Raw genomic sequence first — 113,383 nt, 5'->3', positions numbered from 1 at the left:
CCACCGGCCAGGCTCACCGCGGCAGTCCACAGCGGGTAATCCGGGGCTGGGATAAGCACCTCATCGCCGTTGTTGAGTAGTGCCTGCATCGACATCACGATCAACTCGGAAACGCCATTGCCGAGGTAGATATCTTCGATCGTCACGCCGTCCACCTGCTTCTGCTGGTAGTACTGCATGATGGCCTTGCGCGCGCTGAACAGGCCCTTCGAGTCGCTGTAACCCTGCGCGGTCGGCAGGTTGCGAATCACGTCCTGAAGGATTTCCTCAGGGGCTTCGAAACCGAACGGCGCCGGGTTGCCAATATTCAGCTTGAGGATGCGATGGCCTTCCTCTTCCAGGCGTTTGGCGTGCTTGAGCACGGGCCCGCGGATGTCGTAGCAGACATTGGCGAGCTTGTTCGATTTGCTGACCTGCATGATCCTGTGTGTCCCGAAGTGATGACGCGCCTGCATGGCTGGACGGCAGGCGGCGTGCGGCGTGAACCCGGGCGCCTTGGCAGCTTGCAATCCCACTGCCAGACTAGGCGTCTTGAGAGCCCCGCATCATACGTGCGGCCCGATCACCGGAAAAGGTACAGCGTTGCCTTTTTACGAGCCCGAGGTGTACCGATGGAAAAGCTTGAGAAACCGCTGGAAACCTGGCGTGAGGAGCTGTCCGACGAGCAGTTTCAGGTCTGTCGTCTGGGCGCGACAGAGCGCCCTTACACCGGCAAGTACAACGATACCAAGACACCCGGCATCTACCATTGCGTCTGCTGTGACGCACCGCTGTTCGACTCAGGCGCAAAGTTCGATTCCGGTTGCGGCTGGCCCAGCTATTTCCAGCCCGTCAGCGATACCGCCATTGCCAGCCTCGATGATTTCAGCCATGGCATGCATCGAATAGAGGTTCGCTGCGCCCGTTGCGAGGCGCACCTTGGGCATGTCTTTCCGGACGGTCCAGCGCCCACCGGACTTCGTTACTGCATCAACTCCGCCTCGCTCGACCTCAAACCGCGCGATGCCTGAATGTTCCCGCCAGGCAGGATTCGTCCATGCATGACCCATTGCTCGATATTCTCTGCACCACTATCGAAGGGCGAACGACGTCCCTCGGTGAGTTCGCAGGCACGCTTTACCTTGTGGTGAACACTGCCAGCGAGTGCGGATTCACGCCTCAATACAAGGGGCTCGAGGCACTGTGGACACAATACCGCGAGCATGGTCTGGTCGTGCTTGGCTTCCCCTGCGACCAGTTTGGCGGTCAGGAGCCTGGCGGCGAAGCCGAAATTGCGGCCTTCTGTGAGCGGAACTACGGCGTCAGCTTTCCACTGTTCGCCAAGGTGAAGGTCAACGGCGGCGACGCGCATCCTTTGTTCGTCGAGCTGAAGAAGCGTGCCCCGGGTGTGCTCGGCAGCAAGGCGATCAAGTGGAATTTCACTAAGTTTCTCGTTTCGGCGGACGGGCGCTCGGTCGAGCGTTTCGCCACGCGCACCAAGCCTGAAGCGCTGCGCGCGCGAATCGAGGCCCATCTTTAGACCCGGCCGTTCGGTCATTCTCAGTACCAGGTCCAACCTTCCATGGATAACGATTTGAAAGCCTTTCTGCAGCGCGCCGAGATGCTGATGACGCGCCTCGAACCGCTGCTGCCGGCGCCACGTACGGCCATCGATTGGTCTCGCAGCCTGGCTGCGCGTTGGCACCGCGATGGTCAGGGCGGCTATCTACAGCCGCTGACGGTGTCGCTGGATATTCGCTTGGACGACCTCATCGGCATCGACCGCCAGCGTGAGCTGCTGGCGAGTAATACCCGGCAGTTCGTCTCCGATCTGCCGGCCAACCATGTGCTGTTGTGGGGTTCGCGCGGCACAGGAAAATCCTCGCTGATCCGAGCGCTACTTGCCGAACATGCGCCGGCCGGCCTGCGCCTGATCGAAATCGAACGTGACCATTTGGCCGACCTGCCTCGGGTAGTCGAGCAACTGATCGGCTTGTCGCAGCATTTCGTAGTGTTTTGCGACGACCTGTCTTTTGAGGCGGGGGAGGGCGATTACCGGGTTCTGAAAAGCGTACTCGACGGTTCGCTCGAACGCGCGCCGGAAAACGTGCTGCTTTACGCGACATCCAATCGTCGTCATCTGGTTCCGGAGCGGCAGAGTGACAACGAGAACTGGCAAATGGTGGATGGCGAGCTGCATCCGAACGAGGCGGTCGAAGACAAAATCGCATTATCGGACCGCTTTGGTCTATGGCTGTCGTTCTATCCCTTCAGTCAGGAGCATTACCTGGACGTAGTGCGGCATTGGGTGGCCGCGCTGGGTGACCAGTCCGGCCTGAGCTGGAGTTGGGATGAGGAAGTTGAAAAAGAGGCGATTCGCTGGGCGACCGCCCGAGGCAATCGCAACGGCCGTTGCGCCTATCAATTCGCGCGCCAGTGGGTTGGCAAGCGGCTGTTATGAGTCCAGGGGCACGGCTGTCGCTTCAGTTACCGGCTGGCTGAGCCTTCCCCATGTCCACGAGCTTGGCGGTCATACGCTGTTCCGAGGCCCAGAAACTCTGGGTGGATGCCAGGCTTCTGATTCGGTCATAGTGGGCAGCGAGCGATGGCCAGCGTGCTGCATCGAGCGACTCGCCTCCATGCTCCATGTTCAAGAGTTGCGACGCCACCGCCAGGTCGGCAATCGATAGCTGATCGCCGAGGAAATAGGCGCGCTCACCCAGCTGTTTCTCCAGATAGTCGAAGTGGGGTGGCAACTTTTCTGTCAGTGCGGCCTGAACGCTGTCTTCGTTGCAGGGATGACCGTTGCTGGGCTTGAGGATGCGGTTTCGAAACACCGTGAAGGTGGTAAGCGGTGCCAGTTCATAGTCCGCATACTTCTCGAGCCACCGGACCTGGGCGCGCTGGGCTGCATCGTTGCCATATAGCCGGGCGGTGTCCGGGTAGGCATCTTCCAGGTACTGGCAGATCACGCTGGAGTCGGCAATGGTCAGGTCGCCATCCTTGAACGCGGGGATGCGGCCTAGCGGGTTGAGCTGCAGATACCACTCGGGTGGCGAAAAGGGCATGACCATCTCGAGCTGGTAGTCGAGCCCTTTTTCCTGCAAACACAGACGTACCTTGCGAACGAATGGAGATAGCGGGGCGCCATAAAGTGTCATGGACATGAGGTTTCTCCCAGTACCGGGTCGCGGGCTGGCCGGTATCAATAGATGTTGTTCTTTTTCCAGTCGTCGTCCGTTTCGAATGCCTTGAGCCCTTCGCTCAGCTCGCTGGGCGCTTCGAGGTCGGGTTTATGTTGCGTCTGTTCGAGTTGGTTGGCATAGGCATAGTTCGCTTCAAGCTGCTTGCGCTGCACCTGGTAATCGGCCTGGTTCGCCTGCTTGCGAACGTATTGCAGGCCGCGTTCGAACGCCAGACGAGCCTTGTGCGGATTACCCTGTTGCAACGCCAGCTTGCCGGCATTTGTGAAGTATTCAACATGAAGGGAGACCAGCATTCGCTGAATCTCCGCCAGCCAGTGCTTGGCTTGTGCGGCTGCGAGCAGTTGTTGCTTGGCTGCCCATATCACCAGGGCCTGCAGGTCGTCGAGCAGCAGGCGGACCTCTTTCGCCTGGGCTTCGGTAATGATCTTCGTGGGCGCGTTGGTGACCGGGATGCCGTCGCCCATGGCCGACTCGTTACGCAAGGTCTCGATGCGCGCAGCCAGCGAGGCGTTCTTCTTGTCCAGAGATTGCAGCTGTTGCGCAAGATTCAGCTCGAGGCGGCTGAGCATGAGTTTGAGCGCGGGCGTCATCATTTGCCCAGGGAAGCCATCCGAAAGGGCAGCGCAGCGACGAATCCGATCCGCCAATTCCGCTCGCCTGCGCGCTTTTTCAAGGTTGCCCTTCTCTACGAGCTGGTTGATGTACCCAATTGCAATCAGAACGAACAGGCCGGCGATGACCAATCCAGCTATCAGGGCAGAGGACACTGCGTACACCTCTCTACAGTGGGGGCGATTTTTCGTACCGAGTGTAGAGGGTTGGATGGCAAGCTGATAGCTCGTTAGCGCGAGGAGGTCGATCGCTAATTTTTTTCGACACGATGCTTGACGACCCTTGGATCGCTCCATAGAATGCGCGCCACTTGCAGCGTAAGCCCAACAGCAGACACTGCAAGCCGGAATGAAGCTGGAGTTTCCGGGCAGCGTCCCCTTCGTCTAGTGGCCTAGGACACCGCCCTTTCACGGCGGTAACAGGGGTTCGAGTCCCCTAGGGGACGCCATATTTGCGGGAATAGCTCAGTTGGTAGAGCACGACCTTGCCAAGGTCGGGGTCGCGAGTTCGAGTCTCGTTTCCCGCTCCAAATTCGCTTCTTAGGTTCATCTGTAGAAGCCACGAAAAAGCGACCTTAGGGTCGCTTTTTTTGTGCCCGTAGGTTTCGGTCTCGGTCGCCGCGCTGGCTGGCGCGCGGCGTAGGCGTGCTTGCCCTTGACCTAGGCTTTGGGCGTCCGCCCTCTCTTGCCGTGAAAACTCGTCACGCTACGCACGGTCCAACCCATTGGCGACGCGTTGAACCCGTTCAGGGTGCCAAGCAATAGCATGTTGCGTGTCAGCCGATTTCGATTGGTCGGGGGTGTCAATGGCAGTTGGTCAAAGCGCCGCAGCGACGCTGCGTTCCGCATGGTTCGCTCATGCCCGGGCGAAACCCTTCATTACCATGGGGCTGGGGGCGACCATGCTGGTGGTCCTCGCGCTGCTCCTGGCGAGTGCCTATAGCGCCATTCATAACGGCGATCAGAGCCATCTGCGCTATGCGCTCCTGGGCGGCACGGCAGGGTTTGCCGCCACTGCTCTCGGTGCGCTGCTGGCCATGGCTTTGCGCAATATCTCTACCAAGACGCAGGACAGCATGCTGGGCTTTGCCGCCGGCATGATGCTCGCCGCCAGTTCCTTTTCCTTGATTCTCCCCGGCTTGGCCGCAGCGCGCGATCAGCTTGGAAGCGGCCCGGCGGCCGCCGCTACGGTTGTCGTCGGGCTTGGGCTGGGTGTGCTGCTCATGCTCGGATTGGATTACTTCACCCCCCATGAACACGAAAGCGCCGGGGCGTTCGGCCCCGAGCACGAGCGCATGAGCCGGGTGTGGCTGTTCGTCTTTGCGATCATCCTTCATAACATCCCTGAGGGTATGGCGATCGGCGTGAGCTTCGCCGATGGCGACATGCATGTTGGGTTGCCGCTAACGACAGCCATTGCCATTCAGGACATTCCAGAAGGCCTGGCGGTAGCGTTGGCATTGCGTACGACCGGTTTATCTGCCGGCAGGGCTGTATTGGTCGCGGCGGCATCTGGGTTGATGGAGCCGCTCGGTGCGGTGGTCGGGCTGGGGATGTCGAGCGGGCTGGCGATTGCCTATCCGGTTAGCCTTGGGCTCGCCGCTGGCGCAATGATTTTCGTGGTCTCCCACGAAGTGATCCCGGAAACGCACCGCAACGGCCATCAGACCGCTGCAACGGTGGGTTTGATGGGTGGCTTCGCTGTGATGATGTTTCTCGACACGGCCTTGGGCTGAAAGGCCCCTCCGCTGAAGCGTGGCGGGCAAAAGTGTTCTGCAGCCATTTGCCCGCGGCTTTTAAAGTTCCTGCTGGCCGAGCAGGCGTCTCGCGGCCTCCTGCCCGCTAAGCCAGGCACCTTCGACGCGCCCCGACAGGCACCAGTCTCCACAGGCATATAGCCCCAGACCTGCGTCGGCCAATGCGCCCCACTCATGGCTCTGCGCTGGGCGCGCATATAGCCAGCGATGGGCAAGGGTAAAGGCCGTTTCCGGCACAACACAATCGATGAGCTCGGCGAACGCGCCGAGTAGCTGTTCGATGATCGCCTCCTTGGGCTGATCTAAATGTTGACGGCTCCAGGCGCTGGTGCCGTGCAGGATCCAGGTGTCCAGCGTGTCGTCGCGCCCTGGCTTGCTGCGATGGCGGGCCAGCCAATCGAGCGCGTCGTCCTGTACGAAGCAGGCTTCGACTCGTGTGTCGAGAGGAGAATTAAAAGCCACGGCGACAGACCAGGTAGGCTCCATCGAAACGCTTGCAGCAACCGCGGCCAGCTTGGGTGCCGAAGCTAACAGGGCGCTGGCTTGCGGGGCGGGCAGCGCAATGACCACCTGGCTGAACGGGCCATGGTTGCCGCCGTCCGCATCGATTAGCGTCCAAAACGCCTCGCCCCGAAACACTTCTGTAATGCGGCACCCATAGACTGCGGGTATTTCGCCGATCAGCCCGCGGGCGATGGCACTCATACGGGATGTGCCTACCCAGCGAACCTGTTCATCGGTTGAGGGGGAAAGCTGCCCGTTGCGGGCCTGGTAGAGGTTGGGCGACCAGGCGTCGACCCACCCCTGCACCTGCCAGTGCTGGACGGCTTCGCTGAAGCGACGGTCCCGCGCGGTGAAATATTGCGCACCCATATCGAGGCTTCCAACCTCGCTGCGCTTGCTGGACATGCGCCCGCCCGGTCCTCGGCTCTTGTCGAACAGTTGCACGCGCTGGCCGGCAGCCTGCAGCGCCTGCGCCGCCGATAGCCCGGCGATACCGGCGCCAATAATGGCGATGGGAGCTTCGTTCATGCTTACCTCTTCGATAGCGCCGTGCGCCTCCGCGCACTACCACCGCGCCGTTTCGTTCGATAGGGCAACCGTCGATCCGGCGACGGTGTTTGCTGATTCGCTCCTTATCCTTAAACAGACCTGGGCGTTTGCCTAGGGGTTCGTTGTGCCAATTCATGAACGGCTGCGCCTTTGCGGGTTTGGCTGACGGGCGGCACAGCGTCGTCCGCGGGTCCGCTCTACAGCGCATACATCAAGGGTGGCGGCGGCGCGCGTGAAATCGAGGCGTTGCGCGCAGCACGCTATATAAGGGCGGGTTGTAACTTGGGAATAAGCGGGTACAATGGCGCCGCTCGCCGCCAGGCGGGTGTCGTCATGGTGGTCCTATCGGTCCCCTCGCAACGATCAGCCGTGAACCCGGTCAGGTCCGGAAGGAAGCAGCCGCAGCGGTGACATTGTGTGCCGGGGTGTGGCTGGTAGGGCTGCCTCCATGACGAAATGCGTTATCCTGCTTTTATATAGTCCCTCCTAATTTCTTGTTCCGCATGCCGAGCCTTCCGCTAGGGCAGCTGATGCCGTTTGCATGCGCGATGGTGTGGAGACGGTGCCCGTCGTTTCTATGCTACGCCGGTGTGCCCACCGTCCATCTCCAATAGCCGGGAGAACCCCTTTGTCGAGCAGCACCCGTTGGGACATTTTCTGTGTCGTGGTGGATAACTACGGCGACATTGGCGTGACGTGGCGCCTGGCTCGCCAGTTGGTCGCCGAGTACGGCCAGCAGGTTCGCCTGTGGGTGGATGACCTGCATACCTTTGCCCAATTGTGCCCGGGCACGAGCGCATCGGCCGAGCAACAGTGGCATGAGGGTGTCGACGTCCGCCATTGGCCCAGCACCTGGCCGGGTGCCGAGCCGGCAGAGATCGTCATCGAAGCGTTCGCCTGCCAGTTACCTGAGCCGTACATCCATGCAATGAGCCAGAGCGGCCACCGGATTCTCTGGCTCAACCTGGAATACCTCAGTGCCGAAGATTGGGTCGTCGGCTGCCATGCGTTGCCGTCGATGCAGGCCGATGCCCTGCAGAAGTACTTCTTCTTTCCAGGGTTCGAGCAGGGAACCGGCGGGCTGATTCGCGAGGGCGACCTAATGGCGCGGCGCGAGGCCTTTCAGCACGATCGGTTCCTGCGAGACGCCTTCCTGCAGAGTGTGGATGTAGACCCGGTGCCAGGGGCGCGGCTGGTGTCGCTGTTTGCGTATGAGAACGAGGCGGTCGCTGGATGGCTTGACGCACTAGCAGCCGACTCGCGGTCGACCCTGTTGCTGGTGCCGGAGGGGCGGGTGCTGGGCGAGATCGCGGGTTGGCTGCGTCTCGAACGAATTCAGGCAGGCGATCGGTTTGAGCGGGGCGCCCTGCAGCTTGCTGTGCTGCCATTCCTGACGCAAAACCAGTACGACTTGCTGCTTTGGAGTTGCGACTTCAATGCGGTACGTGGCGAGGAATCCTTCATTCGCGCGCAATGGGCTGGCCGCCCGCTGGTCTGGCATATCTATCCGCAGGAAGAAGACGCACATTGGGACAAGCTCAACGCGTTTCTCGACCTCTATCTGCGGGACCTCGCGTCGGAGCCCGCCACAGCGTTGCGCGCGTTCTGGCAGGCATGGAACGACGGAGCGGGCAGCGGCGACGCCTGGCGGGCGTTGCTCGAGCACGAGGCAGCGCTGCGCGTACATGCCGAGCGCTGGACGCATCAGCAAGTCGCCAATGGTGATCTGGCTGGGAAATTAATGTTGTTTCATGCCAACTGGTTGTCCGCGGCTCCGGTCTAGCGAGCTTGGCGGGATTCGTTTCGCCGGCAACCGAGGCTGCTCACCACTGGCGACGGCATGCGGCCATCGCGGCTTGCGACGATACGCGATCAGCCCCTATGATACGCGCCTGTTTTTTGTCCCCAATTCCATTCGGATATTCGTATGAAAACCGCACAAGAGTTCCGTGCCGGCCAGGTGGCCATCATCAACGGCGCACCCTGGGTCATCCAGAAAGCCGAGTTCAACAAGTCCGGTCGTAACAGTGCCGTGGTCAAGATGAAGTTGAAGAACCTGCTCAACGGTTCGGCGACCGAGACCGTGTACAAGGCCGATGACAAACTCGAGCCGGTCATTCTTGAGCGCAAGGAAGTGACCTATTCCTACTTTGCCGATCCGCTGTATGTTTTCATGGACAGCGAGTTCAACCAGTACGAAATTGAAAAGGACGATCTCGAAGGCGTGATGACCTTCATCGAAGACGGCATGACCGACGTCTGCGAAGCCGTCTTTTACAACGACAAGGTGATCTCCGTCGAGCTGCCGACCACCATCGTCCGTGAAATCGTCTACACCGAACCGTCCGTCCGTGGCGACACGTCCGGCAAGGTGATGAAGACTGCCCGCCTGAAGAACGGTGCCGAACTGCAGGTTTCCGCCTTCTGCGAAATCGGGGACTCGATCGAAATCGATACCCGCACCGGCGAATACAAGTCCCGCGTCAAGGCTTGATCTCTCAGCCTTAGTAGGACAGAAAAGCCCAGCTCAATGCTGGGCTTTTTCGTTTCGGTAGGCTTCAACCTGCCCAAATCCAGCCAACCAGCAGATAGCAGACCAGCGTCACCAGCAAGACGCCGAACAGGTTGAGGACGAAACCGGCCTTGATCATCGCCTGTATTGGCAGCTGGCCGGTGCCGAAGACGATGGCATTCGGCGGCGTTGCGACCGGCATCATGAAGGCGCAGCTAGCCGCGACAGCAGCCGGTATCGCCAGCATTTCCGGCTCGAGCCCTTGGGCGACGGCCAGAGCGCCGAGTAGCGGCAGGAAGGCGGCTGCGGTGGCGGTGTTGGAGGTAATCTCGGTCAAGAAGATGATCACTGCCACGACCAGCCCGATCATCAGCACCAGCGGCAGCGCGCCGAAGCCGCCAAGGCTTTCGGCGATCCACTCGGCCAGACCCGAGGCGCCTATTACCCCCGCGAGCGAAAGGCCGCCACCAAAGAGCAGCAATACACCCCATGGGGCCTTGTTCGCCTGCGCCCAGTCCAGCAGGAAAATGCGCTCACGCAGGTTAACCGGAATCAGGAAAAGCGTGATCGCCGCTGCCATGGCAATGCTGGTGTCGTTCAGCCCTTCCACGTACTCGGCAAGAAATGGCTGGAATATCCACGCGAGCGCCGCCAGCACGAAGACCACGCCAACGAGCTTTTCTGCGCGGGCCATCGGCCCCAGTTCTGACAGTTCCCGCTCCAGCAACGCTTGCGTATCGCCACCAGCCAGCTTGAAGCCGCGACGGGTCAGCGACCACCAGATAAACACCAGCATGCCGATGCTCAAGGGCAGGCCTAGCAGCATCCACTGACCGAACCCGATCTCGACGTCGTAGTTCTCCCTCATGAAAGCTGCGAGCAACGCGTTGGGCGGCGTGCCGATCAGCGTGGCGATACCGCCGACGCTTGCGGCGTAGGCGATGCCCAGAAGTAGCGCAATGGCGAAGCGGCCACCCTCGCGCTCGTCGCTGCCCGCCACGAGCAAGCCAATTACCGACAGGCCGATTGGCAACATCATGATGCTGGTGGCGGTGTTGCTCACCCACATGCTGATGAATGCGGTCGCGATCATGAACCCGGCGATTTGGCGGCTGGGCTGATTACCCACCGCAAGCAATGTCGCCAACGCGATGCGTCGGTGGAGATTCCAGCGTTGCATGGCCAGGCCAAGCAGGAAGCCACCCAGGAACAGGAATATCGTTGGATTGGCATAGGGGGCGGTGGCTTTGGCCAGGGTGTCGATCCCCAGCAGCGGGATGAGCAAGATTGGCAGCAGCGAGGTCGCTGGAATGGGTATGGCTTCAGTCGACCACCAGACTGCCATCAGCGCCGCAAGCCCAACCGTCAGCCAGGCCTTTTGCGACAGGCCCGCCGGCGGGTCGGTTAGCAGGCATATGAGCAGCAGAAGCGGGCCCAGGGCCAGCCCGATCCAGGCAGCGAGCGTAGCGCCTTTGCTTTGCGAAGATGAATCGGTCATGCGGGCCTCCTCGAGCGGCGCGAAACGACGCTGTTCCTATCAGGGGGACAGGAGCGGCGCGGTTTCGTTTCGTTCAGAAGGCCGGCTACGAATCAGTCCGGGCGAACCTGCTTGAGCGTCTCGGCAATCATGAAGGCCAGTTCCAGCGACTGGTCGGCGTTCAGGCGCGGATCGCAGTGGGTGTGGTATCGATCAGAAAGGCCATCCTCGGTAATCGGGCGGGCGCCGCCAATGCATTCGGTGACATTCTGCCCGGTCATCTCGATGTGGATGCCGCCCGGATAGCTCCCTTCTGCACGATGTACCTCGAAGAATTGACGGACCTCGGCGAGCACCTTTGCGAAGTCGCGCGTCTTGTAGCCGCTGGACGCCTTCATGGTGTTGCCATGCATCGGATCCGAGCTCCACAGCACCTCGCGGCCTTCGGCCTGTACGGTGCGGATGAGGCGCGGCAGACCCGCTTCGACCTTGTCCGCTCCCATGCGCACGATGAGGTTCAGGCGGCCCGGGTCATTGTCGGGGTTAAGGATGTCGATCAGTCGGATCAGCTCCTCGTCTTGCATGCTCGGGCCGACCTTGACGCCAATCGGGTTGCCGACGCCGCGCAGAAATTCCACATGCGCGCCGTCGAGCTGACGGGTCCGGTCGCCGATCCAGAGCATATGCGCCGAGCAGTCGTACCAGCCACCGCTGAGGCTGTCTTGGCGAACGAACGCCTGTTCATAGTTGAGCAACAGCGCTTCGTGCGCCGTGAAGAAGCTGGTCTCGCGCACTTGTGCCGCATTGTCCATTCCGCAGGCACGCATGAAGCGCAGCGCCTGGTCGATGCGCTCGCCAAGCTGGTGATACTTTTCAGCCATTTGCGAGTTGGCGATGAAATCCAGGTTCCACTGATGGACTTGGTGCAAATCGGCGAAACCGCCTTGGGCGAACGCGCGTAACAGGTTCAGGCTTGCAGTCGACTGGTGGTACGCCTGCAGCAAGCGTTCCGGGTCAGGGACACGGCTTTTCTCGTCAAAACCGATGCCGTTGACGATATCGCCGCGGTATGCGGGCAGGGTGACACCATCAATGGTCTCGTTGCCGGACGAGCGTGGCTTGGCGAACTGTCCGGCCATTCGACCGACCTTGACCACTGGGCAGCCGGCGGCAAACGTCATCACCACGGCCATCTGGAGCAGCACCTTGAACGTATCGCGGATCTTTGGTGCAGAGAATTCAGCAAAGCTTTCCGCGCAGTCACCGCCTTGCAGCAAGAAGGCTCGACGCTGGGTCACCTCGGCGAACTGGCGGCGCAGCTCACGTGCTTCCCCAGCAAACACCAGTGGTGGGAGGCCCGCCAAGGTCGTTTCGATTCGCCCAAGGTGGTCCGCGTCCGGGTAGACCGGTTGCTGCTCGATGGGCTTGCTTCTCCAGCTCGAAGGGCTCCAGGCCTGGCTCATTCGTTCGTTTCCGTGCGCATTGAAGTGGCGCGAATTTTACCTGATGCGCTGGGGTGCCGCTGATAGTCCTTGCCAATCGGCTGTTAAGATGCCGCCAAGCCCTGAGAGAGTGTGTATGGAAAAGCAGGAAGTAGTGCTAGCCGAGGTGAGCGATGCGTTCGGCCTGATCCGGGTGTTGGAAGTCGGTGACTACCGCTTTCTGGAATTCGGTGCGGCGGTAGAGCAGAGCTGCGTCTTTACCCGCGATCCCAGCTGGCTGGAATATGACTATACCCGCGCCATGCTGATGGGCGGCTTGTTGCACGAGGCGCCCGAAACGGCGCTGTTCCTCGGGCTTGGTGCCGGTACCCTGACCCAAGCCTGCCTCGAATTCCTGCCCCTCGAAGACGTTGAAGCCATCGAGCTGCGGCCCGACGTGCCTGAGCTCGCCATGCGCTATTTGGGCCTGCAGGACGATCCGCGGCTGTTCATCCGCATAGGGGACGCGGTTGATCTGCTCGGATCGGCCGAGCCCGCGGACCTTATTTTCGTTGACCTCTACACCGATACCGGGCCAGCACCGGCCCATCTTGCCTGGCAGTTTCTCGAGTGCTGCCAGCAGAAACTCAATCCTGGCGGCTGGCTGGTGATCAACCAATGGGGGACCGATCAGGACAAACCGCTGGGAGCCGCGCTACTGCGTGGGCTGTTCCATCGGCACTACTGGGAATGCCCGGTGAAGGAGGGCAATGTCGTACTGTTCGTGCCTGCCGACCTGGATCAGGGGTTAGACCTCGTTGCCCTGCGCCAGCGCGCCGCCAACCTTGCCCCGCGCCTGGGCTATACATTGGACTCGCTCATCGAGGCGATTCGCCCAGCGAGCTGATTAGCGAGCGGCGCCAAAGCGAGCGGCTTCTACCGACAAGGGCTTGCGGCAAAGCGGCGATATGAGGCGAATCGGCTTTGTTTCCTCCACGCCTTGTGCCAGAGCGGCTGCAAACCTAACCCTCAAGACAAAATGCGCGCACAGCTTCACAGTTTCCGGTATAGTACGCGCCGGCTGAAACCCAGCCTGCGTTCAGGTACTGCAACACACGAAGCGCTGCTTCGGCTGCTGTCCGCTTCTCGCGGCTGTCCTAGACGATTCATCATTCATTACGTTTTCGCAAACCCCGCCGACCAGGCTGCCAGGGTGACCTTCGGGTTTTGCATGGCATGCGCAGCTTCGGAACATGGGTCTTTGCGGAGCATCAGGAAAAGACCCATGTCCCAGGAAATCGGCGGCTTTGCCGCACTCGGTATTCATCCATCCGTTCTTGCTGCCGTAACGGCGGTGGGCTACGAAGAGCCTTCGGCGATCCAGAGCCAGGCTATCCCGGTCATCCTCGGCGGCCACGACATGATCGGCCAGGCCCAGACCGGCACCGGCAAGACCGCAGCCTTTGCGCTGCCCATCCTCTCGAAGATCGACCCGTCCAAGCGCGAGCCGCAGGCGCTGATCCTTGCACCGACCCGCGAACTCGCCCTGCAGGTCGCCACCGCGTTTGAAACCTATTCCAAGCAGATGCCTGGCGTGGGCGTGGTGGCCGTCTATGGTGGCGCGCCGATGGGCCCGCAGCTCAAGGCCATCCGCCAGGGCGCGCAGATCATCGTCGCCACCCCAGGCCGACTGGTCGACCACCTGAGCCGTAACAGCGCGCTGCTGTCGACCATCCAGTTCCTGGTACTCGACGAAGCCGACGAGATGCTCAAGCTGGGCTTCATGGATGATCTCGAAGTGATCTTCGAAGCCATGCCGGAGAGCCGTCAGAGCGTGCTGTTCTCTGCGACCCTGCCGCACTCCATTCGCGCCATTGCCGAAAAGCACCTGCGCGAGCCGCAGCACATCAAGATCGCCGCCAAGACCCAGACCGTTGCTCGCATCGAGCAGGCGCACCTGATGGTTCATGCCGACCAGAAGATCCCGGCCGTGCTGCGTCTGCTTGAAGTCGAAGACTTCGATGCACTGATCGCCTTCGTACGTACCAAGCAGGCCACTCTTGATCTGGCCGCTGCGTTGGAAGCCAAGGGCTACAAGGCCGCTGCGCTGAACGGCGACATCGCTCAGAACCAGCGTGAGCGCGTCATCGAATCGCTCAAGGACGGCCGTCTGGACATCGTCGTTGCTACTGACGTTGCCGCTCGCGGTCTCGACGTGGCGCGCATCACCCATGTATTCAACGTGGACATGCCCTACGATCCGGAGTCCTACGTTCACCGTATCGGCCGTACTGGTCGTGCAGGCCGGGAAGGGCGCGCGCTGCTGCTGGTCACCCCGCGTGAACGCCGCATGCTGCAAGTCATCGAGCGCGTCACCAACCAGAAGGTTGCCGAAGCCCGTCTGCCCAACGCCCAGCAGGTGTTGGATGCGCGCATCAAGAAGCTCACCAACAGCCTGTCGCCGCTGGTAGCCGATGCCGAAGCCAGCCATGGCGAACTGCTCGACAAGCTGGTTGCCGATATCGGTTGCAGCCCGCGTGCACTGGCCGCTGCGCTGCTGCGCAAGGCTACCAATGGTCAGGCGCTGAGCCTGGCTGAAGTGGAAAAAGAGCAGCCGCTGGTCCCGACCAGCGCTCCTCGCGAACGCTCCGATCGTCCAGAGCGTAGCGGTGATCGCGAACGCCGTGCCCCGATTCCGCTGGCCGAAGGCCGCGCCCGCTGCCGTACGCCGCTGGGCGCACGTGACGGCATCGCCGCCCGCAACCTGCTCGGCGCCATCCTCAACGAAGGCGGCCTGGCCCGCGAAGCCATCGGCCGTATCCAGGTGCGTGACAGCTTCAGCTTGGTCGAACTGCCGGAAGAGGGTCTCGAACGCCTACTCGGCAAACTCAAGGACACACGTGTCGGCGGCAAACAGCTCAAGCTGCGTCGCTATCGCGAGGATTGATCGTCCGGGCGTTTGATCTAAAAAGGTGGGCTCAGGCCCACCTTTTTTGTTTCCCAAAGCGCCATTCGCCCCGAGGCCGGGGCTCCCACAAAACCACTTCAGTCCGCTTTTGTCGCAGGCGTTGCGCCCTTGCGGCGAATGCAGGCAGTAATACCCCCCACCACTGCAAGCCCTCACCGCACCGCTTCTGTAGGAGCCGCGCCCCGCGGCGAATGCAGGCCAAAGGCCTGCCTCAGCATCCTCCCAACCATCGTAAGCCCTCACCGCACCGCTTCTGTGGGAGCCGCGCCCCCGCGGCGAATGGAGGCCGAAGGCCGCCGCAGCTTCAACCTACAACCAAGCCGCATCCCAGTGCGGATAGTCACCAATCTGTTCTACCAGCCCGGCCCTCAGTGGGTTAGCTACGATGTATCGCGCCACCGCCTTTAGGTCATCTTCACCCCGTAGCGCACGATCATGAAACCCGGCCTGCCAGATTGAACGCCCTATCTGCCTGGCTGAGATCGATTTAACTCGCCCAACGAGCTGCGGCAACGTGCCTTTGCTCAACTGGACCAGCCAGTGAAGATGGTCAGGCATTACGACAAAGGCTCATGTCCTGCTCATACCCCTTCCTTCATCGGATTGCAGGGTGCGAATCAGTACCCGTGCCGCGTCCATATCACGGAAAACAGGCTGTCGATTTTGAGCGACAGTTGTCACCAGATAGATCTGGTCATGAACGGAATAGCGGCCTTTGCGAAGCCGGCTGGATGCGAAATAAGCGTCCATGCTCTTCATCTCTTGCTCATTATTCGGGCAGCTTAACGTTGGTGCTTACACACATTGGCGATCCATTCCCCATGATTCGACACTGGCCAACGGAGAAGCGCTTCGCCCCGAGGTCGGGGCTCCTACGAAAGCCTATCCGCTCGCTTGTGGGAGCCGCGCCCCCGCGGCGAATGCAGGCCACAGGCCTGCCGCTTCAAAAAGCTTCGGCCCGAGGTCGGGCCTCCCACAAAACAGCCCTACTGCACGAAACCTGGCGACCTCACGCTTCGCCGCTTCGGAAAACCTGACCCAAACGTCCAGGCTGTTCAAACTCTGAACAACATGCTACAAACGAACGCAACCCAAATGATCTAGCCGCTTGAAAACGAAGGGAAAACCATGACCAAGTCGGAGTTGATCGAGCGTATCGTCACCCAACAAGGGCTGCTTTCGTCCAAGGATGTGGAACTGGCAATCAAGACCATGCTCGAGCAAATGGCTCAAGCATTGGCAACCGGAGACCGTATCGAAATCCGAGGCTTCGGCAGTTTCTCTCTCCATTACCGCGCCCCGCGCGTCGGTCGTAACCCCAAAACCGGCCAATCCGTCCCCCTCGATGGCAAGTTCGTCCCGCATTTCAAGCCGGGGAAAGAACTGCGCGATCGGGTGAACGAAGAAGAATAACGAGCGCAGTCGCACTCATAATCTCTCTCTTAGAAGCGCAAAGTTATCAGCGTGGGCGAACTTTCCCGCTTAACCGTGCACTAATCCCGGTTCGCCTGCTTTGCATTGAAGCGCATTTATAACAAGGAGTTGGGATGACCGTGCAGTACCAAACCTCCACATCCGAAGAAATAGACCTGGTCGAGTTGTTTCGGGCGCTTTGGCGTCAGAAGCTCCTGATTCTCGGGATAACGGCCGTCGTTACGCTTATCGCAGCCGCTTACGCTTTCCTCGCGACTCCTTATTACCAGACCAAAACATATCTACGCCCCGTCCCTCAGAGCAGTCTGGATCAGCTTAACGAGACCGGTATTTACAAGCTCACACCGGAAGAGGCTATTAATAGAGTGGCTGGTGCGCTGTCATCCTATGACAACCGGCTCGATTTCTTTCTGAACAACCAAGAGCTTTTGCAGCAAATCGAAAAGCGCGGCGACTCGCTTGAGCAGGCCTTTGCTAATTTCAACGAAGACGCCTTCGAAATGCTCTTTCCTGATCCCAAGCGCACGGATAACCGAAGCGCCTTCGTCGGGCTCAGGCTGACCTACCCTGAAGGAATGGACGGTGCTGCGGTGGTCAATGGCTTCGTTGCGCATGTGCTGGAGCTTGAGCGTCGCGAAATCACGGAGGATCTTGAAAGCCTGATCAATAACCGCTTGGCCAGCCTGGATATGAATATGGAGGCTCAGCGCGCGAATTACTCAGCGACCAAAGAGGCGAAGATTGCCGCGCTGCTGGAGGAGGATGCCTTGAAGCGCGCCGAGCTACAGGACGAACTCACTGCGTTGCGTGCAGAACTCAAGACTCGTAGAACAAACCGTATTCAGGAGCTTAACGAGGCAATCTCTATTGCTGATTCGCTGGGAATCCGGAACCCAACAAGCCCCTCAGCCATGACAGCGTCGCCCCCCAGCGGCACTCAGGTCATTCGCACCGAGGTCACCAATCAGAAAGCACCACTGTACTTCATGGGTACCGAGGCGCTAACCGCCGAACGCGATGCGCTTGTTGCGCGAACTTCAGACGACTTCATAGAGCCCCGCATCGCTGAAATCCAGTCGGAGCTGGCGATGCTTGAACACAATCGGGAGGTGGAGATATTGAAGGAGCGAGAGGGCGAAGATCTTTATTTGACCAACCTCGCCGAGCTACGTGAAGAAGCCGCTCGCCTGAAAGGCATCAAGCTAGACACGGAACGGTTGAGACTGGTGCGATTGGATCAGCTAGCTTTGCAATCCCTCAACCCCATCAAACCCAAAAAAGCCATGATTCTTGCCTTGGGTCTTGTGCTTGGTGGAATGCTGGGGGTGTTTGTCGCGTTGATACGCAGTCTGATGACACGTAGTAACGAACAGCATCCCGTCCTGAGCTGAGCGAGGCTGCGCGCTTCAACGTCTACTAGCTTGCCCATACCTTGCCCGAGCAGCACCGCCCGGTGCTGCTCCGTCTCTTGTTGATATCCTCTTCCGCTTCGCTCCCCCTTCGACAGAACCTCCCTGCCAGAAATTTGTAGGGCCGAACTCGTTCGGCCTTCACAAACTGGCAACCGAATAAATTTAGTCTGCACCCAGCGGCGCTTCCCTCCGAAAAATCACCTTTAGCGTTACCGCTCGTCTACCGCGGCGTTTTGCCTCCTTGTTTCATCCAGCGTCTCGCTTGTTTTTTGTGACCTGGATGGCAAAATGCCGACCCGCTAAAGATTGGATGGAACTTTTCAATCTTTTTCAGATCGTGCCGGCGCGGCCTTTCGCTGCGCTGCCTTACCGACGAGACGGAATTCGACGTGAACGCTGCAGTCCCCCCGCAACACCTTCGCTCTGCTACCCATGATGAAATTGATCTGGTCCAGCTCGTCAGCGCGCTATGGAAGCAAAAAACGCTGATCATCGCAGTGACCTTCCTGGCTGGCCTCATTGGGCTTGCCTACGCCATGTCCGCAACGCGCTATTACACGGTTCAAAGCGTACTGCGCCCAGCAGCGATCAAAGACCTGGACGAGCTCAATCACTTGGGCATCTACAAGCTGTCACCGAAGCAGGCATTGGCTCAAGTTGGCGCTGCGCTTGATTCCTATGAGAACCGCCTCGGTTTCTTCCGTGACAATCAGCAACTCTTCGCTGATCTGGCCCAGCCCGGCCGTAGCCTGGAGCAAACGTTCGAAGCCTTTAACGACGACGCGATCAAGTTGCTGCAGCCTGACGCGAAAAAGCCCGAAGGAACCACTCCCTTCGTTGGCATTCAACTGACCTACCCGCAAGACCTCAACGGCGTTCAGATCGTCAACGGCTTCGTGCAGTACTCGCTCAATAGTGTTCGTCAGGAAGTAGCAGCCGATCTCGATACCCTGATCGGTAACCGTCTCAGCCAGTTGGAAAAGAACATGGCTGCCGCTCGCGCCAACTACGAGGCGAGCAAAGAAGTCAAAATCGCCAAACTGAGCGAAGCGGACGCCCTCAAGCGTGCCGAACTGAACGACGAGCTTTCTGCGTTGCGTCAGCAGCTTAGAACCCGCCGTGACAACCGTATCAACCAGCTTAACGAGGCGATCCGCATCGCAACCTCGTTGGGTATCAGCAAACCCACAACGCCTTCATCCCTTGGCGCCGCCGAAATCACGGGGCAGGGCAGCGTGATCCGCACTGAAGTCAACAACCAGCAAATCCCGCTCTACTTCATGGGCAGCGATGCGCTGGAGGCCGAGCGTAAAGCACTGTTGGCACGTCGCTCGGATGACTTCACCGAGCCGCGCATCGCGCAGATTGCCCGTGAACTCAAGCTGCTCGAGCACAACCGCCAGATAGAAGTGCTCAACAGCCGCGAAAACGAAGACCTATTCCTTAAAGACCTTGCCGCCTGGCGCGAGGAGGCCGCACGCCTGCGTGCCCTGCAGTTCGATACCGAATCGCTCAAGCTGGTCTCTATCGACCAAGCTGCGGTAGAGCCGAGCCGGCCCATCAAACCCAAGAAAGCGCTGATCGTCGCGCTCGCGCTGGTGCTCGGCGGTATGCTCGGGTTATTCATCGCCCTGGTGAGAAACCTGCGCCGTCCCGTAGCCTCGATCTGACCATCCGTCCGTCGGAATACTGCTGGCAACTCAGCAGTTCTGAAACTCGGTAGAATCCCCGCTTATTTTTTCAGCGGGCCCGTGACTAGCTTGTCGCGGGCATCTTGGGTGACATCGTTAAAGGAATAACCATGAGCTATCCAAAAATAGAACATCACGGCGCCAAGGATGGCGTTACCGGCTCCTGTCACCAACTGCATATGAATGCCACCAGCAGCCTGTTGGTTGACTGCGGGCTGTTCCAGGGCAACGACGCATCGATCCCGAACGAGCCCGGCGCGGATCGTCTCGCCATCGAATTCCCACTGGACACCATAAAAGCGCTGGTCGCCACTCATGTGCACATCGACCATGTTGGGCGCATACCCTATCTTCTCGCGGCAGGCTTCGACGGCCCCATCCTATGCAGCGAGCCGTCCGCAAAGCTTCTGCCGATCGTCCTCGAAGATGCCTTCAAACTTGGCTTCAGCCGTGACCAGGCACAGATCGAAAAATACATCCGCCTCGTCGAGCAGCGGATCATTGCCTTGCCGTACCAGCAATGGTTCACCTTGGCCGATACCGATGAGTTGCAAGCCCGCATACGGCTGCAGCGTGCAGGGCACATCCTCGGATCGGCCTACGTTGAAATCGACCTGACCTACCCGCAAACCGGGCAGAGCAAACGCGTAGTCTTCTCTGGCGACCTCGGTGCGCCACACGCGCCCTTCCTGATGCCCCCGGAATCACCAGAGCGCGCCGACATCCTCGTGCTTGAAAGCACCTACGGCGACCGCCTCCATGAAGACCGCGCCAACCGCCGTAAACGGCTCGAAGCCGTTATCGAGCAAGCCCTCGAAGACCAAGGCACCGTCCTCATCCCCGCATTCAGCATCGGCCGCACGCAAGAGCTGCTCTACGAGCTCGAAGATATCATCAACAAGGCCCGTCCCAACACCGCACAACCCCCTCTCCCCCCTGGGGAGAGGACCGGGGTGAGGGGAGCGGCGAGCAACACCAACGCTAAGCCCAGCACCGAAACCAACTGGCCCGAGCTCCCAATCATCCTCGACTCACCGCTCGCGAGCCGCTTCACCGAAGCCTATCGAAACCTCAAGCCATATTGGAACCAAGAGGCCCGCGAACGCATCCAATCTGGGCGCCGCCCGTTGGCCTTTGAACAACTGGTCACCATCGACAGCCACAGCGACCACCAAAGCGTCGTCAACCACCTTGCTCAGACTGCACGCCCAGCCATCGTCATTGCCGGTGGGGGCATGTGCAGCGGCGGTCGCATCGTCAATTACCTCAAAGCCATGCTCGGGGATAGACGGCATAACGTTTTGTTTGTCGGCTACCAAGCCAAGGGCACGCCTGGCCATGAGATCCAAACCTACGGACCCAAGGGCGGCTATGTCTATCTGGACGGCGAGCGCATTGACGTGCGCGCAGGCATTGCGAGTATCGGTGGCTACTCAGCGCATGCGGATCAAAAGGGATTGGTGGCATTTGTGACCGGCATGCAGCAGGGGCCAACAGAGATTCGGGTGGTGCATGGGGAGGAGGGGGCGAAACGGGCACTGGCGGCCATGCTTGAGGTGCGTTACGCCGAAAGCGAAAACAAACTGAAGCTAACACGTTAAACGCTTCGGCGCCGGTGCTGCATTATTTAGCGGTAAGTATGTGATGGACTTAAACGTAAGTACTATGGCAAGTAATTTGAAGAAAAATATTATTGCGATTGCCGCATTATTTATTGGTGTAGGAGCCGGCGCTCTATCGGCGTTTTTGCTGCAAATTTTTTTTACACATTTCTTAAGTGTGACGGATTACGGTATTTTTTCCGCTGGCTACTCAATTGCCCTTCTTATATCACCAGTAGCGGGTATGGGCTTGGGGCAGTTCATTTTAAGGACCTTTGGAGAAGAGGGGCAGGCGGCATCAAGATGGCTAGGAATTGCTAAATCATACATTATTATATCGTCATCACTAACTTTTTTTCTTATCTTTTTAATTGTTTATGGCTGGACTGAAAATCTGCTTCAGAGCTTCGCAATGGCGTGTTTGACGTTCCCTGTTATAGCTTTAGAGCTGGTTTCAGTACAGCAGCAACTAGTGGGGAATTATAAAGGTTTGGCTTTGTGGCAAGCTTTTCCCCATGTAGCTAGGCTCGTCTTTATGATCGGGATATATGTTTTTTTTTCCTACCTATCGCTAAAACTTTCATTGCTCGGCGTGATTTTTTCTTCCATTCTCGTCTTTGGTGTGGCAGCTATTAAGCTGAAGTCGGTCTTTCAAGGTGAAATCAATCTGCGTGAGTTTGGCTTTGTGACACAGAAAGTTTCTGCGAGCCAACCTAATTTGTTTGGCTTAGCAAAGGTTGCATTTCCCTTTGGAATAACGTCCCTATTGTTCTTATCTTATTTTCAAGCGTCTGTGCCGTACGCTGCGCATTATTTGGGCGCCGAGTCTGCTGCGCTCACTTCGGTTTGCATAACTATACTTACGGCGGTATATCTGGTGCCGGCTGTCATTTTTCAAAAGTTTTTATCTCCTACCATCAGCTATCGGATTTATAACGACGTATTCAGCTTGTATAAGCTTTACTGTCGCAGTTTGGTAATAATGGGTTTAGTTGGTCTTATTGCGGCGTTAATGCTCTATACGGTTAGTGATTGGTTAGTCCCTAAGATGTTCGGTGAGCAATATACTGACGCAGTATCGTTACTGCAAGTTATGGTTTTTGCTATTCCTGCTCGCTTCGCCGGAGCAAGCTGCGGTGCGTTTATGGTCAGGCAAGATATGGTGCATAGAAAAGTTTTTTCGCTTTTAGTTGTCGTATTGTTTAATTTTCTATTTATAAAGTTAATGCATGAATGTATAGGGTTTCATACAGTTGCGTATTCACTTGTGGCATCCGAAGTGATCTTGGCTCTGTTGTTACTAATATTTTCTAGAAGGTTTTAGGTATAAATAATGAAAAAAATATCGTTTAGTGGATACTACGGGATGCAGAACTACGGGGACGACTTGTTCGCAGTAGCCTGCGCGTTGGGGGCTGAGAAGTTCTGGGGAAGCAAAGCGACTGTCGTTAGCCCAAAAATATTGGGTATTGAGAGCTACTGCGATGTGCCTGCTTGGTTAAGCACGCGCTATTCATCGCTAGGATATCAAGGTGCGCTTGTACGAGGAGTAATGAAAGCCAAGGCGTTACTGCATAGTGATATTGTGCTGCTAGGCGGCGGGTCTACGCTGTCGCCGAATCCCCCCAAACTATTCGACATGCACCTGAAAATGCCATATAAGCGAGCCAAACTGGCTGCTATAGGTGTCTCGGTCGAGCCGGTTGAATCTAACAACCTGAAAAGCCTGAAGGGCTTCCTTGATGGGTTAGATTTTTTAAGTCTGAGAGATAAAGCTTCGTACGATTATTTAAGTAGTTTAAATGTCACATCCCACACGGTATTAGCTGCTGATCTAGCAGGTACGCTATTAGGGCACTCTGAGTTTCAGTCATCAGAACAAGCTGATAACGTGATAGGGCTAGCTCCTTGTAATTACGAAAGCTACGTTAGAGGAAATATCGCAACAGAAAAAAAACGAAATGAATCAATGATAGCAGGAGTTGCTAGGTACGCTTTGGAGCACGGAAGTAAAGTAAAGCTATTTTCCTTAAACAATCATAAGTTTTTCGGTGACGACGAGCTGGTATTGAGCTTCCAAGAGCATTTAGAGAGTCTAGGAGTTGATAGCTTTATTTGCTCTAACGCACAGATAGGCGCTTTTGCTATCTGGCACGAAATAAGCACTTGCTCTGTATTTTTGAGTGTCCGGCTTCACGGCGCCATAACTGCTTATTTGACTGGTGTCCCCTTTGTTCTCGTTGAATATCATAAAAAGTGCACGGAATTTCTTAACGACATCGGTCAGCAAGATATTTTGAGGCTACATGAGCCATTATCGGATACAAGTATTTATGGCGCTTTGGCGGTAGCCGCCGAGGCGGGTGTGAAATGTGCAGTGACACCAGACTCTTATCGACTGCGAGCCGAAACTAATTTTACAGCGTTCAGGGATATAATTTAACCCAGCCAAAATGCGCTAAGTAGTAAAATCTGATGACGCGGTTGGAGTAGTCCTCGGTTTATGGATATATAATATGGTGTATATATTTGGATGGATTCTGCTATTATTTATTTTATCAATTAGGAATTTAAGCGGTTACCATGGAAAGTTTTTTTTAATATTTGTCGTCTTGTATTTTGGCGTTGTCTCGATTTTTAGAGGTGACGTAGGTGTTGACACGGCGGTTTATGACGAGATGTTCCGCAAAATAATGGTAGGCGAGCCAACTGCTGAGGTTGAGCCTGGTTTTTTTTTAATCTCAAAGGTGTTGTTGTATTTTATAGGCGATCCGAAGATTGCGGTTAGGTTCATAGCCTTTATCTTTGCTATGTTGTTAACGACGTTTTTTTTAAAATCAGATGATAACGAGACGTATCTTGGCGTTGCCTATTATGTGCCCGTTTTCTGTTATTCCTATAGTATGAATGGCCTAAGAATTGGTCTGGCTTCTGCTCTTTTTTTGTTGGCTATTCAAAGTTTCAGGCGAGGTGGCAAATACTATATTTTCTTGATTTTTGCGCTCCTTTTTCACTATTCAATAATGGTTTCAATCCTTTTATTTTTTGCGGTTGTTAAAAATTGGCGCCTTCGAGAGCTGGTTTATGTTGCTGCGGTAGGTTTTGTATTGGTGTCAGTATTTGTTATGTTTAACTATCAGTTTCTATTGCTTAAAGTTGACTCCTATGCTTCCTTGGCTGCTCCGGGAATGGTGTCCGGGCTTAGCACGTGCTTAGTAGTCATGTTTGTCTTCGCGGCGATTGCTGTCTCGCATATCCAAGCTGAAAAAAAGCTAAAGACGATAGCATTTGGTAGTTTTTTTCTTTTAGTTTTTTGGATAGTTGGTCGTTATAGCTATGCGGGCTTACGGTTATTAGAGTTGCTTGCTTTCACTATTCCGCTGGCATTGTTGTACTTTCATAGCGAGGATAAACTGAAGTTCAATTCTGGTTCGCGTGGCATGATATTCGTGGCTGGGTGTTTGGGTAGTGTGTTTCTATACCGAAATTTTTTGAGTGAAGAGGGGGTGGGTGCCTCTCCTTTTCTTCCTTATCAAAGTTTTTTTAGATACCTAGATATATTTTAGAGGTGGTTTTGAAGTTCTCTGTGGTTATTCCTTCTTACAATTCTTCTCGAACTTTAGGGGCGGCGCTAAAGTCCTGTCTCGAACAATCGGTTTTGCCCTACGAGGTAATCGTAGTGGATGATTGTGGTGAAGAAAATATGGAGGAAATATTTCAAGCCTACGTTGATATTTTTAAAGGCAAGGGTATATGCATAAAATTTATTCGACTGGAAGTTAACTCGGGTCCCGGTGTGGCCAGGAATACTGGGTGGGACATGGCCGAAGGTGATTTCATTGCATTCTTAGATTCGGATGACAAGTGGCATCCGAATAAACTTGAGATATGTAGGTCGGTTTTAATCCATAACGATTTCGCTTTGATCTATCACCGATTCTCTTATTTAGAAGATCGCTCAGTGAAAAGTCTCGATCAATATCGAGTCAGAGCCACCGATATGTTATCTATTTTATTTAGAAATCCGTCGGCTACGGCCTGTTTCATAGTAAAGCAAGATCTAAACATTCGATTCGATAGTTACATGAAGTACGCCGAGGATCACGACTTGTGGCTGCGTATTTCGTATTCTAATAAAATCGCTTTTATAGACGGGCCGCCGCTAACTATCGTGGGTAGGGAGATTATGTCCGCAGGTGGGCTTAGCTCCGACAAAACTGCGATGCGTCTTGGGGAGCTGCGGATGTATTACAAATTTTGCTCTGGAGTGCGGTTCGTCTTTTTGCCTTTGCTAGTTCTTTTTTCTATGTGCAAGCATATTTTGGCTGCTCTACGAAATGTTTTGTCGATGCGCTGAAGTTTTCCTGAAATCTTGACCAATTAATATCTTATAAGGAGTGAGGTGTGGTTTCAGTAGTCGCTTTTTACGCTGGTTGCTAACTGCGCCCGAGAGGTCTATGCCAAATTTCGTATGCACACCGCGCTTCGCCGTCCTTCTCGCTGCTTATAATGGGATGCAATGGATTGAAGAGCAAGTTGGTTCTATTCTTGCGCAGCGCGGAGTCGAGGTTGTTGTTTATATAAGTGTGGATGTGTCCTCTGATCAGACCTTGGCTTGGTGTGAAGCGTTGTCTCGCCGTGAGCGTCGCGTTGTACTATTGCCTTATACCGGTGAGCGGTTCGGAGGGGCAGCAAAAAACTTCTTTCGTCTCATAAGAGATGTCGATTTTTCTGAATTTAATTATATATCTTATGCGGATCAAGATGATATTTACCTTGGTGATAAGTATATCGCCGCGCATGCGCAGATAGTTGCCCGCGACTGTTCTGCATACTCGAGCAACGTTACCGCCTTTTGGCCCGATGGTCGTCGAATTTTGCTTGTTAAATCGCAGCCCCAGCGAAAGTTGGATTTTTTATTTGAGGCGGGAGGGCCTGGTTGTAGCTATGTGCTTCGAGTGGCAGACGCTTTAGAATTTAAACGATTCCTAATAGAAAATTGGCATGCGGCTAATAATGTTTCCCTTCATGACTGGTTGACTTACGCTTGGTTTCGGTCGACTGATAGGGCTTGGCATATAGATCCGAGCTCCTACATCTTGTACCGCCAGCATGGCGGAAATCAAATAGGCGCAAATAATGGTTTTTCAGGAATTAAGAGTCGATTTAAGCTTCTAGCCTCAGGATGGTATCGTGAGGAAGTCTCGAAAATATCCAGGCTCGTTGCCGGTAATCTGCCAGCTTTACCTTCGAGCTTAGTTGGCCATGGGGCTATACCCAAGGCTTATCTGATAAGGAACTTTACGGAATTTAGGCGGTCGAGGCGTGATCTATTGGCTTTTGGAGCGCTCGCATTTCTCGGGCTTATATGATGAGTAGAATATTGCTTACCGGTGCTACCGGTTTTGTAGGATCTGCAGTTGCGCGCAGACTCGCTGAAGTCAGATGCCACACGTTTATTGCCGCGGTACGCTATCAATGCAATATTGCCGGTAGTGAACGCGTTAACGTGATCGGCAATCTTGGTGAGCCAATTGACTGGACCTATGCAGTGGCCGATGTAGAAGCTGTTGTTCATGTTGCGGCTCGTGCTCACATTATGAGAAATGATTCGCTAGTCGACCCGCTGGCCGAATTTCGCCGCGTAAATGTCGCAGCTACCCTTGATCTTGCGAAGCAAGCGGCGGAAGCCGGGGTCAAGCGTTTCATCTTTATTAGCTCGATTAAAGTAAATGGTGAGAATACTGCTAGCGGGAGATTCTTTAGCGCCTCTGACGTCCCAGCACCAGAGGATGCTTATGGCGTTTCAAAGTACGAGGCTGAGCGGGGTTTGATTGAATTGTCGGTTTCCACGGGCATGGAGCTCGTGGTTATTCGCCCTCCGTTGGTTTACGGGCGAGGAGCAAAAGGCAACTTCGCCAGCATGATAAAGCTGGTTGAGAAAGGTATCCCACTCCCGCTCGGGGCAGTTCACAACAAACGCTCTCTAGTGGGGATAGACAACTTGGTTGATTTGGTCATTCGTTGCATTGATCATCCCGCCGCCGCCAATCAGGTATTTCTCGCTGGTGATGGTGGGGATCTTTCTACAACCGAGTTGCTGCGCAGTGTTGGCGAGGCGATGGGCAGGTCCGCTCGGCTGATTCCTGTACCGGCTGGCATGCTTCAGTTTGGCGCGACCTTGCTGGGCAAAAAAGCGATGGCCCAACGGCTGCTTGGCTCGTTGCAGGTCGATATCAGCAAGACCTGCGAGATGTTGGACTGGAAACCACCCTATACGGTGCAAGAAGGGCTTAGGCGCTGCTTCGAGCGCTCCAATTGATCTATTACCGGATGAACCCGTGATTCGAGTTTTTGATTTTTTATTTTCGCTGGTGGGCTTGGTGGTTGGCTTCCCTGTGTTGCTCGTGCTCACGCTTATCGGCCTGTTCGATACGGGCTCGCCGATTTTTCGGCAAGTGCGTGTCGGTCGCAATCAGCAACCGTTTACGCTGGTCAAGTTCCGCACCATGAGGGTTGATACGGCCTCGGTTGCCACACATCTGGCCAGCAGTGCGTCCATCACTCGCTTTGGTCATTTTCTTCGCAAGACCAAGTTGGACGAGCTGCCTCAATTATGGAACGTTCTTAAGGGCGATATGAGCCTGGTGGGTCCGCGGCCAGGGCTGTTCAATCAGGAAGAGCTGACGGCGGAGCGTGCCCAGCGTGGTGTGTTCGATGTGCGGCCAGGGATCACCGGACTGGCGCAGGTGAGCGAAATCGATATGTCCACGCCTGCTCTGTTGGCGGAGACGGATCAGAAGATGATACGCAGCCTGACGCTGGTTGATTACTTCAAGTACATCGTCATGACCGTAGCGGGCAAGGGCGCAGGGGACCGGGTCGTGAAGCGCTGATCTCAGCAAATTCTCTAACTGTGTTGTCTAGCGTTCGATCGATTGAATAAATGGACTGGGAACCGAAGCGGCCGGCACTCCGGCTCTGGGAAGGGTAGCTTTGTGTTGAGATTGGCTGAAAACCTACGTACGCGGCTGGTGCGATTACCCAGGCGCTACAAGCGCTTGATTCAAGTATCGACCGATGTGGTGCTGGTCTGGATCGCACTCTGGCTGGCGTTTGTTGTTCGATTGGGCGATACCCGTAACATTGAGCCTTTTGGTGGGCATGCCTGGCTGTTTGGTATCGCGCCGCTGATAGCTATTCCGTTCTTCGTTCGCTTCGGCATGTACCGGGCAGTAATGCGCTACTTCGGTAATGACGCGTTGATGGCAATCGCTAAGGCCGTGACGCTTTCGGCGTTGCTGCTTTCCCTTGCTGTTTATTGGCGCAGTGATGCGCCGAAGCTGATTCCGCGTTCGATGGTATTTAACTATTGGTGGCTGAGCCTGGTGCTGATCGGCGGGTTGCGCCTGATGATGCGCCAGTACTTCATGGGCGACTGGTTCTCCCCGGATTCGCTCACCAAGTTCAAAGGGCGTGACGCGGGGTTGCCTAAGGTCGCGGTCTATGGGGCTGGTGCGGCAGGTAACCAGCTGGTAGCCGCCTTGCGCCTGGGCAGGGGTATGCGCCCGGTCGCCTTTATTGATGACGATCCCAATCTCTATAACCGGAGCATTTCCGGGCTGCGGGTTTACTCGCCCAAACATATCCAGCAGATGATCGACGAGACGGGGTGTAACGAGATTCTGCTGGCTATTCCGTCGGCCTCGCGCGCGCGGCGACGTGAGGTGCTTGAAATGCTCGAGCATTTTCCGCTGCACGTACGTAGCGTTCCGGGTTTCATGGATCTGGCCAGTGGGCGGGTAAAGGTTGAGGACATCCAGGAAGTGGACATTGCCGACCTGCTCGGGCGCGACGCCGTGCCGCCGCAGCAGACGCTGTTCGAGCGGTGCATTCGCGGCAAGGTGGTGATGGTGACGGGAGCGGGCGGCTCGATTGGTTCTGAGCTGTGCCGGCAGATTCTGTCGAACAAGCCTCAAACGCTACTGCTGTTCGAGCACAGCGAGTTCAACCTCTACAGCATTCACATCGAGTTGGAGCGGGCGATCGAGCGGGCTTCGCTGGCGGCCCGCTTGGTGCCGATCATGGGTTCCATCCGTAATCCCGAGCGTTTACTGGATGTGATGCGCACCTGGCAGGTGGAGACGATCTACCACGCAGCGGCGTACAAGCATGTACCCATGGTGGAGCACAACGTCGCTGAAGGCGTGCTGAATAATGTGCTGGGCACCATGAACACGGCCCAGGCGGCGGTGCAGGCGGGTGTGGCCAACTTCGTGCTGATCTCCACAGACAAGGCGGTGCGCCCGACCAATGTGATGGGCAGCACCAAGCGTGTCGCTGAAATGATTCTGCAGGCGTTGAGCCGCGAAACAGCACCGGTGCTCTTTGGTGCTGGCGACTCGGTGCATCATGTCAACAAAACGCGCTTTACCATGGTTCGTTTCGGCAATGTGCTGGGGTCATCGGGCTCGGTCATTCCGCGCTTCTACCAGCAGATTCGTAGCGGCGGGCCGGTGACGGTGACGCACCCGAAGATCACCCGTTATTTCATGACCATTCCCGAGGCCGCTCAGTTGGTCATTCAGGCGGGGTCGATGGGGCAGGGCGGCGATGTGTTCGTGTTGGACATGGGCCAGCCCGTGCGGATTGCCGAACTGGCCGAGAAACTGATCCACCTGTCCGGCCTGAGTGTGCGTTCGGAGAAAAGCCCGCACGGGGATATCGCTATCGAATTCACCGGGTTGCGGCCGGGTGAGAAGCTTTATGAAGAGTTGCTGATCGGCGACAACGTGAGCCCCACCGAGCATCCGATGATCATGCGGGCAGACGAGGAATACTTCACTTGGGACGCCCTACGAGGCGTGCTGGCGAAGCTGCTGGAGGCAGTGGAGCGGGACGACTATCCACAGGTGCGCGTGTTGCTGCGCGAAGTGGTCAGTGGGTATGTGCCTGAGGGTGAGATCGTTGATCTGATATACCAGCAGCGTCGGGCGGGGCGAACGGACTAGGCGGTGGTCTCGCCGGGCGGGCTGGGTTTGCTTTGCTGACTTTGCCTTTCTGAAGGCCGCACCCTCGAGACGAAGCTTTTTCAGCTAGGAGACAGCTGCTATTCGACGCATGGACGTGCCTCCCACAAAGGGCGGCGCTTACAGTGCTAGGAAACCTTCGGTTGTTGCAGGCAATAGAAGACCTTTCCCACCCGAGCTATGTGCTCGATGAGTTCGGGATTGTCCAAATGGCTAAAGAGCGATACGTCGAATTTGTAAGGCAAAGGAAGTTCTTCCAATAGCCACTGGATATCGAGCAAAGTTTGGTGGCTGAGGCGGTCGCCTTTGAGTACTAGATCGATATCCGAGCCAGGCCGATAGCTACCTTTGGCGCGCGAGCCATAGAGTATTGCCTCTTTCAACGAGGGGAATCGGCTGAGTACTCGCCGTATTTGATAGACGTCTGCTTCGGACAAGCCTGACTCTAGCATCTTCATTGGCTGCGCTCAGCTCGTGCCGACAAGGTTCGCTCCAACGCGCGCAACAGCGGATGATGGCGCTTTTGAATATTGTCGAGAATGGCCTCAGCTGTTTCTTCGTTAGTAAGCGCTCCATAAACCCCACCTGTCCCTAGCCTGGTGATCATTGGATGCTGAGCCCCCGTTTTCACTGGAGTTCATCCCATGATGCGTCCCGACGCCAAGGTGCAGAAGGTCTATCTCTATCCCAAGCCCGTCGACTTCCGCAAATCCATCAACGGCCTGGCCGCCCTAGTCGAGCTGGACATCAAGGTGGAGGTATTCAACCCGGTGCTGTTCGTGTTCCTCAATCGCACCCGCAGTCAGGTCAAGATCCTCTACTGGGAGCGCAATGGCTTTTGCCTGTGGCTCAAGCGCCTGGAAGCCGAGCGGTTCAAGACCAAGCCCGATGCTGGGGACGAAGCCATTGAGCTGACGGTCAACGAACTGAACTGGCTGCTCGACGGCATCGACCTGTGGCGTAACCGCCCGCACCAGGTGCTGACACCGCGTTTCGTTGCCTGAGCCGGTATAATCCGGCGCCATGAAATCTGGCGCCGATAACCTTCCCGACGATCCCGTTCTGCTCAAGCAGCTGTTGCTGTTGGCGCATGGAAAGGTGGCCCGACTCCAAGAACAGGTCGCCCTGTTGCGGCACAAACTGTTCTCGCCCAAATCCGAGCGCAGCCCTGAAGATGCCGCTTCACCGCAGTTGGCCATGTTCAACGAAGCCGAAGAACTGAGCGAAGAGCCGGTTGCTGAGGCTGTCGACGTGCAAGGTGAAGCCGAAGAAGTCGTCGCACCGGTCAAGCGTCGCGGCAAGCGCAAGCCGCTGCCGGCCAACCTGCCGCGCGTGGAAGTCATCCATGAGCTGCCCGACCACGAACTGACCTGCGCCTGCGGCGCCTGCAAACAGGTCATCGGTGAAGAAACCAGCGAGCAGCTGGAGATCATCCCGATGCAGGTGCGGGTGATCCGCCACATCCGCAAGACCTACGCCTGCAAGGCCTGCGAAGCGGCCCCGGTCACTGCTGACAAACCGGCGCAACTGATCGAGAAGAGCCTGGCCAGCCCCAGCGTGCTGGCGATGCTGCTGACCACCAAGTACGCCGACGGCATCCCGCTGTACCGCTTCGAGAAGATGCTCAGTCGCCACGGCGTCGACATCCCTCGCCAGACCCTGGCGCGCTGGGTGATCCAGAGTGGCGAACAGCTACAACCGCTGCTGAACCTGATGCACGACACGCTGCTCGACTACCCCGTGCTGCACTGCGACGAAACGCGCCTGCAGGTGCTGCATAAACCGGGACGTGATCCCACCGCGCAGTCCTGGATGTGGGTGCAAAGCGGTGGGCCGCCAGACAAGCCGGTGATCCTTTTCGACTACACGGCCAGCCGCGCGCAGGAGGTGCCGTTGCGCCTGCTCGCAGGCTACCGCGGCTACCTGATGACCGACGACTACGCCGGCTACAACGCCGTGGCCGCGCAAGAGGGCATCGAACGCCTGGCCTGCTGGGCGCATGCGCGGCGCAAGTTCGTCGAAGCGCAGAAGGTGCAGCCCAAGGGCAAGACCGGCCGTGCCGACATGGCGCTGAACCTGATCAACAAGCTCTACGGCATCGAGCGTGACCTGAAAGAGGCCAACGACAGGGAACGCCTGACCGCCCGCCAGCAACGCAGCCGGCCACTGCTCGACCAGCTCAAGGCCTGGCTGAACAAGACCCAGCCGCAAGTCGCCGGGCAGACGGCGCTGGGCAAGGCGGTGAACTACCTGGCCAGCAACTGGAGCCGGCTGGTGCGCTACGTCGAAGGTGGACATCTGCCGATCGACAACAACCGCGCGGAGAACGCCATCCGCCCGTTTGTCATCGGCCGCAAGAACTGGCTGTTCAGCGACACGCCCAAGGGCGCCACGGCCAGCGCGCAGATCTACAGCCTGATCGAAACCGCCAAGGCCAACGGCCAGGAGCCTTATGCCTGGCTGCGTTACATCCTCGAACGTTTGCCAACGGCACAGAGCGTCGAAGACTACGAAGCGCTGCTGCCGTGGAACTGCTCGCCAGCTTCTGCCTCTGCTTCCTGAAAACAAACCTCGTCCTGATGGACGGGGTTTATGGAGCGCTTACGTTGCTCATTGGTTTGGCTCCGGTGCTTTGGTCGGCGCTATCGTAACTCCGCTGAGAAACTGGCGTATGCCTATGTTGTTCAATAGCCAGGACCCTTTGACCTAGCCTGGAGGAACGTTTGGCAACGGCTAGCCTGATTGCCTCATAGGTCGCAGAACCTGTTCGATCAGTGCCGCGCGCCATCCTCGGGCATCGTTAGCAGTTGCCGTTCAAGGTTCCAGTCGAACGGCTCGTCGTTCTGCTCGGCTTCGTAGCGGCGTTCTTCCAGGCGCTGGAAGAGTTCGATTTCTTCGTCTGGCATGAAGTGCAAACAATCGCCCCCAAAGAACCAGAGCAGGTCCCGCGGGACGAGGTGGGCAATTTGCGGGTAGCGGTGGAAGACCTGGCAGATGAGGTCCTGGCCGAGGTGACGTTCGGCCGGCACGTCCTTGAGGTTCATGATCAGTTCGTCGAAGCGCTCGAGGAAAAGGGCGTGGCTTTCCTCTGAGACCTGTTCGGATTCGCCCATGGCGAGGAGGATGCCGCGCAGATGGGCGAGCAGTGCCAGGTTGTGATCGTGGTATGCGTTGGCCATGGTTCACCTGTGTCGAGTTGGGCGCGCGATTATAGGGTGCGGCGCGGTTGTAGGGCGTGTCTAGTTGACTCGTTGGTATGGGTGGGGTTCGATTTTCGAGACCGAGGGTTAAGCCAGGCGCGGGTTGTGCGGGCTTGGTTTTCCACGGCTGGAGGCCGGGGCAGCGGGATGTCGCGATGTAGCTATCAATGTAGTGTGCAGGTGTACCGGTGTTGCGACGATTAGCCAGCGCGGACCCGGCCCCTCACCCCAGCCCTCTCCCCGGAGGGGAGAGGGGGGGTGGTGCGGTTCTGCCTGCAGTTGGTTCTGGGGGTCTGTTCCGGACGTTTTCACCTAAACAGCAGGGTTCTGCTTGGTGCGTGCGGATGGGGCACGAGTTACCTCACCCGATCCGGTTGGTAGCCGAGGTCTTCCTTGGCGAAGTCGTCGACGCTGATGACTTTGCGTCTGGCGGCTTCCGCTTCAGTCAGTTGCTGGGCTTCGGCACTGTCTAGCACGCCGGCGGCGACGGCGGCATCAATGGGGTTCTCTCCGGCGACGGGCTTCACGTCGCCGCTCTTGACTGCCTTGTGCAGCTTTTTCTGCAGCGGTTGCGCAGCGACCAGCGCATCATAGGCGTCACGCAGGGCCACCAGGGCTTGGTCGCCGCGTGCCGGCCGGTACACGCCTTCGAGGATCTGTTCGAGGGCAGGATCGCCTTCGGGACGACCCAGGATAGCTGCCACTTCAGCGTCCAGTTCGTCGGACGGCCCCTTGTGCCGCGCGCCGAATGGGAAGACCAATACCTGGAGCACAACGCCGAGCAGGCGGTTCGGGAAATTGGCGAGCGTGTCGGCGAGCGCCTGTTCGGCTTTGTTCAGGCAGTCTTCGAGTGCCCAGCGCAACAGCGGCGCCTGGTCCGCCGGGTGGCCGAGGTCGTGATAGCGCTTGAGGGCGGCCGACGCCAGGTACAGATGGCTCAACACGTCCCCGAGGCGGGCGGAAAGCCGCTCGCGTCGCTTCAGTTCGCCGCCGAGCAGCATCATGGAGAGGTCGGCGAGCATGGCGAACGCTGCGGCGATGCGATCCAGGGCGCGGAAGTAGGGGCGGGTCAGGTCGTTGCCGGGCGCTTTGCCGATCAAGCCGAAGGTCAGGCCCAGCAGCAGGGTGCTGGCAGTATTGCTGACAGCGAAACCGATATGTTGCATGAGCAGCTTGTCGAACTTCACGACGGCTGCGTCGCGATCGGGTTCATGCACCAGTTCCATTTCGCGCAGCACGAACGGATGGCAGCGAATGGCGCCCTGGCCGAAGATCATCAGGTTGCGCGAAAGAATGTTCGCGCCCTCGACCGTGATGGAAATCGGCGCGGACAGCCACAGCCGGCCCAGGTAGTTGTTCGGCCCCATGATGATGCCCTTGCCGGCATGGATATCCATCGCATCGGTGACGCACGCGCGGCCACGCTCGGTGAGGTGGTACTTGAGGATGGCCGAAAGGACCGACGGCTTTTCTCCAAGGTCGACGGCGTTGGCGGTGAGGATACGGGCGCTGTCCATCAACCAGGCGTTGCCGCCGATCCGCGCCAGAGGTTCCTGGATTCCCTCGAAGGCAGCGAGTGGCACATTGAATTGTTCGCGGATGCTGGCGTAGCGGCCGGTGACGTAGCTGCATGTCTTGGCGGCGCTGACGCCAGTGGCTGGGAGCGAGATGGAGCGCCCCACAGACAGGCAGTTCATCAACATCATCCAGCCTTTGCCGATCATGTCGCGACCGCCGATGATGGCCTCCAGCGGCACGAATACGTCTTTGCCCCAGTTCGGGCCGTTCATGAAGGCTGCGCCGAGGGGCAGGTGGCGGCGGCCGATCTCGACGCCGGAGGTGTCGGTGGGAATCAGGGCGAGGCTGATCCCCAGTTCCTCCTCGTCGCCGAGCAGGTGTTCCGGGTCGTATGTCTTGAACGCCACTCCGAGCAGCGTCGCGACTGGGCCAAGCGTGATGTAGCGCTTCTCCCAATTCAGGCGCAGGCCGATTACTTCTTCGCCTTGCCACTGGCCCTTGCAGATGACGCCCGTGTCGTTCATCGCGCCCGCGTCTGAGCCGGCATAGGGGCCGGTCAGGGCGAAGCAGGGTATGTCAGTGCCCTTGGCCAGGCGCGGCAGGTAATGGTTGCGCTGCTCGTCAGTGCCGTAGTGCATGAGCAATTCGGCCGGGCCGAGCGAGTTGGGCACCATGACGGTTGTCGCCAGGTCGCCGCTACGGGTCGCGAGCTTCATCACGATCTGCGAATGCGCATAGGCGGAAAAGCCCTTGCCGCCGTATTCCTTCGGGATGATCAGTGCGAAGAAGCCTTCGGCCTTGATGTAGTCCCAGGCCTCCTGCGGCAGATCCAGGCGCTGGCCGATCTCCCAGTCGCTGACCATGGCGCAGAGTGTTTCAGTCGGGCCGTCGAGAAAGGCTTGTTCTTCATCGGTGAGCCGGGCCTTTGGATAGTTGAGCAGGACGTCCCAGTCGGGCTTGCCGCTGAACAGTTGGCCATCCCACCAGACAGTGCCGGCGTCGATGGCATCGCGCTCGGTATCCGAAATGGGAGGTAAGACTTTCTTGAACCAATCGAACATGGGGCCGCTGAAGTGTTTGATACGCAGATCAGGTATTAGCAGCGGGACGGCGATCGCCGCGAACACCAACCAGAGAATAATCATCAGCCAGGCCGGCGTTTCATAGGCCGCTCCCATCAGCGACAGGTAGGCCGCGACCATGATCAACGCCGGGACGGGTGAGACGCGCAGGTGGGCGATGACGGCGATACCGACCAGGAGAACGAGCAGCCAGAGCAGGGTCATGAGCATTTCCTTGTTGAGCGGATGGCGTCCTGTTCGAGCATAGGCACTGTGCCCACGGCGGTGAAGGGACTGTTTGCCGCGATTGGTTTCAGATAATGACCGGAACGGTGGGGGCGAGTTCTGGTTTGGGGCTGATGTAGGTGCCTCGCCGCGGATCTAGGCTTTTGGGCTTGAGTGGTTGCAATTCACCGCGGGGTCGCGGTTCCCACGGAAGCGGCGTCTAGGATTGGACTTTTGTAGGAGCCCCGCCCTCGGGGCGAAGCCTTTTAGGCTTGAGTGGTTGGAGTTCGCCGCGGGGTCGCGGCTCCCACAGAAGCGGCGTGCGGGATTGGGCTTTGTAGGAGCCCCGCCCTCGGGGCGAAGCCTTTTAGGCTTGAGTGGTTGGAGTTCGCCGCGGGGTCGCGGCTCCCACGGAAGCGGCGTGTAGGATTGGACTTTTGTAGGAGCCCCGCCCTCGGGGCGAAGCCTTTTAGGCTTGAGTGGTTGGAGTTCGCCGCCGGGGCGCGGTGCCTACGGAAGCGGCGTGTGGGATTCTTTTGCAGGAGCCCTCCTCGGGGCGAGCTCGCGCTGATGTGGTTGTAATTGCCCTGTCCTGCCCTTATGTACTGCAGATCCCTCCAGCGTTGCGTGCATGTTCTATGACTACCGCTTTGTCCATCCGGCAGTTGACCAAGACTTACGGAAACGGCTTTCAGGCCCTCAAAGGTATCGACCTCGATGTGGCCGAAGGTGATTTCTTTGCGCTGCTCGGCCCCAACGGCGCGGGCAAGTCCACCACGATCGGTATCCTTTCCACGCTTGTGAACAAGTCCGGCGGCACGGTCAATGTATTCGGCCGTGACCTGGATCGCGACCCCGGCGGCCTCAAACGCTGCTTGGGGGTAGTGCCGCAGGAGTTCAACTTCAACCAGTTCGAGAAGGCATTCGACATTCTCATCACCCAGGCCGGCTACTACGGCATCCCGGCGAAAGTCGCCAAGGAGCGCGCCGAGCAATACCTCAATCAGTTGGGCCTGTGGGATAAGCGTGATGTCTCGTCCCGCATGCTGTCCGGCGGCATGAAGCGGCGCCTGATGATCGCGCGTGCGCTGATCCACCGGCCTCGCTTGCTGATTCTCGACGAGCCTACGGCGGGCGTGGACATTGAATTGCGCCGCTCGATGTGGTCGTTCCTCACCGAACTCAACCGCGAGGGCATCACCATCATCCTGACCACGCACTACCTGGAAGAAGCCGAACAGCTGTGCCGCAACATCGGCATCATCGACCACGGCCAGATCGTACGGAACACCAGCATGCGTGAGCTGCTCAAGCAGCTGCATGTCGAAACCTTTCTGCTCGATCTCAAGGAGTCGCAGCTGGTGCCGCCGGAGCTAGGGGCCTACCCGGCGCGCCTGGTCGACCACCATACGCTCGAGGTGCAGGTCGAGAAGAGCCAGGGCGTGACCGAGCTGTTTCGTATGCTTTCGGCGCAGGGCATCGAGGTGCTGAGTTTGCGTAACAAGACCAACCGGCTGGAGGAGCTGTTCGTGTCGATGGTGGAAAACAACCTGCCCAAGGTGGCCCAATGAACGCAGAATTCCGCCCGAACCTCGTTGCCCTGCAGACTATCGTCCACCGCGAAATTCGTCGTTACACCCGTATCTGGCCGCAAACGCTGTTGCCCCCGGCGATCACGATGGTGTTGTACTTCGTAATCTTCGGCAATCTCATCGGTGAGCGCATCGGCGAGATGGATGGCTTCACCTACATGCAATACATCGTGCCGGGCCTGATCATGATGTCTGTGATCACCAACTCGTACAGCAACGTGGTGTCGAGCTTCTTCAGCAGCAAATTCCAACGCTCGATCGAGGAGCTGCTGGTCTCTCCAGTTTCCCCGCACGTGATCCTTATCGGCTTCGCGCTCGGTGGTATCACTCGCGGTCTGGCTGTAGCGGTGATCGTCACCCTGCTGTCGATGTTCTTTACCGACCTGCAGGTGCATCACCTGGGCGTGACGCTTCTTGTGATTACGTTGACCTCGACGATCTTCGCGCTGGGCGGCTTCATTAACGCCGTGTTCGCGCGCAACTTCGACGACATTTCGATCATCCCGACTTTCGTCCTCACGCCGCTGACCTACCTGGGAGGGGTGTTCTACTCGATCCACCTGCTGTCGCCGTTCTGGCAGACCCTGTCGCTGGCCAACCCCATCCTGCACATGGTCAACGCCTTCCGCTACGGCATCCTTGGCGTATCGGACATCCGCATCGGCACCGCCATCAGCTTCATGCTGGTCGCGGCCATATTGATGTACCTCTTCTCGATCCGCCTGCTGACCAGTGGGCGCGGGATGCGCCAGTAACAGTACCGCCGGGTGCGGTGATAAACGCAGCGCAACCCGATACACTGTTGGCCGTTTTTCGTACAGGTTCCCACCATGCAGCATCCCGCCGAACATTCGCCGCTGGGCAAGACGAGCGCCTATGTCGCGACCTACAGCCCCGAACAACTCTTTCCCATCCCGCGCGCGCCCAAGTGGGCCGAGCTGGGGCTGACTGCCGAAACATTGCCCTATCGCGGCGTGGATATCTGGGACTGTTACGAGTTGTCCTGGCTGCTGCCGTCGGGCAAGCCGGTGGTCGCCATTGGTGAGTTCAGCATCCCGGCCGATTCGCCGAACATCATCGAATCGAAGTCGTTCAAGCTTTATTTGAACTCGCTCAACCAATCCTGCTTCGAGAATTCTGAAGTGCTGGTTGAGGTGATGACGCGCGACCTGTCAGCAGCAGCAGGCAAGACCGTTGGCGTCAGGCTGAGGACGCTGGCCGAGGTGGCGGCGGAGGGCATCGCACTGCCTGCCGGCATCTGTATCGACGCGTTGGACGTGGCGATCGACAACTACGACTCACCGCGCGCTGCCCTGCTGCGCTGCGAGCCGGGTCGACAGGTGGAGGAGTGCGTTTACAGCCATCTCCTCAAGTCCAACTGCCCGGTGACCGGCCAGCCTGACTGGGGCACGGTGGTTATCGATTACAAGGGGGCCGCGCTGGATCATGCGAGCCTGTTGGCCTACCTAGTGAGCTTCCGTCAGCATGCGGATTTCCACGAGCAGTGTGTCGAGCGCATCTTTCTCGATCTTCAGCGCTTGCTCGAACCGCAACGGCTCACTGTGCATGCCCGCTACGTGCGCCGGGGCGGGTTGGACATCAACCCCTACCGCAGCACCGAAGCGCTGACGCCCGACAACGGCCGCTTGGTCCGCCAGTAAGTGAACGCGCGGACGACGCTCGTCTTCCGCGCCGTCTCCTTTCCTTTAAATACCCATGTTCGCCAGCGTCTGCATGATGTTGCGCAGCGTCATGGCGGTATTCGGATGGCTGGCCTCGAAGCGCTCGACCGCCAGGTTAACGCCATCGACGAGCGAATCGTTCTGGTCGACCATCTCCTGATTGGAGAGGCGCAACTCGATGTCCCGCGCGATAAGTTGCAACTCCTCGCGCTCTTCTTCAGTCAGCGGCGTGTCCTGCGCCAGTTGACTGCGCAACTCGAGCAATTGCGACTGCAGGTCATGTTCCGACATCGTGCTTCCCTCTATTGTTGGTGCCATCTCGTAAGGCCGGTGGCCATGTTTCAAGCCTAAACCAGCAAGCCAGGCCTGTCTGTTTCGATAGGCTACGCCCGGGCGAGTTCGTTGCGCTGTTTGCCAACCGATTGTGGGCGTGACTGACGGCTGACGGCAGGCGTCGGAAAGGCCTTATACTGCTGCGCTTTCACGGCAGCCCGCACTCGGACAAGAGGATGCAGCGATGCGATCGATCGGCAAGGAATGGTTCGGTTATTTCAGGCTCACGCTGGTAGCGGCGTTGGCCATGCTAGGGGCGACCTCGTCGTTCGCCGCAGAAGAAGACCCTTGGGAGGGCGTTAATCGCGTGGTGTTGCGCTTCAACGACACCATCGACACCTACACCCTCAAGCCGTTGGCGAAGGGTTACCAGAAGGTAACGCCTGACATCCTCGAAACCGGCATCGGCAACGTGTTCAGCAATCTTGGTGACGTTGTGGTGCTGACCAACGACCTGCTGCAAGGCAAGGTCCGCGACGCGGGCATCGACACCAGCCGCATCCTGTTCAACACCACCTTCGGTGTGCTGGGTTTCTTCGATGTCGCAACGCCCATGGGGTTGCAGAAGAACGATGAGGATTTCGGCCAGACGCTCGGCGCCTGGGGATTGGGTAGCGGGCCCTATGTCGTGCTGCCGTTGCTCGGCCCGAGCACCGTGCGCGACGCCGCCGGCCGTGTGCCCGATTCGTTCCTGCAGCCCTATCCGCACATCGACCACATCCCGACCCGCAACGTGACACGCGCCGTGAACGTGGTCGACTTGCGCGCCGAGCTGCTGTCGGCCGAGCGGATGATCACCGGTGATCGCTACATCTTCATCCGCAACGCCTACCTGCAGAACCGTGAGTTCCGAGTGCAGGATGGCCAGGTCGAAGACGACTTCTGACGGGCACGGTAAACAGCTTGAAACAAAACGGGAGCGCCAAGCGCTCCCGTTTTTTTTTGCCATCCTCGAGCGAGGCTTACCTCAACTCATTGACAGGATGCTCAGCCCCAGGCTCTGGCGGCCGTCCTCGTGGGTGCCGACGCGCACCACCTCGGTTTCGGCGTCCAGCCCTTTCAACTCGGCATGCTCGGACGGGATCTGCACCCGCACCTTGTCACCCATGCTCAGCTGTGCAGCCGTGAGCACCTGCATCCCGGTACTCGACAGGTCCTGACACACGCCCTGAAACGTCTGGCCGGCGTGGATCAGCGTCACGGTCGTATCGACCTGCATGCGGATGAAGTCTCGTTTCTCGCTGTAGTCCCGATCGCGCTGGGTCATGGTTTCGTCCTTTAACTACTGTGGCCCCCGGGCCCTTATAACGCTCGCGAATCGAGGCTGTAAAGCAGCGCTTCGGGCGCCTGCGTCTGGCTTGAAACGCATGTCGTATGGGAGTACCGTCTGCGCCTTGAAAAGATCCCATGCCCAGCGCCCGCGCGGGGCTGATGCTCTCGCCAACATCCTGGCGATACCGCCTGGTAGGACCATGCAGAACCCAAGCGCGACGCTGCTGATCATTGATGACGACGACGTAGTGCGAGCCAGCCTGGCTGCCTATCTGGACGACAGCGGATTCAGGGTTCTGCAGGCGCCCAACGGGCCACGCGGCATGGAGCTGTTCGATACCGAGCACCCCGATCTGGTGATCTGCGACCTGCGCATGCCGCAAATGGACGGGCTGGAGCTGATCCGCCTGGTGACTGAACGCCAAGCCGATCTGCCGGTGATCGTCGTCTCCGGTGCCGGGGTGATGAGCGATGCCGTCGAGGCGCTGCGCCTCGGCGCGGCCGACTATCTGATCAAGCCCCTGGAAGATCTGGCCATGCTCGAGCACTCGGTACGGCGTGCGCTGGATCGTTCGCGGTTGCGGTTGGAGAACCGTCGCTATCGCGAGCAGCTTGAAACGGCAAATCGTGACCTGCAGGCCAGCCTGCATCTGCTACAGGAAGATCAGGACGCGGGCCGTCAGGTGCAGATGAATATGCTGCCTGACACTCCCTACGGCATCGACGACTTTCATTTCGCGCATCAGATCATTCCGTCGCTTTACCTGTCGGGAGACTTTGTCGACTACTTCCGCGTCGACGAGCACCGCATCGGCTTCTACCTGGCCGATGTCTCCGGCCACGGCGCTTCGTCCGCGTTCGTGACCGTGCTGTTGAAGTTCATGACGACACGGCTGCTCTACGAGTCGCGGCGCGGCGGCGCGCTGCGCGAGTTCAAGCCGTCCGAGGTACTCGACCACATCAATCGCGGCCTGATCAATTGCAAGCTCGGCAAGCACGTGACCATGCTCGGCGGCGTGATCGATCAGGAGCGCAACCTGCTGCACTACAGCATTGGTGGCCATCTGCCGATGCCGGTGCTCTTTACCGATGGCCAGGCGCGTTACCTCGAAGGCCGGGGCCTGCCGGTTGGCCTGTTCGCCGAAGCGACCTACGATAACTACGAGATAGAGCTGCCAGCTTCGTTCAGCCTGACGCTGCTTTCCGATGGCATCTTGGACCTTTTGCCCGGCGAGACGCTCAAAGCGAAGGAGGCGGGATTGCCTGGGCTTGTCGCCAAAGCGGGCGGCACGCTCAAGGGGTTGCGCGAGGTATTCGGCCTGGCTGGTCTTGAAGACATGCCGGATGACATCGCATTGCTGGTATTGAGCAGGAACCTTGCATGAGCATGGGTACGATCCAGTTCGCAGAACAGGATGGGACCTTCGTCCTGAAGTTCGTCGGTGAGATCCGTTTGACGCTCTGTTCTGCGCTGGACGCGACGATCGAGAAGATCTTCTCGTCGCTCAACTTCTCGGCGATCGTTATCGATCTCACCGAGAGCCGCAGCATTGACAGCACCACCCTTGGCCTGCTGGCTAAGCTGTCGATCCTTTCGCGGCAAAAGGTCGGCATGTTGCCGACCCTGGTCACCACCCACGAAGACATCACCCGCCTGCTCCAATCCATGGGGTTCGACCAGGTGTTCAATATCGTCGACCAGCCGTTGCCAACGCCTGACCAACTCGCCGACCTACCGAGCCAGGATCAGTCCGAAGAGGTGGTGAAGGGCAAGGTGCTTGAGGCTCATCGCATCCTGATGAGCCTCAACGAGTCCAACCGCGAGGCCTTTCGCGACCTCGTAACGGCGCTGGAGCGCTCCTGACTGTCATTTCGGACTACAGCTGAGCTTGAGCGACTACAGCTTGGTCGGCAGCAGCGCTTCGAGCTTTTCCTGATCCCGTGCGAACTGGCGGATGCCTTCGGCGAGCTTCTCGGTTGCCATCGCGTCCTCGTTCAGCCCCCAGCGGAAGTTGATTTCATCCATCGCGATACGCGGTTCGGTCGCGCGACCTGGTTCGAGTGCACGCGCCAGCGGCCCCTCCATGTCAGACAGCTGCCCCAGTAGTTCCGGGCTGATGGTCAGGCGATCGCAGCCGGCCAACGCCTCGATCTGGCCAACGTTGCGGAAGCTGGCGCCCATGACGACCGTTTTGAAGTCGTTGCCCTTGTAGTAGTCATAGATGCGGCTGACCGACTGCACGCCCGGGTCTTCCGCCCCTGCGAAGTCGCGGCCTTCATGCTTTTTGTACCAGTCGTAGATGCGGCCCACGAACGGCGAGATCAGGAATACGCCCGCATCGGCGCAGGCCACGGCCTGGGTGAAGGAAAACAGCAGGGTGAGGTTGGTTTGGATGCCGGATTTTTCCAGCTGCTCGGCTGCACGAATGCCTTCCCAGGTCGAGGCGAGCTTGATCAGTACGCGGTCGCGGGAAACGCCGGCTTTCTCGTATAGGCCGATCAGGCGCTCGCCGCGCTGCACCATCGCCTTGGCATCGAACGACAGACGCGCATCGACTTCGGTGGAGATCCGCCCAGGGATCAGCTTGAGCACTTCCTGCCCCACGGCCACCGCGAACAGGTCGCAACCCAGCCCGATATCGCCTTTGCAGCCAGACATTGCCGCCTGTAGGTGCTCGGCGTAGCGCGGCAGGTTCGCAGCCTTGAGCAGCAGCGACGGATTGGTGGTGGCGTCCACCGGTTTCAAGCGGGCAATGGCGTCGAGGTCACCGGTATCGGCGACAACGGTGGTGAATTGCTTGAGTTGTTCCAGCTTGGATGTCATGGGGCGCTCTATCCTCTGAGGTTGCGTTTCGCCGCGGCGGGCTGGGTGGAGCCGGTTACGGACAGCACTTGGATCGAAAAAGATCCGGCGTGTTCCTCGCTTCAGCGACCTTCCAACAAGCCGATCGCCTGGTCAAGCAAGGCCAGCGGCTCGTCAGTCTTGTGGACGTCTACCGATAGCAACTGGCGGAAGCGTCGCGCGCCTGGGAAGCCCTGCGCAAGGCCCAGTACATGACGCGTGACGTGGTGCATCGAGCCGCCGCTTTCTAGGTGCTGCTCGATGTACGGGCGCATGCGCAGCAGCGCATCGGCGCGGCTAATGGGACGTACATCGCAGCCGAAAAGCCGGGCGTCGACCTGCGCGAGCAGGTAGGGGTTGTGATAGGCCTCGCGCCCGAGCATGACGCCGTCGAGTTCTTGCAGGTGCGCTTCGCACTCGTCGAGCGTTTTGATGCCGCCGTTGAGGATGATCTCCAGCTGCGGGAAGTCCGCCTTCAGCTGCCGGACGACTTCATAGCGAAGCGGCGGAACCTCGCGGTTTTCCTTCGGTGACAATCCTTCAAGGATGGCGATGCGCGCATGCACCGTGAAACTGCGGCAGCCGGCTGCGTGCACCTGGCCGACGAAATCACGCAGCTGCGCGTAGCTGTCGCGGCCGTTGATGCCGATCCGGTGCTTGACGGTCACCTCGATGCCCACCGCATCCTGCATGGCCTTGATGCAGTCGGCGACCAGCGCCGGGTGGGCCATCAAGCAGGCGCCGATCATGTTGTTCTGGACGCGATCACTGGGGCAACCGACGTTGAGGTTGACCTCGTCATAGCCGGCGGCCTCGGCCATCTTCGCGCAAGCGGCCAGATCGGCCGGCACGCTGCCGCCCAGCTGGAGCGCTAGGGGATACTCCGCCTCGTCGTGGCGCAGGAAGCGTTCGGCATCGCCGTTGATCAGCGCGCCGGTGGTGACCATTTCGGTGTAGAGCAGGGCGTGGCGTGACAGCTGGCGCAGGAAGAAGCGGCAATGACGGTCCGTCCAGTCCATCATCGGTGCCACGCTGAAGCGGCGCGAAGGGGAAGGGCGCAGGGTGGGGTTTTGCGGGCTATTCATAGGGTGTCCGGCTGATCGTGCGGGCTGGCCGTGCCGAAGCGCGCTGAAAAGGCGGGCATTTTATCAGCAGTGCTAATACCGCGCCCGAACAAGTCGGGTGCTGACCCGCCGTGCGTCAGACACCCGAATAGCTTCTGCGGACACGCTTGAGATTGCAGAACAGTTGATAGGGGATGGTGCTGGCGCGCTGCGCCACGTCGTTGACCGAGACCTGGCGGCCCCAGAGTTCGACCGCGCTGCCGACCCCAGCGTTGGGCAGGTCGGTCACGTCGACGGTCAACATGTCCATCGAGACGCGCCCGATCAGACGGGTCAGCGTGCCATCGACGGCCACCGGCGTGCCGGTCGGTGCGTGGCGGGGGTAGCCGTCGGCATAGCCCATCGCGACCACACCGACCCGGGTCGGGCGCTCAGTGACGAAGCGCGCGCCATACCCGACCGCTTCGCCAGCTGGAAGCTCGCGCGTGGAGATGATTTTGGAGGTCAGGGTCATAACCGGTTGGAGTTGGTCGGCCAACGGTTGCGGTGCATCGAAGGGGCTGGCGCCGTAAAGCATGATCCCGGGTCGCAGCCAGTCGTGGCGGCCTTGGACGGCAAGCACTTGACGCCAGCCGAGCAGCGAGGGTGAATTGCACAGGCTGACCTCCGCCTCGAGCGATTGCCGGGTACGCTCGATGCACGTCAGTTGCTTCGGGGTGGCCGGCTCGTCCAGCTCGTCGGCCTGAGCGAAATGGCTCATCAGCACCAGCTTTTCGACGTTGCGGCTCATGCGCAGGCGTTGCCAACCCTGTTCGAACTGCTTGGGATCCAGCCCGACACGATGCATCCCTGAATCGAGCTTGACCCAGCAGGTCAGCGGCGCCTGCAAGCGCGCGCGTTCGATCGCCTCGACTTGCCAAGTTGCATGCACGACGCACCACAGCCGGTGCTCTGCCAAGAGCGCCAGTTCGTCCGGCTCGAAGATGCCCTCGAGCAACAGAATCGGCGCGCGGATGCCGGCCTGGCGCAGCTCCAGCGCCTCCTCGATGCAGGCGACTGCGAACCCGTCGGCGTCTGGCTCCAACGCCTGGGCGCAGCGAACGGCGCCGTGGCCGTAGGCGTCCGCCTTAATTACCGCCAGCGCACGTGCCTGACCTGTTTGGCGGGCAAAACGGTAGTTGGCGCGCAGGGCATCGAGATCGATCAGGGCGTGGGCTGGGCGCATGGCAGGGTCTCCAGTGGCGGTCACGCTCGCGCTCGGCGTGCCGCCTGTTCGAATGGCTCGCGGCAGCATCTGCTCGCCGACGAAGTGCCGGCGAAGTGTAGAAAAGTGCCGATAGGTAAGTTCGCTATTTATGAGCGCCTGTTTGGAGATTACCGCTTCGAACCGTCCGTTCATCAGGGGCGTCGGCATCGCCTGGGCTCATCAATCAATGGATATCCCTATCCGCCGCCTGTGCCTCATCGATCAGCCAGCCGATCACCTTGCCTGCTGGCGAGTCGGCAGGTGCCGGGCTGGCTGTGAGCAGGTAGAAGCCGGCACCGACATCCAGCTCACAGGCGCCCTGAACAGCCAGCACAAGGCTGCCACGCGCCAGCCCATCCTCGACCAGCAGGCGCGGCGCCAAGGCTACACCCAGACCCTGTTCAGCAGCCTCGATGGCCAGGCTGGTTTGCGTGAACACCGGGCCTGCGCCGCCGTTAGGCGTGCCCTGGGCAAAGGCATCGAACCATGGCGCCCAGCGGTTGTGTCCATCTGTAATCAGCGGTGCATGCGCAAGGTCCCCAGCGCTGGTCAGGCCGTGCTGCGTGACGAGCGCGGGCGCACAGACCGGCACCAGGCGCGCGTGAAGCAGGTGTCGACTGTGCGCGTCGGGAAAAGGCGGGCTGGCCCAGCGAATTGCCAGGTCCACGCGCCCCGGCCCCTTGAGCGGGCGGGTGGTGTTGGAGGCATCGATCATCAAAGCGATATCGGGATGTGCCTCGGCCAGGCGCGTCAGGCGGGGGATCAGCCAGCGGCTGGCGAAGGAGGGCGTGGTGCTCAGCGTCAGGCGGTTCTCGCCTTCGCTGCTGGCAGCCACCAGCTCGCGCGTCGCTTCCTCGACCACACCCATCGCCAGGCGGATACGGTTGGCGTAGTCGAGCGCGGCGGGCGTCGGCTCCAGGCCGCGGGCATGCCGGCGAAACAGCGCGCAGCGCAATTCGGCCTCCAGGGCGCGTACCTGTTGCGCAATGGCTCCCTGCGTCAGATGCATTTCATCGGCCGCCGCCCGAAAGCTGCCGAGCCGCACACTGGCCTCGAAGGCGAGCAGGTGATGCAGGTTCGGTAGTGACCCCTGGCGGGCTCCCCATCGTTTCACTCGGAAGTTTTCCTACTGGCTGGCAGTGTTACAGATGATTGGTCAACGCTGGTCAGAGCCGTTGAAATAAGCGCATTCAGGCTATGTTGAGGAGGCGCGGCATGACAAGCAGGAAAGTAGCAGTGATCACGGCCGGCGGTAGTGGCATCGGCGCGGGGGCGGCGCGCGCGCTCGCGGAGGACGGTTATGAGATTGGCATCCTGTCTTCATCGGGCCGCGGCGAAGCCCTGGCGCGCGAGTTGGGCGGCATTGGGGTGACCGGCTCCAACCAATCCAACGAAGACATCAAGCGTTTGATCGACGAGGTCGAGGCTCGCTGGGGGCGCATTGATGTGCTGGTCAACAGCGCCGGGCACGGTCCGCGGGCAGATTTGCTGGAAATTACCGACGAGCAATGGCAAGGCGGCATGGACGTATATTTCCTCAGCGCCGTGCGCCCGACCCGGCTGGTGGTGCCGCTGATGCTGAAGCAGAAGGGCGGCGTGATCATCAACGTCTCGAGCTTCTCGGCCTTCGAGCCCGACCCGACGTTCCCGACGTCCAGCGTTTTCCGCGCGGGTTTGGCGGCCTATACGAAGCTGTTCGCTGACCGCTACGCGGCCGACAATATCCGCATGAACAACGTATTGCCCGGCTTTATCGACAGCCTGCCGGAGACGGCCGAACGCCGTGAACGTATCCCCATGCAGCGCTACGGCAAGGTCGAGGAAATGGCGGCGGTGATTCGCTTCCTGGCCTCGCAGGGCGGCGGCTACATCACAGGCCAGAACCTGCGGGTGGACGGTGGCATCACCCGCTCGATCTGATTGGCGGCGTCCGGCTAGAGCTTCATCGACTCGGTAAGGTTCTGCTGCATGTAGTCGAGGAAGCGGCGCTGGAACAGCATCGTGTGCTCATGGGCAGCGCGCTCCGCGGCTTCGGCATCCCGGGCGCGGATGGCCTCGACGATTTCGTCGTGATCGCGCCCGAGGCGGTTGGAGCTGGCTGTGCTCATGATGAAATCGAAGTGCAGGTGTTGCAGCCGTTGGCCTTCGTCGAGCAGCTTCTCGTAGTAGCTGGTGAGGTAGGGATTACGTCCGGCACGGGCAATAGCCAGGTGAAATTCCCGGTTCAGCTCGGTCATCAGCTGGAAATCCCCCTTGTTGATCGAGGCCATGTAGGCATCGCTCGCCTGGCCAATCCGATCGATATCGTCGGGCGTGCCCTGCAGCGCGGCGAGCCGGGTTACGGCTCGCTGGATCAAGTCCAGCGCAGCGATGTAGTTGGGAAATTCGTCGATCTCGAAGGGTGTGACCAGCGTCGTTCGGTTCGGAAGGATGGTGACCAGCCCTTCGGTGACCAGCCGGGCAAGGGCGTCGCGCACGGGCGAGCGTGACAGGCCGAACTGTGCGGCCAACGACACCTCGTCCAGCGGTGCACCGGGCTTCAGTTTCAGCGTGAGGATCTGCTTGCGCAGCTCATCGTAGATGTAGCGGCCACCGTGGCGGCGCGCCTTGGGCTCGGGTTTCACTGCCAAATCATTCATCAGGGCTTCTCTGCGTACGGTTGCGCGACGGCACTAATCGTCCGGCGCGCGGCGCTCGCTCAGGCAATCGACAGGCCGGCCGTCAGGTTCTGCTTCATGAAATCGAGAAAACGATCCCTGAACAGCATCGTGTGATCATGAGCGGCGCGTTCGGCTGCATCTGCCTGGCGTCGTTCGATGGCATCCATCAGCGTGTCGTGGTCCTGCTCGGGTTGGGTCAGGTTACGGGAACTGATGACGAAATCGAAGTGCAGGTGCAGCAGCCGCTGGCCTTCGTCCAGCAGGCGTTCGTAATAGGTGGTCAGGTAGGGGTTTCCACCGGCGCGAGCAATGACCATGTGAAATGCCTTGTTCTGCTCGGTCATCGTTTGGAAGCCGTCGCTGGTCAGGGCTGTTACGTAGCGCTCGTTGGCCGCGCGGATCTTCGCCATGTCGGCATCGCTGCGATTGAGCGCGGCTAACCGGGTCACGGCGCGTTGAGTCAGGTCCAGCGCGGCAATGTAGTTAGGAAATTCCTCGATCTCAAAGGGTGCGACCAGCGTGGTGCGGTTGGGCAGGATGGTCACCAGGCGTTCCGCAATCAAGCGCGCTAGGGCGTCGCGTACGGGTGAACGGGACACCCCAAACTGATTGGCCAGCGATACCTCGTCGAGCTGTGTGCCCGGCCGCAGTTCAAGCGTCAGGATCTGCTTGCGCAGCGCCTCGTAGACGAAGCGGCCGCCATGACGGCGCACCGCTTTGCCTGTGTCCAGCGTCAAAACATCCATCAGGCGCCCTCTGTTGTCGTTGTGGGTCAGGCTGCGGTTCGTCTCGCCAGCTAGTTGGCGAAGCCCGATCCCCAGGTGTCGCTCAGCATGAAGCCGGCGGCTAAGGGGTCATCCGGGTCGACGCCCAGCTGTTGAATGCCGTAGACCCAGGCCCGCCCGGTCACGCGCGGCAATACCGCGGCGCGGCCGCCAACTTCGGTCCGCCCGAGCAGGTCGACGTTGAACTCGCCGCCTATGGTCGAGCGCGACAGCAACCGGTCGCCAACCTCCACGAGGCCGCGCGCATCGAGCGTAGCCAGGTTGGCCGAGCTGCCCGTGCCGCAGGGCGAACGATCGACCCGACCGGGAGGCAGCGTGGTGCAGGTCTGGTAGGTCTTGTCGTCGATGCGATTGCGGAACATCACGTAGGCGACTTCGTTGATCGATTCGAACAAAGGGTGCTGGACTCGGACGTGTCGGTTGATCACTTCCTTCAGCGCCACACCGGCGCTCGCCAACTCGCGGGCGTGCTCGGGTGCGATTGAGAGGCCCACCTGATCGACGTCCACCAGCGCGTAATACACGCCACCGAAAGCGATATCGGCTTTGATACGCCCGAACGGCTCGGTCTCGATGTCGACATCCAGCGTTTCGACGAACGCCGGCACCATGTCCAGCGATACGCTCAGGCAGCGTCCGTCTTCGCAACGCGCCTTGGCGGTGACCAATCCGGCCGGGGTATCGAGTACCACGACCGACTCGGGCTCCTGCATCGGGACCATGCCGAGTTCCAGCAAAGCGGTGACCACGCAGATGCAATTGCTACCGGACATGGGGTGCGCCTTGTCCGACTGCAGGACGATGAATCCGGCCTGCGCTTCCGGGCGCGTCGGTGGCAGCAACAGGTTCACCGACATCTGCAGGCAGCCGCGCGGTTCGAGCGTTACTAGGCGTCTGAGGCTGTCGTCCACCTCGTTGATGTAGTTCATCTTCTCCAGCATGGTACTTCCGGGGACGTCGATGACGCCCCCGGTGATGACCTTGCCGATTTCGCCTTCGCAATGCACGTCCACGAGTTGCAGGGTTTTCTTCCAGCGCATGGCGGCTATCTCACTTGATGTACCAGCCCCAGGGCTGGTCACTGTCGTAGCGGGTGATCTGCTTGGTTTCCAGATAATTGTTCAGGCCCCACTCACCGAGCTCGCGGCCGATGCCGCTTTGCTTGTAGCCGCCCCAGGGCGCTTCGGTGAAGGTCGGTTGCGAGCAGTTGATCCAGACGATCCCGGCGCGCAGCTTGCGGGCAACGCGTTCGCAGCGTGCCAGGTCGGCGGACATGACCGCTGCAGCGAGGCCGAATCGCGAGTCGTTGGCCGAGCGCAGGGCCTCGGCTTCGTTGTCGAAGGGGCGCACGCAAACGACGGGGCCGAAGATTTCTTCCTGCCAGATCCAGCTGCCTTCCGGCACATCGGCGAAGATGGTCGGCTGCAGGTAGAAGCCTTTATCCAGGCCGGCGGGGCGACCGCCGCCGGCAAGCAACTTCGCGCCTTCTTCACGGCCTCGGGCAATGGCTTCGAGGATCTTGTCGTACTGGGCGCGGTTGACGATGGGGCCTAGCAACACGCCATCTTCCATGCCGTTGCCGATCTTGACCTTCGCGGTTTCGTCGGCGAGGCGTTTGAGCAACGGCTCATAGAGGTCTCGCTGCACGAGCACGCGCGAGGTGGCCGAGCAGACCTCGCCCTGGTTCCAGAAGATGCCGAACATGATCCATTCGACGGCGGCCTCGATATCGCTATCGTCGAACACAATGAAGGGCGACTTGCCGCCGAGTTCGAGGCTGATGTTTTTGATGTCGCGCGCCGCGGCCTGCATGATGCGGCTGCCGGTCGGCACGCTGCCGGTGAACGCCAGCTTGTCGATGCCGGGGTGTTCGCTGAGCGGCGCGCCGGCATCTGGACCGAGGCCGGGCACGACGTTGAGCACGCCGGCCGGTAGCCCGGCTTCGTCGGCGATGCGGGCCAGTTCCAGCGCAGTTAGCGGCGTCAGTTCCGAGGGTTTTAGCACCATGGTGCAGCCGGCAGCGAGCGCGGGCGCCACCTTCCACGAGGCCATCAGCATCGGGAAATTCCACGGAATGATGGCGCCGGCGACGCCGATCGGCTCCTTGCGTGCGACCGAGCTGAAGCGGTCATCGGCCAGGGCCACGGGTTTCTCGCGCTGCTCGTCCAGCTCTTCAGCCAGGTCCGCATAAAAGTCGAAGCAGCCCGCCGTATCGCCGATATCCCACAGCGCCTCAGGCAGCGGCTTGCCATTGTCGCGCACTTCCAGTTCGGCCAGTTGCTGTTGCCGCGTGCGGATGCCTTCGGCGATCCGGCGCAACACGGCGGCCCGCTCCGCACCGGTCATCTGCGGCCACGGGCCTTCGTCGAACGCCTTGCGCGCAGCCTTCACGGCGCGGTCGATGTCCTGCGCGGTGGCGGCCGCAACCTGGGTGATCACGGTTTCGGTACTCGGATCGACCGTCTCGAAGGTGCCGCCCTCGGCCGGGGCGACCCAATGGCCGTCGATGTACAGGCGTGTGTAGTCGGTCATGCGTGTCCTCCAATAAGCGCGAAGCGATCGGCTTTAAACGGGGTGAGGTCCTGGGCTGGCGTGCGGCCGGCTACCAGGTCGGCGATCAGGCGGCCCGTGGTGGCGCCGAGCGTGAGGCCCAGCTGGCCGTGGCCGAAGGCCATGAAGACGTTGGTCAGCCGCTCGCTGCGGTCGATGATGGGTTTGGTGTCGGGCAGGAAAGGGCGATAACCGACGCCATATTCCAGATTGCGGGTCTGCAGCTGGGGCAGAATCCGCTGCGCCTTTTCCAGAATGATTTCGGCGCGCTTGAAGTTGGGCTCAGCGTTCGGTCCGGCAAATTCGATAGTGCCGCCGATCTGCAACCCGCGCGTCATGGGCGCGAAGCAAAAGCCGCCGTCGGCGTAGATCACCGAATGGCGAATCTCCACGCCCGGCTCGGGCAGCACGGCCTGATAGCCGGCGATGCCGGCCAGCGGGATGCTCACGCCCAGTTGGTTGAAGAACTGCCGCGAGCCGGCACCCGCCGCGATCACGACCTTGCTTGCTGGGAAGCGATCGCCGTTGGTGAGGGTGACGCCGGTTACGATGTCGTCCAGCTCGACCAACTGCTTCACTTCGCCGAGCACCCTGACGCCGCCCTGGTTGGTGAAACTCTCGGTCAGCGCCGCGATGAAGCCTTCGGTATCGCTGACGTTGCGCCAGTCCGGGAACAGCAGGCCGTGCTTGAACTTCCCTGCCAGCGCCGGCTCGAGGTCGGCGATGGCCGCGGCATCGAGCTCTTCGGACTTGAAGCCCAGCTGCTTGCGCAGTTCCAGGTGCGGGCGCTCGTGGGCCAGCCCATTGGGCGAGTCGAATACCTCGATGATCGGCCGTGTACCGAGCAACGCCTTGTCCGCGCAGGCGTCGAGCAGCGGGGCGTAATCGTCATAGACGCGGCTGGTCAGGGTGGTAATGGCCTCGGCAATCTCGACGATTTTCGAATGCCGGGCGCAGGCGAGAAAGCGCAGAAACCAGGGAAAGATGCCGGGTAGCGCGGCAGGGCGCAGAGCCAGCGGGCCTTTCTGGTCCAGCAGCCAGCCGGGGATCTTTTTCAGAATGCCGGGCTTGGACAGCGGGATGACTTCGCTCACGGCCATCTGCCCGCAACTCCATTTGGCCGTGCTGTTGCCCGGCGCCGCGGGGTCGATCAGGGTGACGGCATAACCGTCGCGCTGCAGGTAGAGGGCGCAGCAGACGCCGACAATCCCACCCCCGATGACGATGGCCTTTTCTTTGTGTTCCGCCTGCGAATCATTCATGACACGCGCTCTCGATACGACAGATAGGGTAGGGGGCCGGCGCCCCGGTCGTTGAATCAAGGGGCCCTCGTCGGGCCCGGAGTTGCATCAGCGTTGCGAGGCTTCGAAGACCTTGCGGAATTCGGCCTTCTCGTCATCGGTCAGGGGCAGCAGGGGCGCGCGCGCATTGCCTGCCTTGAAGCCAGCCAGTTCGGCACCGTATTTGACCTTCTGTACGAACTTGCCGCTTTCAAGGTTGGCCATGATCGGGAACAGGTTGCGCATGACGTTCTGCGCCCCGGCCAGGTCGCCAGCGCTGAACTTGTTATAGAAGTCGACCACCTTCTCCGGAAAGATGTTGGCCGGTCCGCAGATCCAGCTGGTTGCGCCCCAGATGAAGAAGTCCAGCGCCTGGTCGTCCGAGCCGCACGACAGTTCGATCTTGCCCTTGTAGTTCTCGCCGATCTCGATGGCACGCAGCAGGTTGCCGCTGCTCTCCTTGATGGCGACGACGCGCGGGTGATCTTTCAATGCTTCGATCACGCCCATGCCGACCTCGACGTTGGTACGGATCGGGTAGTTGTAGAGCACCACGTTGATGTCGGGGAAGGTGTCAAGGATGGTCTGGTAATGGCTGAGCAGTTCTTCCTGCGACGGCAGTGCGTAATACGGCGGAGCGATCAGCAGGTTGTTGTAGCCGGCATCGACGGTCTGCTGAATTTGCTCGAGCACCTCGCGGGTGCAGGAGCCGTTCGCGCCGGCGATCAGGGTGCCGCGGTCGCCGACCACTTCCTTGACGGTAGCCAGGATCTGGCGGCGTTCAGGGTTCGTCAGCGCGTAGTATTCACCGGTCGAGCCCAGCGGGACGAAGCCGCTCACGCCCGCATTCAGGTGATGCTCGACGATGGCCGCCAGCGTTTCGTGATCCACGGCGCCGTTGGCGTCGAACGGGGTAACCAGGGCGGGAAGGATGCCTTTGAGATGCATGGTGGTTCTCCTGTTTCAGTAATGCGTACGGGTTAGTAGGCGTAGCGCTTGAGCATGCGGGCCTCGACCACGCCAACCAGGCGGGTGAGTGGGAACGCGACGAGGAAGTAGATGACGGCCACGGCGGAGAGAAACTCGACCGGTCGTGCGGTGCTGTTGGAAATGTTCTGGCCGACGAACATCAGGTCGGCGACGCCCACCGAGGAGATCAGCGCGCTTTCCTTGAACAGGCTCACCACGTTCGAGAGCAGCGGCGGCACCGAGCGCAGCAGCGCCTGCGGGAAGATCACGTAGATCACCTTGACTCGTGACGTCAGGCCGAGCGCAGTGCAGGCGTCGTGCTGGTCGGCGGCGATGGACTTGAGCGCGCCGCGGAAGGTCTCGCTGGTGATTGCAGCCATGTACAGCGTCAGCGCGATGAACACCGAGACGTACGGCGACATCGATACGCCAAGCACCACCGGGAAGCAAAAGAACACCCAGAACAGCTGAATCAGCAGCGGTGTGCCGCGAAAGAACTCCACGTATAGCGAACTCGGCCAGCTCAGCAGGCGGCTTTTCGATATGCGCAACAAGCTGATGAGGAAGCCCGCCAGGCTGCCCGCCAATGCGCAGCTGAGCGTGATGGCCAGCGTCAACGCCAGGCCCTTGAGCAAGACGTCCCAGAAGAAAAACACGGCTGTGAAGTCGATCTCGATATTCATGTTCAACTCCTCAGCGCGCGGTCGCGGCTTCCTGGCGGCGCTCGTAGTACTGCACCAGCTGCGAGATGGGCAGCGAGAGGGCGAAGTAGATCAACGCGATCAGGCTGTAGGTTTCCAGGGGGCGATAGGCTTCGGTGGCGAGCATCTTGCCGACGTACATGAGGTCCGAGACGGCGACGATGGCCACCAGCGCGCTCTGTTGCAGGCTGCCGATTCCGTTCGTCATGAGCACCGGCAGCGCGCTGCGCAGGGCTTGTGGCAGCACCACATAGACCGTCCGTTGCCAGGGCTTTAGGCCGAGCGCGATGCTGGCGTCCAGATGTTCACGCGGTACTGCCTGTACGCCGGCTCGATAGGCTTCGGCATTGAACGCCGTCAGGTTGAGTCCGAGTGCCAGGAACCCCATGGCGACGGGGTCGAGAAACACGTTGAACAGCATTGGCACGCAATAGAAGAACCAGACGATCTGCAGCAGCGCCGGTGTGCAACGAAAGAATTCGATGAACAGCTGAGCGGGCCAGCGCAGGAACGGCCAGCGACTCATGGCGAGCAGGCACAGGCCGAATCCAAGGACGAGGCCGATCACGTTCGAGACGAAGGCCAGCTGCAGCGTGACCATCAGGCCGTCCCAGATCGCGTCGAAACTGCCCTTGAGGAAGTGGAAGTCGAATTGGTAGTCCATGACTGACCCTCCTCAATCCAGGTGGATGACTTTTTCGAGGAATTCGCGGGTGCGCGCTTCGCGGGGCTGCTTGAAGATCTGCTCCGGCGGGCCTTGCTCGACCACCTTGCCGTTGGCGCAGAACACCACGCGGGTCGCGATATGCCGGGCGAAATGCATGTCGTGGGTGACGATGATCATCGCCATCTTTTGCTCGGCCAGTTGCAGCATCACGTTCTGCACTTCGGTGACCATTTCAGGGTCGAGCGCCGAGGTGACCTCATCGAACAGCATCAGTTTGGGCTCGAGCATCAAGGCGCGGGCGATGGCGACGCGCTGCTTCTGCCCGCCGGACAGCTGGCTCGGGTAGGCGTTGAGCTTGTTTTCCAGCCCGAGGCGGGCGAGCAGCGCGCGTGCCCGTTCGGTAGCCTCGGCCTTCGATGTGCCGTGCACTTTGGTAGGTGCCAGGATCAAGTTGCCGAGGATCGATAGATGCGGAAACAGGGTGTAGTGCTGAAACACCATCCCGATCTGGGTGCGCAGTTTTTCGTCGAGCGATTTGCCGCGCACCGACTCGCCATGGATGTAGGGCTGACCCTGGAAATGGATCGTCCCTTGCTGGATGCTTTCCAGCCCCATCAGCACCCGCAGCAGCGAACTCTTGCCGCTACCGCTTGGGCCGATGATCACCAGTCGGTCGTCGGCGCGCATGTCGAGGTTCATGTGATCCATGACCTTCAGCTGCTCGCCGTAGGCCTTGCACACGTCGCGCAGCTGAATGAAATCGCCGGTCATATCGACGGCCTGTGGGGCGGGCGCGGCCGGCTCGGTGGTAGCCGTTTCAGGGGCGAGCACGGGCTGTGGCTGGGCGGCCACCAGATAGGGAGCTTTCATTCTCGGGTTCTCCTGGAGGGCTGCAGGAGCCCTCGGGGTCAACGGATCACTGAGCGGGCTTGTTAGCCGCGTTGAGCTGCTGCGATGCCTTGTCGACCAGGGCGGCGATTTCGCCGGTCGCTCGACGTTGGGAGAGATAGATGTTCAAGACCTGGAGGTCGGCCGCGGACACGTCGCGGCGCAAGCCGAACGCAACGCCCTGCTTGGCGAGCGCCGGATTGGGCAGGACTTCCTTGGCCCATTGAGGGTTAGCCAGGGCGAAGAGATGGTTGGTGTCGTTGGCGTCGACCAGCACGTCGGCACGACGCGACATGACCGCCAGGCGCGTCTCGTCCATGCCCGGCAGGCGCATGACTTTGGCGTTTTTTACCGCTGCGGTAATGGCCTTGTCCTGCGCAGTGCCGGACATCACCGCGAATGTCACGCCGTCCTTGTCGTAGTCCTGCAGGCTCTCGCCGGCGCCTTCGAACTTGGGGTTGTCCTTGTTCACCAGCAGTGAGATTTCGTAGTCAGTGGCTTTGTCCGAGAACGCCACTGCGAGGGCACGCTCCGGCGTCTGGTTCAGCGCCATGGCCAGGTCCCACTTGCCGCTCTGCAGGCCGGCGACGAGGTTGTCCCAGTTGGTGTCGACGAACTGGACCTTGACCTTCAGCACGTTTTCACCGAAGTCGCGACATAGGTCGACGAAGAAGCCGCTGTAGTCGGCTGAGCTGGCGTCACGCATGACATAGGGCGCCGCTGTCGCCGCGCCACAGCGCAGCACGCCGGCTTTTTGAATGTCTTTCCAGAGCGTTGCATCGTTTGCCTGAGCAGGCAGTTGGGTTAGCAATGCGCCCATTGCAGCAGCACCTGCAATGGCGTTGCGGATCTTGCGGGAAATGAATCGAGCCATGTCTGACCTCACCGATAGCGTTGTTTTTATAGGCAGAAGTACGAAGCAACCGATCGTGCACCGTCTGTTTGGCTGGCGCCTTGTGTGCAGTGCTGCATGCAGAGTAGGCCCGTAAAAAAACGCGTGTCAACACGCCGCAGTGAAAATTTTCCCGGGCGTGCTTGGGCTAACAGGGGTGTAATGGCCGTGTTCTGACCGATTGGTCAGCCGCTCAGGCCGTCTGCTGCAAGGCTTCGAGGAAATGCTCGAGGATCAGATGAGGGCGACGGCCGCGACGTGTCGCCAAGGCCAGCTTCGCCTCGAAGAACATGCGTTCGGGCAGCAGCGCGACCATCTGTCCTTTGGAAACCCAATTTTCGGCGTAGTGGTCCGGTAGAAAGCCGATGTAGCTGCCGGTAAGGATCAGGAACGCGGTGCCTTCGCGGTCGGTTGCCGAGGCGCTGAGGTTGAGCTGCTGATGCAGGCCGATGGCCTCGGCGGTCATGCGGTAGCTCGGCACCACAGCGTCGACGTGTTCCAGTTCGGCTGGTTTCAGGTCCGCGGCGCGGGCGAACAGTGGGTGCTCGCGGCTGCAGTAAAGATTCGACCGTTCTTCGTAAAGCTGGGTGTATTCCAGCCCTGAAAGCGGCGTCACCAGCGGCAGGGCACCGACATGCAGGCGCCCGTCGAGCAGGCCTCGCTCGATTTCCGCAGGCGTACTCATGCTGATGTTGATGCGCACGCCGCTGCCCTGCGCACGCACCGCCTTGAGTGCCTGAGTGATGCGCATCTTCGGCTGGGTGACCAGGTTGTTGACGATGCCGATGTTCAGGTCGCCGCGCAGCTGCTGGTGCATCTGGTTCACTTCGCTGCGAAAGCCCTCGATGGCCACCAGCACGGCTTCACCGGCGCGCAGCACCTCGCGGCCTTCGTCCGTCAATGCGAAGCCTGCTCGGCCGCGTTGGCACAGGCGCATGCCCAGGCGCTTTTCCAAATCGGCCATGTGCAGGCTGATGGCCGAGCGGCTAATTCCCAGTACACCTTCGGCAGCGGCGAAGCTGCCGCACTCGGCGACAGTGCGGAAAAGCCGGAGCAGGCGCAGGTCGAAATCGGCCACTTGGTTGAGCGGCGCTTTCTTCGTCATAGGTAAATAAATCCATAACTGAAGTGAAGTAAATATAGATTTAACTCACCTAACGCATGAGAACAAGCTGCAAGGCAGGTCAACCAGCCACAGGTCTCACGCCATGAATCAGCTTTTGCAGTTCCCTTCGCCTGCTCAGAGCCAGCTAAAGCTGGACGCACATTGGATGCCTTTCTCGGCGAACCGCAACTTCCAGCGCGATCCACGTTTGATCGTTGCTGCCGAAGGCAGCTGGCTGATCGATGACCAGGGTCGCCGGGTCTACGACAGCCTGTCTGGACTCTGGACCTGCGGCGCGGGCCATTCACGCAAGGAAATCCAGCAAGCCGTTGCGCAGCAACTTGGCACGCTGGACTATGCGCCGGCCTTCCAGTACGGCCATCCGCTGTCGTTCCGGCTGGCAGAGAAGGTCGCCGAGCTGACGCCCGGTGATCTGAACCACGTGTTCTTCACCGGCTCGGGCTCCGAATGCGCCGATACCGCGATCAAAATGGCGCGCGCCTACTGGCGTCTGAAAGGGCAGCCGCAGAAAACCAAGCTGATCGGCCGCGCGCGTGGGTATCACGGCGTGAACGTCGCCGGCACCAGCCTCGGCGGCATTGGTGGTAACCGCAAGATGTTCGGTCAGCTCATGGATGTCGATCATCTGCCGCACACACTGCAGCCGGGCCTGGCCTTTACCAAGGGTGCCGCCGAAACGGGTGGGGTAGAGCTGGCCAACGAGTTGCTCAAGCTGATCGAGCTGCACGATGCCTCGAACATTGCTGCGGTGATCGTCGAGCCCATGTCCGGCTCGGCCGGCGTCATCGTGCCGCCGCAAGGCTACCTGCAGCGCCTGCGGGAGATTTGCACGCAGCACAACATCCTGCTGATCTTCGATGAAGTCATCACCGCGTTCGGCCGTTTGGGTACCTGGACGGGCGCTGAATACTTCGGCGTGACGCCGGACCTGATGAATGTCGCCAAGCAGATCACCAACGGCGCCATTCCCATGGGCGCGGTCGTCGCCAGCCGCGAGATCTACGACACCTTCATGCACCAGGGCAGCCCGGAGCATGCGGTGGAATTCACCCACGGCTACACCTATTCAGCGCACCCGGTTGCCTGTGCAGCAGGCCTGGCGACCCTCGACCTGTTGCAGCGCGAGCAGCTGCTCGAGCAGTCGGCGGCCCTTGCGCCGAAATTCGAACAGGCGCTGCACGGGTTGAAGGGCGCCAAGCACGTCGTCGATATCCGCAACTGCGGCTTGGCCGGCGCGCTGCAGATCGCTCCGCGCGACGGCGACGCCATCGTCCGCCCATTCGAGGCCGGCATGGCCTTGTGGAAGGCTGGCTTCTATGTGCGTTTCGGCGGGGACACTCTGCAGTTCGGGCCGACCTTCAACGCCAAGCCTGAGGATCTTGACCGTGTATTCGATGCGGTTGGTCAGGCTTTGCAAGGCGTCAATTGACAGCTCCGCCCATTAACAATGCATCCCGGCTATTGATCGAGGAACACCCATGACACTCGTACCGCATCTGATTCACGGCGAGCGCGTCGCCAACGCTGAGCGCACCGCTGACGTATTCAATCCAGCCCTTGGAACGGCCGTGGCCCAGGTTGCATTGGCTGACCGTGCCACGGTGCAGCAGGCCATCGATTCAGCCAAGGCGGCGTTCCCGGCCTGGCGCAACACGCCGCCGGCCAAGCGCGCCCAGGTGATGTTTCGTTTCAAGCAACTGCTCGAAGAGAACGAGCAGCATATCGCCCAATTGATCAGTACCGAGCACGGCAAGACCGTCGAGGATGCGGCGGGCGAACTCAAGCGCGGCATCGAAAACGTCGAGTACGCCTGTGGCGTGCCCGAGCTGCTCAAGGGCGAATACAACCGCAACGTCGGGCCGAACATCGATGCCTGGAGCGATCTGCATCCGGTCGGCGTCGTCGCGGGCATCACGCCTTTCAACTTCCCGGCGATGGTGCCGTTGTGGATGTACCCGCTGGCGATCGCCTGCGGCAACTGCTTCATCCTCAAGCCGTCTGAGCGCGACCCGAGTTCGACATTGTTCATCGCCGAGTTGCTGCATCAGGCCGGCCTGCCCAAGGGCGTCTTGAATGTCGTACACGGCGACAAGACGGCCGTCGACGCGCTGATCGAGGCGCCGGAGGTCAAGGCGCTGAGCTTTGTCGGTTCCACACCGATTGCCGAGTACATCTACGCCGAGGGCACCAAGCGCGGCAAGCGCATCCAGGCACTGGGCGGCGCCAAGAACCATGCGGTACTGATGCCCGACGCTGATTTGGACAACGCAGTAAGTGCCTTGATGGGCGCGGCTTATGGCTCGTGCGGTGAGCGCTGCATGGCGATCTCGGTCGCCGTCTGTGTAGGCGATCAGATTGCCGATGCGCTGATCGACAAGCTGGTACCGCAAATCCAGCAGCTCAAGGTCGGTGCGGGCACTGCCTGTGGGCTGGACATGGGGCCGCTCGTCACTGCCGCGGCGCGTGACCGGGTGGTGGGCTTCATCGATGGCGGCGTGGCGGCGGGCGCGCGGCTGGTGGTCGACGGCCGCGGGCTGCGCGTCAGCGGGTACGAAGACGGTTACTTTGTCGGCGGTACGCTGTTCGATCAGGTCACGCCCGAAATGGACATATATAAGGAAGAGATCTTCGGCCCGGTGTTGTGCGTGGTGCGCGTCAACAGCCTGGAACGGGCCATGCAGCTGATCAACGACCACGAATACGGCAACGGAACGTGCATCTTCACCCGCGACGGCGAATCGGCCCGGCTGTTCTGCGACGAGATCGAAGTGGGCATGGTCGGCGTGAACGTCCCGCTACCGGTGCCGGTGGCTTACCACAGCTTTGGTGGCTGGAAGCGCTCACTGTTCGGCGACCTGCATGCGTACGGGCCAGACGGCGTGCGTTTCTACACCCGCCGCAAAGCCATCACCCAGCGCTGGCCAAAGCGCGAGAGCCACGAGGCGGCGCAGTTCGCGTTCCCGAGCAACGGCTAATCGATAACGCAGATAACGCAGAGAGGAGGGCCATCGGCCCTCTTTTCGTGTACGGGCAAGAGGATGCGCACTATGGACAAACCGCTCGAAGGCAAGACCGTACTGGTGACCGGTGGCTCTGGCGGCATCGGCGCGGCAATCGTCAAGCAGCTCGCCGCCGAAGGCGCACGCGTGCTCGTGCATTACGGCCGTGACCAGGTGGCGGCCGAGCGAACCCTGGCTGCTGCGGGTGGCGGCGGTTATGTCGTCCAGGGCGATCTGGCGTCGCCCACCGGGGCGTTCGATCTCTGGGCGCGCGCAGTCGAGTTGGCTGGGCGCATCGACGCACTGGTCAATAACGCCGGTATTCGCACCGAAATCTCCATCGAGGCCGATCCGGAAGACTGGACGCGTGCCTGGCGCACCGAGTTTCAGGTCAATTTCTTTGCCGCGGCCGACCTGTGCCGCGAAGCGATCCGTCATTTTCAGGGCAACGGTGGCGGGCGCATCGTCAACATGGCCAGCCGGGCCGGGCAGCGTGGTTATTCGGCGGACGCCTTGCCATACGGTGCGACCAAGGCCGCGCTGATCAATCTGACGCGGTCCATCGCACGCTCCTTTGGGCAGGACGGGATTGTCGCCGTGGCGATAGCACCGGGTTGGGTGCGAACGGACATGGCCGAGCGTTTCATCGCGACGCAGGGCAAGCAGGCAGCCGTGGCGGAAATCCCCATCGGTGAGTTGGCCGAGCCAGGCGACGTCGCCGAACTGGTGGCCTTCGTGCTGCGCAACTCACAGGCCTCGCTCAACGGCTCGACGCTGGATGTAAATGGCGGCAGCTACATCCGCTAAGCGAAGAAGCCCCGCCAGATCGGTGCGCATCGGCAACACGTCGTCTGCAGGGCCAGCGTGGTTGCTGCTTTTACGGGGCCGGGATGCGCCGCAGGACGTCGTCATAGGGTGCAAGGTCCAGGTACGCCGTGACCTCGGTGGCCTTGCCGTTGCGCATCTGGAAAATCCAGGCGTAGCTGTTGGAGTAGGGTTGGCCGTCTTTCGCGACGCCAGCGCCATCCCACTGGATGACGACATGATCGCCATCGGCCCAGACCTGTTTGCTGACGGGCCGGACCGGTGTCTGCAGGCGCGAGGCGAATGGCCGAATGGCCTGCTCGACGAAGTTGTCGAGGCCTCGGTATTCACCGGCGCTGGGGCCAGAACCCTTGATTGTCCAGACCATATCCGGCGCGAGCATGTCGCGGAAGAACGTGTTCCCGCCCGCGGCCCAGGCGTCGAACGCTTCGGTGACGATTCGCTTGTTGCGCGTCTCCAGGTCATCCTGGGTGTCGGCGTTCGTCGGGCTCGACAGCAGCGCGGTGCTGAATGCCAGCACGGTCGCCAGGCCGGATGAGCGGATGCGAGTAGAGGTCGAGGTGTACATGCTGAGCTCCTTTTGGAAGTCGTCGGGAAATGCCTCACAGCCTTCAAATCGGAAACTGTGGGGACGAGCTTGCCTGTTGGGTGGGGCTTGGCTGTAACCGGATCCTCCGTGCTCCTTGCTCGATTCTCTCGCGTCGTGTGCCGGGCGCGTTGTCGAGCGAACTCAGAACCAGCAGGCCTCACGCATGCGTTGGCTGCGGCTTGAAGCCCTCTCGGTGGCGTCAATCGGTTTTCGCGTCCCCCGACGCGCGCAATTCGACGAGATTTGGCATGCGCTGCCGAATGAGTTCGGCGAACAGCCGCAGCTTGGCTGGGTAACTGCGTGCGTAGGGGTGGATCAGGTAGACCGGCAAGGGCGCGGCCTGCCATTGTGGGATCAACTGCACCAGACGCCCTTCTTCAATGTCTCGGGCGACGACCCAGGCGGAGCTGATGCACGCACCGAGCCCCGCCAGTGCCGCGCTGCGCAGGGCATAAAGGCTGTCGGTGCTCAGGCGTGGCTGGATACCGAAGCGGTGCTCTCGGCCGTCCGCCTGGCAGGTCAGCACGACCTGATCGGTGTAGTAGGTGCGTAGCGCCAGCCAGGGCAGGCGTTGCAACTCAGCCGACGTGTCCGGTAATGGGGCGTCGCCGAGTAGGGCTGGCGCGGCGACCACGATCCGTGGCACTTCGCCGAGGCGAATGGCGACCACCGACGGGTCGTCGATAACACCGACCTGAATCGCGCAGTCGATGCCTTCGGCTTTGAAATCCGGGCTGCGATCATGCAATACCCATTCGACGTTGACCTTGGGATACCGGCGCAGATAGTCGCCCAACGGCGCAATCAGCTGGTCCTGGCCGAAGGCATGCGGGGCCTGGACGCGCAGGGTGCCGCGTGGATCGTCGCGTGCGCCGAGCAGCTCGGCTTCCATTTCCGCCCAGCGTTCGAGCAGCTGCACGGCGTAGGCATAGCAGCGCTCACCATCACCGGTGAGCTGCATCCGGTGCGTCGAACGGGCGAGCAGCTGCAGGCCAAGCGAGCGCTCCAATGTTTGCAGTCGTCGGCTGATGGTTGGCTGGGTGGTGCCGATCTGCGAGGCGGCGGCGGAGAGGCTGCCGGTATCGACGATACGGACGAAGGTCCGAAGCAGCTCGATGCGATCAAACCCGGTAACGATGAGGTCTTTCATACGTGTCACGCATAACTGATGTGTAAACGAGGCTACTACAGCGGTTGGTGATGCGCGAAGAGAATGGCGGCACGTTTCAACGCCAATGGATCTATGTCATGACTTCAGCTCAGCTTATCCCCTCGCTCGATCAAGGCTCAGCGGCTCCGTCGCGGGGGTTGGTTCTTCTGCTTGCCACGGGCGCCGGCCTCAGCGTGGCGACCCTGTACTACAGCCAGCCCATACTCGGTGTGCTGGGCGCGGACATCCAGGCGGGTGAGCGCGCCGTCGGCATGGTGCCGATGCTCACGCAGCTGGGTTACGCCTTGGGCATCCTGTTGCTCGCGCCGCTGGGTGATCGTTACGACCGGCGCCGGATCATCCTGGCCAAGTCCCTGATGCTGATTGTGGCGCTGTGTATCAGTAGCTTCGCCCCGGGCATCGCCACCTTGCTCGTGGCAAGCCTGGCGATCGGTCTGACCGCGACCATGGCGCAGGACATCGTGCCGGCCGCAGCGACGGTAGCCCCCGAGGCGCACCGCGGAAAGATCGTCGGCACGGTGATGACCGGCTTGCTGCTCGGGATCCTGTTGTCCCGCGTGATGAGTGGGCTGATCGCGGACCAGTTCGGCTGGCGAGCGGTATACGGGATGGCTGCCGTTTCGATCGCATTGATCGGGCTTGGCGCCTGGCGCGGCTTGCCGCGCTTCGCTCCCACGACCGCTTTGTCCTACGGCGATCTGCTCGGTTCGATGCTGAAGCTCTGGTCGCGCTATCCAGCCCTGCGTCGTGCGGCCTTTTCACAAGGGCTGTTGTCAGTCGGCTTCAGTGCGTTCTGGTCTACCTTGGCGATGATGCTGCATTCAAGCTTCGGGCTGGGCAGCGCCGCCGCCGGTGCATTCGGCCTGGCCGGAGCGGCAGGTGCGCTGGCGGCGCCTCTGGCGGGACGGTTGGCCGACCGCAGCGGGCCGGAGCGCGTGACCCGCTTAGGTGCTGGGCTGACTGCGGCCTGCTTTGCCATGTTGGGGTTGGCAGTCGCTGTTCCGCCACAGTGGCAGCTGGGCCTGATCGTGGTCGCTGCAATCGGGTTCGATTTCGGTATCCAGGCGACACTGGTGGCCCACCAGACCATTGTCTACGGCATCGAACCAGCCGCACGCAGCCGTTTGAATGCACTGCTGTTCACCGGCGTGTTCATCGGCATGGCGGCAGGCGCCGGGCTCGGCAGTATCGCCTTCGCGCAGTGGAGTTGGATGGGCGTGGTGGGGCTGGCGACTTTGGCAGCCATCGCCGCGCTGGGCGTACGACTGGTCCGTGGCGGGAGGAACTGACTGACGCGCGGATGGGCGGCGATGTGCTGGCCCATCCGCGGGCCGAGGCGTTAACACGATGTTTCGGGCGCTCCTTGAGCGCCTGGCGGCTAGAGGCTTATCGAAACGCCGGCCTGCAAGGTGCGCGGGGCGCCGGGGTAGGCCCAGATGTTGCCCCAGGCGCGCTCGTCGTATTCCTCGTCGAACAGGTTGTTGAGGTTCAGGTTGAGGCGCACGCGCTCGGTGAGCGGGTAGTAGGCGAGCAAATCGACGGTGGTGTAGGCGCCCATGTCGAAGGCGGTGTTCGATGTGCTGCCGCGGCGGTCACCGACGTATTTCATACCAACACCCAATCCGAGCCCGGCTAGCGTGCCTTCGGCAAACTCGTAGGTGTCGAGCAGGCTCAGGCTGTGGCGTGGCACGTTGGCCAGCCGGGTGCCGACGGGCATGGTCGTGGTCGAGCTGTCGGTCACTTCCGCATCGACATAGGCATAGCCGCCGATTACCCTCCATTCGGGCGTTATGTTGCCGGCGACGCTGATGTCGAAGCCGCGGCTGCGCACCTCGCCGGCTGCGACCTGGTAGTTGCTGTCCTGCGGATCGGTGGTCAGCACGTTTTCCTTGGTGATGTGGAAGAGGGCCGCCGTCACGCTCAGGTTGTGGTCCGGCAGTTCGTATTTGATCCCGGCCTCATGCGCGATGCCCTTTTCGGGATCGAACGCCTGGCTGGAGCGGTCCGCGCCGCGGTTGGGTTTGAACGAGCGCGAAGTGTTGGCGTACACGGCCAGTTCGTCTGTCAGGTCGTAGATCAATCCGAAACGCGGCGAAACGGCATTGTGCGACTGGTCCCAGCTGCCGGTACTGGAAAGCTTGTTCACGTAGCGCTGCTCGAAGCGCTCAAGGCGAGCGCCGAGCTGTGCACTGAGGCGCTCGGTCAGAGCGATCTGGTCTTGCAGGTAAAAGGCATAAGTCTTGAGGTCTTCTGCGTCGTGGGTCGTAGTGCGGGTCAGCGCGGGCAGCGCCTGGCCGTAGACTGGCGAGTAAAGGTCGATCGGGAAGGCGTCCGCCGCGCCGCTGGAGCGACGGATCAGCGAGTTGTAGTTGAAGTCGTCGAATTCCAGCCCGAGCAAAAGGGTGTGCTCCAGCCCGGCGGTCGCGAAATGGCCCTCGAGGTTGGTCTGGGCCATGAAGTCGTTCCAGTTCAGCCAGCGCTCGCTGTAGTTCCGGCCAATGGTACGGCCGTCGGCAGCGATGCCGTTGTTCTCCACCGCACCGCCGTCGATGCTGCCGTCGAGGTACTGCACGCCGCCACGTAGCGCCCAGTCGGCATTGAGCTGGTGCTCGACGCGCAGTTGGGTGGTGGCGTTCTGGTTGGTTAGCTTGCCGGCGCTTTCCTCGCCGAGAAAACGATCGCGCGGCAACTGGCCGGCCTGGGTGGCGTAGCGGGTGACGCCGCGGTCCATCGGGTGGCGGTTGTGCAGGTAGTCACCTTCAAGGATCACGGCGGTGTCGTCACTGAGCTGCCAGCGCAGCACCGGTGCGACGTTGTAGCGTTCGCTTTCGACATGGTCGCGGAAGCTGTCGGCACCCTCGGCCACCACATTCAGGCGATAGGTGAAGTCGGCGCTCTCGTCGAGCGCACCGGTGGTATCGAGCGTGCCGCGGCGCAGGCCCTCGGTGTCGACCTGGCTGCCAAGCACCGTACGCTGCTGTGCCTGAGGTTGTTTGCTGATGATGTTGAAGGTGCCGCCCGGGTCGCCGCGACCGTAGAGCATCGATGCCGGCCCGCGCAGTACTTCGATGCGCTCCAGCGTGCTGGCGTCGGGCATGTTCGGGTAGCCGCGGTTGACCGCGAAGCCGTTGCGGTAGAACTCCTGGGTGCTGAAGCCGCGCACGAGAAATTCGGTCAGGCCCTGGCCGCCGAAGTTGTTGCCGCGCTCGACACCTCCGGCATAGTCCAGCGCATCTTCCAGGCGGGTCGCGCTGATGTCCTGCACGACCTGCGCGGGTACGACGCTGATCGATTGCGGCGTTTCGTGGATGGGGGTATCGGTACGTGTGGCGCTGGCGGAGCGGGTTGCACGATAACCGTCGACCGGGCCGTCGGCGCGTTCGGCCGATGCGGTCACTTCCATTTCATCGAGCGCCAGCGGGCTTTGTTGCGCTTCGTCGGCCAGGGCCGTGGTTTGGCAGAGCAGGGTGGGAACCGCGAGCATCGGGAACAGAAGGCGCCGCATCGTACGATCCTTGGAAACGGAAGGGGCGCGCATCCTAGAGTTATTGCGATTTATTATCAACTGAGATCGTGTCGCATAACCCTGGCCTCTCGGCGGCCCGGGCGGATATCGCTATATTGTGCGCACCGTTTCCAGAACCAGAGAGGGCCGAATGAATACACCGATCGAAGTCACCGAAGCGTCTATCGCCGACCTGCGTAAAGCACTCGACGAAGGGCGGGTCACAGCGGTCGAACTGGTTCAGGCCTACCTCGCGCGGATCGAGGCCTACGACGGTCCGGACACCGCTACGGCACTCAACGCCGTGGTGGTGCGTAACCCGGAGGCACTGGAAGAGGCGCGCGCTTCGGACGCCCGTCGCGCCCGCGGCGAAACCCTGAGCCCGCTCGACGGCATCCCCTACACCGCCAAAGACAGCTATCTCGTCAAGGGCCTGACGGCGGCGTCCGGTAGCCCGGCCTTCGCCAAGCTCGTCGCCTACCGCGACGCCTTCACCATCGAGCGTCTGCGCGGGGCAGGCGCGATTTGCCTGGGTAAGACCAACATGCCGCCGATGGCCAATGGCGGTATGCAGCGGGGCGTCTACGGTCGCGCCGAGAGCCCCTATAACGGTGAGTACCTGCCGGCGCCCTTCGCGTCGGGTTCGTCCAATGGTGCCGGTACGGCAACCGCTGCCAGCTTCGCGGCGTTCGGCCTGGCTGAAGAAACCTGGTCGAGCGGCCGGGGCCCGGCCTCTAACAGTGGCCTTTGTGCCTACACCCCCTCGCGCGGCGTGATTTCCGTGCGGGGCAACTGGCCGCTCACACCGACCATGGACGTGGTCGTGCCCTTCACGCGGACCATGTCCGACCTGCTCGACGTGCTCGACATCATCGTCGCGGAAGACCCTGACACCCGGGGCGACCTGTGGCGCATGCAGCCGTGGGTGCCCTTGCCGAGTGTGGCCTCGGTACGGCCGGCGTCCTATCACGAATTACTGTCGGGGACCGACGCGCTGGCCGGTAAGCGCTTCGGCGTACCGAGGATGTACATCAATGCCGATCCCGAGGCGGGCACCAGCGAGAATCCCGGCATCGGCGGGCCGACCGGGCAGCGCATCCATACGCGGCCATCGGTGATCGCGTTATGGGAAGCGGCCCGCCATACGCTTGAAGCCGCCGGTGCCGAGGTGGTCGAGGTGGATTTTCCGCTGGTCTCCAATTGCGAAGGGGACCGTCCCGGCGCGCCGACGGTGTTCAATCGCGGGTTGGTTTCTAAGGACTTTCTCCACCACGAACTCTGGGACCTCACCGCCTGGGCGTTCGACGATTTTCTGCAGGCCAATGGCGACCCGGCGCTGAACCGCCTGGTGGATGTCGACGGCCCACAGATCTTCCCGCACGACCCAGGCACATTGCCGAACCGTGAAGGCGATTTGGCCGCTGGCATGGATGAATACGTGCGCATGGCTGAGCGCGGCATCACGCCGTGGGATCAGATCGAGACGCTGCCGGACGGCCTGCGTGGCCTTGAGCAGACGCGCCGGATCGACCTTGAGGACTGGATGGTTCGGCTCGGGCTCGATGCGGTGATCTTCCCGACCGTAGCGGACGTGGCACCGGCCGACGCTGACGTTAACCCCGAATCGGCGGACATCGCCTGGAGTAACGGCGTCTGGGTTGCCAACGGCAACCTGGCGATCAGGCATCTGGGCGTACCGACCGTTACCGTGCCGATGGGGATCATGGCGGATATCGGCATGCCGGTCGGCCTGACGTTCGCCGGTCGCGCCTATGACGACACCGCGTTGCTGAGGCTGGCTGCGGCTTACGAGGCGACTGGCAACAAGCGACAGGTGCCGCCGCGTACGCCGCCGCTACGCCGAGGATGAGCGTCGGGCAGCAGCTTGCCGCCCGGCGTGCGCCGCGAACCTAGGCGGACGGCGTCTCGTTCTTGTCGTCCGCACGCGGCCGGATACGGCCAGTGAGCAGCGTTGCTGCGTTCGAATAATCGGTAGTGCGTGCGGCGCGGTCGCGTTCGAGGTTGCGGTAATCGAGCAGGGCGCCGGTGCCGATCATGCCCAGGCTGAGCAGGGCGCAGAGCGCGATCTGGTAGAGATTCATGAGGGAAACTCACGTGGAAAAGGGATGGCTATCCAACCCTTAACTTGCAGCGGTTTCCATTGGCCGTTGGTGCAATGGCGGAAACGCTCGGCATTGCCGCGATGCAACGACGAGCGCCGTGTCCTTGAGCAGGCACGGCGCAGTCAATCGGGTGGGGTGTCAGGCTTGGCGCCGCTCGGCTTCCGGAAGTACATGCGGCGCCGCCAGCCGGGCCTCAAGCGTCTGGACGAAGGCGCGGGCTTCGGATTCGCTGCGGAACGTCACCTTCCGCTGACCCATGCATACCTCCCATACGCTTCCTTCGCGGGGTGAAAGCGGTCGAACCTGGATATTCATGATTGCCTCCGTTCAGCATTCAAAACGTCAGCGAACGCTAGGTTTCTGCCGGTGTCCTGTCAATTGCAGCATTGCCGCAGCCAGTTACCGTTTATGTCCTCGACGGCGAGAGCGGTCGCCATTGCCGCGAATGCTCTAGGGCGAGACCTATAGCCCGACGATGGCCCCGTGCCGCTGCGACGTTCGAGGCCTGGCGCGGGCGCTGGCTGGGCGGTAGGGTGCAGTACCCGGGCGATCTCATCGTGCCGCGGCAACAACAAGAACGGGCGTCTATCGCCTGCAGATTAAGGAAACGTCGATGCTCAAGAGGACACTCATCGGAGCGATTGCCATCGCCTCCGGCTCCGCTGCCGCGCAAACCAGCGATGCGCTGGTGCTCGATCCGCTGCTGGTGACCTCGCCGCGCAGCGAGAGCGACTGGCTTACGCTGCCTATGGCCGTCAGCGCCAGGGCGGTCGAGGACCAGCCCGGCGAACAACTGCTGAGCCTGGACAGTTTCCTCGCGCCGATCCCCGGCACCGTTTCCCAGAGCCGCTACAACCTGGCGCAGGGCATGCGGCTGTCGATCCGCGGCTTCGGCGCGCGTTCGAGCTTCGGTGTGCGGGGGGTGCGCGTGCTGGTGGACGGCGTGCCGCTGACCATGCCCGACGGGCAAACCGAAATGGACGGTTTGGACGCCTCGCTGATCGAGCGCGTGGAAGTCATCCGCGGACCGGCGTCGACCATTCACGGCAACGCCGCGGGCGGTGTGCTGTCCATTGAAACCCGCCAGCCGAGCGCGACGCCGCGCACCCAATTGGAACTCACCGGTGGCGAGTTGGGTTATCGGCGGGCTCGGGCCGAGACCAGCGGCACGGCTGGCGCGCTGGGTGGGCTGCTGGCCGTAAGCAGTACGCGGCTCGAGGGCTATCGTCCACAAGGCGTGGCGGAAACCAACAACCTGACCGGCAAGGTTCGCTGGCTCGGTGAGCACGGAACGTTGTCCGCAACCCTTCACGCGCTCGATAACCGCGCCGAAGACCCGGGCGCGTTGACCCTGGCCCAGGTTCGTGACGACCGCTCCCAGGCGCGGCCGCAGAGCTTGCAATACGACTCGGACGAGTGGATTCGCCAGCAACGCCTGTCGCTCGTCTGGGATGGCCAGGCCGCAGGGGACGACACCTATCAGCTGCGCAGCTATTACGGGCGTCGCGAGTTTGGCAACAGCTTGCCGCTGCAAGCCAACGGGCAGACCAGCTATGACCGCTGGTTCGCGGGCATTGGCGCCCAGCACACCTTCCGCCGCGAATGGGCGGGCTTGCCGAATGCGCTGACGGTCGGCCTTGACCTGGAAAGCCAGCGCGACGAGCGCAGCCGGCATGACAACCTCCCAGGCGGCATCACTGGTGCCCTGACGCAACGCCAGCGTGAAGCGGCAGACAGCCGCGGTGTATTCGCCGAGAACCAGCTGTCGTTCGGCTATGGCTGGCTGCTGACCACCGGGCTGCGTTATGACAGCGTGCGCCTGGAGGTCAAGGACCGCTTCGTCGGTGACGGCGATGCCGACGAGTCCGGCGGGCGCACCTTGGATGATTGGAACTACAGCCTCGGCCTGAGCCGGCAACTGGATGAGCACCATGTACTTTACGGGCGTTACGCCACCTCGTTCGAGACACCGACCATCAACGAGCTGGCCAACCCGGCCGGTGGCGGATTCAATCCATCCCTCGGACCGGCACAGGCGACCAATCGGGAGATCGGCCTCAAGGGCGAATGGCCGGGGCTGCGCTACGAGGCGGTGCTTTACAGCATGCGCATCGAGGATGAGCTGGTGCCGGTCGTGGACGGGCGCACCTTCTATACCAATGCCGGCCGTAGCAGCCGCGATGGCGTGGAGCTGAGCGCGCAATGGCTGTTCGGTCGGTATTGGCAACTGACCGGCGCGTGGAGCTACAACGACTATCGCTTCGATCAGTTCGAGAATTTTGGTGGCAACCGTATCCCTGGCATCCCTCGCCAGAGCCTGTTCGCTGAAGTGGGATATGACCGCGAGGCCTGGTTCGCGCGGCTGAACCTGAGCGCGCACGACCAGCAATATGCCGACAACGCCAATGACAACAGCGTTGCTGGGTATGCCGTTGCCAATGCGCGAGTCGGCTGGCGGCTGAACGCCGCTGGCCAGCGTTGGGAGCCGTACGTCGGCATCGACAATCTTTTCGACCGCGATTACTACGACAACCTGCGCATCAACGACAACTTCGGTCGCTACTACGAACCCGCCCCGGGCCGGACGCTCTACGCCGGCCTCAAGTTGACGTTCGAATAAAAAAGGCCCGTCATCGACGGGCCAAAAGAGCATCACGCGCAGGAGAGGGCGCGTATGAAGGGAGCAGCAGTGACGCGGTTTTACAGGATCGACAACGGGTAGTTGAAGATCAGGCGGTTTTCGTCCAGGTCGCGGGTATTGACCTCGGAGCGGAAGCTAGAGTTACGCCACTTGATATTCAGGTTCTTCGCCGGGCCGTTCTGGATGGTGTACGCCAGTTCGGTCTCGCGGCCCCACTCTTCGCCATCGTCTGTGGTTGCAGTGCGGATGTTGTCACCGCTGATGTAGCGGTTCATCAGGGTCAGGCCGGGGATGCCGACGGCGGCGAAGTTGTAGTCGTGGCGCAGCTGCCAGGAGCGCTCGTCAGCGTTGTCGTAGCTGTTGTTGAAACTGTCGTTGGCCAGCGAGCCGCCGCTGGTGCCGTTGACGCGCATCCAGCCAGTATCGCCGCTGACTTTCTGCAAGCCGACGTAAAAGGTGTTGCCGCCGGCCTTGAGGCCGAACAGGCCGGAGTAGGTCTTGTTGTCCAGCTCGCCAGCGCGGGCGCTGCCGTCGTCCTCGCCCTGGAAGTAGCCGAGGTTGGCGGTCAGGGCCAGGTTGTCGCCCAGCGGCTGGGTGTGCAGTAGCTGCACGTACTGCTGCTCGTAGACATCCTTTAGTTCGGCAGTCCAGAGGCCGACGGTGGTGCGCTTGTCGTTGAAGGCGTATTCGCCACCAAGGAAGTTGAAGCGGTCGGAGGTCGCGCTGGAAACGCCGTTCAGGGACATGTCTTCCATGCTGGCGTCGTCACGCGGGCTGTTCTGGCGGAACTGGCCACCGTAGAGGGTTAGGCCGTCGAGCTCCTTGGAGGTGACCATGCCGCCCTGGAACGTCTGCGGCAGCGAGCGGCCGTCGTCCGAGCGCAGGATTGGCAGCACCGGCATCATCTCGCCAACCTTCAGCTCGGTGTTGGAGAACTTGGCCTTGGCAGCGACCCCGAAGCGGCCGTAGTCATCGGCCGGGCGGTTGCCGTCGTGAACTGGCAATAGTCCGGTACCACGGGTGCCGCGGCCGCCGTCGAGCTTGACGGAAAGCCCCGCCAGCACGTCGACACCGAAGCCGACCGGGCCCGGGGTGTAACCGGACTGGACGTTGAGGATGAAGCTCTGGGTCCACTCTTCGGCCTTGGAGCGGTCGTCGATCGCGTCGTCGCGGAACTCACGGCCGATGTAGAAGTTGCGCGCGGTGACGCTTGCCTTGGTGCCGTCGACGAAGCCTTCGGCGTGGGCCAGCGGCGCGCTGCCGGCGGCAACGGCAAGGGCGAGCAGGCTCGGGGCGGTCAGTTGCTGGAGGGTTGGACGCTTCATTGTTGTTGTTCCTTTTTTGTTGGTGAAGGTGTCGAAGGTGCCCGGCCGGCGGTACGGTGCCGAGGCCGGGCGTGTTGCAGCCGCGGGTGCGGTAATCAATTCAGCCAGCGCACCAGGCACAGCGTGATGGACGGGAAGAGCACCAGGATCACCACGCGCACCACGTCGGAGATCAGGAAGGGCACCACGCCGCGGAAGGCGTCGCGCAGGCTCACGTCGCGGGCCATGCTGCTGATCACGTAGACGTTCATGCCCACCGGCGGAGTGATCATGCCGATCTCCACCACCATCAAGGCGAGGATGCCAAACCAGATGGCCTTCTCGGTCTGATCCAGGCCGTAGAAATCCAGGCCCATGATCAGCGGGAAGAAGATCGGGATGGTCAGCAGGATCATCGACATGGTGTCCATCACGCAGCCGAGGATCAGGTACAGGATCAGGATCCCGGCAAGCACCACGAAGGGCCCGACGCCGCTGTTGGTAATGGCCTCGGCCAGCGCCACCGGCAACTGCGAGAGGGCGAGGAAAGCGTTCATGATGTCGGCGCCGAGCAGGATCATGAAGATCATCGCGGTGGTCACCGCCGTACCGTAGAGCACCTCCTTGAACTGGCCCCAGCGCATGCCGCCGAGCACCACGGCAAAGAAACCGGTGCCCACGGTGCCGATCGCCGCCGCCTCGGTGGGGGTGAACCAGCCGCTGTAGATGCCACCGAGCACCAGCACGAAGATCAGGAACACCGGCCACACGCCGCGCTGCGCAGCCAGGCGCTGGCGCCAGGTCATCCGGGGTTGAGCGGGGCCGGCGTCGGGGTTCATCCGCACGTAGACGGCAATGGCGATCATGTAGCCGATGGCGGCGAGAACCCCCGGAATGAACGCGGCCATGAACAGCGCCGAGATGTTCTCCTGCGCGAGGATGGCGTAGATCACCAATACCACCGACGGCGGGATGAGGATGCCCAGGGTGCCGCCGGCGGCCAGGCAGCCGACGGCCAGCGAGCCGGAGTAGTTGTACTTCTTCAGCTCCGGCAGGGCGACTTGGCCCATGGTCGCCGCGGTGGCGATCGACGAGCCGCAGACCGCGCCGAACGCCGCGCAGGAGCCGACCGCCGACATGGCGAGGCCGCCGCGCCAGTGACCTATCATCGCCGCCGCCGCGCGGAACAGGCCGCTGGCAAGGCCGCCGCGCGAGGCGAACTGGCCCATCAGCAGAAACAGCGGAATCACCGACAGGTCGTAAACCGTGAAGCGCGCGTAGGCAACCGTTTTCAGGTAGCTCAATAGCGGCGCCCAGCCGCTGATCGCGACGTAGCCACCGACACCCGTCAGCAGCATGGCGATGGCGATCGGGATGCGCACCACCAGAAGAACCAGAAGGATGGCGAGAAACAGCCCGCCGATTTCAACACTGCTCATGCGGGCTTGCCCTCACCACGAAAATCCTTCCAGGCGGTGTACAACGCCACCACCGCCAACAACGCAAAGCCTGGTGCAAAGGCGGTCATCGACCACCAGATCGGCAAGCCCATGATGATCGACTCCTCACCGGTGCCGTAGGCATCGAGCGTGCCGATCACCGAGCGCCAGGCCAAGAGCGCGGCGGCCAGTGCCATCAGCACCCCGCCGAGCGCATCCAGACCCCGGCGCACGCCCTCGGGCGCATGCAGGGTGAAGACATCGACAATGACGTTGCCCCGGCGCAACTGGCACAGCGGCAGGAAGAAGACGATGGCGATGCCGCAGCCCATCTGCACCAGCTCGACGTCGCCGAGCAGCGGCTCGTCGAACAGGGCGCGCATGGCGATGCTGTAGGTGGCCATCAGCGTCATGGCGACCAGCAACAGGCCACCGACGAAGGCCAGCAGGCGCGACAACAGGTCGAGCACGCGGCCGAACGCACCTTCAGGCACGGCAGGCGCCTGGAGTACGGGTTCACTCATGGGGATCTCCGCAGGGCTTCGCGCCGGAGAACCCGGCGCGGCCTCGATAGATTACTGGCTGTACTTCTTGACCAGGTCTCGGGCGTCCTGGAGCAGGGCGGCGCCGTTGTCGTAACCCTTGCTCTCGACTTCCTCGATCCAGTCCTGATCCAGGCGCTCGGCAACCTTCATCCACTTTTGCTGCTCGTCGGCAGACAAGCGATGGATCGTGTTGCCTCGCTGCTCGGCCAGGCGGTGCCCACCCTCGACGGCCTTGTCATCAAACAGCTGGCCGGCCCGACGCGACAGGGTCAGGCCGCTGTGCTCGTCAATGATCTTTTTCAGGTCATCGGGCAGCTTGTCATAACTCGCCGGGTTCATCGCCAGGATCATCACGGTGTACATCAGCGCCGGCTGGCCTTCGGCCATTTCGGTGTGATGGGAAACCAGTTCGTGCAGCTTGAGTGCGGGCACCACATCCCACGGCAGGATGGCGCCATTGACGACACCTTTGGACAGGGCTTCGGGCGTCTGCGGTACGGGCATGGCGACAGGCGTGCCGCCGAGCAGCGATATGAGCTTGGTCGAGGTGCGGTTGGCAGCGCGGATCTTCATGCCACGGAAGTCGCTCATCTTGGTGATGGGCTTCTTGGTGGTATGGATCAAGGCGCCGTCCGTCGTGTGGGTCGCGAGCAGGCGCATGCCCTCGAATTCCTTCTGCCCGTGTTTCTCGACGAACTCCCACATCGCCTGGCTACTGGCTTCGGCCGAACGGCTCATGAAAGGCTGCTCGAAGACAGAGATCAATGGGAAACGACCGCTGTTGTAGCCTGGCAGGGTCCAGACGATATCGGCAACGCCGTCACGCACCTGATCGGCCAGTTGCGGCGGAGTGCCGCCGAGCTGCATCGAGGGGTAGAACTGGAACTGAATGCGCCCATCCGAGGCCTCGGTGATTTCGTCCGCCCATGGCTTGAGCAGGTCGGCTTGGGTCAACGAGTGCGCAGGGAGGAAATGATGAACCTTGAGCGTCACGGTCGCCTCCTGGGCGAACGCGGACAGGCTCAGGCAACTGGCTGAAACCAGTGCCAGCAGGGCCTTGGGCAAACTAGCCATGGTCGTATCCTTTGTTGTTGTATTTGTCGTGGTCGGGCCGCGAAGCCTGGCGGCTTCCGGCGCGGCATCAAGTCGATCGGCATCGGCGTGCCGGTCAGCCAAGGCAATCAAACCAATCCGGCGAAGCGCTCGCAACCGCGCCTGGGCGATAAACGGACGTAACTGTTCGATTACCGCACGACTTGTTGGCCGGCAATGTCAGGCTACCACGCCGACGATGTAGCGCATTTTGATGGCTGCTAGGACCACGGCCGCTCTAGCACGGTGAAAAGGGGCAGGATGCGAAATCCTGAACTAGATTTGTCGTAGGCCGGCTTGCCGTTCGCTCGGCATGACCGCATCGTTTCCCTGACGAAGTTTCGCCATGATCACTGCGCCGCCGCATCCCGAAGAAGCCCTGCGCCAGTTCACGCTCGATTGCCTGAACTTGCTCGACACCGCAGCAGATGAGTACCTCGACACTCTGGTCGGGGTGGCCCGAAAGGCGTTTGGCGTGGAAACGGTGCTAATCAGCCTGATCGATCGGGACCGGCAGTGGTTCAAGGCCCGGACCGGCATGCCGTTGAGCGAGACCTCCCGTGACATCGCGTTCTGCAGCCATACCATCTTGCAGCGCCATTCATTGGTGGTGCCCGATACGCTCGATGATCCTCGCTTCCTGTCCAATCCCCTGGTCACCGCGCCCCCCTACATACGCTTGTATGCCGGGCATCCGATCCGCGTGAACGGTTTTCCAATTGGGACCTTGTGCCTGCTGCATCCCGAACCGCGGCAATTGACCGATACCGAGCGCGGCATGCTTGTCGACTTGGCCTCGCTGGCCGAATGGCATGTGCTGCACCGCGTGCAAAGCACGCATATCCGTACCCTCTACCAAACGCTCGATGCGGAACGCCACCGCGGCATGACCGACCCGCTGACCCAGACCTGGAACCGACAGGGGTTGGACTACTTCGGTCAGGTGCTTGAAAAAGCAGCGCGGGTGAACGAGATGAAGGTCGCCGTGCTGTACGGTGACCTCGACCATTTCAAGCCGATCAATGACCGCTACGGCCACGCGATAGGTGACCAGGCCCTCGTGCAGGCGGCGCGCCGCCTCAAGGCCACGCTGAGAGCCGACGACATTCTCGTGCGCCTGGGAGGCGAGGAGTTCCTGATACTGGCGATGGTCAACCAGCCTGAAGAACTGGCGGCGCTGGCCCAGCGGGCGAGGGAGTCGATCGTCGACACGCCGCTGCTGTGCAATGACATCAGCCTGAGCATGACCATCAGCTTTGGCGCCACGCTCAAGCAGGCCGAGGAGTCGTTGGATCAGGCGATCTACCGGGCCGACAGTGCGCTGTATCGGGCCAAGGCCAACGGCCGCAACAGCATCGAGCTTGGTTAGGAGGTGACCATGTATCCGGATGTCGACCCCTGTATGGGTTCCGATGGCGACACGAAAGCGCGGTGCAGCCGGTGCAACGGCGAGAACATGGCTGTCTATTCTGAACCGGCTACGGGGACCTTCCTACCGCTTCGCAACCGCGCGATGAATTGCGCGCGAGATTTGCCTGGAGGTGCCAATGCCTGACTCCCGCACCAACCTGTTATCCAGCCTGGGCAGTGATCCGGTATCCGCCCTGGCTCGGCTCGATGCCAGCCAGCTATCCGTAGGCGAAATGTTGTCTGAAGCGTTGCGCTCGGTGAAATCACACCTGCGCATGGAGGTCGCGTTCATCAGCCAGTTTCGCGATGGTCAACGCGTGTTCCGTTATATCGAGGGGCAGATTCGTGCGCTGCCGCTCAAGCCGGGCGATGCCGGCCCGCTCGAGGACAGCTATTGCCAGCGGGTGGTCGATGGTCGGTTGCCGTCGCTGATTCGCGACGCGACCGAACTGCGCGAGGCGCTGTCGCTCCCTATCACACGCGAGCTGCCGGTGGGGGCGCACCTCAGCGTGCCGATCCGCTTCAGCGACGGGACGCTCTACGGGACCTTCTGCTGCTTTAGCACCGAGCCGGACGATACCCTGCGCGACTATGACGTCAGCACGCTGCATCTCTTCGCCCAATTCGCCGGTCGGCTGCTAGAGCGTCACGCTGCCAGCGAGAAGGTGTTCGAGGAACGGTTGACGCGCATTTCGCAGGTATTGGCGGAACGCAGCTATCACACGCTGTATCAGCCGATCATGCATTTGCTCGACCAGCGCGTCGTAGGCTACGAGGCGTTGGCGCGCTTCCATCCTGAACCTTACCGCTCACCGGACAAGTGGTTCGACGAGGCCGGCCAGGTAGGTTTGCGTTCGCAATTGGAGATCGCCTTGCTGGAAGAGGCGCTGCGGGGATTGGACCTGGTAGACGACAACGTCTACCTGTCACTGAATGCTTGCCCTTCGGCGATCCTGGACGGCAGCGTGGTCCGCCTGCTGTCGAACCATCCGTTGGAGCGGCTGATGCTTGAGGTCACCGAGCACAGCTCCATCGACGACTATGCGGTGATCGCATCGACGCTCGAACCCTTACGACGCCGGGGCCTGCGCCTGGCCGTGGACGATGCGGGCGCCGGCTACGCCAGTTTCCGCCACATCCTTAAACTCCGACCGGACGTGATCAAGCTGGACCGCAGCCTGATCACCAACGTAGATACCGACACGCACTCGCGGGCCCTGGCGGCCGCCCTGATCCGGTTTGCCGAAGAGACGGGGTGCAAGATCATCGCCGAAGGCGTGGAGACCGAAAACGAGCTGGCAGTGCTTCGCCAGCTCAATGTAATCAAGGCGCAGGGCTACCTCCTCGGGCACCCGCAACGGCTGGCCGGGCAGCGCTAAATCATTTACAGAAAATGCCCGGCGATCGCGACGGCTACGGCGACGCCCAGCAACACCAGTAACATTCGATAGCGCCGGGGCTCGCTCGCCTGGGGGCGCACGGGCGCAGCAGCTGCGGCTGGCTTGAGCGGGTTAGGGCTCGATGGACGTGGCGCAGGCGTTTTCTGAGCCGGTGCGGGCGTCGCGACGGGAGGCAGCTCCGAGGCACGCATGAAGACGGTAGCGTCTTCGTCGACCTGCTCGGCGACCGCAACCTTCGGGCCGATCACCAGCAGCGTGGTACTGCCGAGCTGGACCTGATCGCCCGGTTGCAGGACTGCCGTAGTGACGCGCTCGTGGTTGACCTTGAGTCCGTTGGCCGAGGCCAGGTCCTTGACCTCCAGCACATCGCCCTTGAGAAAAAATTCCGCATGCCGGCGCGACAGTTCGGGGTCGCTGAAGCACAGTTCGCACTTGACGGACCGGCCGAAGGTCATCGAGCCAGTGATGTGGTACTTGTGCCTCTGGTTCTCGCCTTGCAGCACCTGCAGCAGCCAGCGCGGCGCCTGGCCGGCCCGGGCGCCGGCCTTGGCGGGGTCGATGATCTGCAATTCCACCGAACCCAGGCGTACGCGGTCGCCGGAGCGGATCTGGTAGCGCTCGCCGATGCGTTCCTCGTTGACGAAGGTGCCGCCTGGAGTGCCCAGGTCGCTGAGGTAGTAGAAGCGATTCGCCTGGTGCAGTTCGGCGTGAAACGGGCCTACGTCTGCATCCTTGAGTACCAGGTCGTTACTGGCATCCGTGCCGAGGGTGAACCGCTCATCCGCTAGCCAGACGGGCGCTTGGCGGTTGTCAACGAAGTGAATCCTGAGCATCTGGGGCTTTACCTATGCACTGAAGGACCATGCCTCGCCTGTCGGCAAGGCTCGCCGGTCATTATTTAAACAATCGATTCCAGAGCCGCTTGACCGGGTTGGCGGTGGCCTGGGTGTTGGAGTTTGTCGAGGGGGCTGTGCGGGGCGCGACGGTAGCCTGCGAACGGCTGGGCGAGCGGGCGGCACGGGCGGCGCGAGCGCTGGCGACGCGCCGTGGATGGTCGTCACGCATCGCCAGCAGCGTCGCATCTTCCGGGGCGACCTCGAGCCCTTGCTGGACATATTCGAGCGCCAGCGCGTATTCGCGTCGATCGAATGCGGCCTCGCTCAGCGCCGCGTAGCGTTGCAATACCTGCTGGATGCCCGCCAACGCGTCAGGGTGATCCGGCACCCAGCCCAGCACCTGGCGGTAATAGTGGACGGCGCTATCCTCGCTGGGCTGCAGCAGCTGGTCGTCGGCAAGTCGTTGCGCGGCGAGTGCGAGGAACCCATCGATGCGGGCCTCGAGTACCCGGCGCAGTCCGTCCAGCGCCTGGGCGTTATCGTCATCCAGGCGCAGGGCCTGTCGGAAATAGTGGTCGGCATTGTCATCGGCCGGGCTTGTCAGGCTGCCTTCGGCTAGGCGTGTTTCGGCCCGTGCGAGCCACTGCTCGATCTGTTGATGTCGATACCACTGATGCCCGCCGATGCCCAGCGCGGCGATGAGCAACACCAAGGCTGTCGCGATCACCCAGCGCCATTTGCGCTGGCGTGGGGCTGGCCGGGCCTCCACGCCCAGATCGAGCGCCGGGGCGATGCGGGTCATGTCCATGTCCGGCTCGGTGAGCGTGTCGATGGCATCGAGCAATTCGCGGCAATTGGCGAAGCGGCCTTCCGGACGTTTGGCCAACATGCGATTGATCAGCGTCTGGTAATCCGCCAGGGCGGGCGGCAGGTCAGGCGGCGGAAGCTGCAGGTGATTGAGCACCGTTTGTGGATAACTGGCCGCGCGAAAGACGTTGGTGCCGAGCAGCATCTCGGCAAGGATGACGCCAAGGCTGTAGATGTCGCTTCGTGCGTCCAGCGTCTGGCACTGCGCCTGCTCAGGGCTGCTGTAGGCGGGGCTGCCTACGGCGATGCCGAAGTGCGTCAGTTCGTTGTCCAGCTCCACTGCCTTGGCGACGCCGAAGTCGGTCAACACGACGCTACCGTCATCGCGAAACAGCACGTTTGCAGGCTTGACGTCGCGGTGCACCAGGCCGTTGTCGTGAACCACCGCCAGCCCTCCGGCAAGCTGGCGGACGATATCCAGCGCACGTGAGGGTGACAGGACGGTGCCGCGATGCTGGGCCAGGTCGCCGCCGCCGATGTATTCCATGGCCAGGTAATGACGGCCGTCGGCAATCTGGCCGATGTCATGGATGGTGATGATCGAGGGGTGGCGCAGCGAGGCGACGATATGGCCCTCTTGAATGAAGCGTTCGACAAAGGCCTCGTCATTGGTCGCCAGCAAAATTTTCAGCGCGACCTCACGGTCGAGCGACAGCTGGGTCGCGAGATAGACCTCGGCCATCCCACCTTTGCCCAGGCGCTTGTGCAGGCGATAGCCGGGTACTTCCAACATCCGATCGGTCATGACGCGCGGCCTACCAAAGACTTGAGGGTTTTGGACAGCAGGTGCAGCACTCGCTGCCCAAGCGTTAGAGCGGACGGGTCCGCCAGGGTACGGCCGAGTACGATGCAGGTGATGTTGTCCCGCCCACCCCGGGCGTTGGCCACAGCGATAAGCCGGTCGACCAGCTGTTCGAGCGTATCGGCCTCGGTGCACTGCTGGTGAATATCGGCGTCCGTCAGCTCGCCGGTCAGTCCGTCACTGCACAAGAGCAGCAGCTCACCGGGGTGCAGCGTGGCAGAGAGCAGGCCGACTTCCGGCGTCTCGTCACGCCCCAGACATTGCAGAATCACGTTTCGCCGACTGTGGCGAGCCGCGTCGTCAGGACTCAATTCACCCGCATCGATCATTGCCTGAACCCAGCTGTGATCCCGGCTGAGTGCAACGATGCCCTCAGCGTTGATCCGATAGGCGCGGCTGTCGCCAACCCAGGCAAGCTGGAAATCAGCGCCGTTGAACAAGGTGGTGACGATTGTGGTGCCCATGCCTGGCCGGGGTGCGGCAGTGCGTACCGCGTGATGCGCGGCGTGCACCGCTGCTTGCAACTCAGCGCCGTCCGCGATAGCGCGCTCTAGCGTCTGCAGCGCGAGGGCGCTGGCTACTTCGCCGAACTGGTGGCCGCCCATGCCATCGGCCACTGCCCAGAGGCCCAATGGTGGGCAGCAGAGCAGCGCATCCTCGTTGTGATCGCGCTTTTGTCCGGGCGAGGTCAGGCCGGCAAAATCTAGCGAATGTGAGGGGGCGTTACGAGCCATGCGGGGGATCAGGATCCTGGGGTGACGGGCCACGGGCGATCCTGGGCATGATGCGTTGGCTGTAGGCGACTGTCACCGTCCGTCGGCTTGCCAGGCTGGGAAAGTGTTAACCAGTCGGCTTTGCGCTTCGTAATCGCTGCGTTGCAGCTGGGTCCTTGGTCCGCAAAAGTGCTGACCAGCCGCTTGCGGACCGATGGTCAACGCCTTGAGTGCGTGTGCGCGGTCCTAAGTGGAAGGGCCATCGGGGCCTGGTCGAGAGGTGAATCATGCGTGACGAACTGACATCCATCGCATCACTGGCGTTGCAAGCGGCCAACGATCCTGACGCGGGGGCATCGCTTCCGGGCGACCCAGACGGGGCGCGCATCGACGATACGCCTATGTCCGATCCGGACGATGCCGGCCTCACCGACGAAAACCTCGGTCTGTTCAAGAGCGAGCCCGATATTCCAACGGAGTGAACGGCCGCATCGTGCTGCCTCGACCCAGCCCAGAAACGAAAAAACCGCAGCTGCGCTAGGCATGCTGCGGTTTTGCGACCGGCCTGGTACTCAGGCCGGCATGGTCATCAGCGGTTGAAGGCTGCGCCAACCCCAACCACGGAGGCGGACGGCAGCAGCTGGCTGATGAAACGGTTCCAGCGGGTGATTCCGGCAGGCCCTACGAACACCACGTCTTGCGGCTGGAGCGGGAAGCTCTTGGCCAGCGCGAAGGCAGTCGGGGACTTGGCATTGAGCTGGAAGACCGTGGCCTTCTCGGTAGCAATGTTCTCCGCACCGCGAATGACGTAGACGGCTTCGGCGTCGGCCGTTTCCTGGCGAATTCCGCCCGCCGTGCCGATGGCGTCCATCAGGTTGTAGCTGGTTGTCTTGAAGCTCAGTGCCTGCGGCTGGGTGACTTCACCCAGTACGTAGATCTTCTTCTGATCGTTGTAGGGCAGGTGCAGCTGGTCCCCGTCCTTCAGGTAGACCTGGTGCAGCCAGGAATCCGGGCGGTTCAGGTCGTCGAGGTTGATCATGTACTCGCGGCCATCGCGCTTGAGCATCAGGCCGGAAAGGTCAGCGGTGTCGGTATCCACGCCAGCTTGGCCAATCGCCTGGACGATGGTCATCGGGGCGGTGGTGACCGGTACTTCGCCGGCGGTAGTGAACGCTCCTGAGAGTACGACGCGCTGGCTGCCAAAGCGCAGCAGGCTGACATCGACTTGTGGGCTGTCGACGTAATTGGCGAGACGGCGGGCGATCTCCGTACGCAGTTCTTCGATGGTGCGACCGGCGGCCTGGACATTGCCGATGTAGGGGTAGAACAGGGTGCCATCAGGGCGGACCAGTCGACCGTTCGCGTCGATTTGCTGCTGCGGGCCGGACGGTGCCGTTAGCTCGGGGTGATCCCAGACGGTGATATAGAGCAGGTCGTTCGCGCCGATGCGGTAAGCCTCGGGCTTGTAATCCAGCAACTCCTGCTTGCTCGACGTACCCATGTCCGAAGACAGTTCGCCTTTGAGCATGTCTGGCGTGATGCGCCGCAGTTGAACGGTGCCATCTTCCATTTCCGAGCCATCCTTGAAGACGTCCGGATCGAGATGCTGGCCGGGTGCGAAAACGCATCCCTGCAACACCAGCACCGAGGAGAACGCGAGAGCAAATAATGGTTTCATGGGGGCTTCATCCTTGACGGAATAGTTGTTTTTCACGAAGTGAAACGGCTGGAATCACTTTGGACCAAAGGAAGGGCAGCGTTGGCCGTGGGCCGTGACTACCTCTTCGCTTGCGGGCGCGAAACGTACCGAAGGGCCTGTTTCGCTCACAGTAGCCATAGACCGCTTCGTTCCTTTCCGGTTCACGACGATGATCACGAATGCTTCACAGGTTTCGATGGACTCATGCGCAGCTGCTCTGGCACGGGCGCTTCTTCCTGCACTCGTTCCGAGCGCATGGGCAGATAAAGAAAGGCAAGTGAGCAGGGGGCGGAGGCAGGAGCCTTACAGCGGTCTGTTACTGCAGGGTTTGCGGCGGCGCTTCGATCATCCAGCGCAAGGTGTCGCGAAGTTCGATCGGCGAGAGATCGCCAATGAGCGTGGTCAGCTTGGCCTTGCTGCCGAAGAGGTTCTTGACGTCCGAGCTCCGCACGAACGCGGGGTTGACCTGAACCTCCATCCGATGGCCGGAAATGGCTGCTGCATGCTGCAGGACGTACTCCAGCGTATAGGCCGACCCTGAGCAGATATTGACGGTTTCACCAATGGCTGCCGGTGTCTCGAGCAGCCGCCGGTAGGCCTGCACGACCTGGCGGACGTCACAGAAATCCCGCGCGATGTCGAGGTTACCTAGCTCGATGACCGCAGCCTTGCGTCGCGTGTGCGCGACGATCTTGGGTATTAGAAACTGCTCGGCCTGGCCGATGCCTGTGTAGTTGAAAGGCCGCGTGATGATCAGCGGCAGCCGGCCGGCGTACAGCTTGGCCAGGTATTCCATGGCGACCTTGCTGACGGCATAGTCGTTGGCGGGCGCCAGGGCCGTGGACTCGTCGAGCACGCCCTCGGTGGCGTTGCCGTACACATTGGCGCTGCTGGCGAGCAGCACGGCACGTAGGTCTGACGCGGTGCTACGCAACGCTTCGAGAAGATGGCGAGTGCCCAGGAGGTTCGCTTGGTAGATCGCGTCCGCATCGGAAAAGGCGACGAAGGACACTGCGGCCAGATGGACCACGTAGGACGGTCGGATGTCGGCCAGCAGCGAACGCAGCGTTTCGCCGTCGTTCAGCGAGCAACAATGGATCGCCGAGATGCCCGCTGGCAGTTCGCCTTTGGGCTGCCGGTAGCTTAGGCCATGCACCTCATAGCCACGTGCCGCCAGTTCTTCTGCCATGTAACGGCCGGTAAAACCGGTGATGCCCGTAATCAGCACTTTCAGCATGATGTTCTCAACAGGATGAGGTTTTCGGTTCCGGCGTCGGCCAAGCCGGTAGGTCGGCTCGGCTTCTGCCTGGCGAGGTGAACCGGCCTCGCACGCGAGGGGCGTGCGGAGCCGGCGACCTCCAGGGTGGTGCCTTCTAGACGCGGCACCACCGACTGATCAGAACGAAAAACCCTGTTGGTTACGGCGCAGGTCCGCGTCGACCATCATGCGGCACAGCTGCTCGAGCGACGTTTTCGGCTCCCAGCCGAGCTTTTCCTTGGCTTTTTGTGGATTGCCGATCAGCAGGTCGACCTCTGCCGGGCGGTAGAACTTAGGATTGACGCGCATCACCACCTTGCCGGTCGCGGCGTCGATCGCCATTTCCTGATCGCCAGCCCCTTCCCAGGCCAGGTCGACGTCTACCGCGCGGAACGCAAGGGTGACGAAGTCGCGAACGGTTTCCGTGCGGTTGGTCGCCAGCACGAACACGTCCGGCTCATCGGCTTGCAGCATGCGCCACATGCCCTCGACATATTCCTTGGCGAAGCCCCAATCACGCTTGGCGTCGATGTTGCCGAGCTCGAGCACGTCCAGTTGGCCAAGTTTGATCTTGGCGACCGAGTCGGTGATCTTGCGGGTCACGAACTCGCGGCCACGCAGCGGCGACTCATGGTTGAAAAGGATGCCGCTGCTGCCAAAGATGTCGTAGGACTCGCGGTAGTTGATGGTCATCCAGTGCGCGTACAGCTTGGCTACGCCATAGGGGCTGCGTGGGTAGAACGGTGTGGTCTCGATCTGCGGAATCGCCTGCACCTTGCCGAACATCTCGGAGGTGGAAGCCTGGTAATAGCGAATCTTCGGGTTGACGATACGGATGGCTTCGAGCAGGTTCACCGCGCCCGCGCCGGTGATGTCCAGTGTGGTCAATGGCTGTTCGAAGGAGACGCCCACGAAGCTCTGCGCCGCCAGGTTGTAGACTTCGGTGGCCTCGGTCGTCTCGATCAGGCGGATGCTCGACGAGAGGTCGGTCAGGTCGTATTCGACCAGATGCAGGTTCGGGTGCTTGTCGATCCCGAGTTCTTCGATGCGCCAGAAGTTCACCGAGCTGGTGCGGCGGAAGGTGCCGTAGACGGTGTAGCCTTTTTCAAGCAGCAGCTCGGCCAGATAAGCGCCGTCTTGTCCCGTAATGCCTGTGATGATCGCTTTCATGGTCTTCCCTGTATTCCTGTGATTGAAGGGTGGTTTCGTTTTGCACCGCTAGCGCGGTGCAGCTCATCCGTCAGGTTTCTCGCCAGGCGCTCGCCATGGTCAGGATTCCTGTTTGGTTGGGGTAGCCTTTTGCCGCTGGCTCTTTTCCCGTAGATATGCCGGTACGATGTAGAGCGCATCGGCGAGGTATCGCTTGGCTAGCCGCTTGGGTTCCATGCACATGCGATGCAGCCACTCGAGCTTGCACTCACGCATCCATTTCGGTGCGCGCTTGATGGTCCCGGTTGCGAACGAGATCGAGGCACCGATGGAGAAACCGATGCCCGTTCGTTCGTGCGGCTGGGTCGCGGCAGCCAGCACTTCACCCCGCGGCGTACCGACGGCATAGAGCACAAGTTCCGACGGGTTCTGGCGAACGAACTCCAAGCAACGCTGCACCTCGTCCGGGTTCTTGATGAAGCCCATCGGCGGGTTGTAGTGGTAGAGCGTCATGCCGGGGTAGATGGCCCGCAGTTTCGTGGCCTCGCTTTCCTGCCCGCCAATCAGGACGATTCGCAGGTGTTCCCGATCGGCCCATTTGAGCAGGTCGAGGGTCAGGTCACTGCCCGGGATGGCCTCGGCAAGGTGTACGCCCAGTCGATCCAGCAGGGACAGCAAGATGCGGCTGTCGCACAGCCGCCAACGCGCCTTGGCGTAGGCGTCGCGCAATTGCCCGTCGGTCTCCATCTGCAACAGGTGATCGACGTTGGGTGTGACGACGAACGAGAACGGCTGCTTAACGCCCTCTCGTAAGCCATTCAGAAATGCCTGTTTGCTACCGGAAAAGAAGTCGATTCCGAACGCTGTAGTATCACTTGACACTCATTGCTACTCCCTTGAATGCGCCTTTGATACCCGACCAGGCCAAGGTGGGATTCCGATATTCCTTGAGCGTGGTGACCGCTGACAGAAGAAAGGCTGAAGTGAGCGCGAACGCCGGTCCGTAGAACCGCTTGTTGAAGCGGGTCGCCGCGCGGTTGCGATAGTAGTGGTAGAACGCCGAGCGGCTGCCCAGGCTCAGGGAGCCGTAATGGAACAGGCGGCTGGCTGGAATGACTTGGCTGGCGATGCCGTGGCGCCGCGCGCGGTACTGCCAGTCCACCTCTTCGAAGTACATGAAGTACGCCTCGTCCATTAGCCCGATCTCTCGGGTGAGGGCCGCCGAGAAGGCGAGACTGCAGCCCATGATGTAGTCCGGCGCGTGCGTTTCCTGCTGGGCGGCTTCCAGGCTCTGATTCTTGCCGAGCAGCCTGGCCTTACCGAGGATCGGGTAAAGCTTTCCACCCCCATAGCACTCCAGCCGGCCGGTATCGGCGCTCAGCACGAGCGAGCCTACGAACTGTCGGTCATTTTGCTTAAGGGCCTGAAGCAGCGGCGAGAACGCATCGCTGTCGACGTAGGTGTCGTTGTTGATCACCCAGAAATAGGTCGGCTCGAGATGTTCCATCGCCCAGCGCAGGCCGTAGTTGTTGCCGCCGGCGTACCCGTTGTTCTCCGGGTTGGGCAGGAAGGTCACGTTCGCGTAGGCCTTGTCGTCCAGCCACTGCTGGAGCATGGCTGCCGAGCCATCCTGGGAGTCGTTGTCCACCACAACGATGTGATCGATCGTCGGACAGTGGGCCAGCAGGCTCTCAGCGCAGCTGATGGTCTCAGTAGCAGCTCTGTAGTTGAGAATAAGTGCGACGTTCATGGACTCGTTCCTTGCTGCGAAGATGACGTGCTCTCAGGGCGTGGATCACTAAAAGCATGCAGATGACCGGTTGGGTGTATTCGAATAGCCCGTTCAGCGGCCAGATCACGAAGAAGGCCAGCATCACCGAATAGGTGAACCCCATCTGCGGATTGATATTCCATGCGATGCGCCGATAGACATAGAGCGTTAGCGGGACCAGCAGGAACGTCAGGAACCCGAAGCGGAAGAGGGTGCCGATGATGCCGATGTCCGACAGGAAGAAATGCTCACCAAAGTAGGGAATGAAACCGTCCTGCCACATCAATGACAGTGATCCGCTCGGCAGCCAGTTGACCAGGTCGAGGTGGTTGAACACCGAGGCGATGGTGTACGGACGCACCCCATCCTCGACGCCGCCTTTGAAGTTGTCCTGATAGAACTCAAGGTTCATGCCGAACATTTCCAGCAGTGCGGGATAGAAGAAGAATGGCGACAGCAGCACGCAGAGCGAGGCGGCCCAAATGACCGCCTTGGCCCGCAGGCAGAACAGGGTGAAGGCCAGGCACAGCACGATCAGCTGGCGCGTTTGGGTGGCGAATACCAGCGTCAGCAAAAGGATGGCGGCGATGATCATATAAACGCTGCGTTGCCGAGCAGCGCCATTGATCGGCGACTTGCCGTTCGACCAGATCTGAATGGAGTAGAAGTAGGCAAAACAGATCAGGAAGGGGCCGATGGAGGAGCGGTCCGGGCGGTCCCACGCGGTCTGTTCCTCACGCAGGTCCGGCACCAGGCCGAACTTGAAGCCCCAAGACAAAATCACCGCAACCAGGGCGGCATAGATAATGGCGCGTTCGAACTGCAGCGTGCTGATGCGCTTCGACAGCAACAGCAGCGGTACGAAACCAAAGGTGAAGAGGATTCGCCGCTCTTCGATCAGGCCATACATGATCGGCTGGCCAAAGGTGAAGTGGGCGAATAGGGCAGGCAGCACCGTGAAAACGAAGATGCTGTATACCGCGTAGTACATGAGTACTCGAAGTTCGCGTGAGGCTTCTTCGGCGCTGGCGAGTACGAGCAACGCCGCGAAGCCCAGGCACACCGCCAGGTAGGCTTCGTTCAGAAACTTGAAGCCGATGGGGTTGTGGGTACTGTCTCCGAACACCGAAAAATGCAGGATGATCGCCAGCACGGTGAGCGGGAGAAAAAAGAGTTTTGAGCTGATAGTCGTCATCACCTGAATCCTTCGGTGCTTTTCCTTTGTCCAGAACTACGTGCCTGCAGCTCAAGCCTTCTCGTCCAGGGTGCGGCGCTCCTGACCGTCGATCCGGTAGGTAAAACCAGGCCAGATTCGACGAGGGCGGAAGGCACTACCCAGCGCGGCGCGCCTGTCTCTCGTTCTGCCACCTTGGCCGGACGAGGGGTTGGACAGCCCTTGCTGGCGTGGGTTGCGTAAAAAACCGAGGTTTTTTCAAAAGTTGCGGTTTTTCCGACGAGAGTCTCACCGGCGGACCCGCGGCCGTGACCGGTCAGGCCGCTTGTCTGAAGCAGTGGCGGCGATGTTAGGCGCGGCATTGGGTGCACTGGTTCCCTAGCGATCGGCTTTCGGGCCGAGCTGGCTACACGAGTTGGCAATGTGCTTTTGCAGCACCTCCATCTGTGGCCGGTCCTTGCCTTTGATGGGTTCGATGGCCATGACGTAGTTGCCCCAGCCCGGCCCGCCGGCCCAGTAGGCACTGGGTATGCAGTGCTCGTTCAGGTAACCGAGCAGTTCGTCCATCGCAACCAGCATCGAACTTGAATGTGCCGGCACGCCGTATTCGCCCAGGAAGCCCTTTAGACCATGCGCCTGAAGCCATTCGACGAAAGGGCGAGCGCGCTCTACCCCAAGCATGGGGTCGACGGTTTCGTCCTCGGCGTAGCGCCCGGAAAAATCCTTGTCGAGATACAGGTGGGCTTCATAGATCAGGTTGTTGGCAGGGTCTTCGAGGATGAGGTCTTCGTTGACATGGCGCCAATGGAAGGCACTTGCCCAGCGGTCGCCTTCGATGAATATCGGCGTCTGGTCATCCACTTCGCGGATGGCATCCACGGCTGCCTGGGCCGCGCCGGGCCATAGCCCCTTGGTCGAGTGCGGCTCGTTCATGATGTCGTAGCCCCACAGGCCTGGGTGGCCTTTGAATTCCTCGGCCAGCTTACGCCAGACGTCAGCGTAGGCCGTGTAGGGCACCGCTGGCGAGCCGATGAGCTGATCCTTATAGCGGCCGTAATTGTGCATATCGAGGATGATCTTCTGGTCGTGGCGCGCGGCCATGTCCAGCGTCTTGCGCAGCATGCGGATGTGGTCGAAGTTTAAGCCCATGTCCAGATCATGTTGCAGGCGCTCCCAGATGAATGGGAAACGGATGACCCGGATGCCTTTCTTGGCGTAATAGGCAAAATGCTTCTTTTCTGGGAAGAAGTAATGAGTGCCCAGCTTGCCTGGCTTGACGTGAGGCGCGAAGTTGGCGCCGGACAGGTTGATGCCTACAAGATCGATGCCGCGCGGCTGTTGATCATCCTGCGCGGTTGCAACTGTCGTGCAGGCCGCGAGGGCAATGGCGCCGGCGAGCCGCATCGCGGCGCGAAGAGGCGAGTATCGGTTCGTATTCATTGGGTTACCCGTGCAAGCGGGGCAGAGCGCAGCGCGCGCTGCCGGGTTGCGCTGACAGATCGGCCAGCGGCAGCCGAAGGACACAGCCTGATAGGCTGGCGCTTCGGCTGTCGGTGACTGGCCCGACGCGCCTTGGGCGGTCGGGCGCAGGCATCATTTGCTCTGGTATTCGTACTGGTAGTAGCCGTATTCGCTGTACGTCGAGGCCTTACGAATCACCGCGTTGAAGATGACGCCCTTGACCAGCAAGCCGTTCTGCTCCAGGCGCCGCTTGGCGAACTCGATTTCCTTCACGCCGTTGAGCCCGTAGCGGGTGACCATCAGCGTGGTGCCGGCTTGGCTGCCCACCAGTGCCGCGTCGGTCACGGCGAGAATCGGCGGGGTGTCGAAGATGACCAGGTCGTACATGCCGCTGATCTCCTTGACGAAGCGCGAGAAATTCTCGTGCATCAGCAGCTCGGAGGGGTTGGGCGGCAGTTGGCCGTGGGTGATGACGTGCAGGTTGTTCATCTGCGTCTTCTGGATTGCGTCAAACAGGGTAATCCGGCCGGAGAGGATGTCCGACAGGCCCTTGTCCGCCTGGCAACGCATGACCTTGTGCAGGTAACCCTTGCGCATGTCGGCGTCGACCAGCAACACCTTCTTGCCGGACTGCGCGATGACGGCCGCCAGGTTACTGGTAACGAAGGACTTGCCCACCGCCGGGCTCGGACCGGTGATCATGAGGATGTTGTTCTTCGCTTCGATCATCGCGAAGTGCAGGCTGGTACGCAGGCTGCGCATGGCCTCGGTGGCGAGATCCGCGGGGTCGCTGATCGACAGCAGGTACGACGCGTTGCTCTTGTCGCGCTTGAAGTTAGCCAGGCGCTTTTCGATCGCGCTCTGCTTCTCGCTGAACGGGATGGCGGCGTAAACCGGGATACCGACGCGCTCGATTTCTTCAGGGTTCTCGACGCCGCGCTTGAGTGCTTCGCGAACGTAGACGAAGGCCACAGCGAGGATCGCACCGAGTAGCGTCGCCGCGATGACGATCAGGGGTTTGTTCGGCTTGATCGGGTTGTCGATATCGGCTGCGGCGTGGTCGATGATGCGAACGTTGCCCACGGTGCCGGCACGGATAATGTCCAGTTCCTGGGTCTTGTTCAGCAACATCGCGTAGGTTTCGGAAGAAACTTCCACGTCACGGTTCAGGCGAAGCAGTTCCTGCTGGGTCGAGGGCAGGGTGCCGATTTGCTTTTCCAGCTCGGCCTTCTGCTGCTGCAGTTGGTTGATCTGGTTCATCAGTGCCTGGAAATTCGGATGCTGACGGGTGAATCGCCGCTCCATCTCGGTGCGCTTGAGGTTCTGCTCGGAGATTTGCTTTTCCAGGTCGACGATGCGGTCCAGCACAGACTGTGTCTCGGCGGAGATGTCCACCGAGCGGTTACCAGTCTGGTATTCGTTCAGCGCAGTCTGGGCAGCGTCGAGTTTGCGGCGCACTTCAGGCACCTGCTCACTGAGAAACTCGAGGCTTTGGGTCGCTTCGGCGGCGTTGCGTGCAACGTTCTGCTCGACGTAGCGCTGGGCGACTTCTTCGAGCACAACGACGGCCTTTTCAGGGTCGGTGTCCTCGAGCGTGACGTTGACGATGCCCGACTGCTTACCGCGTTCACCCGCGGCGAGACGCTGCTGGTAGTCCTCGGTGGTGGCATAGGTGCGATTCTTCGTCACGCTGAACGTGGTGCCTGGGCGTGCGTTCAATTCGGCGACGGTAATGCCGTAGTCTGGCGTTTCGACGGGCTCGCCGACGGTGCCCTGCGCAACGACTTCGCCATCCGGATCGCGCAGGATGAACCCATTATTTTCTGCGGCTTCCAGGGTCAGCTCTTCGCCGTGCATCTTGTCAGGCACGATCAGCTGGGTCACCCGCAGCGTCTCTCCGCCCCACGCGTAAGCCTCGAAGCCATCGGGATACCAGCCTAGTTCACCTTCTTCAGTCGGCTCGAAGCGGCGATAGACGAAGCCGCCGATGATCGGAAAAAAGTGGGGCTCGATAATGATGTCCAGGTTCAGCGCCTCGACAGCGCCGCCGACTACCGCGCGCGATTTCAGCAAGGCAATTTCGGTTTCCGCAGGCGATACGGCCGGTGCATTGCCAACCACATCGGTCAGGCTTGGCAGGCCGCTCTTCGGCTCGATCTGAATCATCGAGCTGGCGAGGTAAACCGGTGTCGCCAACAGCGCATAGGCGACTCCGAGGGCAGCGAAGAAGCCTGTAATGGTAAGGATCAGCGCCCTATTGTTGATGAACGTGTCAAAGAGATGGGCGAGGTCAATGTCCTTCTCCTCTTTGGTTTCGTAGATAGGTCTGGGCATGGTGGTCATTGAAGTTCCTTCTTCTTACTTCAGATAGGGGAGCCAGCTTTCGACGGACTGCGTTAGAAGGCTGTGTACATGTTCGAAAGCGGGCTTGGACTGACGGTAGGGATCGGGGATTTCCGTGTCGTCGAGCCATTTGCCGATCAGGAAAGTCTTGCCGTGGACTTCCGGCGCCATCTGGCGGATATGGGCTATGTGGCTCTGTTCCATCGCCAGGATTAAATCGGCGTTGTGCAGCATCTCGCTGTCGACCTGGCGAGCACGATGGCTCGTGTGGTGCAGGCCGTTGTCCTGCAGCACTTCATGTGCAGTCTTGTCCATTGGGTTGCCTACGAGTGCACCTATGCCCGCCGAGCTGATCGACAGGCCTTTTCCTTGGAGCCTATGGGCCATCAATGCTTCAGCCGCGGGGCTTCGGCAGACGTTGCCTACACAGACGATCAATATGTTCTTGAACATCGCTCAGCCTCGCCGCTCGGTAGCCGTGGGCGGGTGGGCGAGGATGTCGCGGAACGCCAATCTGAGGTTGTCTTGCTTCATTAGTTCCTTCCGTCCAGCTGCCGTAACGCATGAATGTGGCGTAGTGCCGCGATGGGGTGATGCGTGCGGGCAGCTAGTACACGTCCTTGTTGAACAGCAGTGCGGGAACGGTCCGGGCGAGGATGTAGATGTCGAACCAGACGGACCAGCGCTCGATATAGTCGAGGTCGTACTCCACGCGCTTCTCGATCTTTTCGAGTGTGTCCGTCTCGCCGCGATAGCCGTTGATCTGCGCCCAGCCGGTAATGCCTGGCTTAACCCGATGGCGAGCCGAATACTCTGACACAGCTTCTTCGAACAGGACGCCTGCCGCCTTGGTGGCAGTGGCATGAGGACGCGGGCCGACCATCGACATGCTGCCGAGAAACACGTTCAGCAGCTGCGGCAGCTCGTCTAGGCTCGTCTTGCGAATGAAGCGCCCAACACGGGTAATGCGGTCATCGTCACGGGTAGTCTGGCGGTCGGCATTCGCATCGCTACGCTCGTGGTACATGGAACGGAACTTGAACACCTCGATCAGGCGGTTGTTGTAGCCATAGCGCTTCTGCTTGAAGAGCACGGGGCCCGGTGAATCCAGTTTGATCGCGAGCGCCAGCAGCAGCATCACGGGCGCTGCGGCGAGTAGCGCCAGGCTCGACAGGATGATGTCCTCGATGCGCTTGAACATTGGGGACCAGCCACGCAGCGGCAGGTCGGATGCAATCAGGGTGGGCAGGCCGCCCACTTCGGTGATGCGCTTGTTGGCATGACGGAATGCGACCATGTCAGGGACCAGCAGCACGTTAACCGGCAACTTGCGCAGTTCGTTGATGACCTGGCCGATGCGGCTGTCGGCGAACCAGGGCAGGGCGACCAGAACCTGGGTGACCTTCTCCTCGCGGATCATTTGCTCGAGATCACGGGTGTTACCCAGTAGCGGCAGGTCCGCGAGCGTCTTGGGCAGGCGTTCGAGGCGGTCGTCGATGAAGCCCAGCACGCCAGTGCGAATATCACGGTGATTCGCCAAGTATTCGGCGACGCGGATGCCATTGTCCGTTCCGCCGAGGATCACAGCGTTTTGCAGGTACACGCCCTTGGCCATGAGGCGGCGGAACAGTGCGAGCATCATCAGGCGCTCCGCACCGAACAGGACGGTACTGGTGACAAACCAGAAGGTCAGGTGCTTGGCTTCGAGGTAGCTGAACATGCCCAGACCCTGGTGCATGAAAATCAGCAAGCTGAATGCCGCCGCCCAGGCCACCGCCATCGTGCGAAAACGCAGCAAAGTGCTGAACACTTCTTCGCTGTAGATGCCAACCGATTGGAAGATGACGACGCTGATCACGCCGAAGAACATGAGGAAGGTGCTGAAGGTACCGCCCCCGGCCGGGAGGTCCAACGGCAGGAACAACAGCAGGAGCACGCCTGGCAGGACGGAGGTAAGCCCGTGGATCAGGCGAACGCTAGCAAGAAAATAATCGACGAAACTGGGGTGGGCGTACTCAAGGGTTCCAACGGACTGTAAGCGCATACAAGGCTCCTTCCTTCGGCTATTACTAGCTCAATACTCGTTTTGATCGCCGCTATCCGCGGGTTCTGATGGCAGGCCGCTATTGCAACCGCTACCGGGACAAGTGCTCCGACCGCCGGGTACGTCATGAGTTCATCACGCACGCACAAACTTGTGTCCGAGTCGTCAGGATTAACTGCGGGCTATAACTGGTTGATATAAAAGGGTTTATGCGCGTATTTGTTGAGAACGCGTCGCGTTGGCGTAGCGCCTGGCTGACAGGTGGTGGACCCGTCTGACGGGTGGGCTTAACTCCCGTATGCGCTAGGAAGCTGGAGGGCTCGACAACTTTCAAGCGGTCCAGCATGTCCTATCAGCGACTAATGGAAAGGGAAGCGAAGGCATGAGCAAATCCCGGGCATTGCTGGTCTTGCATGGCAAGCAGGCACTCAATGACGACGTACGCGCAGCGGTCGTCGAGTGGCGGGCATTGGGGCATGAACTGGCGGTGAGGGTGACCTGGGAGCCGGGTGATGCGCGGCGGATCGTCCAGGACGCGCTGAAGGCTGGCTATTCCACCCTGGTGGCAGGGGGTGGGGACGGTACCCTGCGAGAGGTTGCCCACGCACTGATCGACAGCGGTGCCGACGCGAGCCTGGCACTGTTGCCGCTCGGCACGGCGAATGACTTCGCCCATGCAGCTGATATTTCCCTGGAACCGTTCGAGGCTCTGACGCTACTGGACCGTGAGCCGGTCGCGGTTGACGTGGGGCTGATGAACGGCGAACCCTTCCTTAACATGGCGACTGGCGGTTTTGGCTCCAAGGTCACGGCAAGCACGTCAGAAGAGCTGAAAAAGGTGCTCGGTGGCGGTGCTTACCTGCTCACCGGTCTTTCGCGCTTTAGCGAAATGACTTCCGCATGGGGGCGGTTCGTCGGGCCCAACTTTTCTTGGGAAGGCGAATTCCTTGCACTGGGCGTGGGCAATGGCAAGCAATCGGGCGGCGGCCAATCACTATGCCCGGACGCGATGATCGACGACGGTTTGCTCGATGTCTGCATCGTGCCGGCGGCGACCGACGCGGTCGGCACTCTGGGCACGCTTCTCAGTGGCGGTTTGCGCGGCATCAAGACCGTGTCTGTGAGTGCGCGCCTACCCTGGCTGGAAGCAGACGCACCGGAGCACATCGACATCAATCTCGACGGCGAACCCTCGGGCGCTCGTCACATGCGGTTCGAAGTCAGGCCGGCCGCCATTCGCCTGCATCTGCCGGTTGAGTGCCCATTGTTGCGCGATAGTGCATTAGCCGTTCCGTCGCCATAGTGGCGTTGTGCTAGCCGGTAATTGGCCGGATGATGCGGAACAAATAATCGCGCAGGTGGATAAAGCGCCGCGCCTCGCTGCCGATAGCCCGTAAGTCCGCATTCACCAGGAGCCAGCTATGGCCGGCATTCTCGATTCAGTCGATCAACGTACCCGTCTTGTCGGGCAGAACCGGCTGGAGATTCTCATGTTCCGGCTGTCCGGCCGGCAGAAATTTGCCATCAACGTGTTCAAGGTGCAGGAAGTCGTCCAGCTGCCGAAGATGACGCTGATGCCGCATCGCCACAACTCGGTGTGTGGTGTCGTCAACCTGCGTGGCCAGACGCTCCCGGTTATCGACCTGTCGCGGGCGATCGGCCTGCGCCCTATCGTTCCGGACGAACGCAGTACCATCATCGTGACCGAGTACAACCGTTCGATTCAGGCATTCCTCGTCGGCGGTGTAGATCGCATCCTCAACCTCAACTGGGAGGAAGTGCTGCCGCCACCGGCGACCGCCGGGCGCCAGCATTACCTGACCGCGATTACCAAGGTCGACGATCAGCTCGTTGAGGTGATCGATGTGGAAAAGGTGCTCGCCGAGATCGTCCCGTATGACACCAGTATTGCGCCCGAGCGGCTGCAGGACCCTGTGCTCGAGCGGGCTCGTGGGCGGGAAGTGCTCTGCGTCGACGACTCCACCGTCGCCCTGTCGCAACTGCGCGAGACCCTGACGCAGCTCGGGATCACGGTGCATACCGCCAGCGACGGCATGAAAGGCCTCGGGAAACTGAAAGCCTGGGCCGAGGCAGGCGATGTACTGACCGATCGGCTGCTGATGGTATTCACCGATGCCGAAATGCCTGAAATGGACGGCTACCGGCTGACTACGGAGATCCGAAACGATCCGCGTCTGCGAGACCTGTACGTTGTGCTCCACACCTCGTTGTCAGGCAGCTTCAACCTGGCGATGGTGCAGAAAGTCGGCTGCGACAACTTCCTTTCCAAGTTCCAACCGGAGAAACTCGTCGACGTCATCCGCGAACGCCTGCTGCGGGACGAACGTCACTGACCCTCTCGACCGAGATATCGCATGCAATTGACCTCGTTGTACCGCTACCCGCTGAAGTCGGGTTCCGCCGAAAGCCTGGAAGTTGCACGATGCGATGCGCTCGGTCTGGCTGGTGACCGCCGCTGGATGGCGGTCGATGCCAAGTCGGGCAAATTTCTGACCCAGCGCGCGCTGCCGCATATGGCAACGCTCGATGCGCGCTGGGTTGGCACGGATGGGCTGCAGCTCTGCGCGCCGGAAATGGAGACGTTGCACGTACCGGTTCCGAGCCCCGACAGCAACCTGCGTGGCGTGACGATCTGGCGGGAGTCGTTACAGGCACCCGATGCGGGTGATGCGGCCGCCGATTGGCTGACGCGCCTGCTCGGGCAAGCAGCCAGACTGGTCTACCTGCCTGTCAGCCGTGGGATACAAGTCGACACGGCCTACGCCGAGCCCGGCAACCTGACGGCTTTTAGCGATGGCTTTCCCTTTCTCCTGATCGGCCAGGCCTCGCTGGACGACCTATGCGCACGTATCGGCAGGCCTCTCGACATGCGGCGCTTTCGGCCGAACCTGGTCGTGGACGGTGCCGAGCCCTACGCCGAAGATGGCTGGCGCCGCATCCGTATTGGCGAAATGACCTTCCGCGTGGTTAAGCCCTGCGCCCGTTGCGCCATCCCCACCATCGATCCTGACACCGCCATCCGTAGCCCCGATCGAGAGCCCTTGGCCACGCTGATGACCTACCGCAAAGGTGAAGGTGGCGTTTTCTTCGGTCAGAACCTCATCGCCGAAGGTCCCGGCGAACTTTCGCCGGGCATGCCGGTGCAGATACTCGACTGACAGCGCGGTCGGGCGCCGGCAGACCAAGCCTGCCGGCGCCCGACCGGCCGCTCACTGCCCCTCGAAATAGCGTTCGTGCCACTCGACCAGCGGCTGCGGTGCGTTGAGCTTCTGGCCGTAGATCACCGCGTAGGTCAGCACGTTTTGCACGTACTGCCGCGTTTCGTCGAACGGAATGTTTTCCACCCAGACGTCGAATGGTAGGTGCTGAGCGCCTTTGAGCCACTGGCGCACGCGCCCCGGCCCTGCGTTGTAGGCGGCCGAGGCCAAGACTCGGTTGCCCTTGAACTGTCCATAGATCTGGCTGAGGTACGCAGCGCCTAGCTGGATGTTCTTGTCCGGATTAAGCACCTGCTGTGGCGACGATAGCGGGATGTCAAACCGGCGCGCAGTTTCCTTCGCCGTGGCGGGCATCAATTGCATCAGCCCGCTGGCACCGACACCGGAGCGGGCGTCCGTCATGAAAGCGCTTTCCTGGCGGGTGATGGCAAATACCCAGCTCGGATGAATCTCACGGGCCCGGGCCGCGTTCACCAGGCTGCTGCGGTACGCCATCGGGAAGCGGATATCCAGATCATCCCAGTACTGTGCCTGGCTGATCGTGCGGATTGCCGGGAAGTACCACTGCATGTCATAGGCCAGGCGTGCCTGTGCGACCATTTCGTCGCGGTTGAAGTGCCGAGTGACGTGGTACCACTCGCGACGGCCATCGACGATCTGCCCGCGTGCATGAAACTCCATGGCGCGACGGATACCGGGCGTGTTTCGGACTTTCTGGATGACCTCTGGAGCCAGCGCGAGCGGCTGATGGTTCAGGCGGTAGGGCGCCTGGATGCGGTCGGCGGATAGGAAGCCATAGAAGTCCCGCTCGCCGGCGACGGGTTTGTAGAGTGCCGCGGCCTGTGCGCTGTTCGGTTGAGCCAGCTCGAGGCTGCGTGCTTTCCAGTACCGCCAGCGGTTCGTGTTGGCGAGCGTTTCGGGAAAGCGCTGGGTGAGTTCATGGGCCTCGCTCCAGCGTCCCAGGCGTAACAGTAGGCGAGCACGCCATTCGCTGACCGTGTCGTCACGCAGTTGTGGATCATATTCGGCCATCACCTTGAGCCCGCGCGGGTCGAAGCGTTTGGCCAGGGTCAGGCCGATCTGTCGGGCAATGGCGACCTTCTCATCATTGGAGAAGGCGTGGCGCCGAGCGTAGACGTCCAGCAGGCCGAGTGCTTTTTCCGGGTCCTGTCGTGCGAGCCGGCGCAGGCCAACGGAGACAACGTCAGCCATTGCGGGACCCGTCGAGGTGAAGCGATCGGGTTGTGTCAGCAGCTGAGGCTTCTGCGCCACGTCGAGCATGAGCTCACCTTCGCGCTTGAGAGCCGGCACACTCTTGATCAGGTATTTCGCCAGGGCATAGTTGCCAGCCTCGACGGCCAGCTTGGCGCGCTGCCAGCGAAGGCGATCGGTGAGCTGTCCGGCCGCCTCCCAGCGATCGAACAAGGCATCACAGGCCTCGTGCTGCGACTTGCCGACCAGCCAGAGGCGCTCGGCGGTTGCATAACCCGCCTGCGTTTGGCCGCTGCCGAGCTGGTACTGGCCGTATAGGCAATCCAGCTCGGTGAAATTCATTTTCGAGTCGTAATGAGCAACAAAGGGCTGCCAGTCGCCGCGTGCTGCCAGCAGCCGAAGCCAACGCAACTTCATCCAGTTGGCCTGGGGAAGGTCGCCGTGCTCGGCCAGGAATCGCTCGACTTCCGCGTTGCTTGCGGTCTTCAGGCGAGCCGTCAACTCGTCGTAGGCCAGGTAGGGCTCGAGCGGATAATCGCGCAGCGCACTGGCGTACCGTCGATATGGACCGCTGTCACCCTTGGCCAGCGCCCGCTTGGCTTCGTCGTAGTACTGACGTTGCTGGTCCAGGCTGGTGGCTGCAAAGGTGTCGAAGGTTACGGCTGTGAAGAGAGCGGATAGACAGAGACTGGCGATACGGCCGCGCATGATACTTCCAGGGGGCGGGAGAAAAGAGATCGATCGGTGGGTAGCTTAGCTGGCGCGGAGAGCCAAGTTAAACGGGGATTAAGCTCTTGAAACAAACAACGCCGATCTTCCGACGAGCGTAGCCTATCGACCCCTTCTTCACGTCCGAAGCGCACCCCTGAGAGGGAAAAGGGCACCTGTCGGTACACCGCGGGGCAGGGCGTGCCTCTGCTAGAATGCGCGCCCTGTTTCCCGGAGGTAGCCATGACCCTGCTCAAACTGACCGATGTGTCCCTCGCCTATGGCGCCAATCCGCTGCTCGATGGCGTGTCCTGGCAGATTGCGCGGGGTGAGCGGGTCTGCATCATCGGCCGCAACGGCACTGGCAAATCCAGCATGCTGGCGCTGGTCAAGGGCAGCCAGCTGCCCGACGACGGTGAGATCTGGCGTGCGCCGGGATTGAAGATCGGCGAGCTGCCTCAGGAGTTGCCGCGCGCTGACGAACGTACGGTATTCGATGTGGTTGCCGAAGGGCTGTCCGGCGTGGGCCAGCTGCTTGCCGAATACCACCACCTAAGCCAGAACATCCAGGGTGATGCCGACCTGGAAAAACTCATGCATGTACAGCAAGCGCTCGAGGCGAAGGATGGGTGGCGCTTGCAGCAGCTTGTCGACAGCACGCTGAGCCGCCTTCAGCTGCCGGCCGACAAGACCCTTGCCGAGCTTTCCGGTGGCTGGCGCCGCCGCGTGCTGCTGGCCCAGGCGCTGGTGTCCGAGCCGGATCTGCTGCTGCTCGACGAGCCCACGAACCATCTGGATATCGGCGCGATCGCCTGGTTGGAGGAGGCGCTGACCGGCTTCAACGGCGCCGTCTTGTTCATTACCCACGACCGTGCCTTCCTGCAGAACCTGGCCACACGCATCCTCGAACTCGACCGCGGGCGATTGATCGACTGGAACGGAGATTACGCCAGCTTTCTCGTCCACAAAGACCAGCAACTGGCTGCCGAAGAGACGGCCAACGCGCTGTTCGATAAGAAGCTCGCCCAGGAGGAAGTGTGGATTCGCCAAGGCATCAAGGCGCGGCGGACCCGTAACGAGGGCCGTGTGCGTGCGTTGAAGGCGCTGCGTGCCGAGCGGAGCGAGCGGCGAGAGCGGCAGGGTAAGGCGAACATTCAGATCGAGACGGCAGAGAAGTCCGGCAAGCAGGTCATCGTTGCCGAGCACGCTGGCTTCGCACACCCGGGCGGCCAGCCGTTGATCCGGGATTTCTCGCTGGTCTTGCAACGGGGTGACCGGGTCGGCCTGCTGGGTGCTAACGGCAGTGGCAAGACCACCTTGCTCAAGCTGTTGTTGGGCGATCTGCAACCCACCAGCGGAAGCGTAGAAGCGGGCACTCGGTTGGAAGTGGCGTATTTCGACCAATTGCGTCACCAGCTCGATCTCGAGAAAACGGTGATCGACAACGTTGCCGAGGGGCGTGACTTCATCACCATCGATGGGCAGAACCGCCACGTACTCAGCTATCTGGGCGACTTCCTGTTCAGCCCGCAACGTGCTCGCACCCCTGTCAAGGCGCTGTCTGGAGGCGAGCGGGCACGTCTATTGCTGGCTCGTCTGTTCAGCAAGCCGGCGAACCTGCTGGTGCTGGACGAGCCGACCAACGACCTCGACGTCGAAACCCTGGAGTTGCTCGAAGAAGTGCTGTTGGGTTTCCAGGGCACGGTGCTGATGGTCAGTCACGATCGGGCCTTCCTCGATAACGTGGTGACCAGCACGCTGGTGTTCGAGGGTAACGGGGTCGTGCGCGAATATGTGGGCGGCTATCAGGACTGGCTGCGGCAGGGCGGTTCGATCCGGCTGCTGGGCGTGGGCGATACCCGTGAGGATAAAGGTGCCGTGCAGCAGGCAGAGCCCGCGCCCGCCAAGACGTCGGCTCAGCCAGCCAACGAGCCAGCACCGGCGAGAAAGAAGCTCAGCTACAAGGATCAACGCGAGCTCGATGCCTTGCCCGCCAAGATCGACGAGGCGGAGCAGCAAATCGCAGCGGTGCAGGAAGAAATGGCGCAGCCGGACTTCTATCAGCAGCCCGCGACGCAGACCAGCGAAACGATAGCTCGGCTCGAGGCGTTGCAGCAGTCACTCGATCAGTTGCTCGAGCGCTGGGCGGAACTGGAGGGTTGACATCTTCCGGCTCCGTGTCACGGAGCCGCATACAGCGTCTGGATGCAATTACGCAGAATGGCTTGCGTCTGCAGGTCCGTGGCTTGGGTCAATACACAACATCTGTCAGTATTTGGACGGAGACTAGATGGCAATCGAATACCGCATCGTCCTCGACGACGAGCATGCGTTCAGCTACCGGATCGAGCCGGATCGAGGCTATGACGAGGAGGCTGCCCGGCTCGCGCCAAAGTGGACGCGGCTGGACCACCAACAGTGCAGCAACTGCCCGTTGAGCCGGGATCGCTTCAGCCACTGCCCGGCGGCGGTGGATTTGCACCGGGTGATCGAAGATTTCCAGGGCCTCCCGGCGGTACAGAAAGCGCGTGTCGAGGTGCGTACGCCCGAGCGCGAATACAGCAAGCTGGTCGGCCTGGACGAAGGCCTGCGCGCCTTGCTCGGAGTGATCATGGCGACCAGTGCTTGCCCGATTCTGGGCCGGCTCAAACCCATGGCGTACCAGCACCTGCCGTTTGCCAGCAACCAGGAGTTCGTGCTGCGTGCGGTGTCACTCTATCTGGCCCGGCAATACTTCAACTTGCGCGAAGGGCGGCATGCGGATTGGGAATTGCGTGGCCTGGTGCGCTCGTTCCAGCAATTGCAACTGGTCAACCAAGCCTTCTGGCAGCGCATCCATGACACCTGCCGCGGTGATTCGAACCTGAAGGCCTTTCTGACCTTCTTCTCGATGGCCTCGAGCCTGACCTACTCGCTGGAAACCCAGCTGCAGAAAATTCGGCCGATGGTGATGAGTGCGGGGGAGGGGGTCGAGGTCGTCTGAATCGCGCCCGTACAACTAGGCGTATGCGCCCGACCTCATCGGCGGCGCGATGGCGCAGCCAGCCTGGCCTCCGGAGCGGCTGCCAGGCTGTAGGCGATGGGTTATTCCGGTTTCTTCAGGCGCACTGCCAGTACGTCGCATGGCGCGCCATGAAGGATGTCGTTGGCGGTCGAGCCCAGGAGCAAGGCCAGGCCATGGCGGCCATGACTGCCGACAACCACCAGATCACAACCCTGCTCCCTGACCAGACGGTGAACCTCTTGTCGCGGCTGGCCGTAGGCAATGTGACGTTGCTCGGCGGTCAGGCCAGGATAGCGGTCGGCAAACACCGCCAGGCGATCGCGAGCCTGGTCGAACTGTTGTTGTTGCAGCATGGAAAGGTCCATCGGGACGTCACCGCCGAAAGCCATCGCCATCGGCTCGATGACGTGGACCAGCGCCAGCTTCGCCCCGCTGGCCGTCGCCAGCGCTTGGGCGCGTGCTACGACCGGATGGCATTCTTCGTTCAGGTCAGTGGCGACCAGAATATGCTTGTAGGTCATGGTGAATCTCCTGATGTGTCGTTTACGACAAGTATGGCTGCTTGGCACGCATTGGGCGCTTGGCGTTTTTTGCAAGGTTTATACGGCGTTGCGCGCCCGGTGACCAGCTTGCATTACATCGTTTCGGTCGCGGTGCGCGGGCCCGGGGCTGCTATCATGCCGCGTGTCGAAGCCGGGAAGACGTGCCGGCCTGCCATGAGATCGCCATGTTCGAAATGACCAACGAATATTCACTCGCCTGGGCCGCGTACGGCATTGCTGCGCTGGGTTGCCTGCTGGTTTGGTTCCGCATGACACGCCCGCTATGGCGCTGGCTGCGCGAGCCGCTCCGGTTGATCGTTGCGGTGCTGTTGTTCACCCCGACGATCGTCGATCCGGCCAAAGAACTGTTCGCGCCGGCGGTGGCCATCACCGCGCTCGATATGTTGTTCAAGGTCGGCAATAACGTCTGGCGGGCCGCGGCCGACCTAGCCCTTTATGGTTTGATTGCCTTCGCGCTCTATGCCGTATTCGTCGCCGTTCGCTGGCCGATCGAGCGAAAGCGTCGCCAGAGCCAGGCGAAGGCGAGCGAGAGCGAAGATCCACGTACCTTGCGCGAGCGTCTGGACGAACAGGACGAGCGGGACCACTACGCTCCTGCCGATCGCTATCGGGCCCGGACCGAGCCGCGCCTGTAGCGAGGCCCGCGCGGACGTTGCATGACCCATCGGAGAGATCACATGTGTGAACTGCTCGGCATGAGCGCCAACGTACCCACCGATATTCACTTCAGTTTTACTGGCTTGATGCAGCGCGGCGGCCGCACAGGGCCGCATAAGGACGGTTGGGGCATCGCTTTCTACGAAGGCCGAGGGCTTCGGCTGTTCCAGGATCCCGTCGCGAGTTGCGAATCGGAAGTGGCGAAGATGGTCCAGCACTATCTGATCAAGAGCCAGGTCGTTATTGGCCATATCCGTCATGCCAACGTGGGCAAGGTCGCGCTGGTCAACACGCATCCCTTCGTGCGCGAGCTGTGGGGCCAGCATTGGTGCTTCGCCCACAATGGGCAGTTGAGTGACTTCGCCCCTGCGCCGGGGTTCTACCGCCCGGTGGGGGATACGGACAGTGAAGCAGCCTTCTGCGATTTGCTCAGCCGCATCCGCAACAACTTTCCTGACCGGGTCGCCGCCGAAGACCTGCTGCCTCATTTGCTCGAGGCATGCGCGGGTTACCGCGCGAAGGGCGTCTTCAATTGCCTGTTGAGCAATGGCGAATGGCTGTTCAGTTTTTGCACGACGAAGCTCGCGCAGATCACCCGACGCGCGCCCTTCGGTCCGGCGCAGCTGAAGGATGCCGAGTTGACCGTCGACTTCAAGGCCGAGACTACGCCGGACGACGTGGTGACGGTGCTGGCCACCGAGCCCCTGACCGATAACGAGCAATGGCACACCCACCAACCGGGCGAGTGGACACTGTGGCGGCTCGGCGAATGTGTGGCGCAAGGGCAAGTGCAGTGATGTTGCGTAGTTACCTGCGGTTGACGCTGTTTGCGCTGGGGCTGCTGGTGGGCGTCCAGGTTCCGAGCTTCATCGAGGCCTATGGCAACCATGTCGAGGCGCGTCGGCTGGAATCGCAGCAGGCGCTCGTTGGATTCCAGGAGACGGCGGGTCGCTTCTTCCAGGGTGACCTCAACGCGCTGGTCGAGCACTATCGCACCAGCGAGGATCCGGTGATTCAGAGCGACGCGCGCAGTGTCGCCGGGCTGGTCGAGCGCTCGCGCCTGCTCGACCGAGAGTGGCGGATCATGCAGGGGCCGTGGTTCGCTCGGGCCTGGCACGTATGGATCGGTGCGGATGAGCAAATTCGCGAACAGGTCTGGCGAAGCTACGATTTCCAGATTTTGCTGGGACCGGATGCTATCGGCTGGGGGCTGGCGTGCGCGCTGTTGTTGGCCTGGCTGGTCGAGAGCATCTATCTGCTGCTACGCCAGGCCTTGTTTCCTCAGCGCCGGTCGAGCCGGCGCCGAGCGGGCCACTCGTTACCGCCGAAACGGTAAGTGCGGTGGCTTGAGTCGTTTGGCCAGTGGCTCACTTGGAGAGGAATCGCATGCCGTCCTCGAGCCCGCTCAAGGTCAGGGGGAACATCCGGTCCTCTACCAGGTCGCGGACGATCCCCGTGGATGCCGTGTAGCCCCAGGTGTCCTTGGGGTATGGATTGATCCAGATAAGCTTCTTGTACTTTTCCATGAAGCGTTGCATCCAGACGTAGCCGGCTTCTTCGTTCCAGTGCTCGACGCTCCCGCCTGGCTGGGTGATCTCATACGGGGCCATCGCCGCGTCCCCGACAAAGACGACTTTATAGTCCGGCCCGTATTTGTGCAGCAGATCCAGCGTGGAGGTGCGCTCGGACGTACGGCGGAAATTGTTCTTCCACACTGACTCGTAGATGAAGTTGTGGAAGTAGAAATACTCCAGATGCTTGAACTCGGTCTTGCAGGCCGAAAAGAGCTCCTCGCAGACCTTCACGTGCGCATCCATCGAACCGCCGATGTCGAACAGAATCAGTAACTTCACCGCGTTGCGCCGTTCGGGCCGCATCTGGATGTTGAGCAGCCCGCCGTCACGTGCGGTGTGATCGATGGTGCCGTCCAGGTCCAGTTCATCCTGCGCGCCTTGGCGAGCAAACTTTCGCAGGCGCCTCAGGGCCACCTTGATATTGCGCGTGCCGAGCTCGACTTGGTCGTCGAGGTTCTTGTACTCACGTTGATCCCAGACTTTCACCGCCTTGCCCTGGCGCTTGCCCGCGTCACCGATGCGGATCCCTTCGGGGTTGTAGCCGCCCGAGCCGAAGGGGCTGGTGCCGCCAGTGCCGATCCACTTGTTGCCGCCGGCATGCTTGCCTTTCTGTTCCTCGAGGCGCTTCTTGAATTCCTCGATGAGCTTGTCGAGCCCGCCGAGTGATTCAATCTTCGCGCGCTCCTCGTCGCTCAACGAGCGTTCGAACTCCTTGCGCAGCCATTCCTCAGGAATTAACGCCTCGATGTGCCGATCCAGGCTTTCCAGCCCGTTGAAATAGGCACCGAACGCACGATCAAACTTGTCGAAGTGGCGCTCGTCCTTCACCAGGATCGCCCGGGCGAGGTAGTAGAACTCGTCCATGTCGGCGAAGACGACGTTGTGTTTCAACGCGTTGATCAGGTCGAGCAATTCGCGCACCGATACCGGCACCTTGGCGGCGCGCATCTCATTGAACAGGCCAAGCAGCATGATGAAACCTCGCGGGCGCCGGCATAGGGCGCCCATAGTCCTTGGTTAGAGATCTTCGTCGTGCTCGGGCAGCCCGTCGCGAATGGCATACCAGTCCGCCTTCGATTTCACGAAGATGTGCGCCTGGGACGGGGCGGGCAACGGGGAGTCGAGCGTGCCGGCGGCGACGCCGAGCTCGTGCGAGCGGTTGTTGACGAATTGCAGGTTGGAGCCGCAGCGGATGCAGAACGTGCGCGTCACGTGCTCCGACGAGTGATAGACGCCCAGCTGGTCCTTGCCGGAGAGAAAGTGAAATGCATCCAGCGGGACGCTCGCATAAGTGGCGAACGCCGCGCCATGTGCCTTGCGGCACATCTTGCAGTGGCAGTGGGTCAGCTCGTCGATCGGTGCGTCGATGCGATAGCGCACGACGCCGCACAGGCAACTACCGGTAAGCGTTTGCATGTCACTTCTCCCGTTCGGTCACCGCCGGCTCGGGTGAACCGGCGTCGGTCAGCGATTGGCGCGACGGCTCATGAACGCCAGGCGTTCAAGCAGTTGCACGTCCTGCTCGTTCTTCACCAGCGCCCCGGCCAGCGGAGGAATGGCCCGCGTGGGATCGCGCTCGCGCAGGACGGCTTCTCCGATGTTGTCGGCCATCAACAGCTTGAGCCAGTCGACCAGCTCGCTGGTGGACGGCTTCTTCTTCAGGCCCGGCACCTTGCGCACGTCGAAGAATACGTCCAGGGCTTCGGCCACGAGCTCTTTCTTGATGTCTGGGTAGTGCACGTCGACGATCTTCTGCAACGTCTCGCGGTCCGGAAAAGCGATGTAGTGGAAAAAGCAGCGACGCAGGAACGCGTCTGGCAATTCCTTTTCGTTGTTCGAGGTGATGATGATGATCGGGCGCTGTCGGGCCTTGATGGTTTCATTGGTCTCATAGACGTAGAACTCCATCTTGTCGAGTTCCTGCAACAAGTCGTTGGGGAACTCGATGTCCGCCTTGTCGATCTCGTCGATCAGCAGGATGACACGCTGCTCGGATTCGAACGCCTCCCAGAGCTTGCCCTTCTTGATGTAGTTGCGTACATCGTGGACGCGGTCCGAATCGAGCTGGGAATCGCGCAGCCGGCTAACCGCATCGTACTCATACAGGCCTTGGTGCGCTTTGGTGGTGGACTTGATGTGCCAGGTAATCAGTTTGGCGCCGAACGATTCGGCTAGCTGTTCAGCCAGCATGGTTTTGCCGGTGCCCGGTTCGCCCTTGACCAGCAGAGGGCGTTCCAGCGTGATGGCAGCGTTGACGGCGAGCTTCAGGTCGTCGGTGGCGACGTAGGACCGGGTGCCTTCGAACTTCATCTGGGTTTCCTTGGTGGGCCTGGCAATGCAGGCGCTTCGTGAAGGGTCAAGCGGCCGACTATAAGGGATGGAATCCGCGCTGTGAACGCGAGCGCGGTATTCAGTCACTGAATGGGCAGCGTGTCTGGCAGCGTTCCCTTTCAATTATCCTGTTCGGAAATCGACCGCTCGAAGCGAGTCGAGAAGGCTTCGATGAAGCCGTTACGCAGGATCGCCAGAAACGCCTGGAACGGGCTCACGTCGGTATCCTTGGTGCTGCCGGACAGTTCGACGCGGGTGGCGAACTGGTCCTTGCTCTTGTTCTTGAGGATGTCTTCACTGCCGCCGACCAGGCCTTCCCAGATGCCGCGGAAGAACCCCTTGTCCTCGTTTTTGATGTCCTGCTCGACGTCGAACACCTCGACATTGTGCAGCAGCGGCTTGATATACCCGTCGAGCTGACTGTCGTTTGCCTCTACTTCCATGACCAGGTCCCCGGTGCCCGCCTTGAAATCGAAGTTGGCGTAGGCATTGCTGAAGTCGTTCAGTTTGGTCAGGTCCAGCCCGGTCATGCGCAGGTCGATATCGAAATCTTCCCAGTCGCTGAACGGGTCGAAATGGGCCGTGGCTTCGATGGGGGCCTGGTTGTAGAAGCGTGCCTGGCCCTCGAAGGTCGCGACGCGGCGGCCATCGGCCTGGTCCGCCGAGTTGGTGAGGTTATAGAGGCTGGCGTTTATGGCATTGGCATAGAGATGAACAGGCGGATCGGCGTCGAACTTGCGAAATGACACCTGACCGTTCTCGACCCGCAGCTCGTTCAGGGTGAAAGGCACCAGCTCGTTCACTCGCTCGCGCCAGTCGACGCCTTCACCGGTCTGGTCCTCGTCCGGCTCGTTGTCGTCGACGAAATTCAGGTGCGGTTCATGGAGGATTACCTCGCCGACCAGGGCGCGCTCGCGCCACAGCGTGCGCCAGCTGACGCCAATATCGACGGACGAGGCGGTGAACAGTGGGGCCTGTACCGGTTCTTGCTTTTTCTCTATGTGAACGCCGTCGAGGCTGTAGGCGCCGCGCCACCAAGCCAAGTCGACGTCTTCGATACGGCCATGGTAGTCGCCCATGTCGGCCATCTTGTCGTTCAGGTAGTTCAGCACCAGATGCGGCAACGCGAGGTGCGCAACGATCAGCAGAAGGGCGATGCCGAGCAGTATCCACAGCGGCAAGCGAAAGCTTTTCTTCATGGTGAGCCTGGCGGGTTTGAGGTCATCGATAAGGGCGTACCAAGGTGGACCCGCATCGCGGCGGGTGAGTTCGGCTGGACGGCTTCCTGGACTGCGCTTAGGCTCTTGAATCTGGTTTTTTCATCTCAGGGACACCGCCATGAGCCGCATCTTCGCTGACAACGCGCAAACCATCGGAAACACGCCGCTGGTCATGATCAATCGCCTGGGCCCAAAGGGCGTCAGCATCATGGCCAAGATCGAAGGGCGTAACCCAGCCTATTCGGTCAAGTGCCGCATCGGGGCGGCGATGATCTGGGACGCCGAGCAAAACGGCCGCCTGAAGCCGGGCATGACGCTGGTCGAGCCTACGTCCGGCAATACCGGCATCGGGCTTGCCTTCGTCGCCGCTGCGCGCGGCTACAAGCTGATGTTGACCATGCCGGCCTCGATGAGCCTTGAGCGGCGCAAGGTACTCAAGGCGCTTGGTGCGGAGCTGGTGCTTACCGAACCCGCCAAAGGGATGAAGGGGGCGATCGAAAAAGCAGCGGAAATCGCCGGGTCTGATCCTGAGAAGTATTTCATGCCGCAGCAGTTCGAAAACCCGTCGAACCCGGCTATCCATGAGAAAACTACGGGCCCGGAGATCTGGAACGATACCGAAGGCAACATCGACGTGCTGGTCGCCGGGGTCGGCACGGGTGGCACCATCACCGGCGTGTCGCGCTACATCAAGCAGACCAAGGGCAAGCAAATCCTCAGCGTGGCCGTCGAGCCGGTCAGCTCACCGGTGATCAGCCAGACGCTGGCGGGCGAGGAGGTCAAGCCGAGCCCGCACAAGATCCAAGGCATCGGCGCAGGCTTCGTGCCGAAAAACCTGGACCTTTCAATCGTTGATCAGGTCGAGCGGGTCGACGATGAGGAGTCCAAGGCCATGGCCCTGCGCTTGATGCGCGAGGAGGGCATCCTCTGCGGGATCTCCTGCGGTGCCGCCATGGCCGCCGCGGTGCGCCTGGCCGAGAAACCCGAGATGCAAGGCAAGAATATCGTGGTGATCCTGCCGGACTCCGGCGAGCGTTACCTGTCCAGCATGTTGTTTGCCGACCTGTTCGGCGAGCAGGAGCTGCAGCAGTAACAGGCGCTGCGCGGGGCAGGTTCATCGGGCTGAAACGCTCACCGATTTCGGCCGCCTGCCTCGCCTAGCCGCGTTGGGATTGCGCTGCTGCGATCGCGGGCGGCGCCTGTCGCAGCACGAGCCAGAGTGCTACAGCGATCAGCGCGCCACCATAGGCGTACGCCCAGTCCAGTGGTTCGCCTAGAAACAGTGCACCCCACAACACGCCAAACGGCGGAATGATGAAGGTCACCGTCAAGGTACGGACCGGGCCGATATCGGCGAGCAGCCGAAAGTAGAGAAGGTAGGCGAAAGCGGTGCAACCGATGCCAAGCCCAGCCAGGCTGAGCCACACCCGCCCATCTCCCCATGAAACCGGCGGTGCCGCATAAAGTGAGATGACGAACAGCGGCAGCAAAGCGACCGCCGCGCCAACTTGGCTTCCGAAGGCCACCAGCTCGCTGGTCAGGCCGCCCCGCTGGTTGATCCACCGGCGCGTCAGAAACCCGCCGAAGCCGTAGCAGGCGGTTGCACCGAGGCACGCGAACGCGCCGATCTGGAGCTGCAGGTCGACCTCCACCGGCCCGGTGCGCGTGAGTAGCGCAACACCCGTCAGTCCAACCAGCACGCCGATCCATTTCGAAGCGGTCATCGTCTCGGCGAAGAACAGGGCGCCGATTATCACGCCCATCATGGGTGTCGTTGCATTGAAAATCGCTGAATACCCCGTTGGAAGAAACTGCGCTGCCAGTGCGTACAGTGCGAATGGAATGCCGGAGTTGATCGCGCCCAGGATCAGGCAGAGCTTCAGCTTGCCGCGAAAATCCCAGCGCAGCCGCATGATCCACACGATGGGCAGCAGGCCGAGGCAGGCAAACAGTACGCGGAAAAAAGCGGTCGGAAAGGTGCCGAGTTCCGGCGCGATGATGCGCATGAACAGGAAGCTGGCGCCCCAGATGGCGGCCAGGCTGAGCAGGCGCAGCAAGTCGAGAGGGCTCATCGTAGAGCTCCAGCAGAGAAGCGATGAGTGTTGGCCAGCCCAGGCGAGCTGACAACTCCAAATACGCTTTCAAAAGCTCCCGTTTGGCTGATCAACTTTCATTGGCCTCTGCCTCTGGATAAGCTCGCCGCTTTAACGCAGCGAGAGCAACCCTATGGCGCACCACTCGCCAGACGTGGACATTGCCCGGCACATCCTTCAGGGATTCGATGATTATCGCGAGCGGTTCAGGCTGATTACCGAAGGCGCCAGGTCGCGTTTCGAAGAGGCGCGATGGCAGGATGCGCAGCGCGCTTCAGCCGCCAGGATCAACCTCTACGAGCAGAGAGTGGGCGAGACGGCTGACGGCTTGCGCGCCGCCTTCGCGTCCGAGATGCTGCTGGACGTCAATCGATGGCCGCGGGTCAAGGCCGAGTACATCGAACTGATCAATCCGCGCTTCGACGATGAGCTGTCGGAAACCTGGTACAACTCGATCTTCTGCACGCTGTTCAGCCATGACTGCATCAGCGACGACACCATGTTCATCCACACCACGCGCCCGGCCAGCCGTGCCCAGCGTATGGCGCAGACCCGCCGCTACCAGCCGGGCGGCGACTTGCGCGGCGTATTGCAGCAGATCCTGACTGATTTCGCTTTCGACGTGCCCTACGGGGATCTTGCCGATGACCTCCAGCGGCTCGAAGCACAACTGGCGGCCGCATTGCCGGACTGGGTCTGCAAGGACCCGGAGCTAACCGTTGAGCTCTTCACTTCGGTGCTCTATCGCAACAAAGGCGCGTACCTGGTGGGCCGCATCCACACCCGCGACGAACAGTGGCCGCTGGTGTTTCCGCTGTTGCACCGTGAGGGCGTCGGCATCCAGGTGGACGGCCTGATCACCGACGAGGCCGAGGTGTCGATCATCTTCTCGTTCACCCGCTCGTACTTCATGGTCGC

General features: G+C 60.9%; 102 protein-coding genes, 2 tRNA genes, 1 other RNA gene and 2 pseudogenes (2 of these 107 running past the window's edge). 51 read left to right on the top strand and 56 right to left on the bottom strand.

Annotation, left to right across the window (positions count from 1 at the left end):
• Positions 1–419 carry the beginning of a pyridoxal phosphate-dependent aminotransferase gene (locus tag M1D78_RS13185; RefSeq protein ID WP_437420456.1) on the bottom strand. 793 nt of this gene lie to the left of the window's left edge, so 419 of the gene's 1,212 nt are visible here — the first part of the coding sequence; the start codon lies at positions 417–419; its stop codon lies off the left edge, out of view.
• 192 nt (positions 420–611) lie between these two features.
• Here M1D78_RS13185 and msrB point away from each other — a divergent pair, with 192 nt between their 5' ends.
• The 3 genes from msrB to M1D78_RS13170 are packed head-to-tail and all read left to right on the top strand — an operon-like array spanning position 612 to position 2,440.
• Positions 612–1,010 (top strand): peptide-methionine (R)-S-oxide reductase MsrB, encoded by a 399-nt coding sequence (gene msrB / locus M1D78_RS13180; protein WP_437420455.1) that lies wholly within the window; start codon positions 612–614, stop codon positions 1,008–1,010.
• Positions 1,011–1,036: 26 nt separating this feature from the next.
• Entirely contained in the window at positions 1,037–1,519 is a 483-nt protein-coding gene (locus M1D78_RS13175) for a glutathione peroxidase (protein ID WP_437420454.1), read from the top strand.
• 42 nt (positions 1,520–1,561) lie between these two features.
• Positions 1,562–2,440, top strand: a complete 879-nt coding sequence (locus M1D78_RS13170) for an ATP-binding protein (RefSeq protein WP_437420453.1) — start codon at positions 1,562–1,564, stop codon at positions 2,438–2,440.
• Between the two features lie 22 nt (positions 2,441–2,462).
• Here M1D78_RS13170 and M1D78_RS13165 read toward each other — a convergent pair whose 3' ends face one another.
• A complete protein-coding gene (locus M1D78_RS13165; RefSeq protein WP_437420452.1) occupies positions 2,463–3,146 on the bottom strand; it encodes a glutathione S-transferase family protein in 684 nt (227 codons plus the stop codon).
• Between the two features lie 38 nt (positions 3,147–3,184).
• Entirely contained in the window at positions 3,185–3,952 is a 768-nt protein-coding gene (locus M1D78_RS13160; protein WP_437420451.1) for a hypothetical protein, read from the bottom strand.
• Positions 3,953–4,169: 217 nt separating this feature from the next.
• On the opposite strand from M1D78_RS13160, the gene M1D78_RS13155 reads away from it, so the two are divergent.
• From M1D78_RS13155 to M1D78_RS13145, 3 genes are all read left to right on the top strand, one after another.
• A tRNA-Glu gene (locus tag M1D78_RS13155) sits at positions 4,170–4,245 on the top strand.
• Between the two features lie 5 nt (positions 4,246–4,250).
• Positions 4,251–4,326: transfer RNA gene (locus M1D78_RS13150), tRNA-Gly, on the top strand.
• Positions 4,327–4,596: 270 nt separating this feature from the next.
• Positions 4,597–5,532, top strand: a complete 936-nt coding sequence (locus tag M1D78_RS13145) for a ZIP family metal transporter (protein ID WP_437420450.1) — start codon at positions 4,597–4,599, stop codon at positions 5,530–5,532.
• 60 nt (positions 5,533–5,592) lie between these two features.
• Here M1D78_RS13145 and M1D78_RS13140 read toward each other — a convergent pair whose 3' ends face one another.
• Positions 5,593–6,585: an NAD(P)/FAD-dependent oxidoreductase gene (locus M1D78_RS13140; protein ID WP_437420449.1), complete on the bottom strand. Its 993-nt coding sequence runs from the start codon at positions 6,583–6,585 to the stop codon at positions 5,593–5,595.
• A gap of 364 nt (positions 6,586–6,949) precedes the next feature.
• On the opposite strand from M1D78_RS13140, the gene ffs reads away from it, so the two are divergent.
• From ffs to efp, 3 genes are all read left to right on the top strand, one after another.
• An RNA gene (ffs, locus tag M1D78_RS13135) (signal recognition particle sRNA small type) lies at positions 6,950–7,046 on the top strand.
• Between the two features lie 188 nt (positions 7,047–7,234).
• The gene (earP, locus tag M1D78_RS13130) at positions 7,235–8,389 is read left to right on the top strand and encodes an elongation factor P maturation arginine rhamnosyltransferase EarP (RefSeq protein ID WP_437420448.1); all 1,155 of its coding nucleotides are present in this window, start codon (positions 7,235–7,237) and stop codon (positions 8,387–8,389) included.
• A gap of 144 nt (positions 8,390–8,533) precedes the next feature.
• Positions 8,534–9,100 (top strand): elongation factor P, encoded by a 567-nt coding sequence (gene efp / locus M1D78_RS13125; protein ID WP_120995165.1) that lies wholly within the window; start codon positions 8,534–8,536, stop codon positions 9,098–9,100.
• Between the two features lie 64 nt (positions 9,101–9,164).
• Here the strand turns inward: efp and M1D78_RS13120 are convergent, their stop codons facing one another.
• Both M1D78_RS13120 and M1D78_RS13115 read right to left on the bottom strand, forming a co-directional pair.
• On the bottom strand, positions 9,165–10,616 hold the full coding sequence (locus M1D78_RS13120; RefSeq protein ID WP_437420447.1) for an SLC13 family permease: 1,452 nt from the start codon (positions 10,614–10,616) through the stop codon (positions 9,165–9,167).
• Between the two features lie 92 nt (positions 10,617–10,708).
• A complete protein-coding gene (locus M1D78_RS13115) occupies positions 10,709–12,058 on the bottom strand; it encodes a class II 3-deoxy-7-phosphoheptulonate synthase (RefSeq protein ID WP_437420446.1) in 1,350 nt (449 codons plus the stop codon).
• A gap of 115 nt (positions 12,059–12,173) precedes the next feature.
• Between M1D78_RS13115 and M1D78_RS13110 the strand changes: the two genes are divergently transcribed.
• Together M1D78_RS13110 and M1D78_RS13105 are read left to right on the top strand one after the other, a co-directional pair.
• Entirely contained in the window at positions 12,174–12,923 is a 750-nt protein-coding gene (locus M1D78_RS13110) for a spermidine synthase (protein ID WP_437420445.1), read from the top strand.
• A 346-nt stretch (positions 12,924–13,269) separates the two neighbouring features.
• Positions 13,270–14,963 (top strand): annotated as a pseudogene (locus M1D78_RS13105) (DEAD/DEAH box helicase).
• Positions 14,964–15,293: 330 nt separating this feature from the next.
• Here the strand turns inward: M1D78_RS13105 and M1D78_RS13100 are convergent.
• Positions 15,294–15,734: pseudogene (locus M1D78_RS13100) on the bottom strand (REP-associated tyrosine transposase).
• Positions 15,735–16,112: 378 nt separating this feature from the next.
• Here M1D78_RS13100 and ihfB point away from each other — a divergent pair.
• The 12 genes from ihfB (at position 16,113) to M1D78_RS13040 (ending at position 30,133) form a co-directional block, all read left to right on the top strand.
• Positions 16,113–16,397 (top strand): integration host factor subunit beta, encoded by a 285-nt coding sequence (gene ihfB, locus M1D78_RS13095; protein ID WP_045164450.1) that lies wholly within the window; start codon positions 16,113–16,115, stop codon positions 16,395–16,397.
• 134 nt (positions 16,398–16,531) lie between these two features.
• The gene (locus tag M1D78_RS13090; RefSeq protein WP_437420443.1) at positions 16,532–17,809 is read left to right on the top strand and encodes a Wzz/FepE/Etk N-terminal domain-containing protein; all 1,278 of its coding nucleotides are present in this window, start codon (positions 16,532–16,534) and stop codon (positions 17,807–17,809) included.
• A gap of 410 nt (positions 17,810–18,219) precedes the next feature.
• On the top strand, positions 18,220–19,500 hold the full coding sequence (locus M1D78_RS13085) for a Wzz/FepE/Etk N-terminal domain-containing protein (RefSeq protein ID WP_437420442.1): 1,281 nt from the start codon (positions 18,220–18,222) through the stop codon (positions 19,498–19,500).
• A 131-nt stretch (positions 19,501–19,631) separates the two neighbouring features.
• Positions 19,632–21,122 (top strand): MBL fold metallo-hydrolase RNA specificity domain-containing protein, encoded by a 1,491-nt coding sequence (locus M1D78_RS13080; RefSeq protein WP_437421312.1) that lies wholly within the window; start codon positions 19,632–19,634, stop codon positions 21,120–21,122.
• Positions 21,123–21,186: 64 nt separating this feature from the next.
• A complete protein-coding gene (locus tag M1D78_RS13075; RefSeq protein ID WP_437420441.1) occupies positions 21,187–22,446 on the top strand; it encodes an MATE family efflux transporter in 1,260 nt (419 codons plus the stop codon).
• A gap of 9 nt (positions 22,447–22,455) precedes the next feature.
• On the top strand, positions 22,456–23,565 hold the full coding sequence (locus M1D78_RS13070) for a polysaccharide pyruvyl transferase family protein (protein WP_437420440.1): 1,110 nt from the start codon (positions 22,456–22,458) through the stop codon (positions 23,563–23,565).
• A gap of 73 nt (positions 23,566–23,638) precedes the next feature.
• Entirely contained in the window at positions 23,639–24,688 is a 1,050-nt protein-coding gene (locus M1D78_RS13065; RefSeq protein ID WP_437420439.1) for an EpsG family protein, read from the top strand.
• An 8-nt stretch (positions 24,689–24,696) separates the two neighbouring features.
• Positions 24,697–25,479 carry a glycosyltransferase family 2 protein gene (locus M1D78_RS13060; protein ID WP_437420438.1) on the top strand — a complete coding sequence of 261 codons (783 nt, stop codon included), beginning with the start codon at positions 24,697–24,699 and terminating at the stop codon, positions 25,477–25,479.
• A gap of 100 nt (positions 25,480–25,579) precedes the next feature.
• On the top strand, positions 25,580–26,494 hold the full coding sequence (locus M1D78_RS13055) for a glycosyltransferase (RefSeq protein ID WP_437420437.1): 915 nt from the start codon (positions 25,580–25,582) through the stop codon (positions 26,492–26,494).
• Complete coding sequence (locus tag M1D78_RS13050) at positions 26,491–27,444, top strand: UDP-glucose 4-epimerase family protein (RefSeq protein ID WP_437420436.1); 954 nt, start codon at positions 26,491–26,493, stop codon at positions 27,442–27,444. Before M1D78_RS13055 ends, M1D78_RS13050 begins: the two co-directional genes overlap by 4 nt.
• Positions 27,445–27,463: 19 nt before the next feature.
• Positions 27,464–28,018, top strand: a complete 555-nt coding sequence (locus M1D78_RS13045; RefSeq protein ID WP_437420435.1) for a sugar transferase — start codon at positions 27,464–27,466, stop codon at positions 28,016–28,018.
• Between the two features lie 111 nt (positions 28,019–28,129).
• Complete coding sequence (locus tag M1D78_RS13040) at positions 28,130–30,133, top strand: polysaccharide biosynthesis protein (protein WP_437421311.1); 2,004 nt, start codon at positions 28,130–28,132, stop codon at positions 30,131–30,133.
• 146 nt (positions 30,134–30,279) lie between these two features.
• On the opposite strand, the gene M1D78_RS13035 is transcribed toward M1D78_RS13040, so the two are convergent.
• Positions 30,280–30,588, bottom strand: a complete 309-nt coding sequence (locus M1D78_RS13035) for a nucleotidyltransferase domain-containing protein (RefSeq protein WP_437420434.1) — start codon at positions 30,586–30,588, stop codon at positions 30,280–30,282.
• A 207-nt stretch (positions 30,589–30,795) separates the two neighbouring features.
• On the opposite strand from M1D78_RS13035, the gene tnpB reads away from it, so the two are divergent.
• Positions 30,796–31,155, top strand: a complete 360-nt coding sequence (gene tnpB, locus M1D78_RS13030) for an IS66 family insertion sequence element accessory protein TnpB (RefSeq protein ID WP_437420433.1) — start codon at positions 30,796–30,798, stop codon at positions 31,153–31,155.
• Positions 31,156–31,174: 19 nt separating this feature from the next.
• On the top strand, positions 31,175–32,713 hold the full coding sequence (tnpC, locus tag M1D78_RS13025) for an IS66 family transposase (RefSeq protein ID WP_437420432.1): 1,539 nt from the start codon (positions 31,175–31,177) through the stop codon (positions 32,711–32,713).
• 209 nt (positions 32,714–32,922) lie between these two features.
• Here the strand turns inward: tnpC and M1D78_RS13020 are convergent, their stop codons facing one another.
• The gene (locus M1D78_RS13020; protein WP_437420431.1) at positions 32,923–33,330 is read right to left on the bottom strand and encodes a PA2817 family protein; all 408 of its coding nucleotides are present in this window, start codon (positions 33,328–33,330) and stop codon (positions 32,923–32,925) included.
• A 377-nt stretch (positions 33,331–33,707) separates the two neighbouring features.
• On the bottom strand, positions 33,708–36,155 hold the full coding sequence (locus tag M1D78_RS13015) for an acyl-CoA dehydrogenase (RefSeq protein WP_437420430.1): 2,448 nt from the start codon (positions 36,153–36,155) through the stop codon (positions 33,708–33,710).
• A 638-nt stretch (positions 36,156–36,793) separates the two neighbouring features.
• Between M1D78_RS13015 and M1D78_RS13010 the strand changes: the two genes are divergently transcribed.
• The 3 genes from M1D78_RS13010 (at position 36,794) to queF (ending at position 39,408) form a co-directional block, all read left to right on the top strand.
• Entirely contained in the window at positions 36,794–37,726 is a 933-nt protein-coding gene (locus M1D78_RS13010; protein WP_437420429.1) for an ABC transporter ATP-binding protein, read from the top strand.
• The gene (locus M1D78_RS13005; protein ID WP_437420428.1) at positions 37,723–38,502 is read left to right on the top strand and encodes an ABC transporter permease; all 780 of its coding nucleotides are present in this window, start codon (positions 37,723–37,725) and stop codon (positions 38,500–38,502) included. Before M1D78_RS13010 ends, M1D78_RS13005 begins: the two co-directional genes overlap by 4 nt.
• Before the next feature lie 75 nt (positions 38,503–38,577).
• Positions 38,578–39,408 (top strand): NADPH-dependent 7-cyano-7-deazaguanine reductase QueF, encoded by an 831-nt coding sequence (gene queF / locus M1D78_RS13000; protein WP_437420427.1) that lies wholly within the window; start codon positions 38,578–38,580, stop codon positions 39,406–39,408.
• Between the two features lie 45 nt (positions 39,409–39,453).
• On the opposite strand, the gene M1D78_RS12995 is transcribed toward queF, so the two are convergent.
• Positions 39,454–39,720 (bottom strand): DUF4404 family protein, encoded by a 267-nt coding sequence (locus M1D78_RS12995; RefSeq protein ID WP_437420426.1) that lies wholly within the window; start codon positions 39,718–39,720, stop codon positions 39,454–39,456.
• A gap of 226 nt (positions 39,721–39,946) precedes the next feature.
• On the opposite strand from M1D78_RS12995, the gene M1D78_RS12990 reads away from it, so the two are divergent.
• Positions 39,947–40,648, top strand: coding sequence for an MlaA family lipoprotein (locus M1D78_RS12990; protein ID WP_437420425.1), 702 nt, complete (start codon positions 39,947–39,949; stop codon positions 40,646–40,648).
• Positions 40,649–40,729: 81 nt separating this feature from the next.
• Here M1D78_RS12990 and M1D78_RS12985 read toward each other — a convergent pair whose 3' ends face one another.
• Complete coding sequence (locus M1D78_RS12985) at positions 40,730–41,029, bottom strand: PilZ domain-containing protein (RefSeq protein ID WP_437420424.1); 300 nt, start codon at positions 41,027–41,029, stop codon at positions 40,730–40,732.
• Between the two features lie 205 nt (positions 41,030–41,234).
• On the opposite strand from M1D78_RS12985, the gene rssB reads away from it, so the two are divergent.
• Together rssB and rssC are read left to right on the top strand one after the other, a co-directional pair.
• On the top strand, positions 41,235–42,419 hold the full coding sequence (gene rssB / locus M1D78_RS12980; protein ID WP_437420423.1) for a two-component system response regulator RssB: 1,185 nt from the start codon (positions 41,235–41,237) through the stop codon (positions 42,417–42,419).
• Positions 42,416–42,898, top strand: a complete 483-nt coding sequence (rssC, locus tag M1D78_RS12975) for an anti-sigma factor antagonist RssC (protein WP_437420422.1) — start codon at positions 42,416–42,418, stop codon at positions 42,896–42,898. Before rssB ends, rssC begins: the two co-directional genes overlap by 4 nt.
• 33 nt (positions 42,899–42,931) lie before the next feature.
• On the opposite strand, the gene tal is transcribed toward rssC, so the two are convergent.
• From tal to M1D78_RS12955, 4 genes are all read right to left on the bottom strand, one after another.
• Positions 42,932–43,858 carry a transaldolase gene (gene tal, locus M1D78_RS12970; RefSeq protein WP_437420421.1) on the bottom strand — a complete coding sequence of 309 codons (927 nt, stop codon included), beginning with the start codon at positions 43,856–43,858 and terminating at the stop codon, positions 42,932–42,934.
• A 101-nt stretch (positions 43,859–43,959) separates the two neighbouring features.
• Positions 43,960–44,961, bottom strand: coding sequence for a tRNA dihydrouridine(20/20a) synthase DusA (dusA, locus tag M1D78_RS12965; protein WP_437420420.1), 1,002 nt, complete (start codon positions 44,959–44,961; stop codon positions 43,960–43,962).
• A 115-nt stretch (positions 44,962–45,076) separates the two neighbouring features.
• Positions 45,077–46,165, bottom strand: a complete 1,089-nt coding sequence (alr, locus tag M1D78_RS12960; RefSeq protein WP_437420419.1) for an alanine racemase — start codon at positions 46,163–46,165, stop codon at positions 45,077–45,079.
• A gap of 205 nt (positions 46,166–46,370) precedes the next feature.
• Positions 46,371–47,300 (bottom strand): LysR substrate-binding domain-containing protein, encoded by a 930-nt coding sequence (locus M1D78_RS12955; protein WP_437420418.1) that lies wholly within the window; start codon positions 47,298–47,300, stop codon positions 46,371–46,373.
• Positions 47,301–47,401: 101 nt separating this feature from the next.
• Here M1D78_RS12955 and M1D78_RS12950 point away from each other — a divergent pair, with 101 nt between their 5' ends.
• Positions 47,402–48,106, top strand: a complete 705-nt coding sequence (locus M1D78_RS12950; protein ID WP_437420417.1) for an SDR family oxidoreductase — start codon at positions 47,402–47,404, stop codon at positions 48,104–48,106.
• A gap of 14 nt (positions 48,107–48,120) precedes the next feature.
• On the opposite strand, the gene M1D78_RS12945 is transcribed toward M1D78_RS12950, so the two are convergent.
• The 11 genes from M1D78_RS12945 to M1D78_RS12895 form a co-directional block, all read right to left on the bottom strand.
• Positions 48,121–48,825, bottom strand: coding sequence for a GntR family transcriptional regulator (locus tag M1D78_RS12945; RefSeq protein ID WP_437420416.1), 705 nt, complete (start codon positions 48,823–48,825; stop codon positions 48,121–48,123).
• A gap of 59 nt (positions 48,826–48,884) precedes the next feature.
• Positions 48,885–49,592, bottom strand: a complete 708-nt coding sequence (locus M1D78_RS12940; protein ID WP_437420415.1) for a GntR family transcriptional regulator — start codon at positions 49,590–49,592, stop codon at positions 48,885–48,887.
• A gap of 50 nt (positions 49,593–49,642) precedes the next feature.
• Positions 49,643–50,671, bottom strand: a complete 1,029-nt coding sequence (locus tag M1D78_RS12935; RefSeq protein ID WP_437420414.1) for a proline racemase family protein — start codon at positions 50,669–50,671, stop codon at positions 49,643–49,645.
• A gap of 10 nt (positions 50,672–50,681) precedes the next feature.
• The gene (locus M1D78_RS12930; protein ID WP_437420413.1) at positions 50,682–52,163 is read right to left on the bottom strand and encodes an aldehyde dehydrogenase family protein; all 1,482 of its coding nucleotides are present in this window, start codon (positions 52,161–52,163) and stop codon (positions 50,682–50,684) included.
• Entirely contained in the window at positions 52,160–53,443 is a 1,284-nt protein-coding gene (locus tag M1D78_RS12925; RefSeq protein WP_437420412.1) for an NAD(P)/FAD-dependent oxidoreductase, read from the bottom strand. Before M1D78_RS12925 ends, M1D78_RS12930 begins: the two co-directional genes overlap by 4 nt.
• 87 nt (positions 53,444–53,530) lie before the next feature.
• The gene (gene dapA / locus M1D78_RS12920; RefSeq protein WP_437420411.1) at positions 53,531–54,409 is read right to left on the bottom strand and encodes a 4-hydroxy-tetrahydrodipicolinate synthase; all 879 of its coding nucleotides are present in this window, start codon (positions 54,407–54,409) and stop codon (positions 53,531–53,533) included.
• A 32-nt stretch (positions 54,410–54,441) separates the two neighbouring features.
• Positions 54,442–55,107: an amino acid ABC transporter permease gene (locus tag M1D78_RS12915; RefSeq protein WP_437421310.1), complete on the bottom strand. Its 666-nt coding sequence runs from the start codon at positions 55,105–55,107 to the stop codon at positions 54,442–54,444.
• 16 nt (positions 55,108–55,123) lie between these two features.
• Complete coding sequence (locus M1D78_RS12910; protein ID WP_437420410.1) at positions 55,124–55,795, bottom strand: amino acid ABC transporter permease; 672 nt, start codon at positions 55,793–55,795, stop codon at positions 55,124–55,126.
• Between the two features lie 12 nt (positions 55,796–55,807).
• On the bottom strand, positions 55,808–56,569 hold the full coding sequence (locus tag M1D78_RS12905) for an amino acid ABC transporter ATP-binding protein (protein ID WP_437421309.1): 762 nt from the start codon (positions 56,567–56,569) through the stop codon (positions 55,808–55,810).
• Positions 56,570–56,714: 145 nt separating this feature from the next.
• Positions 56,715–57,560, bottom strand: coding sequence for a transporter substrate-binding domain-containing protein (locus tag M1D78_RS12900; RefSeq protein ID WP_437420409.1), 846 nt, complete (start codon positions 57,558–57,560; stop codon positions 56,715–56,717).
• A 211-nt stretch (positions 57,561–57,771) separates the two neighbouring features.
• Positions 57,772–58,683, bottom strand: coding sequence for a LysR family transcriptional regulator (locus M1D78_RS12895; RefSeq protein ID WP_437420408.1), 912 nt, complete (start codon positions 58,681–58,683; stop codon positions 57,772–57,774).
• Between the two features lie 103 nt (positions 58,684–58,786).
• Between M1D78_RS12895 and M1D78_RS12890 the strand changes: the two genes are divergently transcribed.
• The 3 genes from M1D78_RS12890 (at position 58,787) to M1D78_RS12880 (ending at position 62,510) form a co-directional block, all read left to right on the top strand.
• Positions 58,787–60,133 (top strand): omega-aminotransferase AptA, encoded by a 1,347-nt coding sequence (locus tag M1D78_RS12890; RefSeq protein WP_437420407.1) that lies wholly within the window; start codon positions 58,787–58,789, stop codon positions 60,131–60,133.
• 49 nt (positions 60,134–60,182) lie between these two features.
• Positions 60,183–61,679 carry a CoA-acylating methylmalonate-semialdehyde dehydrogenase gene (locus M1D78_RS12885; RefSeq protein ID WP_437420406.1) on the top strand — a complete coding sequence of 499 codons (1,497 nt, stop codon included), beginning with the start codon at positions 60,183–60,185 and terminating at the stop codon, positions 61,677–61,679.
• A gap of 72 nt (positions 61,680–61,751) precedes the next feature.
• The gene (locus tag M1D78_RS12880) at positions 61,752–62,510 is read left to right on the top strand and encodes an SDR family NAD(P)-dependent oxidoreductase (protein WP_437420405.1); all 759 of its coding nucleotides are present in this window, start codon (positions 61,752–61,754) and stop codon (positions 62,508–62,510) included.
• A 70-nt stretch (positions 62,511–62,580) separates the two neighbouring features.
• On the opposite strand, the gene M1D78_RS12875 is transcribed toward M1D78_RS12880, so the two are convergent.
• Both M1D78_RS12875 and M1D78_RS12870 read right to left on the bottom strand, forming a co-directional pair.
• Positions 62,581–63,096, bottom strand: coding sequence for a nuclear transport factor 2 family protein (locus tag M1D78_RS12875; protein ID WP_437420404.1), 516 nt, complete (start codon positions 63,094–63,096; stop codon positions 62,581–62,583).
• Positions 63,097–63,316: 220 nt separating this feature from the next.
• Positions 63,317–64,267, bottom strand: coding sequence for a LysR family transcriptional regulator (locus M1D78_RS12870; protein WP_437420403.1), 951 nt, complete (start codon positions 64,265–64,267; stop codon positions 63,317–63,319).
• Between the two features lie 98 nt (positions 64,268–64,365).
• On the opposite strand from M1D78_RS12870, the gene M1D78_RS12865 reads away from it, so the two are divergent.
• Positions 64,366–65,577, top strand: a complete 1,212-nt coding sequence (locus tag M1D78_RS12865) for an MFS transporter (RefSeq protein ID WP_437420402.1) — start codon at positions 64,366–64,368, stop codon at positions 65,575–65,577.
• A gap of 89 nt (positions 65,578–65,666) precedes the next feature.
• Here M1D78_RS12865 and M1D78_RS12860 read toward each other — a convergent pair whose 3' ends face one another.
• Positions 65,667–67,793 carry a TonB-dependent siderophore receptor gene (locus M1D78_RS12860; RefSeq protein WP_437420401.1) on the bottom strand — a complete coding sequence of 709 codons (2,127 nt, stop codon included), beginning with the start codon at positions 67,791–67,793 and terminating at the stop codon, positions 65,667–65,669.
• A 151-nt stretch (positions 67,794–67,944) separates the two neighbouring features.
• Here M1D78_RS12860 and M1D78_RS12855 point away from each other — a divergent pair, with 151 nt between their 5' ends.
• On the top strand, positions 67,945–69,663 hold the full coding sequence (locus tag M1D78_RS12855; protein WP_437420400.1) for an amidase: 1,719 nt from the start codon (positions 67,945–67,947) through the stop codon (positions 69,661–69,663).
• Between the two features lie 40 nt (positions 69,664–69,703).
• Here the strand turns inward: M1D78_RS12855 and M1D78_RS12850 are convergent, their stop codons facing one another.
• Both M1D78_RS12850 and M1D78_RS12845 read right to left on the bottom strand, forming a co-directional pair.
• The gene (locus tag M1D78_RS12850; protein WP_437420399.1) at positions 69,704–69,895 is read right to left on the bottom strand and encodes a hypothetical protein; all 192 of its coding nucleotides are present in this window, start codon (positions 69,893–69,895) and stop codon (positions 69,704–69,706) included.
• Between the two features lie 159 nt (positions 69,896–70,054).
• Positions 70,055–70,231, bottom strand: a complete 177-nt coding sequence (locus M1D78_RS12845) for a hypothetical protein (RefSeq protein WP_437420398.1) — start codon at positions 70,229–70,231, stop codon at positions 70,055–70,057.
• 298 nt (positions 70,232–70,529) lie between these two features.
• Here M1D78_RS12845 and M1D78_RS12840 point away from each other — a divergent pair, with 298 nt between their 5' ends.
• Positions 70,530–72,536, top strand: a complete 2,007-nt coding sequence (locus M1D78_RS12840; RefSeq protein ID WP_437420397.1) for a TonB-dependent receptor family protein — start codon at positions 70,530–70,532, stop codon at positions 72,534–72,536.
• Between the two features lie 80 nt (positions 72,537–72,616).
• Here M1D78_RS12840 and M1D78_RS12835 read toward each other — a convergent pair whose 3' ends face one another.
• The 4 genes from M1D78_RS12835 to M1D78_RS12820 all read right to left on the bottom strand — a co-directional run bounded on the left by M1D78_RS12835 (position 72,617) and on the right by M1D78_RS12820 (position 76,919).
• Positions 72,617–73,882: an OprD family porin gene (locus tag M1D78_RS12835; protein WP_437420396.1), complete on the bottom strand. Its 1,266-nt coding sequence runs from the start codon at positions 73,880–73,882 to the stop codon at positions 72,617–72,619.
• A 95-nt stretch (positions 73,883–73,977) separates the two neighbouring features.
• A complete protein-coding gene (locus M1D78_RS12830) occupies positions 73,978–75,300 on the bottom strand; it encodes a TRAP transporter large permease (RefSeq protein ID WP_457932860.1) in 1,323 nt (440 codons plus the stop codon).
• Positions 75,297–75,824 (bottom strand): TRAP transporter small permease, encoded by a 528-nt coding sequence (locus tag M1D78_RS12825; RefSeq protein ID WP_437422928.1) that lies wholly within the window; start codon positions 75,822–75,824, stop codon positions 75,297–75,299. Before M1D78_RS12825 ends, M1D78_RS12830 begins: the two co-directional genes overlap by 4 nt.
• A 51-nt stretch (positions 75,825–75,875) precedes the next feature.
• Entirely contained in the window at positions 75,876–76,919 is a 1,044-nt protein-coding gene (locus M1D78_RS12820) for a TRAP transporter substrate-binding protein (protein ID WP_437422927.1), read from the bottom strand.
• A 364-nt stretch (positions 76,920–77,283) separates the two neighbouring features.
• Here M1D78_RS12820 and M1D78_RS12815 point away from each other — a divergent pair, with 364 nt between their 5' ends.
• Together M1D78_RS12815 and M1D78_RS12810 are read left to right on the top strand one after the other, a co-directional pair.
• Entirely contained in the window at positions 77,284–78,306 is a 1,023-nt protein-coding gene (locus tag M1D78_RS12815; protein WP_437422926.1) for a sensor domain-containing diguanylate cyclase, read from the top strand.
• A gap of 178 nt (positions 78,307–78,484) precedes the next feature.
• Positions 78,485–79,726, top strand: coding sequence for a sensor domain-containing phosphodiesterase (locus M1D78_RS12810; RefSeq protein WP_437422925.1), 1,242 nt, complete (start codon positions 78,485–78,487; stop codon positions 79,724–79,726).
• A 5-nt stretch (positions 79,727–79,731) separates the two neighbouring features.
• On the opposite strand, the gene M1D78_RS12805 is transcribed toward M1D78_RS12810, so the two are convergent.
• The 3 genes from M1D78_RS12805 to M1D78_RS12795 form a co-directional block, all read right to left on the bottom strand.
• Positions 79,732–80,580, bottom strand: coding sequence for an FHA domain-containing protein (locus M1D78_RS12805; protein ID WP_437422924.1), 849 nt, complete (start codon positions 80,578–80,580; stop codon positions 79,732–79,734).
• A 61-nt stretch (positions 80,581–80,641) separates the two neighbouring features.
• Positions 80,642–82,195, bottom strand: a complete 1,554-nt coding sequence (locus M1D78_RS12800; protein ID WP_437422923.1) for a serine/threonine-protein kinase — start codon at positions 82,193–82,195, stop codon at positions 80,642–80,644.
• Positions 82,192–82,986: a PP2C family protein-serine/threonine phosphatase gene (locus M1D78_RS12795; protein ID WP_437422922.1), complete on the bottom strand. Its 795-nt coding sequence runs from the start codon at positions 82,984–82,986 to the stop codon at positions 82,192–82,194. The genes M1D78_RS12800 and M1D78_RS12795 overlap by 4 nt, the downstream gene beginning before the upstream one ends.
• 266 nt (positions 82,987–83,252) lie before the next feature.
• Between M1D78_RS12795 and M1D78_RS12790 the strand changes: the two genes are divergently transcribed.
• Complete coding sequence (locus tag M1D78_RS12790) at positions 83,253–83,447, top strand: hypothetical protein (RefSeq protein WP_437422921.1); 195 nt, start codon at positions 83,253–83,255, stop codon at positions 83,445–83,447.
• Between the two features lie 107 nt (positions 83,448–83,554).
• Here the strand turns inward: M1D78_RS12790 and M1D78_RS12785 are convergent, their stop codons facing one another.
• The 10 genes from M1D78_RS12785 to M1D78_RS12740 all read right to left on the bottom strand — a co-directional run bounded on the left by M1D78_RS12785 (position 83,555) and on the right by M1D78_RS12740 (position 95,864).
• The gene (locus tag M1D78_RS12785; RefSeq protein ID WP_437422920.1) at positions 83,555–84,643 is read right to left on the bottom strand and encodes a polysaccharide biosynthesis/export family protein; all 1,089 of its coding nucleotides are present in this window, start codon (positions 84,641–84,643) and stop codon (positions 83,555–83,557) included.
• A gap of 337 nt (positions 84,644–84,980) precedes the next feature.
• Positions 84,981–85,901, bottom strand: coding sequence for a GDP-mannose 4,6-dehydratase (locus tag M1D78_RS12780; protein ID WP_437422919.1), 921 nt, complete (start codon positions 85,899–85,901; stop codon positions 84,981–84,983).
• A 159-nt stretch (positions 85,902–86,060) separates the two neighbouring features.
• Positions 86,061–87,092, bottom strand: a complete 1,032-nt coding sequence (gene gmd / locus M1D78_RS12775; protein WP_437422918.1) for a GDP-mannose 4,6-dehydratase — start codon at positions 87,090–87,092, stop codon at positions 86,061–86,063.
• A 99-nt stretch (positions 87,093–87,191) separates the two neighbouring features.
• Positions 87,192–87,953 (bottom strand): WecB/TagA/CpsF family glycosyltransferase, encoded by a 762-nt coding sequence (locus M1D78_RS12770; protein ID WP_437422917.1) that lies wholly within the window; start codon positions 87,951–87,953, stop codon positions 87,192–87,194.
• The gene (locus M1D78_RS12765; RefSeq protein ID WP_437422916.1) at positions 87,943–88,821 is read right to left on the bottom strand and encodes a glycosyltransferase family 2 protein; all 879 of its coding nucleotides are present in this window, start codon (positions 88,819–88,821) and stop codon (positions 87,943–87,945) included. The genes M1D78_RS12770 and M1D78_RS12765 overlap by 11 nt, the downstream gene beginning before the upstream one ends.
• Positions 88,781–90,037, bottom strand: a complete 1,257-nt coding sequence (locus tag M1D78_RS12760) for a hypothetical protein (RefSeq protein WP_437422915.1) — start codon at positions 90,035–90,037, stop codon at positions 88,781–88,783. Before M1D78_RS12760 ends, M1D78_RS12765 begins: the two co-directional genes overlap by 41 nt.
• 357 nt (positions 90,038–90,394) lie before the next feature.
• Positions 90,395–91,456, bottom strand: a complete 1,062-nt coding sequence (locus M1D78_RS12755; protein WP_437422914.1) for a glycoside hydrolase family 5 protein — start codon at positions 91,454–91,456, stop codon at positions 90,395–90,397.
• Between the two features lie 153 nt (positions 91,457–91,609).
• Positions 91,610–93,820 carry a polysaccharide biosynthesis tyrosine autokinase gene (locus M1D78_RS12750; RefSeq protein ID WP_437422913.1) on the bottom strand — a complete coding sequence of 737 codons (2,211 nt, stop codon included), beginning with the start codon at positions 93,818–93,820 and terminating at the stop codon, positions 91,610–91,612.
• Between the two features lie 15 nt (positions 93,821–93,835).
• Positions 93,836–94,273, bottom strand: coding sequence for a low molecular weight protein-tyrosine-phosphatase (locus M1D78_RS12745; protein ID WP_437422912.1), 438 nt, complete (start codon positions 94,271–94,273; stop codon positions 93,836–93,838).
• A 154-nt stretch (positions 94,274–94,427) separates the two neighbouring features.
• A complete protein-coding gene (locus tag M1D78_RS12740; RefSeq protein ID WP_457932853.1) occupies positions 94,428–95,864 on the bottom strand; it encodes an undecaprenyl-phosphate glucose phosphotransferase in 1,437 nt (478 codons plus the stop codon).
• 382 nt (positions 95,865–96,246) lie between these two features.
• Here M1D78_RS12740 and yegS point away from each other — a divergent pair, with 382 nt between their 5' ends.
• From yegS to M1D78_RS12725, 3 genes are all read left to right on the top strand, one after another.
• Complete coding sequence (gene yegS / locus M1D78_RS12735) at positions 96,247–97,167, top strand: lipid kinase YegS (RefSeq protein ID WP_437422910.1); 921 nt, start codon at positions 96,247–96,249, stop codon at positions 97,165–97,167.
• Between the two features lie 118 nt (positions 97,168–97,285).
• Positions 97,286–98,218: a chemotaxis protein CheV gene (locus M1D78_RS12730; RefSeq protein ID WP_437422909.1), complete on the top strand. Its 933-nt coding sequence runs from the start codon at positions 97,286–97,288 to the stop codon at positions 98,216–98,218.
• A gap of 21 nt (positions 98,219–98,239) precedes the next feature.
• Positions 98,240–99,043: an MOSC domain-containing protein gene (locus tag M1D78_RS12725; RefSeq protein ID WP_437422908.1), complete on the top strand. Its 804-nt coding sequence runs from the start codon at positions 98,240–98,242 to the stop codon at positions 99,041–99,043.
• Between the two features lie 51 nt (positions 99,044–99,094).
• On the opposite strand, the gene M1D78_RS12720 is transcribed toward M1D78_RS12725, so the two are convergent.
• The gene (locus tag M1D78_RS12720) at positions 99,095–101,023 is read right to left on the bottom strand and encodes a transglycosylase SLT domain-containing protein (protein WP_437422907.1); all 1,929 of its coding nucleotides are present in this window, start codon (positions 101,021–101,023) and stop codon (positions 99,095–99,097) included.
• 243 nt (positions 101,024–101,266) lie between these two features.
• Here M1D78_RS12720 and M1D78_RS12715 point away from each other — a divergent pair, with 243 nt between their 5' ends.
• Both M1D78_RS12715 and M1D78_RS12710 read left to right on the top strand, forming a co-directional pair.
• Complete coding sequence (locus M1D78_RS12715) at positions 101,267–103,186, top strand: ATP-binding cassette domain-containing protein (protein WP_437422906.1); 1,920 nt, start codon at positions 101,267–101,269, stop codon at positions 103,184–103,186.
• 127 nt (positions 103,187–103,313) lie between these two features.
• Positions 103,314–104,006, top strand: coding sequence for a DUF6901 family protein (locus tag M1D78_RS12710; RefSeq protein ID WP_437422905.1), 693 nt, complete (start codon positions 103,314–103,316; stop codon positions 104,004–104,006).
• 101 nt (positions 104,007–104,107) lie between these two features.
• Here the strand turns inward: M1D78_RS12710 and M1D78_RS12705 are convergent, their stop codons facing one another.
• Complete coding sequence (locus M1D78_RS12705; RefSeq protein WP_437422904.1) at positions 104,108–104,548, bottom strand: universal stress protein; 441 nt, start codon at positions 104,546–104,548, stop codon at positions 104,108–104,110.
• A gap of 206 nt (positions 104,549–104,754) precedes the next feature.
• Here M1D78_RS12705 and M1D78_RS12700 point away from each other — a divergent pair, with 206 nt between their 5' ends.
• Genes M1D78_RS12700 through M1D78_RS12690 form a run of 3 tightly spaced genes read left to right on the top strand, consistent with a single transcriptional unit; the run spans position 104,755 to position 106,583 of the window.
• Positions 104,755–105,225: an MFS transporter gene (locus M1D78_RS12700; protein ID WP_437422903.1), complete on the top strand. Its 471-nt coding sequence runs from the start codon at positions 104,755–104,757 to the stop codon at positions 105,223–105,225.
• Between the two features lie 42 nt (positions 105,226–105,267).
• A complete protein-coding gene (locus M1D78_RS12695; RefSeq protein WP_437422902.1) occupies positions 105,268–106,044 on the top strand; it encodes a class II glutamine amidotransferase in 777 nt (258 codons plus the stop codon).
• On the top strand, positions 106,044–106,583 hold the full coding sequence (locus M1D78_RS12690) for a DUF2937 family protein (RefSeq protein ID WP_437422901.1): 540 nt from the start codon (positions 106,044–106,046) through the stop codon (positions 106,581–106,583). The genes M1D78_RS12695 and M1D78_RS12690 overlap by 1 nt, the downstream gene beginning before the upstream one ends.
• Before the next feature lie 31 nt (positions 106,584–106,614).
• On the opposite strand, the gene M1D78_RS12685 is transcribed toward M1D78_RS12690, so the two are convergent.
• The 4 genes from M1D78_RS12685 to M1D78_RS12670 form a co-directional block, all read right to left on the bottom strand.
• On the bottom strand, positions 106,615–107,793 hold the full coding sequence (locus tag M1D78_RS12685; RefSeq protein ID WP_437422900.1) for a vWA domain-containing protein: 1,179 nt from the start codon (positions 107,791–107,793) through the stop codon (positions 106,615–106,617).
• Positions 107,794–107,838: 45 nt separating this feature from the next.
• The gene (locus tag M1D78_RS12680; RefSeq protein ID WP_437422899.1) at positions 107,839–108,237 is read right to left on the bottom strand and encodes a GFA family protein; all 399 of its coding nucleotides are present in this window, start codon (positions 108,235–108,237) and stop codon (positions 107,839–107,841) included.
• A gap of 48 nt (positions 108,238–108,285) precedes the next feature.
• A complete protein-coding gene (locus tag M1D78_RS12675) occupies positions 108,286–109,131 on the bottom strand; it encodes an AAA family ATPase (RefSeq protein WP_437422898.1) in 846 nt (281 codons plus the stop codon).
• A 140-nt stretch (positions 109,132–109,271) separates the two neighbouring features.
• Positions 109,272–110,351, bottom strand: a complete 1,080-nt coding sequence (locus tag M1D78_RS12670; RefSeq protein ID WP_437422897.1) for a DUF748 domain-containing protein — start codon at positions 110,349–110,351, stop codon at positions 109,272–109,274.
• A gap of 139 nt (positions 110,352–110,490) precedes the next feature.
• Between M1D78_RS12670 and cysK the strand changes: the two genes are divergently transcribed.
• Entirely contained in the window at positions 110,491–111,465 is a 975-nt protein-coding gene (cysK, locus tag M1D78_RS12665; protein ID WP_437422896.1) for a cysteine synthase A, read from the top strand.
• 64 nt (positions 111,466–111,529) lie between these two features.
• Here the strand turns inward: cysK and M1D78_RS12660 are convergent, their stop codons facing one another.
• Entirely contained in the window at positions 111,530–112,444 is a 915-nt protein-coding gene (locus M1D78_RS12660) for a DMT family transporter (RefSeq protein ID WP_437422895.1), read from the bottom strand.
• A gap of 154 nt (positions 112,445–112,598) precedes the next feature.
• Here M1D78_RS12660 and aceK point away from each other — a divergent pair, with 154 nt between their 5' ends.
• Positions 112,599–113,383, top strand: the 5' portion of a protein-coding gene (gene aceK / locus M1D78_RS12655; RefSeq protein WP_437422894.1) for a bifunctional isocitrate dehydrogenase kinase/phosphatase. It continues 937 nt past the right edge of the window; the window shows 785 of its 1,722 coding nt (coding positions 1–785); its start codon is at positions 112,599–112,601; its stop codon lies beyond the right edge, outside the window.

The organism is Pseudomonas sp. SA195 (assembly GCF_054131565.1).
The sequence above is the reverse complement of the archived record's forward strand: the minus strand, read 5'-3'. Positions and strand labels throughout refer to the sequence as shown.

Bases quoted from the DNA above. Each gene is read 5' to 3' on its own strand.
- msrB (WP_437420455.1), top strand. From the start codon at position 612: ATGGAAAAGCTTGAGAAACCGCTGGAAACCTGGCGTGAGGAGCTGTCC.
- M1D78_RS13175 (WP_437420454.1), top strand. From the start codon at position 1,037: ATGCATGACCCATTGCTCGATATTCTCTGCACCACTATCGAAGGGCGA.
- M1D78_RS13170 (WP_437420453.1), top strand. From the start codon at position 1,562: ATGGATAACGATTTGAAAGCCTTTCTGCAGCGCGCCGAGATGCTGATG.
- M1D78_RS13165 (WP_437420452.1), bottom strand. From the start codon at position 3,146: ATGTCCATGACACTTTATGGCGCCCCGCTATCTCCATTCGTTCGCAAG.
- M1D78_RS13140 (WP_437420449.1), bottom strand. From the start codon at position 6,585: ATGAACGAAGCTCCCATCGCCATTATTGGCGCCGGTATCGCCGGGCTA.
- efp (WP_120995165.1), top strand. From the start codon at position 8,534: ATGAAAACCGCACAAGAGTTCCGTGCCGGCCAGGTGGCCATCATCAAC.
- M1D78_RS13120 (WP_437420447.1), bottom strand. From the start codon at position 10,616: ATGACCGATTCATCTTCGCAAAGCAAAGGCGCTACGCTCGCTGCCTGG.
- M1D78_RS13115 (WP_437420446.1), bottom strand. From the start codon at position 12,058: ATGAGCCAGGCCTGGAGCCCTTCGAGCTGGAGAAGCAAGCCCATCGAG.
- M1D78_RS13110 (WP_437420445.1), top strand. From the start codon at position 12,174: ATGGAAAAGCAGGAAGTAGTGCTAGCCGAGGTGAGCGATGCGTTCGGC.
- ihfB (WP_045164450.1), top strand. From the start codon at position 16,113: ATGACCAAGTCGGAGTTGATCGAGCGTATCGTCACCCAACAAGGGCTG.
- M1D78_RS13090 (WP_437420443.1), top strand. From the start codon at position 16,532: ATGACCGTGCAGTACCAAACCTCCACATCCGAAGAAATAGACCTGGTC.
- M1D78_RS13080 (WP_437421312.1), top strand. From the start codon at position 19,632: ATGAGCTATCCAAAAATAGAACATCACGGCGCCAAGGATGGCGTTACC.
- M1D78_RS13075 (WP_437420441.1), top strand. From the start codon at position 21,187: ATGGCAAGTAATTTGAAGAAAAATATTATTGCGATTGCCGCATTATTT.
- M1D78_RS13070 (WP_437420440.1), top strand. From the start codon at position 22,456: ATGAAAAAAATATCGTTTAGTGGATACTACGGGATGCAGAACTACGGG.
- M1D78_RS13065 (WP_437420439.1), top strand. From the start codon at position 23,639: ATGGTGTATATATTTGGATGGATTCTGCTATTATTTATTTTATCAATT.
- M1D78_RS13055 (WP_437420437.1), top strand. From the start codon at position 25,580: ATGCCAAATTTCGTATGCACACCGCGCTTCGCCGTCCTTCTCGCTGCT.
- M1D78_RS13050 (WP_437420436.1), top strand. From the start codon at position 26,491: ATGATGAGTAGAATATTGCTTACCGGTGCTACCGGTTTTGTAGGATCT.
- tnpB (WP_437420433.1), top strand. From the start codon at position 30,796: ATGATGCGTCCCGACGCCAAGGTGCAGAAGGTCTATCTCTATCCCAAG.
- tnpC (WP_437420432.1), top strand. From the start codon at position 31,175: ATGAAATCTGGCGCCGATAACCTTCCCGACGATCCCGTTCTGCTCAAG.
- M1D78_RS13020 (WP_437420431.1), bottom strand. From the start codon at position 33,330: ATGGCCAACGCATACCACGATCACAACCTGGCACTGCTCGCCCATCTG.
- M1D78_RS13015 (WP_437420430.1), bottom strand. From the start codon at position 36,155: ATGACCCTGCTCTGGCTGCTCGTTCTCCTGGTCGGTATCGCCGTCATC.
- M1D78_RS13010 (WP_437420429.1), top strand. From the start codon at position 36,794: ATGACTACCGCTTTGTCCATCCGGCAGTTGACCAAGACTTACGGAAAC.
- M1D78_RS13005 (WP_437420428.1), top strand. From the start codon at position 37,723: ATGAACGCAGAATTCCGCCCGAACCTCGTTGCCCTGCAGACTATCGTC.
- queF (WP_437420427.1), top strand. From the start codon at position 38,578: ATGCAGCATCCCGCCGAACATTCGCCGCTGGGCAAGACGAGCGCCTAT.
- M1D78_RS12995 (WP_437420426.1), bottom strand. From the start codon at position 39,720: ATGTCGGAACATGACCTGCAGTCGCAATTGCTCGAGTTGCGCAGTCAA.
- M1D78_RS12990 (WP_437420425.1), top strand. From the start codon at position 39,947: ATGCGATCGATCGGCAAGGAATGGTTCGGTTATTTCAGGCTCACGCTG.
- M1D78_RS12985 (WP_437420424.1), bottom strand. From the start codon at position 41,029: ATGACCCAGCGCGATCGGGACTACAGCGAGAAACGAGACTTCATCCGC.
- rssB (WP_437420423.1), top strand. From the start codon at position 41,235: ATGCAGAACCCAAGCGCGACGCTGCTGATCATTGATGACGACGACGTA.
- rssC (WP_437420422.1), top strand. From the start codon at position 42,416: ATGAGCATGGGTACGATCCAGTTCGCAGAACAGGATGGGACCTTCGTC.
- tal (WP_437420421.1), bottom strand. From the start codon at position 43,858: ATGACATCCAAGCTGGAACAACTCAAGCAATTCACCACCGTTGTCGCC.
- dusA (WP_437420420.1), bottom strand. From the start codon at position 44,961: ATGAATAGCCCGCAAAACCCCACCCTGCGCCCTTCCCCTTCGCGCCGC.
- alr (WP_437420419.1), bottom strand. From the start codon at position 46,165: ATGCGCCCAGCCCACGCCCTGATCGATCTCGATGCCCTGCGCGCCAAC.
- M1D78_RS12950 (WP_437420417.1), top strand. From the start codon at position 47,402: ATGACAAGCAGGAAAGTAGCAGTGATCACGGCCGGCGGTAGTGGCATC.
- M1D78_RS12945 (WP_437420416.1), bottom strand. From the start codon at position 48,825: ATGAATGATTTGGCAGTGAAACCCGAGCCCAAGGCGCGCCGCCACGGT.
- M1D78_RS12940 (WP_437420415.1), bottom strand. From the start codon at position 49,592: ATGGATGTTTTGACGCTGGACACAGGCAAAGCGGTGCGCCGTCATGGC.
- M1D78_RS12935 (WP_437420414.1), bottom strand. From the start codon at position 50,671: ATGCGCTGGAAGAAAACCCTGCAACTCGTGGACGTGCATTGCGAAGGC.
- M1D78_RS12930 (WP_437420413.1), bottom strand. From the start codon at position 52,163: ATGACCGACTACACACGCCTGTACATCGACGGCCATTGGGTCGCCCCG.
- M1D78_RS12925 (WP_437420412.1), bottom strand. From the start codon at position 53,443: ATGAATGATTCGCAGGCGGAACACAAAGAAAAGGCCATCGTCATCGGG.
- dapA (WP_437420411.1), bottom strand. From the start codon at position 54,409: ATGCATCTCAAAGGCATCCTTCCCGCCCTGGTTACCCCGTTCGACGCC.
- M1D78_RS12910 (WP_437420410.1), bottom strand. From the start codon at position 55,795: ATGGACTACCAATTCGACTTCCACTTCCTCAAGGGCAGTTTCGACGCG.
- M1D78_RS12905 (WP_437421309.1), bottom strand. From the start codon at position 56,569: ATGACCGGCGATTTCATTCAGCTGCGCGACGTGTGCAAGGCCTACGGC.
- M1D78_RS12900 (WP_437420409.1), bottom strand. From the start codon at position 57,560: ATGGCTCGATTCATTTCCCGCAAGATCCGCAACGCCATTGCAGGTGCT.
- M1D78_RS12895 (WP_437420408.1), bottom strand. From the start codon at position 58,683: ATGACGAAGAAAGCGCCGCTCAACCAAGTGGCCGATTTCGACCTGCGC.
- M1D78_RS12890 (WP_437420407.1), top strand. From the start codon at position 58,787: ATGAATCAGCTTTTGCAGTTCCCTTCGCCTGCTCAGAGCCAGCTAAAG.
- M1D78_RS12885 (WP_437420406.1), top strand. From the start codon at position 60,183: ATGACACTCGTACCGCATCTGATTCACGGCGAGCGCGTCGCCAACGCT.
- M1D78_RS12880 (WP_437420405.1), top strand. From the start codon at position 61,752: ATGGACAAACCGCTCGAAGGCAAGACCGTACTGGTGACCGGTGGCTCT.
- M1D78_RS12875 (WP_437420404.1), bottom strand. From the start codon at position 63,096: ATGTACACCTCGACCTCTACTCGCATCCGCTCATCCGGCCTGGCGACC.
- M1D78_RS12870 (WP_437420403.1), bottom strand. From the start codon at position 64,267: ATGAAAGACCTCATCGTTACCGGGTTTGATCGCATCGAGCTGCTTCGG.
- M1D78_RS12865 (WP_437420402.1), top strand. From the start codon at position 64,366: ATGACTTCAGCTCAGCTTATCCCCTCGCTCGATCAAGGCTCAGCGGCT.
- M1D78_RS12860 (WP_437420401.1), bottom strand. From the start codon at position 67,793: ATGCGGCGCCTTCTGTTCCCGATGCTCGCGGTTCCCACCCTGCTCTGC.
- M1D78_RS12855 (WP_437420400.1), top strand. From the start codon at position 67,945: ATGAATACACCGATCGAAGTCACCGAAGCGTCTATCGCCGACCTGCGT.
- M1D78_RS12850 (WP_437420399.1), bottom strand. From the start codon at position 69,895: ATGAATCTCTACCAGATCGCGCTCTGCGCCCTGCTCAGCCTGGGCATG.
- M1D78_RS12845 (WP_437420398.1), bottom strand. From the start codon at position 70,231: ATGAATATCCAGGTTCGACCGCTTTCACCCCGCGAAGGAAGCGTATGG.
- M1D78_RS12840 (WP_437420397.1), top strand. From the start codon at position 70,530: ATGCTCAAGAGGACACTCATCGGAGCGATTGCCATCGCCTCCGGCTCC.
- M1D78_RS12835 (WP_437420396.1), bottom strand. From the start codon at position 73,882: ATGAAGCGTCCAACCCTCCAGCAACTGACCGCCCCGAGCCTGCTCGCC.
- M1D78_RS12830 (WP_457932860.1), bottom strand. From the start codon at position 75,300: ATGAGCAGTGTTGAAATCGGCGGGCTGTTTCTCGCCATCCTTCTGGTT.
- M1D78_RS12825 (WP_437422928.1), bottom strand. From the start codon at position 75,824: ATGAGTGAACCCGTACTCCAGGCGCCTGCCGTGCCTGAAGGTGCGTTC.
- M1D78_RS12820 (WP_437422927.1), bottom strand. From the start codon at position 76,919: ATGGCTAGTTTGCCCAAGGCCCTGCTGGCACTGGTTTCAGCCAGTTGC.
- M1D78_RS12815 (WP_437422926.1), top strand. From the start codon at position 77,284: ATGATCACTGCGCCGCCGCATCCCGAAGAAGCCCTGCGCCAGTTCACG.
- M1D78_RS12810 (WP_437422925.1), top strand. From the start codon at position 78,485: ATGCCTGACTCCCGCACCAACCTGTTATCCAGCCTGGGCAGTGATCCG.
- M1D78_RS12805 (WP_437422924.1), bottom strand. From the start codon at position 80,580: ATGCTCAGGATTCACTTCGTTGACAACCGCCAAGCGCCCGTCTGGCTA.
- M1D78_RS12800 (WP_437422923.1), bottom strand. From the start codon at position 82,195: ATGACCGATCGGATGTTGGAAGTACCCGGCTATCGCCTGCACAAGCGC.
- M1D78_RS12795 (WP_437422922.1), bottom strand. From the start codon at position 82,986: ATGGCTCGTAACGCCCCCTCACATTCGCTAGATTTTGCCGGCCTGACC.
- M1D78_RS12790 (WP_437422921.1), top strand. From the start codon at position 83,253: ATGCGTGACGAACTGACATCCATCGCATCACTGGCGTTGCAAGCGGCC.
- M1D78_RS12785 (WP_437422920.1), bottom strand. From the start codon at position 84,643: ATGAAACCATTATTTGCTCTCGCGTTCTCCTCGGTGCTGGTGTTGCAG.
- M1D78_RS12780 (WP_437422919.1), bottom strand. From the start codon at position 85,901: ATGCTGAAAGTGCTGATTACGGGCATCACCGGTTTTACCGGCCGTTAC.
- gmd (WP_437422918.1), bottom strand. From the start codon at position 87,092: ATGAAAGCGATCATCACAGGCATTACGGGACAAGACGGCGCTTATCTG.
- M1D78_RS12765 (WP_437422916.1), bottom strand. From the start codon at position 88,821: ATGAACGTCGCACTTATTCTCAACTACAGAGCTGCTACTGAGACCATC.
- M1D78_RS12760 (WP_437422915.1), bottom strand. From the start codon at position 90,037: ATGACGACTATCAGCTCAAAACTCTTTTTTCTCCCGCTCACCGTGCTG.
- M1D78_RS12755 (WP_437422914.1), bottom strand. From the start codon at position 91,456: ATGAATACGAACCGATACTCGCCTCTTCGCGCCGCGATGCGGCTCGCC.
- M1D78_RS12750 (WP_437422913.1), bottom strand. From the start codon at position 93,820: ATGACCACCATGCCCAGACCTATCTACGAAACCAAAGAGGAGAAGGAC.
- M1D78_RS12745 (WP_437422912.1), bottom strand. From the start codon at position 94,273: ATGTTCAAGAACATATTGATCGTCTGTGTAGGCAACGTCTGCCGAAGC.
- M1D78_RS12740 (WP_457932853.1), bottom strand. From the start codon at position 95,864: ATGCGCTTACAGTCCGTTGGAACCCTTGAGTACGCCCACCCCAGTTTC.
- yegS (WP_437422910.1), top strand. From the start codon at position 96,247: ATGAGCAAATCCCGGGCATTGCTGGTCTTGCATGGCAAGCAGGCACTC.
- M1D78_RS12730 (WP_437422909.1), top strand. From the start codon at position 97,286: ATGGCCGGCATTCTCGATTCAGTCGATCAACGTACCCGTCTTGTCGGG.
- M1D78_RS12725 (WP_437422908.1), top strand. From the start codon at position 98,240: ATGCAATTGACCTCGTTGTACCGCTACCCGCTGAAGTCGGGTTCCGCC.
- M1D78_RS12720 (WP_437422907.1), bottom strand. From the start codon at position 101,023: ATGCGCGGCCGTATCGCCAGTCTCTGTCTATCCGCTCTCTTCACAGCC.
- M1D78_RS12715 (WP_437422906.1), top strand. From the start codon at position 101,267: ATGACCCTGCTCAAACTGACCGATGTGTCCCTCGCCTATGGCGCCAAT.
- M1D78_RS12710 (WP_437422905.1), top strand. From the start codon at position 103,314: ATGGCAATCGAATACCGCATCGTCCTCGACGACGAGCATGCGTTCAGC.
- M1D78_RS12705 (WP_437422904.1), bottom strand. From the start codon at position 104,548: ATGACCTACAAGCATATTCTGGTCGCCACTGACCTGAACGAAGAATGC.
- M1D78_RS12700 (WP_437422903.1), top strand. From the start codon at position 104,755: ATGTTCGAAATGACCAACGAATATTCACTCGCCTGGGCCGCGTACGGC.
- M1D78_RS12695 (WP_437422902.1), top strand. From the start codon at position 105,268: ATGTGTGAACTGCTCGGCATGAGCGCCAACGTACCCACCGATATTCAC.
- M1D78_RS12690 (WP_437422901.1), top strand. From the start codon at position 106,044: ATGTTGCGTAGTTACCTGCGGTTGACGCTGTTTGCGCTGGGGCTGCTG.
- M1D78_RS12685 (WP_437422900.1), bottom strand. From the start codon at position 107,793: ATGCTGCTTGGCCTGTTCAATGAGATGCGCGCCGCCAAGGTGCCGGTA.
- M1D78_RS12680 (WP_437422899.1), bottom strand. From the start codon at position 108,237: ATGCAAACGCTTACCGGTAGTTGCCTGTGCGGCGTCGTGCGCTATCGC.
- M1D78_RS12675 (WP_437422898.1), bottom strand. From the start codon at position 109,131: ATGAAGTTCGAAGGCACCCGGTCCTACGTCGCCACCGACGACCTGAAG.
- M1D78_RS12670 (WP_437422897.1), bottom strand. From the start codon at position 110,351: ATGAAGAAAAGCTTTCGCTTGCCGCTGTGGATACTGCTCGGCATCGCC.
- cysK (WP_437422896.1), top strand. From the start codon at position 110,491: ATGAGCCGCATCTTCGCTGACAACGCGCAAACCATCGGAAACACGCCG.
- M1D78_RS12660 (WP_437422895.1), bottom strand. From the start codon at position 112,444: ATGAGCCCTCTCGACTTGCTGCGCCTGCTCAGCCTGGCCGCCATCTGG.